Source organism: Lederbergia citri, assembly GCF_018343625.1.
GTDB classification, from domain to species: domain Bacteria; phylum Bacillota; class Bacilli; order Bacillales; family Bacillaceae_C; genus Lederbergia; species Lederbergia citri.
In genome coordinates this window covers 1,313,411-1,428,753 of sequence record NZ_JAGYPG010000001.1, presented here as the reverse complement: position 1 = coordinate 1,428,753, position 115,343 = coordinate 1,313,411, and the positions used below count along the sequence as shown (strand labels likewise).

General features: G+C 36.8%; 110 protein-coding genes, 1 tRNA gene, 1 other RNA gene, 1 pseudogene and 3 other annotated features (1 of these 116 cut by a window edge). Of the genes and pseudogenes, 99 read left to right on the top strand and 14 right to left on the bottom strand.

The window, feature by feature from the left end:
* The 12 genes from KHA97_RS07270 to KHA97_RS07215 all read left to right on the top strand — a co-directional run.
* Positions 1-341, top strand: the end of a protein-coding gene (locus KHA97_RS07270) for a sugar kinase (RefSeq protein ID WP_213124022.1). The gene continues 616 nt to the left of window position 1, outside the view; only the last 341 of its 957 coding nucleotides appear in the window; its start codon lies beyond the left edge, outside the window; it ends in the stop codon at positions 339-341.
* 80 nt (positions 342-421) lie between these two features.
* Entirely contained in the window at positions 422-1,207 is a 786-nt protein-coding gene (locus KHA97_RS07265; RefSeq protein ID WP_233713328.1) for an SDR family NAD(P)-dependent oxidoreductase, read from the top strand.
* The gene (locus tag KHA97_RS07260) at positions 1,207-2,271 is read left to right on the top strand and encodes a lactonase family protein (protein WP_213124021.1); all 1,065 of its coding nucleotides are present in this window, start codon (positions 1,207-1,209) and stop codon (positions 2,269-2,271) included. Before KHA97_RS07265 ends, KHA97_RS07260 begins: the two co-directional genes overlap by 1 nt.
* A gap of 55 nt (positions 2,272-2,326) precedes the next feature.
* Positions 2,327-3,313 (top strand): Gfo/Idh/MocA family protein, encoded by a 987-nt coding sequence (locus KHA97_RS07255; protein WP_213124020.1) that lies wholly within the window; start codon positions 2,327-2,329, stop codon positions 3,311-3,313.
* 99 nt (positions 3,314-3,412) lie between these two features.
* Positions 3,413-4,261 carry a sugar phosphate isomerase/epimerase family protein gene (locus KHA97_RS07250; RefSeq protein WP_213124019.1) on the top strand — a complete coding sequence of 283 codons (849 nt, stop codon included), beginning with the start codon at positions 3,413-3,415 and terminating at the stop codon, positions 4,259-4,261.
* A gap of 502 nt (positions 4,262-4,763) precedes the next feature.
* Complete coding sequence (locus KHA97_RS07245; RefSeq protein ID WP_213124018.1) at positions 4,764-5,228, top strand: MarR family winged helix-turn-helix transcriptional regulator; 465 nt, start codon at positions 4,764-4,766, stop codon at positions 5,226-5,228.
* 145 nt (positions 5,229-5,373) lie between these two features.
* Positions 5,374-6,192, top strand: coding sequence for a glutamate racemase (racE, locus tag KHA97_RS07240; RefSeq protein ID WP_233713327.1), 819 nt, complete (start codon positions 5,374-5,376; stop codon positions 6,190-6,192).
* Positions 6,193-7,004: 812 nt separating this feature from the next.
* Positions 7,005-8,282, top strand: coding sequence for a coiled-coil domain-containing protein (locus KHA97_RS24410; protein ID WP_213124016.1), 1,278 nt, complete (start codon positions 7,005-7,007; stop codon positions 8,280-8,282).
* A 248-nt stretch (positions 8,283-8,530) separates the two neighbouring features.
* Positions 8,531-9,592, top strand: coding sequence for a GerMN domain-containing protein (locus KHA97_RS07230; protein ID WP_213124015.1), 1,062 nt, complete (start codon positions 8,531-8,533; stop codon positions 9,590-9,592).
* A gap of 119 nt (positions 9,593-9,711) precedes the next feature.
* Complete coding sequence (gene rph / locus KHA97_RS07225) at positions 9,712-10,473, top strand: ribonuclease PH (RefSeq protein WP_213124014.1); 762 nt, start codon at positions 9,712-9,714, stop codon at positions 10,471-10,473.
* On the top strand, positions 10,464-11,072 hold the full coding sequence (locus KHA97_RS07220; protein WP_213124344.1) for an XTP/dITP diphosphatase: 609 nt from the start codon (positions 10,464-10,466) through the stop codon (positions 11,070-11,072). Before rph ends, KHA97_RS07220 begins: the two co-directional genes overlap by 10 nt.
* Before the next feature lie 10 nt (positions 11,073-11,082).
* Positions 11,083-11,586, top strand: coding sequence for a metallophosphoesterase (locus tag KHA97_RS07215; protein ID WP_213124013.1), 504 nt, complete (start codon positions 11,083-11,085; stop codon positions 11,584-11,586).
* A 67-nt stretch (positions 11,587-11,653) separates the two neighbouring features.
* Here KHA97_RS07215 and KHA97_RS07210 read toward each other — a convergent pair whose 3' ends face one another.
* The 3 genes from KHA97_RS07210 to KHA97_RS07200 are packed head-to-tail and all read right to left on the bottom strand — an operon-like array spanning position 11,654 to position 14,039.
* Positions 11,654-12,835 (bottom strand): ROK family transcriptional regulator, encoded by a 1,182-nt coding sequence (locus tag KHA97_RS07210; protein ID WP_213124012.1) that lies wholly within the window; start codon positions 12,833-12,835, stop codon positions 11,654-11,656.
* 25 nt (positions 12,836-12,860) lie between these two features.
* Positions 12,861-13,406 carry a chromate transporter gene (locus tag KHA97_RS07205; RefSeq protein ID WP_233713326.1) on the bottom strand — a complete coding sequence of 182 codons (546 nt, stop codon included), beginning with the start codon at positions 13,404-13,406 and terminating at the stop codon, positions 12,861-12,863.
* Positions 13,407-13,445: 39 nt separating this feature from the next.
* On the bottom strand, positions 13,446-14,039 hold the full coding sequence (locus KHA97_RS07200; protein WP_213124011.1) for a chromate transporter: 594 nt from the start codon (positions 14,037-14,039) through the stop codon (positions 13,446-13,448).
* Positions 14,040-14,230: 191 nt separating this feature from the next.
* On the opposite strand from KHA97_RS07200, the gene KHA97_RS07195 reads away from it, so the two are divergent.
* Positions 14,231-14,599: a hypothetical protein gene (locus KHA97_RS07195; protein WP_213124010.1), complete on the top strand. Its 369-nt coding sequence runs from the start codon at positions 14,231-14,233 to the stop codon at positions 14,597-14,599.
* A 453-nt stretch (positions 14,600-15,052) separates the two neighbouring features.
* Here the strand turns inward: KHA97_RS07195 and KHA97_RS07190 are convergent.
* Positions 15,053-15,129, bottom strand: a tRNA-Arg gene (locus KHA97_RS07190).
* 290 nt (positions 15,130-15,419) lie between these two features.
* Here KHA97_RS07190 and KHA97_RS07185 point away from each other — a divergent pair.
* The 6 genes from KHA97_RS07185 (at position 15,420) to yihA (ending at position 24,437) form a co-directional block, all read left to right on the top strand.
* A complete protein-coding gene (locus tag KHA97_RS07185) occupies positions 15,420-16,430 on the top strand; it encodes a tetratricopeptide repeat protein (RefSeq protein WP_213124009.1) in 1,011 nt (336 codons plus the stop codon).
* A 140-nt stretch (positions 16,431-16,570) separates the two neighbouring features.
* Complete coding sequence (gene tig / locus KHA97_RS07180; RefSeq protein ID WP_213124008.1) at positions 16,571-17,860, top strand: trigger factor; 1,290 nt, start codon at positions 16,571-16,573, stop codon at positions 17,858-17,860.
* A gap of 223 nt (positions 17,861-18,083) precedes the next feature.
* The gene (clpX, locus tag KHA97_RS07175; protein ID WP_213124007.1) at positions 18,084-19,349 is read left to right on the top strand and encodes an ATP-dependent protease ATP-binding subunit ClpX; all 1,266 of its coding nucleotides are present in this window, start codon (positions 18,084-18,086) and stop codon (positions 19,347-19,349) included.
* A 302-nt stretch (positions 19,350-19,651) separates the two neighbouring features.
* Positions 19,652-21,316, top strand: a complete 1,665-nt coding sequence (gene lonB / locus KHA97_RS07170; RefSeq protein ID WP_213124006.1) for an ATP-dependent protease LonB — start codon at positions 19,652-19,654, stop codon at positions 21,314-21,316.
* Positions 21,317-21,576: 260 nt separating this feature from the next.
* Positions 21,577-23,853, top strand: a complete 2,277-nt coding sequence (gene lon, locus KHA97_RS07165; RefSeq protein ID WP_407658006.1) for an endopeptidase La — start codon at positions 21,577-21,579, stop codon at positions 23,851-23,853.
* Positions 23,850-24,437, top strand: coding sequence for a ribosome biogenesis GTP-binding protein YihA/YsxC (gene yihA, locus KHA97_RS07160; protein ID WP_213124004.1), 588 nt, complete (start codon positions 23,850-23,852; stop codon positions 24,435-24,437). The genes lon and yihA overlap by 4 nt, the downstream gene beginning before the upstream one ends.
* A 58-nt stretch (positions 24,438-24,495) precedes the next feature.
* Here the strand turns inward: yihA and KHA97_RS07155 are convergent, their stop codons facing one another.
* Positions 24,496-24,984, bottom strand: a complete 489-nt coding sequence (locus tag KHA97_RS07155; protein ID WP_213124003.1) for a LiaI-LiaF-like domain-containing protein — start codon at positions 24,982-24,984, stop codon at positions 24,496-24,498.
* 310 nt (positions 24,985-25,294) lie between these two features.
* On the opposite strand from KHA97_RS07155, the gene hemA reads away from it, so the two are divergent.
* The 8 genes from hemA (at position 25,295) to ysxE (ending at position 34,381) form a co-directional block, all read left to right on the top strand.
* On the top strand, positions 25,295-26,644 hold the full coding sequence (hemA, locus tag KHA97_RS07150) for a glutamyl-tRNA reductase (protein ID WP_213124002.1): 1,350 nt from the start codon (positions 25,295-25,297) through the stop codon (positions 26,642-26,644).
* A 13-nt stretch (positions 26,645-26,657) separates the two neighbouring features.
* The gene (locus tag KHA97_RS07145; RefSeq protein ID WP_213124342.1) at positions 26,658-27,485 is read left to right on the top strand and encodes a cytochrome c biogenesis protein; all 828 of its coding nucleotides are present in this window, start codon (positions 26,658-26,660) and stop codon (positions 27,483-27,485) included.
* 25 nt (positions 27,486-27,510) lie between these two features.
* Positions 27,511-28,443 (top strand): hydroxymethylbilane synthase, encoded by a 933-nt coding sequence (hemC, locus tag KHA97_RS07140; protein WP_213124001.1) that lies wholly within the window; start codon positions 27,511-27,513, stop codon positions 28,441-28,443.
* A complete protein-coding gene (locus KHA97_RS07135) occupies positions 28,440-29,267 on the top strand; it encodes a uroporphyrinogen-III synthase (RefSeq protein WP_213124000.1) in 828 nt (275 codons plus the stop codon). Before hemC ends, KHA97_RS07135 begins: the two co-directional genes overlap by 4 nt.
* Positions 29,248-30,234, top strand: a complete 987-nt coding sequence (gene hemB / locus KHA97_RS07130) for a porphobilinogen synthase (protein WP_213123999.1) — start codon at positions 29,248-29,250, stop codon at positions 30,232-30,234. The genes KHA97_RS07135 and hemB overlap by 20 nt, the downstream gene beginning before the upstream one ends.
* 219 nt (positions 30,235-30,453) lie before the next feature.
* The gene (gene hemL, locus KHA97_RS07125; RefSeq protein WP_213123998.1) at positions 30,454-31,743 is read left to right on the top strand and encodes a glutamate-1-semialdehyde 2,1-aminomutase; all 1,290 of its coding nucleotides are present in this window, start codon (positions 30,454-30,456) and stop codon (positions 31,741-31,743) included.
* Between the two features lie 428 nt (positions 31,744-32,171).
* The gene (spoVID, locus tag KHA97_RS07120; protein WP_213123997.1) at positions 32,172-33,290 is read left to right on the top strand and encodes a stage VI sporulation protein D; all 1,119 of its coding nucleotides are present in this window, start codon (positions 32,172-32,174) and stop codon (positions 33,288-33,290) included.
* Between the two features lie 59 nt (positions 33,291-33,349).
* Positions 33,350-34,381 (top strand): spore coat protein YsxE, encoded by a 1,032-nt coding sequence (gene ysxE, locus KHA97_RS07115; RefSeq protein ID WP_213123996.1) that lies wholly within the window; start codon positions 33,350-33,352, stop codon positions 34,379-34,381.
* A gap of 17 nt (positions 34,382-34,398) precedes the next feature.
* On the opposite strand, the gene KHA97_RS07110 is transcribed toward ysxE, so the two are convergent.
* Positions 34,399-34,590 carry a hypothetical protein gene (locus KHA97_RS07110; protein ID WP_213123995.1) on the bottom strand — a complete coding sequence of 64 codons (192 nt, stop codon included), beginning with the start codon at positions 34,588-34,590 and terminating at the stop codon, positions 34,399-34,401.
* A 155-nt stretch (positions 34,591-34,745) separates the two neighbouring features.
* Positions 34,746-34,975, top strand: a binding site (T-box leader).
* Positions 34,976-35,022: 47 nt separating this feature from the next.
* On the opposite strand from KHA97_RS07110, the gene KHA97_RS07105 reads away from it, so the two are divergent.
* Together KHA97_RS07105 and KHA97_RS07100 are read left to right on the top strand one after the other, a co-directional pair.
* Positions 35,023-37,662, top strand: coding sequence for a valine--tRNA ligase (locus KHA97_RS07105; protein WP_213123994.1), 2,640 nt, complete (start codon positions 35,023-35,025; stop codon positions 37,660-37,662).
* A gap of 60 nt (positions 37,663-37,722) precedes the next feature.
* A complete protein-coding gene (locus KHA97_RS07100) occupies positions 37,723-39,027 on the top strand; it encodes a bifunctional folylpolyglutamate synthase/dihydrofolate synthase (RefSeq protein WP_213123993.1) in 1,305 nt (434 codons plus the stop codon).
* 240 nt (positions 39,028-39,267) lie between these two features.
* On the opposite strand, the gene KHA97_RS07095 is transcribed toward KHA97_RS07100, so the two are convergent.
* A complete protein-coding gene (locus tag KHA97_RS07095) occupies positions 39,268-40,605 on the bottom strand; it encodes a prepilin-type N-terminal cleavage/methylation domain-containing protein (protein WP_213123992.1) in 1,338 nt (445 codons plus the stop codon).
* Between the two features lie 59 nt (positions 40,606-40,664).
* Here KHA97_RS07095 and KHA97_RS07090 point away from each other — a divergent pair, with 59 nt between their 5' ends.
* The 28 genes from KHA97_RS07090 to KHA97_RS06955 all read left to right on the top strand — a co-directional run bounded on the left by KHA97_RS07090 (position 40,665) and on the right by KHA97_RS06955 (position 65,026).
* Entirely contained in the window at positions 40,665-41,087 is a 423-nt protein-coding gene (locus tag KHA97_RS07090) for a type IV pilus modification PilV family protein (protein ID WP_213123991.1), read from the top strand.
* Positions 41,077-41,556, top strand: coding sequence for a hypothetical protein (locus tag KHA97_RS07085; RefSeq protein ID WP_213123990.1), 480 nt, complete (start codon positions 41,077-41,079; stop codon positions 41,554-41,556). The genes KHA97_RS07090 and KHA97_RS07085 overlap by 11 nt, the downstream gene beginning before the upstream one ends.
* A 504-nt stretch (positions 41,557-42,060) precedes the next feature.
* Complete coding sequence (locus KHA97_RS24405; protein ID WP_213123989.1) at positions 42,061-42,837, top strand: VanW family protein; 777 nt, start codon at positions 42,061-42,063, stop codon at positions 42,835-42,837.
* Positions 42,838-42,856: 19 nt separating this feature from the next.
* A complete protein-coding gene (locus tag KHA97_RS07075) occupies positions 42,857-44,521 on the top strand; it encodes a GspE/PulE family protein (protein WP_213123988.1) in 1,665 nt (554 codons plus the stop codon).
* An 8-nt stretch (positions 44,522-44,529) separates the two neighbouring features.
* Positions 44,530-45,570 carry a type IV pilus twitching motility protein PilT gene (locus KHA97_RS07070; RefSeq protein WP_213123987.1) on the top strand — a complete coding sequence of 347 codons (1,041 nt, stop codon included), beginning with the start codon at positions 44,530-44,532 and terminating at the stop codon, positions 45,568-45,570.
* A complete protein-coding gene (locus KHA97_RS07065; protein WP_213123986.1) occupies positions 45,570-46,781 on the top strand; it encodes a type II secretion system F family protein in 1,212 nt (403 codons plus the stop codon). The genes KHA97_RS07070 and KHA97_RS07065 overlap by 1 nt, the downstream gene beginning before the upstream one ends.
* Before the next feature lie 85 nt (positions 46,782-46,866).
* Positions 46,867-47,316, top strand: coding sequence for a type II secretion system protein (locus tag KHA97_RS07060; protein ID WP_213123985.1), 450 nt, complete (start codon positions 46,867-46,869; stop codon positions 47,314-47,316).
* Between the two features lie 13 nt (positions 47,317-47,329).
* A complete protein-coding gene (locus tag KHA97_RS07055) occupies positions 47,330-48,067 on the top strand; it encodes a prepilin peptidase (RefSeq protein ID WP_213123984.1) in 738 nt (245 codons plus the stop codon).
* Between the two features lie 21 nt (positions 48,068-48,088).
* A complete protein-coding gene (gene pilM, locus KHA97_RS07050) occupies positions 48,089-49,048 on the top strand; it encodes a type IV pilus biogenesis protein PilM (protein WP_213123983.1) in 960 nt (319 codons plus the stop codon).
* The gene (locus KHA97_RS07045) at positions 49,048-49,638 is read left to right on the top strand and encodes a PilN domain-containing protein (protein ID WP_213123982.1); all 591 of its coding nucleotides are present in this window, start codon (positions 49,048-49,050) and stop codon (positions 49,636-49,638) included. The genes pilM and KHA97_RS07045 overlap by 1 nt, the downstream gene beginning before the upstream one ends.
* Entirely contained in the window at positions 49,638-50,354 is a 717-nt protein-coding gene (locus tag KHA97_RS07040; protein WP_213123981.1) for a GspMb/PilO family protein, read from the top strand. The genes KHA97_RS07045 and KHA97_RS07040 overlap by 1 nt, the downstream gene beginning before the upstream one ends.
* Positions 50,355-50,459: 105 nt before the next feature.
* Positions 50,460-51,461 (top strand): hypothetical protein, encoded by a 1,002-nt coding sequence (locus KHA97_RS07035; RefSeq protein WP_213123980.1) that lies wholly within the window; start codon positions 50,460-50,462, stop codon positions 51,459-51,461.
* Positions 51,462-51,613: 152 nt separating this feature from the next.
* On the top strand, positions 51,614-52,189 hold the full coding sequence (locus KHA97_RS07030; protein ID WP_213123979.1) for a Maf family protein: 576 nt from the start codon (positions 51,614-51,616) through the stop codon (positions 52,187-52,189).
* A gap of 22 nt (positions 52,190-52,211) precedes the next feature.
* Positions 52,212-52,901, top strand: coding sequence for a RadC family protein (gene radC / locus KHA97_RS07025; protein WP_325167419.1), 690 nt, complete (start codon positions 52,212-52,214; stop codon positions 52,899-52,901).
* 212 nt (positions 52,902-53,113) lie between these two features.
* Positions 53,114-54,136, top strand: coding sequence for a rod shape-determining protein (locus KHA97_RS07020; protein WP_213123978.1), 1,023 nt, complete (start codon positions 53,114-53,116; stop codon positions 54,134-54,136).
* A 561-nt stretch (positions 54,137-54,697) separates the two neighbouring features.
* Positions 54,698-55,564: a rod shape-determining protein MreC gene (gene mreC / locus KHA97_RS07015; RefSeq protein ID WP_213123977.1), complete on the top strand. Its 867-nt coding sequence runs from the start codon at positions 54,698-54,700 to the stop codon at positions 55,562-55,564.
* Positions 55,564-56,082: a rod shape-determining protein MreD gene (gene mreD, locus KHA97_RS07010; protein WP_213123976.1), complete on the top strand. Its 519-nt coding sequence runs from the start codon at positions 55,564-55,566 to the stop codon at positions 56,080-56,082. The genes mreC and mreD overlap by 1 nt, the downstream gene beginning before the upstream one ends.
* 131 nt (positions 56,083-56,213) lie before the next feature.
* Positions 56,214-56,903, top strand: a complete 690-nt coding sequence (gene minC, locus KHA97_RS07005) for a septum site-determining protein MinC (protein WP_213124340.1) — start codon at positions 56,214-56,216, stop codon at positions 56,901-56,903.
* Positions 56,896-57,705 (top strand): septum site-determining protein MinD, encoded by an 810-nt coding sequence (minD, locus tag KHA97_RS07000; protein ID WP_213123975.1) that lies wholly within the window; start codon positions 56,896-56,898, stop codon positions 57,703-57,705. The genes minC and minD overlap by 8 nt, the downstream gene beginning before the upstream one ends.
* Before the next feature lie 391 nt (positions 57,706-58,096).
* Positions 58,097-58,852 (top strand): M23 family metallopeptidase, encoded by a 756-nt coding sequence (locus KHA97_RS06995; RefSeq protein ID WP_213123974.1) that lies wholly within the window; start codon positions 58,097-58,099, stop codon positions 58,850-58,852.
* Positions 58,845-59,711, top strand: a complete 867-nt coding sequence (locus tag KHA97_RS06990; RefSeq protein WP_213123973.1) for a site-2 protease family protein — start codon at positions 58,845-58,847, stop codon at positions 59,709-59,711. Before KHA97_RS06995 ends, KHA97_RS06990 begins: the two co-directional genes overlap by 8 nt.
* A gap of 75 nt (positions 59,712-59,786) precedes the next feature.
* Positions 59,787-61,274 (top strand): Rne/Rng family ribonuclease, encoded by a 1,488-nt coding sequence (locus KHA97_RS06985; RefSeq protein ID WP_213123972.1) that lies wholly within the window; start codon positions 59,787-59,789, stop codon positions 61,272-61,274.
* A 26-nt stretch (positions 61,275-61,300) separates the two neighbouring features.
* Positions 61,301-61,382 (top strand) — a sequence feature (ribosomal protein L21 leader region).
* A gap of 14 nt (positions 61,383-61,396) precedes the next feature.
* Positions 61,397-61,705, top strand: coding sequence for a 50S ribosomal protein L21 (gene rplU / locus KHA97_RS06980; protein WP_213123971.1), 309 nt, complete (start codon positions 61,397-61,399; stop codon positions 61,703-61,705).
* A 12-nt stretch (positions 61,706-61,717) separates the two neighbouring features.
* Positions 61,718-62,047, top strand: coding sequence for a ribosomal-processing cysteine protease Prp (locus tag KHA97_RS06975; RefSeq protein ID WP_213123970.1), 330 nt, complete (start codon positions 61,718-61,720; stop codon positions 62,045-62,047).
* Positions 62,048-62,063: 16 nt separating this feature from the next.
* A complete protein-coding gene (gene rpmA / locus KHA97_RS06970) occupies positions 62,064-62,348 on the top strand; it encodes a 50S ribosomal protein L27 (RefSeq protein WP_213123969.1) in 285 nt (94 codons plus the stop codon).
* Positions 62,349-62,481: 133 nt separating this feature from the next.
* Positions 62,482-63,012: a Spo0B C-terminal domain-containing protein gene (locus KHA97_RS06965; protein ID WP_213123968.1), complete on the top strand. Its 531-nt coding sequence runs from the start codon at positions 62,482-62,484 to the stop codon at positions 63,010-63,012.
* A gap of 30 nt (positions 63,013-63,042) precedes the next feature.
* Entirely contained in the window at positions 63,043-64,335 is a 1,293-nt protein-coding gene (gene obgE, locus KHA97_RS06960) for a GTPase ObgE (RefSeq protein ID WP_213123967.1), read from the top strand.
* Between the two features lie 235 nt (positions 64,336-64,570).
* Positions 64,571-65,026: an ACT domain-containing protein gene (locus KHA97_RS06955; RefSeq protein ID WP_213123966.1), complete on the top strand. Its 456-nt coding sequence runs from the start codon at positions 64,571-64,573 to the stop codon at positions 65,024-65,026.
* Positions 65,027-65,256: 230 nt separating this feature from the next.
* Here KHA97_RS06955 and KHA97_RS06950 read toward each other — a convergent pair whose 3' ends face one another.
* Positions 65,257-65,796, bottom strand: coding sequence for a transcription repressor NadR (locus tag KHA97_RS06950; RefSeq protein ID WP_213123965.1), 540 nt, complete (start codon positions 65,794-65,796; stop codon positions 65,257-65,259).
* 197 nt (positions 65,797-65,993) lie between these two features.
* Here KHA97_RS06950 and safA point away from each other — a divergent pair.
* From safA to KHA97_RS06935, 3 genes and pseudogenes are all read left to right on the top strand, one after another.
* A pseudogene (gene safA / locus KHA97_RS06945) lies at positions 65,994-66,134 on the top strand (SafA/ExsA family spore coat assembly protein); the annotation flags it as partial.
* Between the two features lie 910 nt (positions 66,135-67,044).
* Positions 67,045-68,022, top strand: a complete 978-nt coding sequence (locus KHA97_RS06940) for a phosphotransferase (protein ID WP_213123964.1) — start codon at positions 67,045-67,047, stop codon at positions 68,020-68,022.
* An 80-nt stretch (positions 68,023-68,102) separates the two neighbouring features.
* Positions 68,103-68,675: an intercompartmental signaling factor BofC gene (locus tag KHA97_RS06935; RefSeq protein ID WP_213123963.1), complete on the top strand. Its 573-nt coding sequence runs from the start codon at positions 68,103-68,105 to the stop codon at positions 68,673-68,675.
* A 217-nt stretch (positions 68,676-68,892) separates the two neighbouring features.
* On the opposite strand, the gene KHA97_RS06930 is transcribed toward KHA97_RS06935, so the two are convergent.
* Positions 68,893-69,498 (bottom strand): general stress protein, encoded by a 606-nt coding sequence (locus KHA97_RS06930; protein ID WP_213123962.1) that lies wholly within the window; start codon positions 69,496-69,498, stop codon positions 68,893-68,895.
* 197 nt (positions 69,499-69,695) lie between these two features.
* On the opposite strand from KHA97_RS06930, the gene ruvA reads away from it, so the two are divergent.
* From ruvA to yajC, 6 genes are read left to right on the top strand one after another with little or no spacing between them, the layout of a single operon-like run.
* Positions 69,696-70,310 carry a Holliday junction branch migration protein RuvA gene (gene ruvA / locus KHA97_RS06925; RefSeq protein ID WP_213123961.1) on the top strand — a complete coding sequence of 205 codons (615 nt, stop codon included), beginning with the start codon at positions 69,696-69,698 and terminating at the stop codon, positions 70,308-70,310.
* A 19-nt stretch (positions 70,311-70,329) separates the two neighbouring features.
* Complete coding sequence (gene ruvB / locus KHA97_RS06920) at positions 70,330-71,331, top strand: Holliday junction branch migration DNA helicase RuvB (RefSeq protein WP_213123960.1); 1,002 nt, start codon at positions 70,330-70,332, stop codon at positions 71,329-71,331.
* Positions 71,328-71,537, top strand: coding sequence for a DUF2905 domain-containing protein (locus KHA97_RS06915; RefSeq protein WP_213123959.1), 210 nt, complete (start codon positions 71,328-71,330; stop codon positions 71,535-71,537). Before ruvB ends, KHA97_RS06915 begins: the two co-directional genes overlap by 4 nt.
* Positions 71,534-72,559, top strand: a complete 1,026-nt coding sequence (gene queA, locus KHA97_RS06910) for a tRNA preQ1(34) S-adenosylmethionine ribosyltransferase-isomerase QueA (protein ID WP_213123958.1) — start codon at positions 71,534-71,536, stop codon at positions 72,557-72,559. Before KHA97_RS06915 ends, queA begins: the two co-directional genes overlap by 4 nt.
* 25 nt (positions 72,560-72,584) lie before the next feature.
* Positions 72,585-73,724 carry a tRNA guanosine(34) transglycosylase Tgt gene (gene tgt, locus KHA97_RS06905; protein WP_233713325.1) on the top strand — a complete coding sequence of 380 codons (1,140 nt, stop codon included), beginning with the start codon at positions 72,585-72,587 and terminating at the stop codon, positions 73,722-73,724.
* 30 nt (positions 73,725-73,754) lie between these two features.
* Entirely contained in the window at positions 73,755-74,027 is a 273-nt protein-coding gene (gene yajC, locus KHA97_RS06900) for a preprotein translocase subunit YajC (RefSeq protein WP_213123956.1), read from the top strand.
* Positions 74,028-74,434: 407 nt separating this feature from the next.
* Here the strand turns inward: yajC and KHA97_RS06895 are convergent, their stop codons facing one another.
* The gene (locus tag KHA97_RS06895) at positions 74,435-74,794 is read right to left on the bottom strand and encodes a TIGR04086 family membrane protein (protein WP_325167433.1); all 360 of its coding nucleotides are present in this window, start codon (positions 74,792-74,794) and stop codon (positions 74,435-74,437) included.
* A 171-nt stretch (positions 74,795-74,965) separates the two neighbouring features.
* Here KHA97_RS06895 and KHA97_RS06890 point away from each other — a divergent pair, with 171 nt between their 5' ends.
* The gene (locus KHA97_RS06890) at positions 74,966-75,610 is read left to right on the top strand and encodes a DUF421 domain-containing protein (RefSeq protein ID WP_325167418.1); all 645 of its coding nucleotides are present in this window, start codon (positions 74,966-74,968) and stop codon (positions 75,608-75,610) included.
* 11 nt (positions 75,611-75,621) lie between these two features.
* Here KHA97_RS06890 and spoVB read toward each other — a convergent pair whose 3' ends face one another.
* On the bottom strand, positions 75,622-77,169 hold the full coding sequence (gene spoVB, locus KHA97_RS06885; protein ID WP_213123955.1) for a stage V sporulation protein B: 1,548 nt from the start codon (positions 77,167-77,169) through the stop codon (positions 75,622-75,624).
* A gap of 70 nt (positions 77,170-77,239) precedes the next feature.
* Here spoVB and KHA97_RS06880 point away from each other — a divergent pair, with 70 nt between their 5' ends.
* The 7 genes from KHA97_RS06880 (at position 77,240) to dtd (ending at position 87,008) form a co-directional block, all read left to right on the top strand.
* Positions 77,240-77,605 (top strand): post-transcriptional regulator, encoded by a 366-nt coding sequence (locus tag KHA97_RS06880; RefSeq protein ID WP_233713323.1) that lies wholly within the window; start codon positions 77,240-77,242, stop codon positions 77,603-77,605.
* A 126-nt stretch (positions 77,606-77,731) separates the two neighbouring features.
* Positions 77,732-79,999: a protein translocase subunit SecDF gene (gene secDF / locus KHA97_RS06875; protein ID WP_213123954.1), complete on the top strand. Its 2,268-nt coding sequence runs from the start codon at positions 77,732-77,734 to the stop codon at positions 79,997-79,999.
* Positions 80,000-80,264: 265 nt separating this feature from the next.
* Positions 80,265-81,176 (top strand): cation diffusion facilitator family transporter, encoded by a 912-nt coding sequence (locus KHA97_RS06870; RefSeq protein ID WP_213123953.1) that lies wholly within the window; start codon positions 80,265-80,267, stop codon positions 81,174-81,176.
* Between the two features lie 18 nt (positions 81,177-81,194).
* The gene (gene recJ / locus KHA97_RS06865) at positions 81,195-83,540 is read left to right on the top strand and encodes a single-stranded-DNA-specific exonuclease RecJ (protein WP_213123952.1); all 2,346 of its coding nucleotides are present in this window, start codon (positions 81,195-81,197) and stop codon (positions 83,538-83,540) included.
* Positions 83,531-84,043: an adenine phosphoribosyltransferase gene (locus tag KHA97_RS06860; protein WP_213123951.1), complete on the top strand. Its 513-nt coding sequence runs from the start codon at positions 83,531-83,533 to the stop codon at positions 84,041-84,043. The genes recJ and KHA97_RS06860 overlap by 10 nt, the downstream gene beginning before the upstream one ends.
* A gap of 320 nt (positions 84,044-84,363) precedes the next feature.
* Positions 84,364-86,553 (top strand): RelA/SpoT family protein, encoded by a 2,190-nt coding sequence (locus KHA97_RS06855; protein ID WP_213123950.1) that lies wholly within the window; start codon positions 84,364-84,366, stop codon positions 86,551-86,553.
* Between the two features lie 17 nt (positions 86,554-86,570).
* A complete protein-coding gene (dtd, locus tag KHA97_RS06850) occupies positions 86,571-87,008 on the top strand; it encodes a D-aminoacyl-tRNA deacylase (protein ID WP_213123949.1) in 438 nt (145 codons plus the stop codon).
* A gap of 44 nt (positions 87,009-87,052) precedes the next feature.
* Here the strand turns inward: dtd and KHA97_RS06845 are convergent, their stop codons facing one another.
* Positions 87,053-88,294, bottom strand: a complete 1,242-nt coding sequence (locus tag KHA97_RS06845; protein ID WP_213123948.1) for an N-acetylmuramoyl-L-alanine amidase — start codon at positions 88,292-88,294, stop codon at positions 87,053-87,055.
* A 168-nt stretch (positions 88,295-88,462) separates the two neighbouring features.
* On the opposite strand from KHA97_RS06845, the gene KHA97_RS06840 reads away from it, so the two are divergent.
* From KHA97_RS06840 to ssrS, 4 genes are all read left to right on the top strand, one after another.
* Positions 88,463-88,639 carry a hypothetical protein gene (locus KHA97_RS06840; protein WP_213123947.1) on the top strand — a complete coding sequence of 59 codons (177 nt, stop codon included), beginning with the start codon at positions 88,463-88,465 and terminating at the stop codon, positions 88,637-88,639.
* 116 nt (positions 88,640-88,755) lie between these two features.
* Positions 88,756-88,986: a binding site (T-box leader), on the top strand.
* A gap of 83 nt (positions 88,987-89,069) precedes the next feature.
* Complete coding sequence (hisS, locus tag KHA97_RS06835; RefSeq protein WP_213123946.1) at positions 89,070-90,341, top strand: histidine--tRNA ligase; 1,272 nt, start codon at positions 89,070-89,072, stop codon at positions 90,339-90,341.
* Positions 90,342-90,353: 12 nt separating this feature from the next.
* Complete coding sequence (gene aspS / locus KHA97_RS06830) at positions 90,354-92,135, top strand: aspartate--tRNA ligase (protein WP_213123945.1); 1,782 nt, start codon at positions 90,354-90,356, stop codon at positions 92,133-92,135.
* Positions 92,136-92,224: 89 nt separating this feature from the next.
* Positions 92,225-92,413, top strand: a non-coding RNA gene (gene ssrS, locus KHA97_RS06825) — 6S RNA.
* A gap of 145 nt (positions 92,414-92,558) precedes the next feature.
* Here the strand turns inward: ssrS and KHA97_RS06820 are convergent.
* On the bottom strand, positions 92,559-92,717 hold the full coding sequence (locus KHA97_RS06820) for a hypothetical protein (protein WP_213123944.1): 159 nt from the start codon (positions 92,715-92,717) through the stop codon (positions 92,559-92,561).
* A gap of 50 nt (positions 92,718-92,767) precedes the next feature.
* On the opposite strand from KHA97_RS06820, the gene KHA97_RS06815 reads away from it, so the two are divergent.
* Entirely contained in the window at positions 92,768-93,532 is a 765-nt protein-coding gene (locus KHA97_RS06815) for a tRNA threonylcarbamoyladenosine dehydratase (RefSeq protein WP_213123943.1), read from the top strand.
* Positions 93,533-93,577: 45 nt separating this feature from the next.
* Here the strand turns inward: KHA97_RS06815 and KHA97_RS06810 are convergent, their stop codons facing one another.
* Positions 93,578-94,846 carry a replication-associated recombination protein A gene (locus KHA97_RS06810; protein ID WP_233713322.1) on the bottom strand — a complete coding sequence of 423 codons (1,269 nt, stop codon included), beginning with the start codon at positions 94,844-94,846 and terminating at the stop codon, positions 93,578-93,580.
* A gap of 118 nt (positions 94,847-94,964) precedes the next feature.
* Here KHA97_RS06810 and KHA97_RS06805 point away from each other — a divergent pair, with 118 nt between their 5' ends.
* The 20 genes from KHA97_RS06805 to mtnN all read left to right on the top strand — a co-directional run bounded on the left by KHA97_RS06805 (position 94,965) and on the right by mtnN (position 115,190).
* Complete coding sequence (locus KHA97_RS06805; RefSeq protein ID WP_213123941.1) at positions 94,965-95,630, top strand: YczE/YyaS/YitT family protein; 666 nt, start codon at positions 94,965-94,967, stop codon at positions 95,628-95,630.
* Positions 95,630-96,049, top strand: coding sequence for a cysteine metabolism transcriptional regulator CymR (gene cymR, locus KHA97_RS06800; protein WP_213123940.1), 420 nt, complete (start codon positions 95,630-95,632; stop codon positions 96,047-96,049). Before KHA97_RS06805 ends, cymR begins: the two co-directional genes overlap by 1 nt.
* 22 nt (positions 96,050-96,071) lie before the next feature.
* Positions 96,072-97,214 carry a cysteine desulfurase family protein gene (locus KHA97_RS06795; RefSeq protein WP_213123939.1) on the top strand — a complete coding sequence of 381 codons (1,143 nt, stop codon included), beginning with the start codon at positions 96,072-96,074 and terminating at the stop codon, positions 97,212-97,214.
* Between the two features lie 14 nt (positions 97,215-97,228).
* Positions 97,229-98,344, top strand: a complete 1,116-nt coding sequence (gene mnmA / locus KHA97_RS06790; protein ID WP_213123938.1) for a tRNA 2-thiouridine(34) synthase MnmA — start codon at positions 97,229-97,231, stop codon at positions 98,342-98,344.
* Between the two features lie 178 nt (positions 98,345-98,522).
* Complete coding sequence (locus KHA97_RS06785) at positions 98,523-99,194, top strand: tetratricopeptide repeat protein (RefSeq protein ID WP_213123937.1); 672 nt, start codon at positions 98,523-98,525, stop codon at positions 99,192-99,194.
* A 24-nt stretch (positions 99,195-99,218) separates the two neighbouring features.
* Positions 99,219-101,603 (top strand): SF1B family DNA helicase RecD2, encoded by a 2,385-nt coding sequence (recD2, locus tag KHA97_RS06780; protein WP_213123936.1) that lies wholly within the window; start codon positions 99,219-99,221, stop codon positions 101,601-101,603.
* 37 nt (positions 101,604-101,640) lie between these two features.
* Positions 101,641-102,159 carry a PRC-barrel domain-containing protein gene (locus tag KHA97_RS06775; RefSeq protein ID WP_213123935.1) on the top strand — a complete coding sequence of 173 codons (519 nt, stop codon included), beginning with the start codon at positions 101,641-101,643 and terminating at the stop codon, positions 102,157-102,159.
* Positions 102,131-102,319, top strand: a complete 189-nt coding sequence (locus KHA97_RS06770) for a hypothetical protein (RefSeq protein ID WP_213123934.1) — start codon at positions 102,131-102,133, stop codon at positions 102,317-102,319. The genes KHA97_RS06775 and KHA97_RS06770 overlap by 29 nt, the downstream gene beginning before the upstream one ends.
* Positions 102,320-102,413: 94 nt before the next feature.
* Positions 102,414-103,484 carry an AI-2E family transporter gene (locus KHA97_RS06765; RefSeq protein WP_325167417.1) on the top strand — a complete coding sequence of 357 codons (1,071 nt, stop codon included), beginning with the start codon at positions 102,414-102,416 and terminating at the stop codon, positions 103,482-103,484.
* Positions 103,485-103,863: 379 nt separating this feature from the next.
* Positions 103,864-106,497, top strand: coding sequence for an alanine--tRNA ligase (gene alaS, locus KHA97_RS06760; RefSeq protein WP_213123932.1), 2,634 nt, complete (start codon positions 103,864-103,866; stop codon positions 106,495-106,497).
* Between the two features lie 86 nt (positions 106,498-106,583).
* On the top strand, positions 106,584-106,850 hold the full coding sequence (locus KHA97_RS06755) for an IreB family regulatory phosphoprotein (protein WP_213123931.1): 267 nt from the start codon (positions 106,584-106,586) through the stop codon (positions 106,848-106,850).
* A 3-nt stretch (positions 106,851-106,853) separates the two neighbouring features.
* Positions 106,854-107,270: a Holliday junction resolvase RuvX gene (gene ruvX / locus KHA97_RS06750; RefSeq protein WP_213123930.1), complete on the top strand. Its 417-nt coding sequence runs from the start codon at positions 106,854-106,856 to the stop codon at positions 107,268-107,270.
* Positions 107,271-107,283: 13 nt separating this feature from the next.
* The gene (locus KHA97_RS06745; RefSeq protein WP_213123929.1) at positions 107,284-107,571 is read left to right on the top strand and encodes a DUF1292 domain-containing protein; all 288 of its coding nucleotides are present in this window, start codon (positions 107,284-107,286) and stop codon (positions 107,569-107,571) included.
* A gap of 1,005 nt (positions 107,572-108,576) precedes the next feature.
* Entirely contained in the window at positions 108,577-109,683 is a 1,107-nt protein-coding gene (mltG, locus tag KHA97_RS06740) for an endolytic transglycosylase MltG (protein ID WP_213124336.1), read from the top strand.
* Positions 109,684-109,702: 19 nt separating this feature from the next.
* Complete coding sequence (locus tag KHA97_RS06735) at positions 109,703-110,341, top strand: O-methyltransferase (RefSeq protein ID WP_213123928.1); 639 nt, start codon at positions 109,703-109,705, stop codon at positions 110,339-110,341.
* Between the two features lie 18 nt (positions 110,342-110,359).
* Positions 110,360-110,995 (top strand): uridine kinase, encoded by a 636-nt coding sequence (gene udk / locus KHA97_RS06730; RefSeq protein WP_213123927.1) that lies wholly within the window; start codon positions 110,360-110,362, stop codon positions 110,993-110,995.
* Between the two features lie 109 nt (positions 110,996-111,104).
* Positions 111,105-111,581 carry a transcription elongation factor GreA gene (gene greA, locus KHA97_RS06725; protein WP_213123926.1) on the top strand — a complete coding sequence of 159 codons (477 nt, stop codon included), beginning with the start codon at positions 111,105-111,107 and terminating at the stop codon, positions 111,579-111,581.
* A gap of 273 nt (positions 111,582-111,854) precedes the next feature.
* Positions 111,855-113,609, top strand: a complete 1,755-nt coding sequence (locus tag KHA97_RS06720; protein WP_213123925.1) for a penicillin-binding transpeptidase domain-containing protein — start codon at positions 111,855-111,857, stop codon at positions 113,607-113,609.
* A 216-nt stretch (positions 113,610-113,825) separates the two neighbouring features.
* Entirely contained in the window at positions 113,826-114,467 is a 642-nt protein-coding gene (locus KHA97_RS06715) for a YrrS family protein (RefSeq protein WP_213123924.1), read from the top strand.
* Positions 114,468-114,497: 30 nt separating this feature from the next.
* Positions 114,498-115,190, top strand: coding sequence for a 5'-methylthioadenosine/S-adenosylhomocysteine nucleosidase (gene mtnN / locus KHA97_RS06710; protein ID WP_213123923.1), 693 nt, complete (start codon positions 114,498-114,500; stop codon positions 115,188-115,190).
* Positions 115,191-115,343 lie beyond the last annotated feature (153 nt).

Genomic DNA, 115,343 nt, shown 5'->3' with positions numbered 1-115,343 from the left:
ATACGAGTAATGATGATGAAGTTTTTTCAAGGCTAAAAGAATTAAAGGCAGTTTCCATTGTAAAAGGCGGTCATAATGAAACGCTATTAGTTGAAAATGGGAAAGTGGACTCTTTTTCATATATGCCTGTCGAAAAAGTAATTGATCCCGTTGGAGCGGGAGACGGATTTTGTGCAGGATTTGTATCAGGATTGTTAAAAGGGTTTAGTCACCAAGAATCCGTACAATTAGCAAATATAGTAGGTGCCCTTGTCATACAAAGTGAAGGGGATTGGGAAGGTCTTCCTACTTGGGACGAGGTTCAAGCCATTATAAATAAAGAAATCCATATCGAAAGGTGAATTTCAAACATTTTAGAGGATTCGAAGCTTTTTAAAGCGAATAAGTAATTCTTAAATATTTTTTAAGGAGATGCTGGGGTTTGAAAACCGCTTTAATCACTGGAGCTAGTCGTGGAATTGGAAAAGGGATTGCCCTTGAGTTGGCAGCCAATGGATATGATATTTTGTTTACATATCGAACTGCGAAAGAAGAAGCGGATAAAGTCGTCAATATGGTTCAAAAAGAGTATGGTAACAAATGTATAGCTCTTTATGCAGAGTTGGCAGACGAAAAAACAGCAATGAATCTTGTTCAAACATCGCTTGATATTTTAGGAAGGCTTGATGTAGTCATTAATAATGCCGGAGTAACCATTAAAAGCCCATTATCGGAAATGGATGCAAACGACATAAATCATTTGCTCAACCTTAACCTTAAAGCGCCATTACTAATAATGAAAGCTGTTGCAAAATATATGATTCGAGAACAGATTAAAGGCAGTATTATCAACATCGCCTCGACAAGGGGGAAACGAGCCTATCCAGACGATGCTGTTTATGGAGCGACAAAGGCAGCCTTGATTCGTGCAACTGAATCTGTTGCATTGGAATGTGCACATTTCGGAATTCGAGTAAATTGTATTGCCCCCGGTGCAACAAAGGTTCGGGAGGGAAATGAAGAGCATTCAAAAAAACTTGGCGGTAAAATTCCTTTGAAACGGGTAGGTACACCAAAAGACATTGGCCAAGCTGTTGCATGGCTCATTTCAGAGCAAGCTTCCTATATAACAGGGGAGACAATCAAAATTGACGGGGGACTAATTTTACCAGGTATGCCAGAGGATGTTAGACCAGAGGCTGGTTATGGTTGGGGTGAGATGAAGTAATGAAGAATAATATGATGTTTATTGTTGGTTCATATACAAATAAAAATCCAACGGGAATAAATATCTTTTCGTTTAATGAAAACGATGGATCTGCCACCCATATTGGTAGTGTTGATGGAATTGAAAACCCTTCCTTTATAAGCATCGACGAGAAGAATAATTATTTATTTGCAGTAAGTGAAACAGCTATGACTGATGGAAAAGAAGGTGGCCAAGTCTTTTCGTATAAAGTCTGTAAAGAAACTGGAAGATTGGAATATATAAATGCACAGCCTACAAATGGAGGTGCGCCTTGCCATTTAAGTGTAGATAATAGTGGTAACAACTTATATGTAGTTAATTATAGTGGCGGAAACATTTGTCGGTTTTCTGTTGATGAAGCTGGTTATATCAAACCATTAGATGATTTGGTTCAGCATTCGGGAAAAAGCATTCGACCTGATCGGCAGGAAGGGCCACATCCACATTCAATCATTTTAGATGCAACTAAAGAATTTGCTTACGTGCCTGATCTTGGTTTGGATAAAATTTTTATCTATAAATTGGATCATAAAAATCGTAAATTTAGCGCCTTCAAAGAAATAAATGTACATTCGGGTGCAGGACCAAGACATCTTGTTATCCATCCTAATCTTCCTTATGCATATGTCATTAACGAACTAGACTGTACAATTTGTGTTTTTAAAATGGAGGCGGATACTTTAACATTACACCAGACGATTCCAACTTTACTTGAAAGCAACTTAATGGAAGATAGCGGAGCCGATATTCATATTGCTCCGAATGGAAAGTTTTTATATGCCTCTAATAGAGGTGACGATAGTGTAACTATTTTTCAAATCGAGCAAAATGAAGGTTCGTTAACACGTGTAGGGAATTCTTCCACTTATGGTAAAACACCTCGGAACTTTACAATTTCGCCGAATGGAAAATATTTACTCGCTGCAAATCAAAACTCGGATTCTATCAAAATATTTGATATAGATGAAGAAACCGGTCTATTGTCCGAACCAATTCATACAATCTATGTATCTGAACCAGTATGCATTAAATTCCTAGAATGAACATAATCTTTTGATATTTGTGTTTAAAGACTTTCATGAAAAGGATGGGGTAATTATGGGGAAAATTCGAGTCGGAATGATTGGAACAGGTGGCATTGCGCATTGGCATGCAAGACAATTAAAAGAATTAGAGGATGTAGCAATTGTTGCCATAACAGATCCAAGTGCTCAAAATAGGGAAAGAATTATTTCTGAGCACCAAATAGAAGGGGTTATAGAATTTACGGATCATAATGAGATGCTTGCGAATTCAGAGCTCGATGCAGTTGTCATTTGTTCACCACATACGCTTCATTTCCAACAGGCGATGGACGCCCTAAATAACGGCTGTCACGTGTTAATTGAAAAACCGATGGCTTGTTCACAAAAAGAAGCTGACGAATTAATTGAGACTGCAGAAAAGCTTGGGAAAATACTTCAAGTATCATACCAACGCCATTTCCAACCTGAATTTTTATTTATTCGTAACGCTATTGCAAATGGTGAAATCGGAAACTTAACTTCCGTAACTGCTTCTCTATATCAAGAGTGGGGACAAGGTACTGTCGGCAGTTGGAGACAAGTTCCATCGCTTTCTGGTGGGGGAATGTTGATGGATTCGGGCAGTCATATTGTTGATGTTCTCCTATGGACGACTGGATTATCTCCTGTGGAAGTTTCAACACAAATGGAAAAACATCAATCTCCTGTTGAATTAGATTCATTTACGTCAATTCGATTTGAAAATGGTGTAGTGGCTGGTTTAAATATCGTGGGATTTGCACCATGTTGGCACGAAACTTACGTGTTTTGTGGAGAAAACGGCGGAATCTTTTATGATAATGGTAAAATTACGATTCGCCGCTTAGGTGAAGAACCAATCACTCCACAGCTTCCGCAACAAACTACCAATCAAGATAAAAGCTTTATAGATGCTATTCTAGGCAAGCATGAAGTCTTGGTGCCTGGTCAGTTTGCGAGAGAAGTAGTAAAGCTTACAGAAATGATTTATAAAGCAGCTGGTTATCAGCCTCTAGGAGAAAATGATAAAATAACATCCTAATTTTCTAGAGACTTGGCAACGTTTTTTGTCAGGTCTCTTTTCTGGGAACAACAAAATATTGAAATAATATAGCTTAGATTAATAGAGGGGGAAATGGAAATGATTAAAGGGTTAAGTACAGCAGGTTTAGGCCAAGTAAAAAATTTAGAGGAACTTATTATTCTAGCCTCTGAGAATGGATTTGGTTCTGTTGATACATCAGGACAAGATTTGAGAAATTTTGTAGAAGAAAAAGGTTTGGATAATGCGAAAGCGTTTTTAAAAGAGCATAAAGTTGCAATTGGTTCAATCGGATTGCCTTTAGAATGGAGACAATCTGAGGAGCAATTTAAGGAAGGATTAAGCACGTTGCTTGATGATGCGAAAATTGCTGCTGAATTCGGATGCACAAGCTGTTGTACATATGTTCTTCCTGCTACTGATTATAATGCTGCGCATTTCATGGCGCTTGCAACTAAGAGATTAAGATTATGCGCACAAATATTAAAGGAATATGGATTAAACCTAGGATTAGAATTCGTTGGCCCTCATCATTTAAGGACTGCCTGGAAAAATCCATTTATATGGGAAATGAAAGATACACTTGATTGGATTGATGCTATTGGAGAACCAAATGTAGGTTTATTATTGGATAGCTATCATTGGTATACAATTAGCGGAACAATTGATGACTTATTCGCTTTACGTCCAGAACAAATAACTCATGTACATTTAAATGATGCAAAGGATGTTCCTGTTGAAGAAGTTTTGGATAATGATCGCCTCTATCCAGGTGAAGGTGTTATTGATTTAGCTGGATTCTTAAAAGCATTGAATCAAATTGGATATAAAGGTTCAGTTACACAGGAAATATTAACAAAAGAGCCACTGACTGAATCTGCAAAATTATTGGCGGAAAAATCGGGAAAAGCATATAAGAAAGTGTATGCTGTTGCGGAATTAGAATAATTTTTAATGGTTAAGAGGCTGCTCAATGTGGGCAGCCTCTTTCTTACTTTACCAGGAAATTATTATTGGATACTTTGTAGGCAACTTTCTGAAATGAGTTTCCGACTAGCGCAAGCGCCGGCTACTAGCAAGTTTTGATTTCTTCCTACGAGAAACAGCACCACCCGCCAAGTGTCTAGCTCATATAGCCTAGCCCTTCGAGGTCATAAAGCAACGGGGATGTTGTGACCTTAGCCTTCCTTCTTTAATCTGACCCTTCCACTTTTCGTGACGTATTCTGTATCATTTACTCGTCAGAACCGTAGAGAGGAACGTCAATCTTAAGACATCCATGTCCCTTATGTCTTCGACGACGAACCCACATCCTGTGGGCCTGTTGGTCGCTGATGACGCGCTTCCTTTATTATTAAGTTCACAACTTATATGAATCATTAAATGAAATTATGTTGAAATTTTGCCGAAAAAAAGAGACAATGCAATAAAAGGATATAGGGAGTTGCTGATGATGATGGATGAAAAACAGCTCCAGCATGATGTAAAAGTTGTTGCGGAGTTAGAAAAAGATCTCCGTTACATTTCGGCTATCATTAAACAAAAAGGCCGTGAATTACTAACAGATTTTTCAATTACCCCTCCACAGTTTGTTGCTCTTCAATGGCTTTTTGAAGAAGGAGATATGACGATTGGGGAGTTATCAAATAAAATGTATCTGGCATGTAGCACGACTACCGATTTAATTGATAGAATGGAGAAAAAAGAATTAGTCATGCGTGTAAAGGATCCAAAAGATCGAAGGGTTGTTAGAATACATTTATTAGATATAGGTGAAAAAATAATCGATGAAGTAATTATGAAACGCCAAGATTATTTGCAAGGTGTATTGAATGATTTTACTGCAGATGAGGTTTTGACGTTAAAGGATAACTTATCCCGGTTACACTCAGTTATGCGGAAGGATAAACGATAAGATTTTTCATTAGTTTAATAAAGCAGGCGAAGTAGCTTGGCGCAGAAGAAACACAATACTAAATTAGAAGGCGCCGGCGGTTTATAAGCAAGCTTTGCTTATGACTTTTAACATCCGGTGTCAACTACTAGAAGAGGCGGGAAACTTGGAACAGGCAATAGGAGTAATAGATTCAGGAGTTGGCGGACTAACAGTCGCTAAAGAAATTATGAGGCAAATGCCAAATGAGATTATTTATTACGTAGGAGATACAGCACGCTGTCCATACGGTCCGCGTCCTGTGCATGAAGTGAGGAAATTCACCCTACAAATGGCAGGTTTTTTAGTGAAACGTGATATTAAAATGCTCGTTATTGCCTGCAACACAGCTACAGCAGTGGTATTGGAAGAGTTAAAAACAATGCTCGATATTCCTGTAGTCGGAGTAATTGCCCCTGGCTCAAGAGCAGCATTAAAAGTAACTGAAAATAAAAAAATAGGCATCCTTGGTACAATAGGAACAATAAAAAGCGAAGCATATGCTCGTGAGTTAAAACTAATTAACCCTCAAGTTGAAGTCATTCAATTGGCTTGTCCCAAATTTGTTCCGATTGTAGAAAGTTTTGAGTACCAGAGCAATGTAGCAAAAAGGGTTGTAGCAGAGACACTTACACCATTACTCGGAAGCGGGATTGATACACTAGTTTTAGGTTGTACACATTATCCGCTTCTTGGCCCTATAATAGAAAATGTTATTGGCCCAAATGTAAAAGTAATTAGTTCAGGTGAAGAAACTGCTCAAGAAGTGAGTACGATATTAGATTATAAAAATATTTTAAATACATCGCCGGAAAAGCCAGATCATGTTTTTTACACTACAGGTTCTAGAAAAATATTTAAGCGGATTGCGTGTGATTGGTTGAATGAAGATTGCTTACATATTGAGTTTGCCAATCTTGCAAATCAAGAAAAAGAATTATATTAAATGTCAAATCAGCTCGAAAGGAGAGCTGATTTTTTTATTGGAGAAATTAGCTAGATGTCTTGAAATAAGGATTGAGGTCTTTACCCACTGGATATAGATGGTTTTAAGGTCTCAAAACTTGGATTGAACACTTTCAACTTCGAGAACAACAAATCTTAAGGTCTCTATACATTGGTTAAGTAGAAATAAGCCAATCTTAAGGTATTAAATCATGTTTTGTTGACCCTAGTCTGACGAACTTTCTCTGGCTTAAAGTATCGATACTGTAATTTGTAACCTAGCCGTCGAATTTACTTAGATTTTTTTTGAATTTAGATTCTGTGGCGAATAGTCTAATTGCCTAATTTTTATTTATAGAGATTAGGAACTTTCTCCTAAAGGGTAAGACGTTATTTGCATAAAAAAGAAAACTAATGTTCGCTTTGTAATCGTTTTGAAACAATATTGGTAGATGATTGTAATGTCTGGTTGACGAAAAATGGTGTTATAATTTATCTAGAAATAAGGAATTATAGTGTTTTTACAAGAAAATATAGGATGTACGCTATATTTTTATGTTTTTTATTACATAGAGAGAAAGTTTATAAAAATGGGAGTTTAGACTACTAGGAGAATCGTTTATTACGGATTTGGATGAAGATGAGTCATTTTTCATAGGCATTTTATTAAATTCCGCTTAAACCATCCACTACACCATACTCCGATTAATTAACTTACAAACAACTCCTGTCACAAATACTCAAAAAATTTCAGTATGATCCTGCACTATCAAATTTAGAAAAATATATTTAATTTTAACAGGGGGAAACAAGGTGAAAAATAGATTTATGGCTTCAAGCTTTGCGGTTTTACTTGGGGCAAGTGTATTATTTGTCTCATTTCCAAGTATGAATGTTTTTGCTGAAAATATAGATCAACAGATACAGAAGAAACAACAGGAAATTAGTGTAATTCAAGAAGAAGAAAATGAAATGAAAGAGACGTTAAAACAATTAGATGCCCAAGTGAATCAAACAAATGAGAAGATAGAGGCGACTAAGAAAGATATTTCAAAAACAAAAGAAGAAGCTAAACAATTAGAAGCAAATATTAAAGAATTGGAAAAGCGGATGGAAGCACGTCTTGAACTACTAAAAAAACGTGCTCGAAGCATCCAAACAAGCGGGGGAGCAACAAGTTATTTGGATGTACTTTTAAGTGCCGAGAGTTTTAGAGACTTTGTTGATCGAGCGTTTATAATAAATACTATTTTTTCTGCCGATAAAAACATTTTGCAAGAACAGGAACAAGATAAAGCTGCTCTTGAAAAGTCTGAAGCAGATTTGAAAGAAAAGCTAGATAAGGTTCAAGCTGAGTTAAAAGAAGTTGAAGAATTAAAGGTACAACTCTCTTATCAAATCAATGATAAGAATAGCATGCTTGCATCTATGGAAGAGCAACGAAAGGAAGCAAGCCAGCAATTAAAGAATTTGGAAAATCAAAAAGCTATTTTAATAGAAAAAGCGAAGGAAGAAGAAAGAAGAAGAGCGATTGTAGAAGCTCAGAAAGCAACGGAAGCAACTTCGAATGAAAAAGTAACGGTTTCAGAAGAAGAACCAATCAAAAACAAGGAAAAAACTGAAAAACGAGAAGAATCGACTACTCCATCAAAAGGGAATACAGAAGTAAAAGCTGAACCAGCTCCTTCTAAACCAGCTGTCATTAATAATTCTTCTGCTATTGAAAAGGCTATTCAAGTAGGGTCCACTATGGTTGGCAGATCTTCTTATGGTTGGGGAGCTATTGATGTCAAAAATAGAAGATTTGACTGTTCCGGTTTTGTTCATTGGGCCTATTCTTCAGCAGGTGTGAATATAGGTCGCTCAACTAGTGTGTTGGCAAGCCAAGGAAAGAAAGTCAGTACTTCAGAGATGAAAAGAGGAGACTTGATCTTCTTTAATACTTATAAAACAGATGGACATGTTGGAATCTATTTAGGCAACGGAACATTTTTGAATAGTAATAGTTCACATGGAGTATCAGTTGACTCACTAAGTAACTCATATTGGAAAAATGCATTTAAAGGACATGTTCGACGTGTTGTAAATTAATAGATTATGAAATTAGAAGGTGGAATCCCACCTTCTTTTTTATTTATTTCGAACTTTCTCGTCAGCAATGCACCTACAACTAGAAAACTTCTTGTATTCTCTTTTATCTACGTAGAAGGCCCCATATCCTTTATGTATACAGTTGATAGTTAGCTTCTTATACATTTCGAATAAACTTTTGGCCAAGCGGTCTATTCCTAAGACATAGCTCGTATATATAGTACAAACTGTCTTAGGAGGGGTACTAAATGTCAATAAGGGCGAAACTTGCCTTAACAACAGCTGCGGTTATGGCGACAAGTATATTTTTATCCGGCTGCGGTCTCTTTGGCAAAGAGAAAGAAAGTCTTGATCCGCCAAAAGATGTGACGTATTTAAAAGAAGGTGAAGCTCTTGATGCTTCTCCTGATGCAGAGACCGCAACAGAAGAAAAAGCAGATGTCGTGATGAGAGATATTTATTTGATCGACAAAAATGGATTTGTGGTAGCCCAATCTTTGCCACTTCCAAAAACGGAAAGTGTTGCAAAACAAGTTCTTTCGTATCTTGTTGCTGATGGTGATGTAGCCAATATTTTACCTAATGGATTTCGAACTGTTCTCCCAGCTGGAACTGAATTCGATGTAGATGTACATGAAGGAAAAGCTACAGTTGATTTTTCTGAAGAGTTCACGACGTATAAGCCAGAGGATGAAAAAAGGATTTTACAAGCAATCACTTGGACATTAACTCAATTTGATTCGATTGATAAAGTGGAGCTTAGAGTAAATGGGTATCCGCTCACGGAAATGCCAGCTAACGGTACTCCGATCAGCAGCGAAGGTCTGACTCGAGCTGACGGCATTAATACAGAATTTACAGATGTAGCTGATATTACGAATACTCGTCCTGTTACAGTATACTATCTAACTCAAATAGATGATGATTTTTATTATGTGCCTGTAACGCGCAGAGTTTCGAATACTGAGAAAGATGATGTAACAGCTGTTATTCAACAGTTGGTAGAGGGACCGGGCATCTTGACAGCTCTCGAAACAGGTTTAGTAGATGATGTAAAGCTTGTAGACGAACCTAAAATAGAGGATCATGTCGTTACACTTAATTTTAATGAAGCTATTCTCGGTAATAGTGAAAAGAAAGAGATTTCAGATGAAACATTACGTTCAATTGTTCTGTCGCTAACTGAACAAACTGGTATTGACAGTGTAAAAGTAATGGTGAATGGAAGCAGTGAAGTGATGAATGAAAAAGGTGAGGCACTAACAGAACCGGTGACAAGACCAGAAAAAGTGAATGCAGGTAGGTTTTAAAAGGAAAAATTTGATATACTATATATTAAAAAGTAGAGGTTGGCCAATAGCCGCCTCTTTTGTTATTTTTTTTAATATCGTATTCATATGTAGATGAACGATATAAAGGAGGAAGTTTTTTGCGAGTAGATGGACGAAGTTCTAATCAATTAAGAAACGTAAAAATTGAAACGAATTATCTTTTGCATCCTGAAGGGTCTGTATTAATATCTGTGGGAGATACAAAGGTCATTTGTACAGCGAGTATTGAAGAAAGAGTTCCCCCATTTATGCGTGGTGAAGGAAAAGGGTGGATTACTGCAGAATATTCAATGCTTCCACGTGCAACAGGAACTAGAAATATACGAGAATCTTCAAAAGGAAAGGTATCAGGTCGAACAATGGAAATTCAACGACTCATCGGTAGGGCTCTTCGATCAGTTGTCAACCTCGATGCCATTGGTGAAAGAACTGTTTGGGTTGATTGTGATGTCATTCAAGCTGATGGCGGAACACGTACTGCTTCGATTACAGGCGCTTTTGTTGCAGTAGCCATCGCTTTAAATAAATTAAAGGTAGAAAAAAACCTGCCGGAACTTCCTATACTAGATTTTCTTGCTGCCACAAGTGTGGGAATTATAGAGAATGAAGGAGTTATCTTAGATTTAAATTATGCCGAAGATAGTACAGCATTGGTGGATATGAATATTGTCATGACAGGTGCAGGAGAGTTTGTAGAATTGCAAGGAACAGGCGAGGAAGCTACATTCACCACATCCCAGCTTCATGAAATGTTAGCCGTTGCGGAGAAAGGCTTGAAAGAGCTCATGGCTATTCAAAGAGCGGCACTTGGTGATATTTCGACTTTCATAAAACGCGAGATGGGGAGTCAATCAAAGTGAAAAAACAAGTGATTATTGCAACGAAAAATAAGGGAAAAGCAAAGGAGTTTGAAGAGTTATTTTCAGCTTTAAATGTAGAAACATTAACATTGCTGGATCTAGATAATGCACCAGACGTGGAAGAGACAGGCAATACTTTTGAAGAAAATGCAACAATCAAGGCTGAAGCCATTTCTAATATGACAGGCAAAATCGTTATCGCAGATGATTCTGGTTTAGTTATTGATGAACTCGATGGCAGACCTGGAATCTATTCCGCAAGATATGCGGGGGAACATAAAAATGATGAAGAAAATATTGATAAAGTTTTGCTTGAGATGAAGGATGTTCCAGACAAGAAAAGAACCGCACGATTTTTTTGCGCGTTAGCTGTTTCGGGACCAAATATGGACACAATGGTTGTAACTGGCAAATGTGAAGGTAAAATATTAACGGAAAGAAAGGGAGCAAACGGATTTGGCTATGATCCAATTTTTTTTGCAATAGATCCTGGAAAACCAATGGCAGAATTGTCTTCTGAAGAAAAAAATAAGATTAGCCACCGTGCAGCAGCATTGAATAATTTAAAGCCAATCATTAATGAGCTTTTTTATAGGTGAGGTGATCCGTATGAAACTACTCGTTGTGAGCGATAGTCATGGTAATAAGGCAGTTTTGCAAGACTTGAATGCTACATATAAAAAGCAAGTGGATGCGATGATTCATTGTGGAGATTCAGAGTTATCGGCTGCTGATCCTGTTCTTGAAAGTTTTACGGTAGTACGGGGTAATTGCGATATGGATTCAGCATTTCCTAATGAACGTATACTGAAGCTTGATGATTCAATCATTTTTGTTACCCATGGACACTTACACAGAGTTAAATCCTCGTTACTTAAGATTTCTTACCGTGCAAAGGAAGTTGGAGCAGATTTTGTATTTTTTGGCCACTCCCATTTACTTGGAGCGGAAATGATAGATAAGGCTTTATATTTGAATCCTGGAAGTATTTTGCTACCCCGAGGAGGAAATGAAAAAACATACTCGATCGTTACGAAGGATCATGCAAATATTACCGTTCAATATTTTAACGATCAACATGTAGAATTAACAAAACTTAGAAGTGTATTTTAAACATAAAAGGGAGATATACAAAGATGTGTATATCTCCTTTTTCTGTTCTAAGAATTGGTGAAACTTTCTAAAAAAATGATTTAAAGAGTAAAGCAGCTGCACCGATAATAACAGCATCTTCTTTTAATAATCCTTTGTTAAATATGACGTTATCATTATGAAACATAAACTTTTTGGCGGTTGTGACTATTTTTTCATAATATGGTTGGTACTCATAAATAAGAGGACCATTTAATAAAACTTGATCCGGATGCATGAAGTTAATCATATTAGCAATACCAATCCCATAATAATGTGCGGAATTCAGAATAACTCTCTTAACTATGTCATCCCCTGCTTTAGCCGCATTAATCAAATGTTCGAATGTTAATTCTTGATCGATTGAAACAATTGATTTTTCTCCTGATGAGATTTGTTCAATAATTTGTGTTTTCATAGAATCAAGCGATGTATAAGAAAGTAAACAGCCTTTTTTTCCACAAATACATTCTTTTCCTTCAATATCTACAATCATATGACCAAAGGCACTAGCAACACCCGTTTTAGTTTGTAAAACATGTCCATTTACAATCATGCCACAGCGTAATCCAACACCACTTATACAATATAAAATATCACTGCCTTTAATAGTTGAATGTAGGTATTCTGCAAAAGCTGCAGTGTTAGCTCCGTTTTCAAGCAGAACATTTACCGAAAAAAATTTTTCTAATACATTAACAATAGGGACATGCTTCCAACCTACACTCGGAAAAGAATCTGGGTCCAATATAATTCCCTTTTCCCGATCTAAAGGTCCTACAGAACCAATGCCGATTCCAATCAAATCATCTTTGGATATGTCTTGAAGTTGCATAAAGAGATTAATGGCGTTAACAATGGATTCAATAACTACTTCTGGAGTATGATCCCGAGTCATCGAGAATGTATATTTTTCAATAATGGATAATTTTAAGTCCAGTAACGCAATAGTAGTATGGGTTCTTGATATATCAATCGCGATAATATACCCGCGGTTTTGTACAATTTCATATAAAACAGGCGGTCTTCCTCCACCTGATTTTGCAAAACCACTTTCGGCTATTAATTGAGACGTCAAGAGTTCATCAATGATTCTGACTAATGTGGTGTGCTTTAAATTTGTTAATGCTTGTAAATCAGCTTTCGTTAAAGGACCGTGATCATATATTAATTTATAAATCTTCCTTAGCGTATGATGCTTTGTTAAATTTTGAACAAGAAATTCCTTCATGTACAAAAGACTCACCTAATTTTATTTATTTTGTAAAGAAAATAATACCCGCAATTCCTGATATGATTAATACGAGAATAGGGTTCATTTTAAGACGAATCAATGCAAATAAAGAGACGCAAAATATTGTAAAAAGAATAATTGTATGTGTTGAAATCGTCCCGATTACATTATTTGAAATCGCAAAACTAATTGCTGCATAAATAATTAATCCTGTAATAATGGGACGAAGTCCGTAAAAAGCTGATTTAACAAGTCTATGTTCATGCATTCTATAAAAAAACATTGCAATCATTAAGATAATGATGAGTGAAGGCAAAACGGAACCAATGGTAGAAATTATGGCCCCGGGTAAACCCGCTGTATTATATCCAATGAAAATAGCGCTATTCGTTGCCATCGGTCCAGGGGACATACTAGCGACAGCAATGACATCAGTAAATTCCTGTGTCGTCATCCAACCTTGCTTATTTACAACTTCTGCCTCTATAACTGGAATCATTGCATATCCGCCGCCGAAGGAGACTAAACCAATTTTTAAAAATGTTATAAATAAATCAAGTAGTATCAATGATGTCACCGCCTGATGTAGTTTAAACTAGGAACATTCTTAGTTTTTTGCACCAACTTCTTTTTCGAGTCGTGTAGAATAACCTAACGCTTTTTTTATTTTTACGAGTATAATGCCTGTTACAAGCCCGATTATTATAATTAATGCAGGATGGATATTTAAATAATATAGGGCTCCAATCGTTAAAACAGCTGTTACTATAGTTGTTCTATCATAAAGAGCAGTCAACGCAATCTTGTAGGATGCAAAAGCGATTAATGCAACAATAGCGGGGCGTATACCTTCAAAGGCAGCTTCTATAATTGGATTGCCTTTTACATAAATAAATGTAATGCTTAATAGAATTACAATTGAAAATGTAGGAATCAAAACCCCTAAGAGAGCTGAAAGAGCTCCTCTCATCTTTGCGATGCGATAACCAATAAATACAGCTGAATTAATCCCAATGGCACCTGGCGCGGTACCTGCAATCGCGAATATATCGCCAACATCTCTAGCCTGAAGCCATTTTCTTTTTTTAACTACTTCCCTTTCTATCATAGGGATCATTGCATATCCACCACCGAAAGTAATAGGACCTATTTTTAAAAATGTAAAAAAGATTTGTAAGATTAACTTCCAGTTTGGATTCATCTGTCTATCACCTCTTGTTAATTTAATATTAACATACTTTTGTCCATTTTGGTTAAAAGTCTGATAGAAAAGGAGATAGGTAGCATAAGATAATCCATACTAAGGGTGCAAAATATGTCGAAAGTCCTCTATAATAATAGAATTTCATTCCGATAAAAGGAAAGGAAATGAAAACTTAAGGGGATTAATATATGAATATTAGTGAAATGTTTGATAAAATTAATCAGTCTGTCAATGAACTTGATTTAGTACATGCAAGAAAATTAATCGAAGAAAACATGGAAATTATAAAAGGGAAGAAACATTTCTTAAGTCGAAATGCAAGAGAGTTATTAGAGGTATTGATAGATGCTAATTTATCGACACTTAGTAGAAAGGAAATGCTCGTTTTACAGACCATTAACGCCTATGCCTCCAGTTTTGATTTAGTTGGCTTAAAAATCACATTAAAAAACAATACTGAATTATTGGTCAAAGAAGACATACTTCAGTATTTGAACTCAGATGCAAGAATAGTATTAGAAGGAATGGGAGTCATTCGGAAACAGAATATTATGTAACACACAGAGCCTAATGGGCTTTTTTTAGTAGATTTATTAATTTCATAATTTGAACATTTTAATCCTCGTAGGTTTGACGAAACAAAGTTTATTCAAATGAAGCAATAATTTATACACAGGGCAGTCCGAATACTCGTAGACTCCTGTGGAGAGTGCGTGATAGGCAAGACACTGCAGTGTTTAGCCCGATGAAGCTTGCACTGGGCCCGCAGAAAGTGAAATGTCTTCGGACTACGGGTTATGTGGTAATAATAGATATTACTAATTAAAAGAAGGATTTTAGGAAATTCCATTAGTCTATGATTTTTCATAAGGAGTAGTATTGAGATTTATTTAGATTTTAAAAAATACTTCGTATATATAATTTTCTATAATAACTGCTTTAATGAAGGATGTGACTAGAATAAAAAAGCCAAACCTATATTAATAGGTGTGGCGTATGTATTATAATAATGGCGTCCCAGGAGAGATTCGAACTCCCGACCCACAGCTTAGAAGGCTGTTGCTCTATCCTGCTGAGCTACTGGGACAATTATTTAAGACATTTTTCATTATAGGGAGGATAAGTAATAAAGTCAATAGAAAAATACAAAAAAATTTTTATTAATGAATCCTTGAAGGAATTGTACTAAGAATTTTAATAATTTAGAGGCATTAACTTATTTTCGCTGAAGTTTAAATTTCTAAAGGAAATCAAGGAATACTGACACCATTCACCCATTATAATAGTTTCACTTCTATAGAAATAATGAAAGGAATTTGTTTTCTTTTCCTTCATTTGTTACACTATTTTCAATTCTTTATGATGGGCGGTTCTATCATGAAACGAGATCAAGATGAACGCGAAACAGGAAAAATTATTCCATTTCCAGGTTTAAAGCAAAGATATTTTGAAAAAGGATTGGATTGTTTAGAAGCGCATGACTTTCAAGAAGCAGTACGATTACTCCGGAAGGCAAAGGAAATGAACGAAGCAGATCCACACATCAATTCTGCCTATCTTGCCGCCTTATATGAAAACGGAGATTATTTAGAAGCAAAATTTCTCGCAGAAGAAATTTTGCGTGAAGGTATCGGCCAATATTTTGAAATCATTGACATTTATTTAATGATCCTCATCCAATTAAATGAGCATCAACAGGTGATTGATACGATAGAAGCATTGTTTGATGAAAAAGAGGTACCAGCTCATAAGGCAGAACATTTTTTAACTCTTTTGCAATTAAGTAAAAAAGTTGTCGATAATGGAATCAACCGTTATTCCGATGAATTTTCAGTTGATCAAGCTTTCTTCAATAGTCAAGACCTGCATGAGCAAACAATTCAATTAGGGAGTCTCGTTGACAAAAACATACATCCCTATTTAGATTCTTTAATTAAAATGTTGGCTGATGAACATACCCATCCTTTCCTTAAAACGATCGTACTTAATGTATTAAGAGAGAATAAGATTGAGAAAAGTGTATATGTAAAAAAATTAAATTTCGAGGGTGATTTTATACCGGCAAATCTTTTAGAAGTTCAAGAGATGCCTTTATTTTCGGCGATTAATAAAAATCTTGAGTTCCATTTAGGAGATCACAATCCTGTTTTATTAGAGCAATTAAAGGAAATGAACGGCAGGCATGCATTCATTCTTTATCCTTTTGAAGTACAGCAGGGAGATCCTTTATTATGGGCCGCAGCCTATCGCTGTATGGGATATGAGATGTATGGAGAGCAGTGGAATAAAGAAAAATTAGCAAAAATATTTGGCGTAAAATGTGAAGAAATGATTAATGCTTTTTCATTTTTATTAAGTATTGAAGAAATTTCTTCACCTATTCTATAGCTACAATTGTTGAAAGGAAATGAAGCTGTGGTATAATATAATGGTTATGCCGAACTGCAGATCCAAATGGACTTTACATAAAGCAGTTTCTTAAATTAGGAGAATAAGCAGCGATTATATATTTGTTGGAGGTAATGATTATGACTGCAAAATGGGAAAAACTAGAGGGGAATAAAGGGGTTTTAACAGTTGAGGTTGATGAAGCAACTGTAAATAATGGCCTTGACGCTGCCTTTAAAAAAGTTTCTAAACAAGTAAACATTCCTGGATTCCGTAAAGGAAGAATTCCAAGATCAATGTTCGAAAAGCGTTTTGGGGTGGAAAGCCTTTATCAAGATGCATTGGATGTCATTTTGCCTGATGCATATATTTCTGCCATTGAAGAGACAGGCATTGAGCCAATTGATCGTCCTGACATCGAGATTGAACAAATGGAAAAAGGGAAAGAATTAATTTTTAAGGCTACCGTTCAAGTGAAGCCTGAGGTTAAGCTTGGAGAATATATAGGTCTGGAAGTAGAAAAAATGGACACTGAGGTTACTGATGAAGATGTCAATGCCGAGCTAAAACAACTTCAAGAACGTCAAGCAGAACTTGTTGTTAAAGAAGAAGGTGAAGTAGCAGACGGTGATTCTGTAGTTATCGACTTTGAAGGCTTTGTCGACGGTGAACCATTTGAAGGCGGTAAATCTGAAAATTATTCTCTTGAAATTGGATCAGGCTCTTTTATCCCAGGCTTTGAAGAACAGCTCGTTGGTGTAAAAGCAGGTGAGGAAAAAGATGTAGAGGTTACGTTCCCTGAAGAGTATCATGCAGAGGAATTAGCAGGAAAGCCAGCTGTTTTTAAAGTAAAAGTTCACGAAATCAAATCAAAAGAGCTTCCAGAGCTTGATGATGAATTTGCAAAAGATGTAAGCGAAGAGACGGAAACTCTTGAAGAATTAAAGGAATCCATCAAAAATCGTTTAGTTGAAAGCAAGAAAAATGAAGCAGAGCAAAAGCTTCGTGATGAGCTTGTAGAGAAAGCGTCTGAAAATGCTGAAGTGGACATTCCAGAAGTTATGGTAGAAACTGAAGTCGACAGAATGCTGAAGGAATTTGAACAACGTTTACAAATGCAAGGTATGACGTTGGATCTATATTTCCAATTCTCAGGTCAAGACGAAGATGCACTACGCCAGCAAATGAAAGAAGATGCTGAAAAACGAGTAAGAACTAACTTAACGTTAGAGGCTATTGCTAAAGCGGAAAATATTGAAGCTGATGATGAAGCAGCTGAAGAAGAAATGAAAAAAATGGCTGAGACATACCAAATGGATCTCGAAGAAGTTAAAAGACTTCTTGGTGGAAACCTAGAAAACTTAAAGGCAGACTTGAAAGTTCAAAAAGCAGTTGAATTTCTTGTTGAAAACAGCAAAACTGGTGCATAATAGTAAATAATACTGACATAAGATATAAGACTCAAGATAAAACAAGGCACGGTATCGTTCGTGCCTTGTTTTATCCAACACGAATACATAATTGTAATAAATATGGATGTTTATCGAATGCTTTTAATGGTTATTATTCGGAATAATATGTTACAATGCAATACATAACTATCGGCATTTTAATGAGTGCAATAGTTGTAGCTTTTAAAAGGGGTGAGATTCAATGTTTAAATTTAACGAAGAAAAAGGGCAACTTAAATGTTCTTTTTGTGGAAAAACACAAGAACAGGTCCGCAAATTAGTTGCCGGCCCTGGTGTATATATATGCGACGAATGTATTGAACTATGTTCTGAAATAGTTGAGGAAGAACTTGGAACAGAAGAAGAAGTTGAATTCAAGGATGTTCCAAAGCCTATGGAGATACGAGAAATTCTAAAAGAATATGTCATTGGCCAAGATCAAGCAAAAAAATCACTCGCAGTAGCTGTTTATAATCATTATAAAAGGATTAATTCTAACAGCAAAATCGATGATGTCGAACTTGCGAAAAGTAATATTTGTTTAATCGGGCCAACTGGGAGTGGAAAAACACTTCTTGCTCAAACTTTGGCGCGTATTCTTAATGTTCCGTTTGCCATTGCAGATGCAACTTCTTTAACTGAAGCTGGGTATGTTGGTGAAGATGTAGAAAATATTTTACTTAAATTGATCCAGGCTGCCGATTACGACGTTGAAAAAGCGGAAAGAGGCATTATTTATATCGATGAAATCGATAAAATTGCCCGTAAATCAGAAAATCCTTCCATCACTCGTGATGTATCTGGTGAAGGAGTGCAGCAGGCTTTATTGAAAATATTAGAGGGAACTGTTGCAAGCGTTCCCCCGCAAGGCGGCAGAAAACACCCACATCAAGAATTTATCCAGATTGATACGACGAATATTTTGTTCATTTGTGGTGGAGCCTTTGATGGCGTAGAACAAATTATTAAACGCCGTTTAGGACAAAAAGTCATTGGATTTGGTTCTGATGTAAAACCGGAAGAAGTAGATGTAAAAGGGTTGCTTACGAAAGTCCTTCCTGAGGATTTACTTCGATTTGGCTTAATTCCAGAATTTATCGGCCGTTTGCCGGTTATCGCGAGTCTGGAACAATTAGATGAAGAAGCGCTAATTGAAATATTAACAAAGCCTAAAAACGCACTTGTTAAGCAATATCAAAAAATGCTTGAGCTTGATGAAGTAGAGCTAGAGTTTGAAGACGAGGCCCTTCATGAAATTGCTAAAAAAGCAATTGAAAGAAAGACGGGTGCGCGTGGACTACGCTCTATTATCGAATCCATTATGCTTGATGTAATGTTCGAACTTCCATCCCGTGATGATATTACTAAATGTATCATTACAAAAGATTCCGTGGTCAATAATAAACCACCGAAACTTGTCTTAGAAGATGGAACCATTATTAAAGGAACTGAAAAAACATCAGCGTAATAATGATTAAAAGCGCATGATGATCTTATTATAAAACCTAGACATTTTCGTCAAGAATATGTCTAGGTTTTTTTACTTAACTATTTATTGATAACTTAAGACTTAGCAGCAGAGTTAGAGAGCACATCACATCAAGCGCAGTGCAGTCACGATTTTCCCGGTGTTTAGGGAGCTCCCTGAACAGAAAATTAACATTATAAAGGTTTGGATTTTTTTAGAACCATTGAAAAATCGGTTTATTCCTATTCCACGCAGGAAATACTAATCACTATGTGAAACAGTGTTTTCTAGGAGGGAATGCGATGAATTGGACAGTGCTTGTTTTAATGATACAACTATTTTTTGGAATCGTAATCGGGATGTATTTTTTAAATTTACTTAAAAATCAGCGCTCCCAAAAAGTAACCATTGATAAAGAATCAAAGAAAGAAATGGAACAATTGAGACGTTTGAGGGGAATTCGATTGTCCGAACCATTAGCCGAACGAGTTCGCCCAGCAACTTTTTCTGATATAGTTGGACAACAAGATGGAATAAAAGCATTAAAAGCCGCACTATGTGGCCCAAATCCACAGCATGTCATTATTTATGGACCTCCTGGAGTAGGAAAAACAGCAGCTGCGAGATTAGTACTTGAAGAGGCGAAGAGAAATCAACGCTCTCCTTTTCGCCATGACTCTGTCTTTGTAGAATTGGATGCCACAACAGCACGATTTGATGAACGTGGAATTGCCGATCCTTTAATAGGTTCTGTCCATGACCCTATCTATCAAGGAGCAGGAGCGATGGGACAGGCTGGTATCCCACAGCCTAAACAAGGAGCTGTGACGAATGCACACGGAGGAGTCCTTTTCATCGATGAAATTGGTGAATTGCACCCAATCCAAATGAATAAGCTATTAAAAGTCTTAGAAGATCGTAAAGTTTTTTTAGAAAGCGCTTATTATAGTGAAGAAAATTCTCAAATTCCTGCTCATATTCACGATATTTTTAAGAGGGGACTACCTGCAGACTTCAGATTAATTGGGGCAACGACAAGAACTCCTAATGAAATTCCGCCCGCTATCCGATCCCGCTGTATGGAAGTTTTCTTCAAAGAATTAGAACAACATGAGATTATTGAAATTGCTAAAAATGCGACAAATAAAATAAAATTAGATATTAAAGATTCTGGACTAACCATTTTATCTTCCTATGCTAGAAATGGCCGAGAAGCTGTAAATATGATGCAAATAGCAGCTGGTCTTGCAATCACTGAAGATCGAGAATATATACGAGACGAAGATATCGAATGGGTGATTCGTTCAAGTCAGCTTACACCAAGGTATGAAAAAACAATTTTAAAAAATCCACAAATTGGCGTTGTGAATGGTCTTGCCGTAACAGGTCCAAACAGCGGTATGCTTTTAGATATTGAAGTTATTGTAATCCCTGCAGAAAATGGGTCCATAAATATAACTGGAATTATTGAGGAAGAAAGTATAAATGGACAAGGTAAATCAGTGAAGAGAAAAAGTATGGCAAAAGGCTCTGTTGAAAATGTCATAACAGCTCTTAAAACAATGGGAGTACCCGCCAATCAATATGATATACATATTAATTTTCCAGGCGGTATACCGATTGATGGCCCTTCTGCAGGAATAGCAATGGCAGTTGGCATTTATTCAGCTATTTATAAAATTCCAGTAAAAAATACGGTTGCGATGACAGGTGAGCTGGGTCTTCTTGGAGACGTAAAACCTGTTGGCGGTGTATTTTCGAAAGTGAAAGCCGCTAAAAATGCGGGGGTAGAAATAGTTCTGATTCCGGCAGATAATAATCAATCAAGCTTAAAAGAAATAGAGGATATTACTGTGATTCCTGTAAAAAAGCTTGAGGCAGTTTTGGAAGAAGCTTTATTGAAACAACCGAATCATGAAATCATATCACAAAGTATACTTGGTGCACATAATAAAAAGACCGTATAAATTAGATAATGCCTCTTTCTCGACATTATGCATATTAATAGGCTAAAATTGAAAAAAGACTCTGGGAGGCAGAACTTGTACATTTATTTAGCTTAAGCGCATCTCGTGAACAATTAAGATTACGTACATCATTCTCAAGTTCTTGAAGATGTATCTCAATGTAAGATTAATGGATACTACTTCGCTTAAGCTTTTTTTATGGAGGTGTAGATTTGACGAATCAGACGGAGCAACTTGTTCCTCTTTTGCCACTACGGGGAATGCTTGTATACCCGACAATGGTGCTGCATTTAGATGTTGGCCGTGCACAGTCGGTTCAAGCATTAGAACAGGCAATGATGAATGACCATTTGATTTTTTTAGTAACACAAAAAGATGTAGCGATCGATGAACCAGAAGAAGATGATATATATAAAATGGGAACTTTGACTAAGGTTAAGCAAATGTTAAAGCTCCCGAATGGTACGATTCGTGTTTTGGTAGAGGGATTAACGCGCGCAAGATTTACATCATTAAGCAACCAAGGAACTTATCTTGCTGCATCATTAGAACTTTTTGAGGACGAGATTGAAAAAGACATTGAAATCCAAGCTTTAATGAGGACAATGCTTGAGTACTTTGAACAATATATAAAACTTTCCAAAAAAATTACGGCTGAAACGTTTGCGACGGTTGCAGATATAGAGGAACCTGGAAGAATGGCAGATATTATTGCTTCTCATCTTCCGTTAAAACTTCATGATAAACAACAAATTCTTGAGACCGTTGATGTAAAAGAACGACTCGGAAATATTATAAAAATTATCCATAATGAAAGAGAAGTTTTAAATTTAGAAAAGAAAATAGGTCAGCGCGTAAAGCAATCAATGGAAAGAACTCAAAAAGAATATTATTTGCGAGAGCAAATGAAAGCCATACAAAAAGAGCTAGGAGATAAAGAAGGAAAAACAGGCGAAGTTGCTGATTTAACCGAAAAAATTGAGGCAGCTGATATGCCTGAGCATGCTAAGAAAACTGCGTATAAAGAACTTGACCGTTATGAAAAAATTCCTTCTACCTCTGCCGAAAGCTCTGTAATCAGAACTTATATTGATTGGCTCGTTTCTTTACCTTGGAAAAAAGCAACTAAAGATGATTTAAGCATTCAAAAAGCAGAAAAAATACTTGAAAGGGATCACTTTGGTCTTGAAAAAGTAAAGGAGCGAGTGCTTGAATATTTAGCTGTTCAACAACTCACGAAATCTTTGAGAAGTCCTATTCTTTGTTTAGTCGGTCCCCCAGGAGTCGGTAAAACAAGTCTTGCCAGATCGATTGCCGAGTCGATGGGCAGAAATTTTGTCCGCATTTCCCTTGGCGGTGTTAGAGATGAGTCCGAAATACGTGGACATCGTAGAACATATGTAGGTGCCATGCCTGGAAGAATCATACAAGGAATGAAAAAGGCTGGAACAACCAATCCCGTATTCTTGTTGGATGAAATTGATAAAATGTCAAATGATTTTCGCGGCGACCCTTCTGCAGCCATGCTCGAAGTTCTTGATCCTGCACAAAACAGTACATTTAGCGATCACTATATTGAAGAAACCTATGATCTTTCTAAAGTAATGTTTTTAGCGACGGCTAATGATTTAGCGACCATTCCTGGCCCACTCCGTGACCGAATGGAAATCATTACAATAGCGGGCTATACAGAATTGGAAAAAATCCATATTGCTAAAGAGCATTTACTCCCTAGGCAAGTTCGAGATCATGGATTAACAAAAAATCAACTGCAAATGAGAGATGAAGCAATTAAACACTTAGTCCGTTACTATACTCGTGAAGCAGGCGTTCGGGAATTAGAAAGACAACTTGCTTCTATTTGCAGAAAAGCAGCTAAAATAATTGTTTCAGGAGAGCGCAAACGAGTCGTTGTAACTGATGCTTATTTGGAAGAAATACTTGGCAAGAGGAAATACACATATGGACAGGCAGAGTTAGAGGATCAAATTGGCGTTGCAACAGGACTGGCATATACTGCAGTTGGTGGTGATACTTTACAAATTGAAGTATCTATCGCACCTGGTAAAGGAAAATTAGTACTTACAGGGAAATTAGGAGATGTTATGAAGGAATCCGCTCAAGCGGCATTTAGTTATGTTCGTTCGAAAGCGGAGGAATTAAAGTTAGAAAAAGATTTCCATGAAGCATGTGATATCCATATTCACGTTCCTGAAGGCGCTGTTCCTAAAGATGGCCCATCGGCAGGTATTACAATTGCTACAGCACTTGTCTCTGCTTTAACGAAGCGTCCAATTAGAAAAGAAGTCGGAATGACTGGAGAAATTACACTGCGCGGAAGAGTATTGCCTATTGGTGGGTTGAAAGAAAAAACATTGAGTGCCCACAGAGCAGGATTAACGACGATCATTTTACCAAAGGATAACGAAAAGGATATTGATGATATTCCTGAAAGTGTACGCGGCGATCTGAAATTTGTTCCTGTTTCACATATGGACGAAGTACTTGAAACTGCGCTTGCGGGAGAGCAAAAATGAAAGTAAACCAAGTAGAACTAGTTATTAGTGCGGTAAAGCCAGAACAATATCCTAGTGAGGGCCTCCCAGAGTTCGCCCTCGCTGGAAGATCGAATGTGGGGAAGTCCTCATTTATAAATAAGATGATTAATAGAAAAAGTATGGCAAGGACATCCTCCAAGCCCGGTAAAACACAAACTCTCAATTTTTATAAAATAGAAGAATCCTTGTATTTTGTCGATGTACCAGGTTACGGATATGCTAGGGTTTCGAAAAAAGAACGGGAAGCATGGGGGCAGATGATTGAAACGTATTTTACTACAAGAGAAGACTTATTGACTGTTCTCTTGATTGTTGATTTACGCCATCCCCCAACAAAAGATGATGTTATGATGTATGACTTTTTAAAACATTATGAGCTTCCGTGTTTAGTTGTTGCCACAAAAGCGGATAAGATTCCCCGTGGAAAATGGGATAAGCATAAAAAAATTGTAAAAGAAACCCTTAATCTTGATCCTAGTGATGAGATCGTTGTGTTTAGCTCAGAAACTGGCCTTGGTAAAGACGAAGTATGGAATATTTTAATGAAAGCTAGTAAAAAATAATCAGCATAAGAAATGCAAGAGGGCATCCTAACATTAGGATGCCCTTTCTGCATGAATGTCACTTAGCCTTTTTCACAAATAAAAAATACGCACCCAAAATAATAAAGATATATGGCCAAAATTGGCTTATATTAGAAAGGGTTTGACCGTGATTGTGTGCCCAATATAATAATCTATCAAAAAACAGTAATAATGTTGCCAAAGCAAGAAATAGTAAGCCTAGGAAAAGATGAGCTCCAGTTTTAACATATGTAAGTAAAATACCTAAAGCAATTAATAGGAGAAATACCCCTGATAGGTCTGGCCAAGTATCAAATTTGTTTGCTATATGGAAATGTAGACCTAATCCAGATAAAATAACTCCTGGAAGAATCGATTCAAAATCTTTCCCAATATAACCATTAACGAGAAAACCTAGCCCAACAATAATTAATAACGTTGGCCATGTGTAGAACCCATCAAAAAGGGAAAAATGATATTGTTGAAATAGAAAATATATACCAAATCCAATTAAAGTGACTCCCGAAAGATAAGATTTTTTTTTCATATTCACACCATTCCTGTAAACTTGTAATTCTTCTACCTATTTGATACCTTAAATAAGGTATGTTTTTTAAAGTCATTTATTTATCATTTTAAATTTTTGCAGTCTAGCGAATCAGAAGTCGACGAACAGACTTCTTGGTCTTCCCAAATCCAGTGGGACTGTACGTATATATCTAATATGTCGAATATGGATTGAATACCTATAATATAACACACGTTTCAAGATCTGTTCACATCTTTTTAGAATTCTTCTAATCTGACGTGGTATAATAGATGATAGTAGCAATAAATCTGGAGGTGCAAGATTTAAAATGCACATCATGTTGGTAGGACTAAATTATAAAACGGCTCCAGTTGAGATAAGAGAAAGACTTGCTTTTTCTGAATCAGACTTGCCTTTTGCCATGGCAACATTAAGAACTAAAAAAAGCATATTGGAAAACGTGATTGTTTCCACATGTAATCGTACGGAAGTATACGCAGTAGTGGATCAATTGCATACTGGACGCTATTATATCAAACAATTTTTATCAGAATGGTTCAACCTAGATCAAGAGGAATTTGTGAGCCATTTATATATTAAAGAACATGAAATAGCCGCAGAGCATCTTTTCAAAGTTACTTGTGGATTAAATTCAATGGTTCTTGGTGAAACGCAAATACTTGGTCAAATAAGAAATAGCTTTTTAATGGCACAAGATAAAGGCGCTACAGGCACTATTTTTAATCATTTAGTGAAGCAAGCAATCACTGTGGCAAAGCGTGCTCACTCGGAAACGGATATTGGAGCAAATGCCGTTTCTGTTAGTTATGCCGCAGTTGAACTTGCAAAAAAGGTTTTTGGGGATTTAAAGGATAAGCATGTACTTGTCATTGGTGCTGGAAAAATGGGAGAGCTCGCTATTAAAAACCTTTACTCAAACGGTGCCACTAAAGTTACAGTGGTGAATAGGACATTTGAAAAGGCGCAGTCGCTTGCCGAACAATTCTCTGGAAAGGCCAAAACGCTTACCGAACTTCAATGCGCTATGGTAGAAGCAGATATCGTCATTAGCTCTACTGGTGCAAACGGTTATGTCATAGATAAAAATATGGTAGCCAATATGGAGAAAATTCGTAGAGGTCGTCCTCTTTTTCTAATGGATATCGCCGTTCCGAGGGATATTGATCCAGCCGTTTCCGACTTGGAAAGTGCATTCCTATATGATATAGATGATTTAGAAGGAATCGTTGAAGCTAATATGGCAGAGAGGAAAAAAGCGGCTGAAAAGATTTCAGCTATGATTGAATTAGAAATCGACGCTTTTAATGAGTGGGTTAATACACTTGGTGTTGTTCCGGTTATATCTGCACTTCGAGAAAAAGCGAATGCTATCCAAATGAATACGATGGAAAGCATTGAGCGGAAATTACCTAATTTAACAGACCGTGAACGGAAAATTATTAGTAAGCACACGAAAAGCATCATTAATCAACTATTAAAAGAACCTATTTTACAGGTGAAAGAATTCTCCGGACAGCCAGAGGCAGCAGAAAAAATTGCCCTTTTTAAACAAATCTTTGATTTAGAAGAGCTAAATGGTGGACAAGCAAAAGAAAGTAAAAAATCTCAACAAGAGAAACATCTAATGTCTGTCCCGCTTCCTACTTACCAATCATAAGAGGACGTGAGTGATGATTGAGCTGATGATGGTTAGATTGCCTGAAATTGTTATCGTTATATATGCATTATCCATTTTATTATATTTTTTTGATTTTCTTGAACACAATCGGAAGGCAAACCGACTTGCCTTCCTGTTTCTTTCGATTGTTTGGATCCTTCAAACAATTTTTTTATGTTTATATATGTTGAGGACGGGGAGATTTCCTGTACTTACGCTATTTGAAGGACTTTATTTTTATTCCTGGATACTCATAACACTGTCACTCATAATTCATCGGATTTTAAAGGTAGATTTCACTGTATTTTTTACGAATCTCCTTGGATTTACTATAATGGCGATTCACGCCTTTGCTCCAATACAACGGCCTGCTATGGCTGAACAGCTTATTTCGGAGTTATTATTTATTCATATTACAATGGCAATATTGTCTTATGGAGCATTTACTTTATCTTTTGTCTTTTCAGTACTTTATTTACTGCAATATAAATTACTGAAGGGAAAAAAATGGATTAAACGTCTTTGGCGCTTGAGTGATTTAGCGAAATTAGAGAAAATATCTTATGTATTAAACTTAATTGGAGTACCTACACTGCTTTTAAGCCTCATTCTTGGATTACAGTGGGCTTTTATGAAACTTTCATTCTTCCAATGGTATGATCCTAAAATTATTGGTTCCTTTTTTATATTATTGATTTATAGTTTGGTTCTGTATTTGCACAGGAAAAAAGAAGTGTTTGGAAAAACGCTTGCATTATGGAATTCAGCTGCATTTCTAATCGTATTGATTAATTTTATTTATATAAGTCGATTATCAAACTTTCATATATGGTATGAATAATTATTAAAAGGCAGGAGATCATTTCATGCGTAAAATTATCATAGGTTCAAGAAGAAGCAAGCTAGCTTTAACGCAGACAAATTGGGTCCGTGAACAATTGGAAAAGCTTGGTGCGCCATTTGAGTTTGAAATAAAAGAAATTGTAACAAAAGGAGATCGGATTCTCGACGTGACTCTTTCCAAAGTAGGAGGAAAAGGTCTTTTTGTTAAAGAAATAGAACAGGCGATGTTAGATGGGGAAATTGATATGGCGGTTCATAGCATGAAAGATATGCCTGCAGTTCTTCCAGATGGTCTTGTCATTGGATGTATTCCTCATAGAGAAGATCCTCGCGATGTTTTGATCTCAAAAAATCATGTTAAGTTGAAAGATCTTCCAGCAGGTGCGAAAGTTGGTACGAGCAGTTTGCGCAGAAGTGCACAACTATTAGCCATCCGCCCTGATTTAGAAATAAAATGGATCCGTGGAAATATTGAAACACGTATCAATAAATTAGAAACAGAAGATTACGATGCCATTATTTTAGCTGCTGCCGGACTTTCACGTATGGGATGGACAGATGATATTGTAACTGAATTTCTAGAGCGGGATACATGCTTACCTGCAATCGGACAAGGTGCGCTTGGGATAGAATGTCGTTCTGATGATTTAGAGTTACTTGAACAGCTGTCAAAGCTTACATCTGATCTAACTGCACGTGCAGTAGAAGCAGAACGGGTCTTTTTGCATGAAATGGAAGGAAGCTGCCAAGTGCCGATTGCAGGCTTCGGCAGAATCCTTGATGATAATCAAATCGAGTTAACCGCCCTTGTCGCATCTCCTGATGGAAAGGTTGTTTACAAGGAGACAGTTTCAGGGTGGGAACCGCGTTTAGTGGGTGAAGAAGCTGCCAAACTTTTAATTGATCAAGGAGCAAAGAAATTGATTGATCAAGTAAGGGATGAATTGGAAAAATGAAGAGCAGGGAGCTTCCATTAAAAGGCAAGCATGTGCTCATTACTCGTGGTGGAGAACAAGGAGAAAAGTTTTGTATGGATGTTGCTTCATCTGGAGGGGTGCCTCATATGGTTCCTCTCATCGACTTCCGAGCACATCATGATCAAAATGCACCTTATTTTATAAACAATATACATCATTACGAATGGATTATATTCACGAGTAAAAATGGCGTTCATTATTTTTTTCAACACATAAAGGGTTTAGTTGATGAACAACTTCACAATGGTAATGTTCAATTTGCGGTCGTCGGGGAAAAAACAAGGGAAGCATTATATCGTTACAGACTTCCTTCTCGTTTTATGCCGAATGTATATACTGCGGAAGATTTTGCTCGTGAATTTTTTAACGAAGGATTAACCGGAAAAAAAGTATTAATTCCTAAAGGAAATCTTGCAAGTACGATTATTGCTGAGAGTTTTCGAGTAAGAGGATTAACTGCGGATGAGTGGATTGTATATGAAACGTATTATCCTTCGAAAGAAACGGATAAGCTAGTCCATATGTTGGAAGAAGATTTGCTTGATATTGCAGCTTTTACAAGTCCCTCTACTTTCAATCATTTTATGAAAATTGTAAATCAGCATCATCTTACTAGGCATGCAAAGAGGCTTTTGTATGCTGCAATTGGCACTGTGACAAAAAAAGCGATTGAACAATCAGGTTATATTACTCATATTTGTCCTAAAAAATTTACAATTGATGATATGTTCAACGAGATATGCTTGTATGTCAAAAAGCAAGTAGATGAAGGGAAGATTAACCATGGAAAAAGTTCAATTTAAACGCCACCGTAGATTACGCCATTCCGCAAATATGAGGTCAATGGTTCGAGAAACTCATTTACACGTGGAAGATTTTATTTACCCACTTTTTATTGTAGAAGGGGAAAATGAAAGAAATGAAGTTTCTTCAATGCCGGGAGTTTTTCAAATTTCTTTGGATCTATTAAAAGAAGAACTCGATGAAATTGTAAGTCTCGGTATTAAATCCATTATTTTATTTGGTGTTCCTAAAGAAAAAGACGACTGTGGTTCTGGTGCTTATCATGACCATGGAATCGTACAAGAGGCAACGAGGGAAGTAAAAAAACACTATCCTGAACTACTTGTAGTAGCGGACACTTGCCTTTGTGAATATACCGATCATGGACATTGTGGAGTAGTAGAAAACGGCTATGTATTAAATGATGAAAGTTTAGAGTTGCTCGTTAAAACAGCAATTAGCCAAGCGAAAGCAGGTGCTGATATTATCGCACCTTCTAATATGATGGATGGATTTGTTGCAGCCATTAGGCAAGGTTTGGATGAAGCAGGTTTTGTTCATATTCCAATTATGTCCTATGCTGTTAAATATTCCTCTGCTTTCTACGGTCCATTTAGAGATGCTGCTAATAGTACTCCACAATTTGGCGACCGTAAAACATATCAAATGGATCCTGCCAACAGAATGGAAGCCTTAAGAGAAGCTCAGTCTGATATGGAGGAAGGTGCAGATTTTATCATCGTGAAGCCGGCACTTGCCTATATGGATATCATTAGGGATGTGAAAAATAACTTCAATGCTCCAATCGTTGCCTATAACGTAAGTGGTGAATATTCATTGATTAAAGCAGCTGCTGCCAATGGATGGATAGACGAAGAGGCGGTTGCGATGGAAATGCTCACAGGATTAAAACGTGCAGGAGCAGATATCATTATTACCTACTTTGCGAAAGATGCAGCTAAATGGTTGCAAATAACTAAAGCGTAAGCGCCTGTTCATCGAAGTACAAACTTCAGGTCCTTTGACTGAGATAAAGGAAACACGGCGAGGAACGAGCCGATGTTAACTTATCGTAGGGAGAAGGACAAGAAGTTTGCTAGTCGATAGGCGCTGCAGCTAGAAGGGAACTACTTCCTATAAATTTATACACAAGTACCTAAAAGATAAATTCCTTATAAAGGACTAATTAAGGTGGAGGTTAGAGCGATGCGTTCCTATGAGAAATCAAAGCAAGCTTTTAAAGAAGCAAAAACTCTTATGCCAGGTGGGGTGAATAGTCCTGTTCGAGCTTTTAAATCGGTTAATATGGACCCGATTTTTATGGAGAGAGGAAAAGGCTCTCGAATTTACGATATTGATGGCAATGACTATATTGATTATGTCTTATCTTGGGGACCATTAATTCTCGGTCATGCAAATGATCAAGTAGTGGAAGCGATAAAAAAAGTAGCGGAAAGTGGTACGAGCTTTGGTGCTCCAACTCTTATAGAAAATAAACTTGCCAAGTTAGTCACTGAACGCGTACCATCTATTGAAATTATCCGTATGGTTTCCTCTGGTACGGAAGCAACGATGAGTGCCTTGCGTCTTGCAAGAGGCTACACAGGTCGTAATAAAATATTGAAATTTGAAGGATGCTATCACGGTCACGGTGACTCACTTTTAATTAAGGCCGGTTCTGGAGTTGCTACACTAGGTTTACCTGATAGCCCGGGAGTACCTGAAAGTGTCGCAAAAAATACGATTACGGTACCTTACAATGATTTGGAAAGCGTCCGTTATGCCTTTAAAGAATTTGGAGAAGACATCGCTTGTATTATTGTAGAGCCTGTAGCGGGCAATATGGGAGTTGTTCCGCCTCTACCTGGATTTTTAGAAGGTCTCCGTGAAGTGACAAATGAGTATGGTGCATTATTAATTTTTGACGAAGTCATGACAGGTTTCCGAGTAGGATTTAATTGCGCTCAAGGGTATTTTGGTATCACACCTGACTTAACATGTTTAGGGAAAGTAATTGGTGGTGGACTTCCTGTTGGAGCATACGGTGGAAAAGCAGAAATTATGGAAAAAATAGCACCTAGTGGACCAATCTATCAAGCAGGCACTTTATCAGGAAATCCTCTTGCCATGACGGCTGGATATGAGACTCTCAGCCAATTAAATCCTGAAACATATGAAAACTTCAATCGAAAAGCTGATAAATTAGAAGCGGGATTGAAAGAAGCAGCTGAGATGTATGGAATTCCACATACGATTAATCGTGCTGGCTCCATGATTGGAATTTTCTTCACGAACGAAAAAGTAATAAATTATGAGACTGCAAAAACGTCTGACTTAACTTTATTTGCAAGGTATTATAAGGAAATGGCGGATAACGGAGTGTTTTTACCACCTTCCCAGTTTGAAGGATTATTCCTTTCAACGGCTCATACTGATGATGATATTGATAAAACGATTACAGCAATAAAAACAACATTTAATAAGATTAGCAATTAATGATAATAGGAGTGATGGCTTCACCGCCATCATTCCTATTTTTTTTGCTATGTTAAATTACATTTTTGATTTTGCCAAAACGATGATTGGAGCGGAAGGTGCTGAGAATCTGCAGGAATAAGGGGCAGGGGAGACCCATAGGCGCATGGCGCCGAGGAGGATCCTCGTACCTTGTCTAGCTACAGGCGCTAGGGGCTCGAGGTCAAATGTTCTCCAACCCAAGAATAAAGAACAACTTCCAGGGTTGGAGAACATTTGCTTGTCGCCCCTGTTCAAGCGCCTTTCGCTTTTCCATCCCGCGGAAAGCGAAGCGCCTGGAGCGGAAATCAATATACAAGTTTAACTCAGCAATCATAAAAGTTCACTTTCCCTCATAGGCTGTAAGTGACCGAAATTATTTGCATTGGAAAAGAAAGGAGGAATCAATCTTGCCTGAACGCCAACAAACATCGCTCAAATTCCCATTGGAAGAAACAGTTTGGTTTCAAAAAGGACAGGAAGTAGATGAACTTATTTCAATTTCATTAGATCCTAATATATCAATAATTGATGAAGATGATTATGTAGTTCTAAAAGGAACTCTTCAACTTACTGGGGAATTTAATCACAGCTTTGAAAGCGGTGTGTTCGATGATAAACCTGTATCCGGAAGAACCTATATCCAAGCTGTAGATATCCGTAATGAAGGAGAAAGTAGCTTTTCTCACCAATTTCCAGTCGATATTACTATTCCAAAACGAAGAGTAGTTAATGTCGATGAGATGGAAGTGGAAATTGATACGTTTGATTATGAATTAGAAGAAAGCTGCAGATTAAAACTTTTTGCAGATATTTATGTACATGGAATATATGAAGAAAAAATGGAAATGCATGATTCATTTCGGGAGGATACAGTAGAAATCCCGATAAATGAAAATACTGATATTGAAGATGAAGAACAAATGGAGTTACAAGAGGAAAGTCCTATAGAGGTAGAGTTATTAGCTCGTTCCTCAAAAGAAGATGAAGAACAAGAAGACGAAGATGAGTTATACGAGCCATTTACAGTAGAGGCAAGAATTCTCCCTCAAGAAGGTTTTGAAAGCGGTGAAAAAGTTCATTTTCAACCTACTATTCCGAAAATACCGGAACTCTCATTAGAGACATTGGCACAGCGCACACTTGATTTTTTTCCAATTGAAAATAAAGAGGAATCTACTCAACAATACTATGAAGAATCTCCAACAGAATATTATGAATCTTCTTATGAATCTTCGAGTGTCGAATCTAGTTCCAAGGAAAAGACAGTAGTAAAGAAAAAGAAGGATAAATATAAATCGATGTCTTTCGCTGATTTCTTTGCTCGAAAAGAAGAAGAGTCCCATACAAAAATGAGAGTACGGCTAGTTCAGCAAGGAGATTCGATTCAACAGCTTGCTGATAAGTACGATGTAAGTGTTCAGCAAATTTTGCGAGCGAATAAGTTAGAAGCAAGTCATGAAGTTTATGAAGGGCAAGTACTATATATCCCAGCGAAATCCCATCCATCTTTTAAGAATAATCGGTAATTTTATTTAAGGAGGACTCCTGCACGGCAGTTTGTCCTCTTTTTTAAGCAGGTGATCGTATGACAAGCCTTACAAATGAGGACATTAGCAGGTTGATTTACAATTATGGTTTATCTTTGAATTATGCTGAAAAGCATGGTCGTGTCTATAAAATTTATACGGATAAAGGGGAATTTGCCTTTAAACAAATGGAGGCGAACAAAGGTCTTGATTTCCTTCGCTACGTTCAGCATCTATATCAGCGTGGTTATAACAGGATTGTTCCAATTTATCCTGCTTTTGATGGAAGATATGCCATTTTAGAAGGGAATTCTTTGTTTTATTTGATGCCTTGGTTAGAAAACAAAGAAAGAGAAGGGAGATTTCAAAAGAATAAAGAATTATTTCGAGAACTTGCTCGCATCCACACCCTATCTGTTCGTGAAGAAAGTGTTACGAAAGAAATGAGAGAAGAACATTACGAGCAAACAACAGCACGATGGGAAAATGAACAGGAGGTCTTGGAGGCCTTTGTGGAACGAAGTGAAAGAACGGTGTATATGTCTCCCTTTCAGCTTCTTTTTTGCACCATTTACCGTGAAATTAACGGGGCGGAACGCTTCGCTTTAAATAAATTAAAGGAATGGCAAGAAGCTACGAGTGAAGAAACAAAAACTAGAAGTGTGATTATACATGGGAAATTATCTAATGAGCATTTTCTTTATGACGAAAATGGGACTGGATATTTTACAAATTTTGAAGAGGCCCAAATGGCATCTCCGATTCACGATCTATTGCCCTTTTTAGATCGGACATTGAGTACTCATCCAAAGAAGTTCGATGAAGGTTTAGAGTGGCTTGACACATACTTTCGTCACTTTCCTTTTAAAAAAGAAGAAATGTTATTATTTTTAAGCTATTTAGCACATCCTGGTGCCATTTTTAGAGTTGCCGAAAGGTATTTTTCAACGGGAAAAGAAAAAAATGAGATGAAATTTGTTAACCAATTGCAGCATCAGTATTGGCGAATGAAAAATACGGAATACGTTGTAGTTAAGTTAGAGGAAAAAGAAAGAATGAAAAATGAACCGCAAACTCCCCCCTCCAATTAACTTCTGGAAGGGGCTTATTATATCCACTCATAATGGTATGCTAGTGAAATAGCAATAAAAATAGCTAATAATAATACATCTATTGTGGTTGGAAAAATAAAAGTACGGATCGCCTGAAAAATAGTAAAAGGAATAATTAACTGCTTACAAACCGCCTTAAAGTTCCTGAACCAATTTTGAAAAGTGTACTGATTAAGTTTTCTTTTCACTTATTTTACCTCCTCACTAAAAGCCCCTGTTATAAAATATGAGTAATTGGGTTATTCTGTGAATAGTAAGAAAAAACCCAATTTCAAAAATTAAAAGGGAAAATATTGATTTATGAACGAAAATTCGCTACTATAATGAATAATAGTGAGAACGAATAAATGCATTGACAGGGAAGAGTACATGAGAGGATTGTTTTTAGAGAGGGAATCATTGGTGAAAGATTCCTAACAGTTCCTATGGAAGGTCGCCCTTGAGCAGCTTCTGTGAAATTATAGTAATGGAAGCCGGTTAAAAGCCGTTATGTATTTCAAGTGCCAGATCACATGAGTTCTTGTGATTTGTGAAAAAAGGTGGTACCGCGAACCCGCTCCCTTCGTCCTTTTAACGAAGGGGGCTTTTTGTTTTTTAATAAAGGTTAGGAGGAATTTCATATGGAAGACATCAAAATGCCTACTAAATATGAACCGCAAAACATTGAAAAAGGCAGATATGAATGGTGGCTTAAGGGTAAGTTTTTTGAAGCGAAAAGTGACTTGGAGAAAGAGCCATATACGATTGTGATTCCGCCGCCAAATGTTACTGGAAAACTGCATCTTGGTCATGCTTGGGATACAACACTTCAAGACATTTTAACGCGGATGAAAAGAATGCAAGGGTATGATGTATTATGGCTTCCTGGTATGGACCACGCGGGAATCGCTACTCAAGCAAAGGTAGAAGAAAAATTACGAGAAGAAGGCAAGACGCGCTACGATTTAGGACGCGCGAAATTTCTTGAAGAAACATGGAAATGGAAAGAAGAGTATGCTGATTTTATTCGCCAGCAATGGGCTAAGCTAGGACTTGGACTTGATTATTCAAGGGAACGTTTTACACTTGACGAAGGTCTTTCGAATGCAGTACGTGAGGTGTTCGTTTCCCTATACAACGAAGGCCTAATTTATCGTGGCGAGTACATTATTAACTGGGATCCAGCGACGAAAACGGCACTGTCTGATATCGAAGTTATTTATAAAGATGTTCAAGGTGCTTTCTATCATATGAATTATCCACTTGCGGACGGAAGTGGCAGTATTGAGGTTGCAACGACACGCCCTGAAACAATGCTTGGTGATACTGGAGTAGCAGTACATCCAGATGACGCGCGATATAAACATTTGATTGGAAAAACGGTTATCCTTCCAATCGTTGGTCGCGAAATTCCAATTGTTGCAGATGAATATGTTGATATGGAATTTGGTTCCGGTGCAGTAAAAATTACTCCGGCTCATGATCCGAATGACTTTGAAATTGGAAATCGTCATAATCTAGAACGCGTTCTTGTTATGAATGAAAACGGCACGATGAATGAAAAGGCAGGAAAATATAATGGACTTGACCGTTTCGAATGCCGGAAGCAAATCGTAAAGGATCTTCAAGATGCTGGTGTTCTTTTCAAAATTGAAGAGCATTTACATTCTGTTGGTCACTCTGAGCGTAGTGGAGCGGTTGTAGAGCCATATCTATCTACTCAATGGTTTGTTAAAATGCAGCCTCTAGCTGATAAAGCAATCGAGTTACAGAAGAGTGAAGAAAAGGTACATTTTGTTCCTGATCGTTTTGAAAAAATCTATATGCATTGGATTGAAAATATTCGTGATTGGTGTATTTCCCGCCAACTTTGGTGGGGACATCGAATTCCGGCTTGGTATCATAAAGAAACCGGGGAAATTTTTGTAGGTCACGAAGCACCTGCAGACGAGGAAAACTGGGAACAGGATAAAGATGTTCTCGATACATGGTTCAGCTCAGCTTTATGGCCGTTTTCAACAATGGGTTGGCCGAATGAAGCAGAAAATGATTTTAAACGTTATTATCCGAACAATTGTCTCGTAACAGGTTACGATATTATTACGTTCTGGGTATCAAGGATGATTTTCCAAGGTCTTAAATTTACGGGTAAACGTCCGTTTCGCGATGTATTGATCCATGGACTTGTACGGGATGCTGAAGGACGTAAAATGAGTAAGTCACTTGGAAATGGCGTAGATCCCATGGAAGTTATTGATAAATACGGAGCAGACTCGCTAAGATACTTTTTATCGACCGGAAGCTCTCCGGGTCAAGATTTACGATTCAGCATGGAAAAGATCGAAGCAGTTTGGAACTTTGCCAATAAAATTTGGAATGCTTCACGATTTGCATTAATGAATATGGACGGACTCACATACGAGGAAATTGATTTATCAGGAGAAAAATCCGTTGCAGATAAATGGATTCTAACTCGTCTGAATGACACGATTGATACGGTAACAAAACTAGCTGAAAAATATGAGTTTGGGGAAGTTGGCCGAGCGCTTTATAACTTCATCTGGGACGATCTTTGTGACTGGTATATTGAAATGGCGAAACTGCCATTATATGGTGAAGATGAAAAGGCAAAACTGACTACGCGTTCTGTACTTGCATATGTTTTGGATAATACGATGCGCTTGCTCCATCCATTTATGCCGTTTATTACGGAAGAAATTTGGCAGAACCTTCCTCACGAAGGGGAATCGATTACGATTGCCAATTGGCCGCAAGTTGATCCTAGCCTTTCTGATCAAACGGCTGCAGGTGAAATGAAATTATTGATGGATATCATCCACTCTGTACGTACGATCAGGGCGGAAGTAAATACGCCAATGAGTAAAAAAATAAAAATGTTGCTTAAAGCAAGGGATGAAAAGGTTCTTGAAGCTTTAGACAAGAACAAACATTTCATCGAAAGATTTTGTAATCCTGAGGAACTCGAGATTGCCATTAACATTACACCGCCAGAAAAATCGATGTCTGCCGTTGTAACGGGTGCTGAACTCTTTTTGCCACTTGCAGGACTTATCAATATTGAAGAGGAAATTGCCCGCTTGGAAAAAGAGTGGGATAAGTGGAATAAAGAAGTGGAACGAGTTCAAAAGAAACTTTCCAACGAAAAATTCATCAGCAAAGCACCGCAGGCAATTGTTGACGAAGAACGTGCGAAGGAAAAGGATTACTTGGAGAAAAGAGTAACAGTTGAAGAACGACTTAAAGAATTAAAATCAGAGTAAGTTGAGAAGCGAATCCGTACTCGGATTCGCTTCGATAATGAAGACAAGAGGTGCCAGTGAATGTTGCAATCATACGAAGAAGCACTCGAATGGATACATTCTCGATTAAGATTAGGAATAAAACCAGGTTTAAAAAGAATGGAATGGATGCTTGAAAGGTTAGGAAATCCAGAGAAGGAGCTTAAAGCCATTCATGTTGGAGGAACAAATGGGAAAGGCTCGACAGTGGCATACCTTCGCTCAATCTTGAATGAAGCCGGGTTTAATGTCGGTACTTTTACATCTCCATATATTGAACAATTTAATGAAAGAATTAGTGTGAATGGCCAGCCTATTCAAGATCATGAAATTACAGATTTGACGAATAAGATCAAGCCTCTTGCAGAGGAATTAGAGTTAACTGAACTTGGATCACCAACTGAGTTCGAGGTCATTACTGCGATGGCTATTTATTATTTTGCAAAAGTGAATCCAATGGATATTACGGTTATCGAAGTTGGCCTTGGGGGAAGATTTGATTCAACGAATGTCATTAAACCGATTGCTTCTATCATCACAAATATCGGAATGGATCATACACAAATTCTCGGAAACACAATTAGCAAAATCGCTTTTGAAAAAGCGGGTATCATTAAAGAGAACACTCCAATTATTACTTGTGTGAAAAATGAGGAAGCTTTGGCTGTTTTGAAAGATGCCGCTCTTGAGAAAAATGCAATGATTTTACAAATTGAAAAGGACTTTTTTGTTTCTGATTACCATTCACTTGAAGAATGTGAACAGTTTACATATGAATCAAAATTAGGTGTACTGCTGAATCTGGAAGTTTCACTCCTTGGTAAGCATCAAACCGAAAATGCAGCTGGAGCTATAGCTGTATTGGAACACTTAAATAAGTCTGAACTTATACATGTAGACGAAAACAATATTAGGGTTGGTTTACAAAAAGCTTATTGGCCTGGAAGAATGGAAATAATGCAAGAACAACCTGTAGTATTAATAGACGGTGCTCATAATCCGGAAGGTGTGCAAGCTTTTGCAAATGCGTTAAAACAGCGATTCAGCGATAAAAAAGTTAAAATCATTTTTTCAGCACTGAAAGACAAAGATTTAACGGAAATGTTTGCGATCTTTAAAGCGATGGATGTAGAAATTTACCTAACCGAGTTCGAATTTCCAAGGGCGGCATCGGCTCAGGAATTAAAGGAATTATCCAATAATCCTATGGCAAAGGCAGATTCAAATTGGCGAGAACTAATGAAAACATTGATTTCTTCTTTAGAAGACGATGAGGTACTCGCGATAACAGGCTCCTTGTACTTTATTTCTACGATTAAACCGTTTTTAAAGGAAATTCTAACATAGTGTGAAGGAAGTTCATCAATTAATCAGAAATTCTCACCAATGTCGGCATGACTTTCACCAATTAATGAGAAAATCTCATCAATTATAGTATCTATTTTCACCAATTGTCGATGAAAATTCACTAAATAGGAAATGAATTTCAATAATAAACCAGTTTTGTAATGAAAATTAATAAGCAGATGGGGTGAAATGAAATTTATTTCATTTCCCCTCATCTGCTTTATTTCCGTTAAGGCTATTTTATTTAAAAGGAGCCTTGTCCGGATTTTTAATAAATTCATCTACGTTAGTAAAGGTTACTTTTGTTTCACCATTTGTAAAAAATCCATTCTTTGCGATGACTACTCCATTAAAAGATTTTCCTTTAAAGGTTACCTTTCCGTTTGGTGCAAATAAAATTCCAGTAAGATCACTACCACCAAATTTTTCTAGAGTAATATCACCTTTACTAATGATGATAACATTTTGTTTATTGCTATGCCAATCCTTAACTGTAAAGGAGCTTGGCGAAAAAATTTTGCTGTTATCTGAAAAGTTTACACTTGATGTTACTTCATATCCGTTAGTACTATACCAGGAATCTTCACGAAAAGACGGGGGTAGGATAGGAATATCTACTGGTATCTCTATTTTGCCGGGTGGGTTGGAGTTAAATAACCTACCAACAATATTGCCATTATCAATTTTTTTTATAGTTCCAGTAACATAGATTTCGTCCGCAGTTATTTTATCTGAGGAATTTTTAAATGTTACATTCCCGCCTATTATGACTTTCTTCCCTTTTATTACTGCACCATTATCAAAGGTGACATTCCCACTAATATAAATAGTATCACCAAGGATTGCTGCAGTCCCCCTATTTAATTGTACATTTCCTATAATCCTTACTGTTTCTGTTTTTTCTAGTTCCCCGAGCCTTGTACTATCACTAAAAATAACTTCGTTTCCATTTTTATTAATGAATATTTTTTTTACTGATAATACACTCCCGCCTCCATTGAATAATAGATTTGAATGATTAAAATTATTAATAAGAATTGTTCCTGATCCATTAAATGAATTAGACCCATTGGTATCTAAATCATTCCCATATACAAACACATTATTATTCTTCAGATAATCAAAAAAGGTTTCTTCCTTAACCGGTTGATCGGGGATGTTAATACTAAAATCCTTTCTTTCCCTCCCCTCAATAATTGTATCTACATCAAATTTATTATGCTGCTTTTTATCCTTTAACGTAAATTTTACATGTGTATCATTAGAATTCGTGGGAGTCCAACAATATCCACTCTTTAATTCAACCTCATTTATTTGAATTTCCATTGAAATATTATCATTTGTAAGAAGTTGCTCATGACAAACTTTTTCTGAATTTTTTTGGTGTTTTCTTAAACTAGAGATGATAATATTTGCTTCCTGTCTCAAATCGACATAAGCATGCGTTTTATCATTGAACTTTTTAGAAGAGAAAAGTACACTAAAAGTTAAGCCGATAACTAGTGTCGAAATGGCTAGGGCTGCTAATAATTCAAGAAGCGTAATTCCTTGCTGGTGTGTTATATATTTTTTTATCAACTTGTTTCACCACGCTTTTTAAAAGTTTCCTATATTTTGTGGAAGGATAAGACTATGAAATGATGAAAAATGTTTTTAATGATAAAGGTTTAACATTAATTGAACTACTAGCTTCCATCGCCATCTTATCAATCGTTATCGTATCTTTTTTACATTTTTTCTCCCAAGCCATGCTTTTTTCGGGCAAGGCAGAGGACCGTATGACCTCGATAAATATAGCTGAAAAAGTATTGCAAAGTGTAAAAGATGATCCAGTTAAAAACACAGAAACCCGTGTCATTAACGGAAAAAACTATTATGAAGTTGAGCCGATTTATATTAATAATAAGTCCTATTATCCTTATGTAAATCTATCAAAAGAGACACCGGAAAGTTTACATTTAGTAGTAGTCCATGTTTTGATTTTCGCGGACAAAAACGATCATTCAGCTATTTCAGAACTCTTTAGTTATATTAAATCGGAGGAACAAAATGATAAATAGTGTATTAAAAAAACAGAGTGGCTACGCCTTAATTTTAGTCCTTTTAATCATTACCATTTTAGCTGTCATTGCTACTCCGATTATATCAAAAATTTTAAGTGGCTCCCTTCAATATAAGAAGGCTGAACAACATATACAAATTGATAATTTAAGAGAAATGGGCATAATTTATATGGAAAGTGTAGTAAATCAAGCTATAAATGATATAGAAACTGTTCAAGTAAAGCCTGATAATCTTGTGGAATATAAAGAAAGACTAACATCTAAGATTAATCCTGAAAATCAAATTTCAAAAAAGTTTAAAGAAGAAGGTTATCAATTTCAACTGAAGGTAAACTCTATTGATATTGACGACGAAGAAAACGCAATAATCATTCGTTATCAAGTTACACCTTCACTAAAAAATACCTTTGATGACATTAATACATCTTATGAGGTGATTCATTTAACGAAAGACAGCGAAAAATAGTATTCTTCTAGTGAAATAATGATTATAAAAATGATAGTGTATTAAAAATCGAAGTATCAATGAGCGAAATGTCGCTCATTTTTTTACTTTAAAGTTTCTATCTGTCAACAAACGTTACAAAGCTAGGTAAATAACAGTAATAGAAGTCTTGAATATAACAATTTCCTACAATGTCACACATTTTTCATCAATAATAAAATATTTTCACCACGAACCCCAACCATCTTTCAAATTCCTTAACGCTATTATACAATATTAGTAGATTGATACGAAAGGTTTAGGTCAAAAGACTTATATCGAAAGGGGCAGTGAACATTGAATATAGGAAAAATGAAGGTTCCATTTCTTTTAATGCTGTCTTCTTGTTTTGTATATGGATGTTCACATCTTAATGAAAGTCATCTTAATAATTCTTCTGCATTAGCAATGGAACAAGTAGAAAACAAGGATGATTAAATAGAAAGTCCGGTTGAAGATACATATATTGATTCAATTATTAGTGAAGTGAATCGAGAACAATTACTCGTCACCCCTCGAGTTCGTTTACTTTTAAATTCAATTCAAGACAATGAGATTCAAGGAAAATCAGAATTTTCTCTAATACATAAAATTGATAGCTATAATCTTTCCACTATCGACGGTGAGACGGCCAGCGAAGTAGCATCTATATTGTACGAACTGATTCTAAAGTCAAATTTGATTGTAATGGAAAGAAATACAAGCACCATACTTGATGATAACGCGATTTTAGGACTGGAAGCAAAAGTAGATCCTAATGTAAAAAAAGATTTCAGTTTTTATAATCCTAGTGAGCAATCTTATAAAATTGAATGGGAACAGTCAGGAAATGGAGTAAAAGCTAGATTGATTGGACCAAAACTAAACGAACATTATAGCCTTCGTTTTGAGGAAGAAAAAACGTATCCTCCGAAAATCATTAAACAATATAGTCCAGCAATTAAAAATAACGATTTTCAAGTAAAAGAAAAGGGGAAGGCTGGAAAATCTATTACCGTTATAAAAGAAACGAAGAATAATGACGGGGCAGTAATAAAGACAGATTTAATTGGGCAAGATTTTTACTTGCCTGTTCATCGTATAGAAATTCATGGCTTCGTTAAAGTAGTTCAAAATAATGAAATATCGCAACAACAGGATGGAACCGATTTAGAGAATGAAAATGTAGTAGATAATCATAACGATAGTTCGAATGTGCAAAGACAAGAAAATGGGAAACCTGATGAATTGATTTGGACGGATCCAGGGGATGTTGTGAAATAATCGCAGAGCGGTGATAGAAATGGTTAAGACGAGGAAACGACTAGGTGATTTATTAGTTGAATCTGGAATTATTACAGAAAATCAGCTTAAACAGGCCTTGTCGGAACAAAATCAGAGTCAAAGACTTGGTGATACATTAGTTCAAAAAGGCTATATTACAGAACAGCAATTAATTGAAGTTTTGGAATTTCAGCTTGGTATCCCTCATATTAGTTTGTATCGTTATCCTTTTGATTCAAAATTAATTTCAATCATATCCAAGGATGTTGCTAAAAGGAATCTAATTATTCCTCTAAAAAAGGAAGGGGATAAACTGTTTGTTGCAATGGCGGATCCTATGGATTTTTATACGATAGAGGATTTAAGATTGGCAACAGGGTTTCATGTTGAAGCTGCGATTGCAACAAAGGATGATATTTTAAGAGCTATAAATAAATATTACGATATGGATGATCATTTTGAAGAATTAGAGGTACAAATTCCCGGTGCTGTTCAAGTAGTAGAACGTGAAGAGATTACAGATCAAGATTCTCCAATCGTAAAACTTGTAAATCAAATTTTTACGAATGCTTTTGTTCAAAGAGCGAGTGATATACATATTGACCCACAAGATGCTAAAATAGTCATCCGATACCGAGTCGATGGTTTCCTTCGAACAGAACGAACTCTCCCGAAGTATATGCAGAGTGTATTGACAGCAAGAATTAAAATTATGGCAAATTTAGATATTACTGAACATCGTATCCCTCAAGATGGCAGGATAAAAACCAATGTGGATTTTCGTCATATCGATGTACGCGTATCTACATTGCCGACTGTATTTGGTGAAAAAATTGTGTTAAGGATAATGGATTTAAGCAGTAGACTGAATGACCTTAACCAATTAGGCTTTAACAAGAAAAATTTAAATAGATTATTAAATATGATTGAGAAACCTAACGGAATTATTCTGATTACAGGTCCTACTGGTTCCGGGAAATCATCCACTTTATATGGTGCACTCAATCATTTGAATAATGAACAGGTCAATATCATTACGATTGAAGATCCAGTGGAATATCAATTAGAAGGCATTAACCAAATACAAATCAATTCAAATGTTGGTTTAACATTTTCTGCTGGTTTACGGTCCATTTTGCGTCAAGACCCTAATATTATTATGGTTGGAGAAATCCGCGATAAAGAAACGGTAGAAATTGCTATTCGAGCATCGTTGACGGGACATCTTGTATTATCGACCATTCATACAAATGATTCCTTAAGCACGGTTACTCGACTTTTTGATATGGGAGTAGAACCATTTTTAATTGCAAATTCCGTTACTGGGATTGTAGCACAACGTCTCGTTAGAAAAGTATGTCGTGATTGTGCTGAAGAACATACGCCTACAGAGAGGGAAAAAGAAATATTCACTAAAAGAGGAATTGAAATCGAGCGGATTGTTCGTGGACGTGGATGTGCTTCTTGTAATATGACGGGATATCGCGGGCGGATTGCCATTCAAGAAGTTCTAGAAATAAATGATGACCTACGAAACGCCATGATGAATAACGAACCATTTACAAGATTGAGAGAATTAGCGGTAGAGAATGGAACTATCTTTTTAATTGATGATGGATTATTAAAAGTTCAACAAGGAATCACAACGACAGAAGAAGTTTTGCGAATTGCGATAGTGGAGTAGGTGAGCGAATGGAGAACAAGAGTAATACATTATTGACATCCGCCTATGAATTAGGAGCATCCGACCTTCATTTAACAGTTGGTGTTCCTCCAATCATGCGAATAAATGGTGCATTAAAAAGATATGGACGTGAAGAGCTTTTGCCAAACGATACCGAATCGATAGCAAAGTCACTTATTCCTTCACACCTTTGGGATGTTTTTAAAGAAAAAGGAGAAATTGATTTTTCTTATGGCATCCCCGGGATATCGCGCTTTCGTGTCAATGCTTTTCATCAACGATCATGTGTGGCGTTGGCGATTCGTGTGATACCAACCCATATTCCAACTTTGGATGATTTAAAGCTTCCTCCAATATTAAAAAAACTTTGTGAAAAACCTCAAGGATTATTCCTTGTTACCGGTCCTACTGGGAGCGGTAAATCAACAACTCTTGCGGCGATGATTGATTATATGAATAACACAATGAATAAACATATTATCACGTTGGAAGATCCGATTGAATATTTGCATAAGCACGGAATATCGATTATTGATCAACGTGAAGTAGGTTTTGATACACGAAGTTTTGAACAAGGATTAAGAAGTGCTTTGAGACAGGATCCCGATGTTATCCTTGTTGGAGAAATGCGAGATCTTGAAACCATTCAGACGGCTATTACTGCAGCAGAAACTGGGCATCTTGTTTTGGGAACATTGCATACAGCAAGTGCATCTTCAACGATAGACCGAATAATTGATGTATTTCCTTCTGCACAACAAACACAAATAAGAATACAGCTTGCATCTGTATTAACAGGAATCATCTCTCAGAGACTTTTCCCGACGATAGATAAGAAAGGGAGAGTAGCAGCAACGGAAATGCTTGTACATAATGCTGCGATAGCCAATTTAATTCGTAATGAAAAAATCCATCAAATTCCAAATGTGTTGCAAACATCGAGAAATGAAGGGATGCATCTATTAGAGGCAAGTATTAGGGACTTAGTATCGGCTGAACAAATCTCAAAAGAAATTGCTCACCCATACCTTAAAGGAAATGACGTATAATGGCACGTTTTAAATATAAAGGCCGCAATAGACAAAAAATCGTTACTGGAAAAATAAATGCAAGTTCAAGACGCGAAGCAATGGAGAAATTGAACGATGATGGGGTCCGCGTGATAGAGATTGAAGAAATACCCGAATCATTTTTAACGAAAGATATCTCATTTGGAGGATCTGTTAAGGTATTGCATCTCATTGTTTTTTTAAGGCAATTTTCTACACTTCTTAAAGCTGGGATAACTGTAGTCGATGCTACTAAACTTTTATCTGCGCAAACGGAAAGCAAAATCCTTAGTAAAGTATTGAAGCAGGTAGAAGGGGATTTAAGAGAGGGACAAACCTTATCGGAAACTCTCGGGAAGCATCCGAAAATCTTTAATTCTCTTTTTATAAATTTCGTAAAAGCTGGGGAAATCTCCGGGACGATGGAAGAGACGTTTGATCGCTTAAGTGTTCATTATGAAAAACAATATCGAACCAAACAAAAATTTATATCGGCCATTTCTTATCCAATCGTTGTAGGTTTTATTGCTATAGCAGTCGTTATTTTTCTTCTTGTAGGTGTTGTTCCAACGTTTGTCTCAATGTTTGACGGTTTTGGGGGAGAGCTACCCAAAATTACGAAATTTGTACTTGGAGTAAGTGATTTTGCAAAGCGTTACTGGATATTATTGATTCTAATTTTATTACTTTTAACTTTTGGTCTATTTGCACTAAACAAAAATATGAAAACAAAGTACTATATAGATTTAATTGTTCTTAGACTTCCAGTTATTGGGCTGATTGTCCAAAAAGCAAATATTGCAAGAATGTCGAGAACACTTAGCTCCATGCTCGCAAGCTCTGTTTCTATTTTGCAGGCGCTCGCAATGGTAGAAAAGGTCATTGGTAATCATGTAATGGCAGAAGTCATTAAAAAATCAAGAGTATCATTGGAGGAAGGGAAATCTCTAGCAAAACCAATTGAAGAACATTGGGCATTCCCTCCGCTCGTATCACAAATGATCGTAATTGGTGAAGAATCAGGTTCACTAGATACGATGTTAGCTAAAGTCGCTGATTTTTATGAAAATGAAGTGGATGAAGCTACAGAGCGTATGAAAGCTTTAATAGAACCAATGATGATCGTCTTTCTCGCCGGTTTAGTAGGAGTAATTGTGACTTCCATTGTCATTCCAATGTTTGAGATTTTCGACAATATTCAAAACTACTAAAAGGATATTGTCATAATATGCATAGTATGAGATATTATGGGCATAAGGAACTAGAAAACTAGTTTTTATAAAAGGAGGAAAAACAATGTTTGAAAAGCTCCGTAAACTATTAAAAAACCAACGCGGTCTTACATTAGTAGAGTTGCTTGCTGTAGTTGTGATTTTGGGAATTATATCAGCGATTGCTGTGCCGAGTATTGGTGGATTGATTAACAATTCTAAGAAGGATGCACATATTGGGAATGCTCAGACGATGGTAAATGCGGTGAAGTTGATGGCTACTGCTGAAGAGTTAACATTCAGTGATGACAAAGCCACAGTTACTTTAGGGACATTAGTGACTGATAATTATTTGGATAAAATTAAGGATCCATCTGGTAATGGTTATGACGAAAAAAATACAGTAGTAACTGTTGTAAAGAAATCAGATAATACTTATGACTATTCAGTAAAATTAATTTCAACAAATGATGTTCCTTATTTAGATGGTGATCCTTTTACGATTAAAAGAAATAACGTTAAGCTAAAAAAATAAATTATTAACTATTATGATATTAATTATTATCTACGCCCTACTCCTCGGCTCCTTCTTCAACGTCGTGGGGCTTCGGGTTCCATTAAAGCAGTCAGTCGTTAAGCCGCGGTCAGCATGTCCAGGTTGTGGACATACTTTAAAAGCTATTGAACTAATACCTGTTTTATCCTATCTCATTCAAGGGGGAAAATGCCGCCATTGTAAAATGCGGGTTTCTCCCCTTTACCCGATAATGGAACTATTTACAGCGTTACTATTTGTATTTGCTTATTGGAAAATAGGATGGTCGCTTGAACTCATTTTTGCTTGGACGTTGATTTCTTTATTTATCATTATTTTCATAACAGATATTACATATATGCTTATCCCCGATCGTATTCTCCTATACTTTCTATCTATTTTTCTAATTGAACGAATCAATATGCCTCTTAATCCTTGGTGGGATTCTCTTCTTGGGGCAGCGATTGGATTCACGCTTTTACTTATGATCGCGGTTATTAGTAAAGGTGGAATGGGAGGAGGGGATATTAAACTTTTTGGTGTGATTGGGTTTGCTCTTGGCTCCAAGCTAGTCTTGTTATCGTTTTTTGCCGCTTCTGTCTTTGGAGGATTGTTTGGAATTATTGGCATGGCGTTTGGCCGTTATAAAAAAGGCGAATCGATTCCATTTGGTCCTTTTATAGGCATTGGCACTCTCGTTGTATATTTTTATCATCAAAACATCTTAGATTGGTATTTTTCATTTTTATAGATAGCAAAGGGAGTTTTTGAAATGGCATTCCAGTTATTTAAACGCAGTCTTAAAACGGCTAATATTGTTTTTACGGATAAGAGTATCCGTTTCATGGAAACAGTCCATAAGTCCGAGCTTGAAATTTTGCAAATGGATGAACAGCCTCTTACTCCCGGCACCATAAAAGATGGAAGAATTGTCGATGATGAAATGTTGAGACTTGTCCTAGAGCAATGTGTCGATAAATGGAAATTAAAAAGACGTGAGGTGCGTTTTTTAATTCCCGATCCGTTTATCATTGTTCGCCAAGTCAAAGTGCCTGCTGAAATTCAAGAAGATGAATTAAATGGTTATTTATTTCTTGAAACTGGCACAACCATTCATCTTCCATTTGAAGACCCAGTTATAGATTCTGTCATTCTTCGAAAAGAGGAACGCGAACAGGATATTTTACTTGTCGCGGCACCAAGGGAAATCGTTGATTCCTATATTAGACTTTTAGAAGATGTTAAATTAAAGCCAGTCGTTGCCGAGATATCCCCACTATCCTTATATAGATTTTATAAAACGTCGGGTATGGCAAAAAAAGATGATCATATTATGCTTTTGAATTGTGATGAGGATTTATTAACAATGTCTATTTTTCATCAAGATATTCCTATTTTTGTACGACCGATTACTGCCGACTCTCTCCAACAAAGCATTATTGAGATGATTGGTGAAGATGATGCCTTTTACATAGATGATGCCATCATTGAAATCGAAAAAGTAATGGACTTTTATCGTTATACGTTGAATCAAGGAAAGGTAGCAATTAGTCGAGTCATTTTAAGTGGAGATCATGGTGAACTATCGATCATCGAAGAAAGATTAAGAACTCGTTTACAAATACCTATTGAACAGTATGATTTAGAGAAATACACTGCGGGAGATGGAAGGGCGGTTTTTCCATCCCATATTTCTATTCTTGGTTTGTCACTTAAAGAGGTGGATTCATAATGAATATTAATTTGATTCCACCAAGAAAAAAGAAATCGTATTTTCTTTTTTATAGCTTCTTAATTATTTTTATCGTAACCATTTTATTCAGTTCTATATTATTTTTACAAATTCAAGCAAAAAAAGACCATATCCTTTCATTAGAAAAAGAACGACAACAAATACAAAAATTAGTTGAGATTGAAAATAGTAAACTTAATGAAGCGCAAATAACTAGTTCAACAGATATTTTATATGAAACTATTACACGAGTGGAAAAGGATCGGATTGATGCAGTACCCCTTCTGAGTCATCTTATTTCGCTTTTATCGGAAAGAGGATTTTTTGAATCGATAGACTATCAGCTAGACGGGGATGTTCAATTATCTGTTCAATTTGATTCAAGTAGAGATGCGGCCTATTATTTACACGAATTGCTCCAATCTTCTTGGTTAACTGATGCAAAAATCATATCCATTACTGCAAAGGAAGAAATAGAAGACGCCAATAATAAGGAACATGAGAATGTTCTACGCTATACGGCATCTTACCAACTATCATTAAATAAAGCGTATATAAAAGAGATACAATCTGAAGGAGGCACCGAATAATGCCACTTCAATGGATAAAAAATAGATGGTTTATCGTTTTTGTAACGGCCTTTACTTTGTTTATTTTATTGTTTTTAATTTATTATGTTCAATTTCTACCTGCTGCAAATAAGGCAGAGATTCTTGAAAATGAACTGAATACTGAGAAAAAAATGCTGGAAGTTTTAGAAGAAAAAACGGCAAATGAACAGAAAAATATCGTAGAAAGTTCTTTTTCTCTGCAAAAGAAAATTCCTGTAAAGCCATTGACGGATCAATTCATTTTACATATTGAAAAAGCAGAAACGGTTTCTGATGTGTTTATAAAAGATATGGGTATATCAGAAGGTGAGCATCCAAGTGTAGATGGGCAAGAACAGTCTGATATCTCAATAAAGGATGAGGAAAAAAGCGATCAATCTTCTGAACTTAAAAAAGTAACGGTCTCTCTTTCATTAGATGCGGAAAATTATTTTGATTTTGAAGCTTTTCTGAAGTATCTTGAATCGCAAAACCGAATCGTGCAAGTTGAACAAATTTCTGTTGAAGCACCTGGAGAAAGAATAAATGCAGATGATGAGAAACAACCGCTTCATTTCAATGTTACGATCTCAGCATTTTATATTCCAGAGTTAAAAGATTTAATAGACCAGGCGCCTAAGATAGATTCACCTGCACCCGCAAATAAAAAAGATCCATTCAACAATTTTCCCAATATTGAAAGAGAAAAGAAATAAAAATTGACGAAAACCTTTTTGTCATAGACGACAAAAGTTTCGTCTTTTTTTTATGCTTGTATGATAGGATGAAACAAAATTTATGTGCGGGAGGCGGGGAGATGAATGGATAATGAAAAAGGGGAGCGCAATTCAACAATAAAAATTAAATTAAATGGTAGAGAACAGACATTTTCAGAAGAAACTGCCATTCATGATTGGCAATCGGCTACAAAAGAAACTTCTGCAGCTTCATCAGAAGAAACAGCAGAAGAAGATTTTGAGTGGGTTTTGCCTAATGTGGAAAAAAATGAAGTTCCTGAGTATAAGATTATCAATGCAACAAATGACGATATAAGAAATCTTCCCGTCAAAACGTGGAAAAAAAATATCAAACCAGGATTCAGGGGATTATTTCTTTCTGTTTTTCTAGCAATTGCTGTCGGTTTAATAATAGGACTTATTATTTTTAAAACGGTCATCCAAACGGAAGATAGCCACGTAGCCCTAAAAGAAACTGCTACTCCTCCAGTAGTTGAAAAAGAAACTAAAAAGGAAATGTATTCTTTAACACTTCCAGACATTACGATACCTGTACTTCAAGGGGGGCAATATTCTACCGAAGAAGCTGCTGTTTCTGCAGGTGAGAATTTATCAGAATTTGGTGTTGGGAAAACCGTAATAGAAATAGAGGGAAAATACTACTTATTTATCGGCGTATCAGGGGACTTATCGACAGCTAAATCATGGGTAAGTAAATTAAAGGATCAAGGCTTGGAAGAGGTATGGGCAAAGGAGATATCGATAAGTGGGAATACAATAGAATTAGCTTCAAAAGAAGAAGGAGATCGATTAAAAAGTGAAATCAACATGTTTCCGAAGCTTGCTGAAGAATCTACAAACGGATACATCAAAGGGGTAGTGAGTGAAGAAGTTTTAGTAGAGTCCGAAAAAGCAATAATTGGAACCTTCAATGAGGGATTGGCTAAAAACCTTCATAGTGACCTTGAAACAGCTCAAAAACATCTTAAAAATTTCCAAGCATCCGAATCTGCTCGTAACGAATTATTACAAGCACAACAAGCTTTGTTGGATTTTGTGAAAATATATTATGGGAAAAGTAATTAAGGGGACTAGTCCCCTTTTTTGTATTGTTTCTTTACAAGCACTTTGATACGATAGAGTTATGTATCTCCCTTAGCTAATAAGAATAACTGCTTTCATCATGTCAACTGCAAAACAAAAACTTTTTCCTTATATAAGAAAGGATGGCCTTGTCCATGGATCACCTCGTATTAGCTTCCGGTTCACCTCGAAGAAAAGAAATCCTCAAGAAACTAAACATTCCTTTTACTACATTTTCACCAAATGCCGACGAAACTCAACCAACAGGACTAGCTCCATCGGAAATTGTCATGGCACTCGCTTTACGTAAAGTAAACGTTGCATCAGAGCATTTTCCAGTCTCCGTTATTATTGGGTCAGATACGATTGTTGTGTGTAATGATCTTATTCTCGGTAAGCCTCAAAATGTGGATGAAGCAAAACAAATGCTAAAAAAACTCTCGGGAAATATTCATTCAGTATATACAGGCGTAGCCATTAAGCATGATTCCAAGGTAGAAACTTTTTTTGAAAAAACTGATGTAGAATTTTGGGAGTTAACAGAAACTGACATTCAACATTATATTGAGAGTGGAGAGCCCTTTGACAAAGCAGGTGCCTACGGCATACAGGGGCAAGGAGCACTCCTCGTAAAATCGATTACAGGAGATTATTATTCTGTCGTTGGTCTTCCGATTTCCCGTTTATACCGTAGCCTGATAGAATTTGGGTTCAACATTCCTCCCAACTAGAAATTTAAGGAGGAAATTGTAGTTGAAAACTGAAACCTTAATGATCCGTGATTTTCCAATTGATGAGCGTCCTCGTGAACGTCTCATCAACAATGGAGCAGAAAGTTTGTCAAATCATGAATTATTGGCGATTTTATTAAGGACGGGCACTAAATCCGAATCGGTCATCCAATTGGCTAATCGACTTTTAACCCAATTTGGAGGACTCATGTGGCTAAAGGATGCAGCACTTGAAGAAATGACAAACTTGAAAGGAATTGGACAAGCGAAAGCTGTGCAAATTGCAGCTGCAGTTGAATTAGGCAGAAGAATAAGCAATCTATCATATGATGAAAGATATGTTATTCGAAGTCCGGAAGATGGGGCAAACTATGTTATGAACGATATGCGTTTTCTTACTCAAGAACATTTCGTTGCCCTATATTTAAACACGAAAAACCAAGTTATCCATCGTCAAACAATCTTCATAGGCAGCTTAAATGCCAGCATCGTACATCCTCGCGAGGTTTTTAAAGAAGCTATTCGACGCTCAGCAGCTTCTATTATATGCCTGCATAATCATCCATCAGGAGATCCATCACCTTCCCGCGAAGATATTGAAGTAACAAAGCGGTTAGTCGAATGTGGAAAAATGGTAGGGATAGAGCTCCTTGATCATTTAATCATCGGCGATAAAAAATATGTCAGCATGAAAGAAAAAGGGTATATGTGACACTAGGATTTTAAAAAATGTTAAGCTATAATTAGATTTGTGATTTTTATGAGTAATGTAGTTGAATGATAAGTTATAACACTGAAATTTGAATTGAAATGTAAAAAAGTGCTGTATTGGACAGGCTATAGAATAAACCTTAATCATTTTTGAAAGTATAGGGAGCAGATGCGTATATAAATGCATTTGGCATGAGAAAGGGAGATACATTCATGTTTGGATTTGGAACGAAAGACCTTGGAATAGATTTAGGAACTGCCAATACACTTGTCTTTGTAAAAGGAAAAGGAATTGTATTGCGTGAACCTTCAGTTGTTGCATTACAAACTGATTCTAAAAAAATTGTGGCGGTTGGAAATGACGCAAAAAATATGATCGGGCGAACTCCCGGACATATAGTTGCCCTTAGACCTATGAAAGATGGAGTTATCGCCGATTATGAAACGACTGCGGCAATGATGAAATACTACATAAAACAGGCGACGAAAAGAAAAGGTTTCTTCGGTGGAAAACCTCATGTAATGGTTTGTGTTCCATCTGGAATTACTGCTGTTGAACAAAGAGCTGTCTTGGACGCTACTAAGGAAGCAGGAGCAAAGGAAGCTTATACAATTGAAGAGCCATTTGCTGCAGCAATAGGAGCTAATTTACCTGTATGGGAACCAACAGGAAGTATGGTCGTTGATATTGGTGGAGGAACTACAGAAGTTGCCGTTATTTCTTTGGGCGGAATTGTAACGAGTATGTCAATCCGGATCGCTGGGGATAAAATGGACGAATCCATTATTTCGTATATTCGAAAAGCGTATAATTTATTAATAGGTGATCGTACTGCGGAAGCAATTAAATTAGAAATAGGATCAGCTGGAGGAACAGATGGAATCCCTCCTATGGAAATACGTGGTCGTGACTTATTAACCGGACTTCCTAAAACGATAGAAATCACTGCAGAAGAAATTGCAGAGGCACTTCGAGATACTGTTAACGCCATCATTGATGCTGTCGTAAATACGCTAGAAAAAACTCCTCCGGAACTTGCAGCTGATATAATGGATCGAGGTATTGTGCTTACTGGTGGAGGTGCCTTACTTCATAATTTGGATAAGATTATGAGTTATGAAACAGATTTGCCAGTTTTAATCGCAGATGATCCGTTGGATTGTGTTGCAATAGGAACAGGAATTGCACTGGAACATATCCATCTATTTAAAAATAAAGTAAAAGATATGCGTTAAGAGCTACTTGCGCCGTTTTTACGGCGCTTGCGTTTTTACATTGTATATTGACGAAAAGTTGTAAAATTATGCTTACTACAGTACTTGAACTTTTTTTAATGAATGACATAATAAAGAATAAAATTTTTTAGTGTCTAGCTTCTAAGCTATCGACCTACAAACTTCTCTTCCTTTTTCATTTGCGTAAAGTCAACATCGATACTTCCTATTTGTCCCGTCCACGACTTAAATAGCCTGAGTTTTAAAAGTCAAAGAGCTACTTTTATGACTCACAACATTAATTGTCGGTGGAAGTACAATGTGGTTGAGGAATGCGTTGAAACATACCCTGATGTGCAAATGCAGGCGTATCGACAGGATGTCGCTGCCTGAGCTCATAACAGAACGTTGCGCCTTAACTTTCCTTCTTCTCGTTGAATCATCTTGTTATCTTTATCGCAAATTTTGGGTTGAAAAGATATCTCGACTAAAACTACCAATTTCTTATGTTTTCGTCGATGGACTTAAATTATTGTACGTCGATAAGCAAGGCGCCTAGGCTTTTCATATGAGGTGTAAATCATGTCACACTTTTTTCTAAACAAACGTCTGATTATCTTACTTATAAGTATTATTATTCTAGTGTCTTTAATTGGCTTTTCTTTGGGAGATAGAGAGAATATTTCACGTCCTGAGCAATTTGTAAAAGACGTTGTTGGTTTTGGTCAATCACTTATTTCGAAGCCGGCGCAGGGAATTGCAAACTTTTTTGGTAATGTTCAAGATCTTCAAAATACATACACGGAAAATAAAAAGCTGAAGACACGATTAGAAGGGCTGGCAAAGCTTGAAAAGGAAATATCGGATTTAAAAAGAGATAACGAAGAATTACGTAATGTATTAAATAAAACGGATAATCTCCGTGATTATAAAGCAATTCAAGCAACTGTCATCAGTCGAGCACCAGATCGTTGGTTTGAAAAAATTACGATTGATAAAGGGAGTAAAAGCGGAGTTGAAACCGATATGGCTGTTATGACAGCAAAAGGGTTGGTCGGTAAAGTCGTAAGTACTTCCCCTATGACAGCTACTGTTGAACTTCTTAGTTCTGATAATAAAAAAAATAGAGTTGCTGCTGAAATACAAGGAAAAGAGCATGTTTTTGGGCTGATCGATGGTTATGATAAAGAAAAGAAAATGCTCATTATGAAAGATATCGTAATCGAACAAGAAATCAAGCCAGGGCAGAATGTGGTTACATCGGGCCTTGGAGGTGTCTTTCCAAAAGCACTTGATATCGGTAAAGTTAAAGAAGTCGCAGTCGACCGTTTTGGTTTAACGCAGACTGCCTATGTTGAACCTTCTGCTGATTTTTACGGATTTGAGCATGTATTGGTCATTGACCGTAAAATGAAATTTACAGAAGATCAAACGAAGGAGGGGGAATGATGAAACGCTGGATTCTTCCCTTCCTTTTAACTTTAACTTTTTATTTTGAGAGTGTTTTTGTAGAGTTTTTGCCAGAGAAAATATTTGGACAGGAATGGATCCTTGTTCCCCGTTTTTTAATCATATTGCTTATGATCATGGGAATTAGCTATTTTAGAAATCGCACACTTATTTATGCTGCTGTTTTCGGATTATTATTTGATATTTATTTTAACGAAATCATTGGAGTATATTTAGTTCTTTTTCCCATTGGAGTATATATATCATCAAAATTAATGAAATATATTTTTGCTAATTTTTTTACAGTATTCCTACTATCAATGATAAGCCTATCGTTCATTGAAATTCTAATATATGGAATGAATATCCTCGTGTTACGAAAACATATGATTTTTGATGAGTTTGTAATGATTCGATTAGTGCCAACGCTTATTTTGAATGCTATATTTTTAATTATTATATATTTTCCATTCAACAGATTTTTAATGAATCTGAAAAAAGAAGAGATGAATGAATAAATTTTTCTGTAATAAGAGGAAAATCGATGTAGTTTGTCGAATTTAGCAATAGATATACTGATAAATAGATGTAGTATTGAAAGGAGATATGAGGGCACTTTTTGCAGGTTGAGTCTCCTTGCCCGGAACACATGAAAAACAGACAAAATGTTATGATAAAAGGAACAAAGAGCGGTCTTTCATTACAATTAAATGATCGCTGTTCATATGAGGATTTATTGATAGAGTTGGAAGAAAAACTTGCAGATTTGCAGGGGGTGGATATAGATAGCCCTCTTATTTCTGTACGCATTCATTCTGGCAATCGCTATCTAAATTCTGATCAGCAAGAACAATTAAAGGAAATGATTCGCAAGAAACAAAACTTAATAGTTGAAGAGATAGAAAGTAATGTAATAACAAAACAGGAATCAAAGGCCATTATAGATGAACAGGAAGTCACTTCTGTCGCGACAGTCGTAAGATCCGGACAAATATTAGAAGTACCGGGTGATTTATTGCTTGTTGGTGATGTTAACCCAGGAGGCACTGTAAGAGCGGCTGGCAACATTTTTATTATGGGCACTCTAAAAGGCATTGCCCACGCAGGCTATACAGGAAGAAATGAAGCCGTGATTGTAGCTTCATTTATGACTCCGTCCCAGCTAAGAATATCTGATTGTATTAGCCGTGCTCCAGATCATTACGATAAAGAGGATCATCATCTAATGGAATGTGCATACATAGATGCAAGACATCAAATTGTCATCGATCGATTACAGATTTTAAAACATATACGACCAAATATTACTAGATTAAAAGGGGGACTATACAATGGGTGAGGCAATTGTAATAACTTCGGGTAAAGGAGGAGTCGGAAAAACTACAACTTCGGCCAACCTGGGGACAGCTCTTGCTCTGCAGGGTAAAAAAGTATGTCTCATAGATACCGATATTGGTCTAAGAAATCTAGATGTAGTACTTGGTCTGGAAAATCGCATTATTTACGACTTAGTAGATGTTGTTCAAGGTAGGTGCAAGTTACATCAAGCGATTGTGAAAGATAAAAGGTTTGAAGACAAGTTATTTCTTCTACCTGCAGCACAAACTAGCGATAAAACAGCTGTATCGCCTGAACAAATGAAAAAACTCGTTAATGAAATGAAGCCCGAGTATGATTACATATTAATAGACTGTCCTGCTGGAATTGAGCAAGGATACAAAAATGCAGTTGCTGGAGCTGATAGGGCTATTGTCGTTACAACTCCCGAAATTTCTGCAGTTCGAGACGCTGACCGAATCATTGGTTTGTTGGAAAAAGAAGAAAATATCGAACCTCCAAAATTAATCATCAATCGTATCCGCAGTCAGATGATGAAAGATGGGGATGTGCTGGATGTTGACGAAATCGCTCAACACTTATCGATAGACTTAATTGGGATTGTACAAGATGATGTTGATGTAATCAGATCTTCTAATCAAGGAGAGCCGATTGCACTAGACCCGAATAGTAAGGCATCTATCGCCTATCGAAATATTGCGAGAAGAATTTTAGGTGAATCCGTACCTCTCCAATCCCTGGATGATGAGAAAACAGGGGTCTTTGCAAAACTGAAAAAGCTATTTGGTGTTGGGGCTAAATAATTTTTATGAACCATACGTTCAATTTATTTGAATGTATGGTTTTTTATTTGAGGAAATAATTATTATTCCTAATCATGTGCTGTTCGAAAAGCAGTATCAGCTGTTGATCAAGCTGTTCAAAGAGCCTGTGACCATGAGAAGATCGCAGAATTGGTCCGTTTGAACTGTCCAAAGGGCACATCAAAGTGCCGACCCAAATAAATTAGTATTCGCAAATTGCTAAATTGCCACCAAGACTAGAAACAATATTTACTATATCCAAGTGTAAAGCCTAACTACTGAAAGTACCTTTAATTCGATGAGCTTTAACACCCGCTTTTTCTATTATGTAAGCATATTCTTAAAGGACAAGTCATAGCTTATTACAAATAATAAAGGGAGATGGGGGAGAATGAGTAGAAGAGCCGATGAAATCAGGAAGCGAATCAGTAAACGGCGCAAGCAAAATAATCCAAACAGGGAGAGGTTAAGTCCAACTTCATTTATTAATGAGGAATTCGAGTCACCTATTTATGAATCTGACCCTAAAGACTCCCTTCATCCACTTTGGAATCGTGATATCTTTTTATTTAAAATCCTTGTGTCTGCAGTCCTCGTTCTTGTTATCGCTGTTATGTTCCAATCAACTTCACCTAACCTTAATCCAATCAAAATCGGTATTAAAAAAACGATGGAGAAAGAGTTTCAATTTGCGGCAGTTGCTGATTGGTATGAAAAGCAATTTGGAAAACCGTTGGCTCTTCTTCCTCCACTTGAAAAAGAAAAGTCAGCTAATGCAGATAAAGAAGAGAATTACGCTATGCCGGTTTCAGGAACAATTTTAGAAGATTTTTCTGTGAATGGCAAAGGGATTATTATGCAAACGGGAACAAATGCAAAGGTTGAAGCGATGACAGGAGGCGTCGTCATATTTGCTGGTCCTAAGGAAGATATCGGTCAAACCGTTATTATTCAACATCCGGACCATTCTGAAACATGGTATGGGATGTTAGATAAAATTTCCGTTAAACCACGTGAACAAGTAGAAGCTGGGAAAAATCTTGGAATTGTATCAACGGGGAAAGAAGGAATGACCGGAGAATTTTACTTTGCAATTAAACAAAATGATAAGTTTATTGATCCTATTCAGGTGATGAAATTTGAATAAATATGGCATTCTTTTAAAAGGGATTCAAATTCATCCATTATTTTGGATAGTTGCAGGTATTGCCATTATTACAGGTCATTTTTGGCAATTACTGTTCTTATTTATGATTGTTTTTACTCATGAAATCGGACATGCTGCAGCTGCTGCACATTTTGGATGGAAAATTAAGCGGATATTGATATTGCCATTTGGTGGTGTATGTGAGGTGGATGAACATGGCAATCGTCAAATAAATGAGGATTTAGTAGTAATCCTCGCAGGGCCACTGCAACATTTAATAATCGCTGCTCTAATCCCCGTTCTTGTTATGCTATCTTTTTTACCTACTGATTTTGCCAAACAAATATCACTATATAATATCATGATACTATTGTTCAATCTTATTCCAGTCTGGCCACTGGATGGAGGGAAATTGGTCCAGCTCTTCCTTTCCACTCGACACCCTTATATAAAAGCATGTAGACTATCGTTAATGAGTTCATTTATAGTTTTACTATTCCTACATGCAATACTCCTTCTTTTTTACCCATTTAATATAAATGTATGGATTATATTACTGTATTTGGATATCACTTTATGGACTGATTGGAAACAGCAAGGATATGTTTTTATGCGATTTTTATTGGAAAGACATTATGGAAAAAACATAAATTTTTCCCAACTGCAGCCGATTGAAGCGAGAGGGGAAGATTATTTGCATGATGTTTTAGAGAAATTTAAACGTGGGTGTAAACATTTAATCTATGTAGGAGGAAGAAATAGCAGTCTGGGAAAATTGGATGAAAACGAAATTCTCCATGCTTATTTTACAGAGAAACGGGTCAGTGCCCAGCTAAAGGATCTTGTATACGATGATTGACTACAAATAAATAGATAGCTAAAGTATAAGTACTGGCATATGCCAGGTTTATTTTTTATTGCGGGTGAGTGAAAAATGAATGCAATATTTATTGATACAAAAACAGCTGAAAAAAGATTTGCCGTAAAAGAAGATGGAATCGTTACAAGGTTCTTTGTGGAGCAGCCGAGTGATGCTTCGGAAGTTGGCAATATTTATTTAGGAAAAGTAGAAAGTGTAAAAGCGGGAATGAATGCTGCATTCGTTGATATTGGCAAAGAAAAGAATGGCTTTTTGCAAAAGGATCAGCTTCCAGCTTTTATTCATTCTACTGATCCTCGAAAGAAAGAGATGCCTATTTCGAAATTTATTACAGAAGGTGAAAAGCTCCTTGTTCAAGTTAAAAAGGATGAAACTGGTTTGAAAGGTGCTTTGTTAACGGCAGTTATTGAAATACCTGGTGAAAAATCTATCTATATGCCTGAAGGAAAATATATTGCGGTCTCGAAAAAAGCAGATGAATCCATTAGAAATAAATGGAGAGAAATTGCTCGCAATAATAAGGTTGATAGAGAAGGTTTTATTATTCGTACAGAAGCATTTTCGGGTAATGAAGAAGATTGGAAGAAAGAGGCTAATCAGCTTAAAGATATATATGCATCTATTCAAAAAATGAAAAACAGTGTAAAAGCTCCAGCATTACTAAAGAAAAAATCATTGTTTCATGATGAAATCACTCGCGAAATAATGCGTCTTAATAATGGGGAGCTTTATTACAATGACAAAAAAGAGTTGGAACTAATAAAAAAATGTCTTCCCGATGAATTGAAGTGGAACGTCATCTTTCATCAAGAGAAGGAAGGTATTTTTTCAAAATATGGTCTTGAAAATGATATGGAAAAAGCTCTAAAACCAATCGTATGGTTAAACAATGGTGCGTATATAGTAATCAATGAAACAGAAGCGGCTGTAATAATCGATGTAAATACAGGTAAATTTACAGGAAAACAAGTCGTTAAAGAGACGGTTGTTCAAACAAATATGTTAGCTGCAAAGGAAATTGCAAGACAATTGTGCCTCCGCGATTATAGTGGAATGATTTTAATTGATTTTATTGATATGGAAACGAATGAAGATAAAAGAAAAGTGAAGAAAATCTTAGAGGAAGAACTGAAAAAAGATCCGAAGCAAACACGCGCTATCGGCTTTACACCTCTTGGAATATTTGAAGTAACAAGAAAACGGACTCGACAACCACTTTCTAAAATATTGAAGACGAAATGTACTGCATGTAATGGAACGGGACTCGTGGAAAGTCCTGAAACGATGGCATTTCGACTAGAACGTGAGCTGTATGAAATTTCTACAGATGATCATGAAGCCGTTTTGATAGAAATTGATAAAAAAACAATGGACGCGTTTAAAGGAGAAGGAAATCGCCATCTTGGAAGAATAGAAGGACTTTTACATGTTAAAATCTTTTTTAAGGTGATTCAATCTGAAATATTTCATTATCATATCCGACAATTTGGAACAGTGGCTGAGATAAAAGCGAAAGCTATTGACATGCATAGTGGCATATGATAGTATTTTCATGTTAGTTTGTAGCACCCGTGCTACAACCGCACAGCTCAGGTACATAAGATTTTGATTTTCTCAAAACACCTGAATCTGGCGAGTCTTAGTCTATTAAGGAGGTGCAGTTTATGTACGCAATCATTGAAACTGGTGGAAAGCAATTAAAAGTTGAAGAAGGTCAAGCAATCTACATTGAGAAATTAGATGCAGTTGAAGGTGATACTTTCACTTTTGACAAAGTTCTTTTTGTAGGCGGCGAAAATGTAAAAGTAGGTAGCCCATTTGTAGAAGGTGCTACTGTTACAGCTAAAGTTGAAAAACAAGGCCGTGCGAAAAAAATTGTTGTCTTCAAGTATAAATCGAAGAAAAACTACCATAAAAAACAAGGTCATCGTCAGCCTTATACAAAAGTTGTTGTTGATAAAATCAACGCATAAGGCGGATGTCTTATGATTTTTGTTAAAGTTGAAAAGACGCTAGATGGTAGAATCAGATCCTTCACGATGGATGGACACGCTAATTTCGCTGATAACGGGCAGGATATCGTTTGTGCCGGAGCATCTGCTGTTGCTTTTGGAAGTGTGAATGCCATTATCGCTTTAACAGGTGTTGAGCCAGAAATCGAACAGTCAGAGAGCGGTTTTTTGAAATGTACATTTCCTGCCGAAATGACTGGTGAATCCTATGATCGGGTTCAGCTTTTACTTGAAGGTATGATTGTTTCTCTACAAACGATTGAAAGAGATTATCAAGATTATATAAAAATAACTTTTTCATAAACAGGAGGTGGAACAAATGCTAAGATTGGATCTTCAATTTTTTGCATCCAAAAAAGGGGTAGGTTCTACTAAAAACGGACGTGATTCAGAAGCGAAACGCCTTGGCGCTAAGCGTGCAGATGGTCAATTTGTTTCTGGTGGATCAATTTTATATCGTCAACGCGGAACAAAAATTCATCCAGGTGAAAACGTTGGCCGCGGTAGCGATGACACTCTTTTTGCTAAAATCGACGGAGTTGTTCGTTTCGAACGCTTTGGTCGTGACAAGAAAAAAGTGAGTGTATATCCAAAGGCACAATAATTAGTGTGAAAAAAGCTCTAACCTTAAAAGGGTTAGGGCTTTTCTTTTTTTCACTAAAATTAAAATACTACCTCATATGGCAATATCTGTTATACTATAATAACGATTGAAGTTGGACAGAGAGGAAATAATGATGAATGAATTATTAAATGTAATAAATGTGATTCAAAATACACGACATGATTGGTTAAATAGAATTCAGTTAATTAAAGCTTATATTTCTCTCGGGAAACTCGATCAAGCAGAGAGAGTCATAAATGAGATTGTATTGGATACACAAAATGAAGCAAAATTGACAAATTTGAAGCTCCCTCAGTTTGCTGTCATATTATTAACACATAATTGGGGAAAATATGCTTTTAAAATTGAATATGAAATTGTTGATAACATTCGAACGGATATTGTTGATGATACGGTATTAACAAATTGGACTCAGACGTTCTTTAATGAGCTGAATCGTTGTGCAGATCCTCTTTCTGAAAATCATTTGTATATTACGTTAGAGCAACTTAATGATAATATCCATTTTCAATACCATTATAGTGGGTTATTAGATAATTCATCCCAATTAATCGGATGGTTAACAGAAGAAAAAAGTTTTCCAAAAGAAATTACTATACAGGAAGCAAACGATTCAGAAATGGTCATCGATGTTTTTTGCTAATTGGATGTTTTAGATTGGAGTGTTAGATTTATGTTCGTAGATCAGGTGAAAGTATATGTTAAAGGTGGAGACGGCGGTAATGGTATGGTTGCTTTCCGCCGTGAAAAATATGTTCCGATGGGTGGACCGGCAGGAGGAGATGGGGGTAAGGGGGCAAGCGTTGTATTTGAAGTCGATGAGGGATTAAGAACGTTAATGGATTTTAGATATCAGCGCCATTTCAAAGCTCCCCGCGGTGAACACGGAATGTCTAAAAGCCAACATGGTAAGGGAGCAGCTGATTTAATTGTAAAGGTTCCTCCAGGTACAGTAGTGACAGATGAAGAGACGAAAGAAATCATTGCCGACTTGGTAAATCATGGGCAGCAAGCCGTTATCGCAAAAGGTGGTAGAGGAGGACGTGGAAATATTCGCTTCGCCACACCAGCAAACCCTGCTCCGGAAATCGCTGAGAACGGAGAACCGGGACAAGAAAGAAATATTGTTCTCGAACTAAAAGTTTTGGCTGATGTTGGGCTTGTAGGCTTTCCGAGCGTAGGAAAATCGACCCTCCTATCTGTTGTTTCTGCCGCCAAACCGAAAATAGCCGAATATCATTTTACTACTATTGTTCCTAATCTTGGGGTCGTCGAAACAGGAGATGGGAGAAGCTTCGTCATGGCTGATCTTCCGGGGTTAATAGAAGGCGCTCACGAAGGAATTGGATTAGGCCATCAATTTTTACGTCATATTGAAAGAACGAGGGTTATCTTACATGTCATTGATATGTCGGGAATGGAAGGAAGAGACCCTTACGAGGACTATTGCACAATTAATGAAGAACTTAAGGAATATAACCTTCGTTTATTGGAAAGGCCGCAAATCATCGTTGCCAACAAAATGGATATGCCGGAAGCAGAAGGAAATTTGGAAGTATTTAAACAAAGTCTTAAAGAAGATTACCCAATTTTTCCGATATCAGCCGTCACTCAAAAAGGGTTGAAAGAGTTATTATTTGAAATTGCCAATCAACTAGAAAAAACTCCCGAGTTTCCTCTTAATGAAATATTGGAAGAAGATGAAACAATTAATCGGGTTATGTATAAACATGAAAAACCTGAAGATGAATTTTCTATTTCAAGAGATCCTGATGGAAGTTTTGTGATTAGCGGAGCTAAAATTGAACGATTATTTAAAATGACGGATTTTTCGCGTGATGAGTCAGTAAGACGTTTTGCTCGCCAATTAAGGGCAATGGGTGTAGATGATGCCCTTCGTGAACGAGGAGCAAAAGATGGAGATACGATACGTCTGCTAGAATTCGAATTTGAGTTTGTCGATTAGTTTTTATATTGAGTTCGGGAAGAATGCAATTATTATTTTGTATCTAGTTGCAGCGGCAATCGACTAGTAACTATCCTGACCTTTTCTTTTGCGTAAGGGGTAATTCGTACCTCTTCGTGTTTCCTTTATCTCTAGTTATAGGGGGAAAAGGAAAGTCGACCAAAACTGTAAAGTCCTATCGGTTTTTACGTCGATGAGCTAGGCTTTTCCACTTTTCTTTTAGGGGGATTGGGTAGTGGGGAAAAAAGAATATGATCAGAAGTTTTTTTTAGTAAGAGAAGATGTACTTCCAGAAGCAATGAAAAAAACGCTTGAAGCAAAAGAACTAATTGAACGTGGGAAATCAGCCTCAGTATGGGATGCTGTCCAGCAAGTAGATTTAAGCCGAAGTGCTTTTTATAAATATAGAGATACGGTCTTTCCATTTCATTTAGTAGTAAAAGAAAAAATTATTTCTTTGTTTTTTTTCCTTGAAGACAAACCTGGGGCGCTTTCTAAACTGCTAGGGACGGTGGCTGCCAATTCATGTAATGTTTTAACAATCCACCAAACGATTCCATTGCAGGGTCGGGCAAACGTCACGTTGTCGCTTGATGTTACAAATATGTCTGGGGATATAGATGAGTTGTTAGTAAACTTAAGAAGATTGGAATTTGTCGATAAAGTAGAAGTATTAAGCTCTGGAGGATAAAAGCTGAGACCCAAAATATGGGCCACAGTTTTTTCCTTACCAGGAAACTATATTCCTTTGTATTAAGACAATTTCCGTCTAGCTCAAGCAGCCACGCCTAAAACGGTTGGTGATAAGCAACATAGGCTCGTCAAGGTCCAGCTACAGGCTGTCAATTGGAAGTTAGAGAACAAAATCTCGGTCTGGAGAATATTTGCTTGTCGCCCCTACTGAGCCCCATCCGCTTTTGGTTAATCCAATAATATCCCTGCAGCCTTCAAAGCCTCTTCTGCTTTTTTAATTGGTCCTTCATTTGAAGCCATTAAAGTATGTAAGTGGATGCCAGATGTTAAGTCAGCCAATAAGGACGCGTTTGTTTTTTTTATCTTTTCCAGAAATGCCCGAACCTCTTGCCGATTCGATACCATAATAGAAGCCGTAAGGTCCCCATATACAGGATGTTCCACTTTCACGTCCTTTACTGTTACTCCATGATCTACTATGATATTTAACTCTTCTTCCGCTTGGTTGCGTGTATGAACACAGGCAATGGTTTTTTCAACCGTTTTATTAATAGGATTTACATTCATATAAAGGTATCCTTGGCTTGTGGCAATGATTGGCTCGTTACGGGCTTTTAATAAAGTAATATCCCCAACAATGACCTGTCTGCTAACATTCGCTATTTGAGCAAGTCGCCCCCCCGTTAAAGGTATAGCACTACTTTTCAATAAGGAAAGCAGCATATCTCTTCTCTCATCACCAAGAAGCTTTTTATTTTCTTCTTCCATTTATAAACCTCCGTTCTCATCATTTCTATATTGAATAATACCATACTTTGAAAGTCTTTATGATGAAATGAAACGTCCTTTTCCAACCACCGTGAGCATAAATTGGCTACATTTATCATAAGTTTTTGTGAAGATTAATAGCAATTTGCCTATACATTCATACACTATATGGACTTATGTCTGAGGAGGGGAAATGTGTGAAAATCCATATTGCGCAAAAAGGAGAAACTCTTTGGAAAATCGCGAAAAAATATGGAGTGAATTTTGAAGAGTTAAAAAAGATGAATGCCCAATTGTCAAATCCAGATATGATCATGCCAGGCATGAAAATAAAAGTGCCAGGCGGAGGTGGAGGTGGAGGTGGAGTTAAAGAACACCATATGCCGCCCAATGTAGCACCAAATGTAGCACCAAATGTAGCACCAAATATCCCTCACCACGTACCAAAAGAAATGCCAAAAGTAGAACATATTAAGAAGGAGGTTCCGGTTCCAATCGTGCAGCCAACTAAAGAGATTATTAAAGAAGTTCCCAAGGAAGTACCATATCCAATTTATCAACCTGTGATGCCACAGCCACTTCCCGAAATCGATATTAGTAACTACTACATGATGAACATGCAACAGTCGCAGTCACAAATACAACAGCAAGTAGAAAAGGAAGTTCCAAAAGAAGTTCCTGTTCCTGTAGAAATGCCAGTTATGCATGTTCAACAACCAATGTATAACTATTGCTATCCAGTAATGCCAATTTGTGATCCTTGTTACAACCCATATGGTTATATGTATCAACCACAAATGATGCCTCAAGTACAAGGAACGATGATGCAGCCAATGGGAGTGCAGCCAGCTGTATTACCTGGAGTACCAACTACCGGATTTATGGCTCCACAATGGCATGATGAGTCATCTAGTCATCCGGGAATGTATGGGAAAATGGATAGCTCGGATTACTGGGGGCATGCACCTGGAGCGGTAATGCCAGCAACTCAGCAAGCTGTTCCTTATCCAGCTTATCAAATGCCGTATACAGCACCAGTTACAGAAGGATATCCAGCAATGCCTAATGTAGCTCCAGCTTATACAAATGTAGGTATGCCTGGGTGTGGATGTGGAGGTTATTCACCATACATGAGGCAGGCATTTACATCAGCAATGGCTTATAACCCTTATCCATTTGGATCAGTGTTGCCGACAGATAATGCTAATGCATATGCAATGCCAGTCCGTCATGATGAAGGAAATGAAGATGAATAGACAATACTTTGAAGATCGAGACGGATTCAATGACCGTCTCCTTCTTTTTATGAAGAATAATGCCGGATTACCATTTACCAATATTAGGCAAGTAAAACATGGAGTCTGGGTTTTATCAACTAGCTATGATAAATGGATATTAAAAGAGTTTCCCTCCATTTATAAATTATCCATTCAAATAGATTTCACGAAAGAATTAAAGAAAAATGGATTTGCTAAAACCTATTCTTTTTTTCCAAGTTTATTTCAATTAGATGATCGTATCTTTGGTCTAATTCAATATATAGATTCTAATCATATTGGTCCTTATCAATATGATAATGATGAAAATATTGGATCAGCCTTAGATACGATAAAGAATTTTCATCTTACGACACATAGATTTGTAGAATCCTTTAAGGAGCAAATACCAACTTTCAAGCAAATTTCAAAATGGGATAAGAGGCTAATTGATTATTATACATTTATTAATTTACATAGATTTAATCCAGTATATTCACATTTAAAAAGGCTTGCACAGTATGGATCATGGGCACTTCAACAAATGAAAGAACAACCATCCTATTTTGAAAAAGGGTATCAATGCATTATTCATGGTGATTTGGCAAGCCATAATTTTATAGAAGGGAAAGATGGAACACTTTTTTTGATAGATTTTGATTTAATTAGCATCTCGCCCGCGGAAATAGATTTACTGCAATTTTGCAATAGAATTTTACCTTTTTTGAAATGGGACGAAGATAGGTTGTTTAGCTTTGAGCATCTTAGACATCTGAAAAATGTCCAGCCATTTTTAGCCGCTCTCGTTTACCCAACGGATATTTTTAGGGAGTGGATTTTCTTCTCAACTAAAGATGTTGAGGAACAATCCAAAAAATGGGCACATGTACAAAGACTTACTTTTCATCAATATAAAGAAAGGTTGGCATTTTATGAAAAAATCATTGAAAAGGTAGAAAAATGGATTTAAAAACATTCGGATATTCATGTTAAAATATGGGTACTCTAAGCTTAGAAAAGAAAAACATTCTAGCTAATGAGGTGATCCGTATGAAGTTTATTGCCATAATCCTTATGATTTCTGCAATGGTGTTTAGCGGAAGTGGTCCATATAAGAGTAACTTGAGGCATATTGTAAAAACAGAAGACGGGTCAAAAACAGAGCACATAAAAGATATTCGGGGAAACATTGAAGACCCACTTTTGTTAAAAGTTGTATTGAAAAGGAAGTATCTAGATGGTGAAGTTAGTGAAGAGATTGTTAAAGAAACCATTTGGGCACTGGAAGATTTCTGGGCAAAATATGAAGCTTGGCAGCTTGTAGATATGGATGAAGAAAAATTGGTATTTGAAACGGTAGTCGATGATATATCTCCACTATTAAAACTAAATGGATTTTTTGGTATAACGGAAGATGGTACGTTAACTATCTTTAATGGAAATCCTGACCAGGCTGATATCATTCAATCCTTTTTTCAAATAGATATAAAGAAGTTGGAGGGAAAAAAGCAATTGCAGCTAAAAAAAGGTATACCAGTAAGAACAAAGGAGATATATACTGAAGTACTGGAAACTATGAAGCAATATTCATTAGATAAACAAAATGAGAAAAAGCCAAAATAATGGCTTTTTCTCATTAATAAAGAAATATTACGGAACGGGTGTCCGTCCTGTCTAGCTCCAGGCGCCTTCCGCTTTTCCAACCTCTCCGTGTTTCCTTTATCTCGTCAGAAGCTTAACAGGAACGTCGACTAAAAACCGCCACGTCCTGTGGCGACGTCGACGGACCCACATCCTGTGGGCCTGTACGTCGCTGAACGGGCGCCTTACGCTTTTCTCATTAACGATCATAAAAAGGATTATCTTCCTCCTCATACTCCTTATCCCGAGTCACTTTTTTTTCATTATTAAGAAGTGAATTGCGAAATCCGTTTGCATCTAAAGTTGTATGATTTCCATCAAGCAATTCATTTTCAGGCTGAATCACTTCACCTTGACCGTCAAAAGGTTCTTCATCTGAAGGCATGTGCCGTTCAACTGCATGTGTTCTTTCTTCCATATTCTCCGTAGTTAATACACCAGTTCTTCCTTCGTCATACTCGCTATCTACGAGAACAAGTATTTTTCCGCCTTCAATTTCGTTGGCATATTGCTCAACATCATACTGGGTCATTCCAATTCCTAGAAGGTAATCAGAGTATGCCGAGTATTCACTAGAGTTGCCTGTAAAGAAAGATTTTAATTCATTCCAAAATCCGCGATTTTCTTCTTCCGTTACGTTATGATCGACCGCCACTCCAGCCTTTTCTTCAATCATCCTCGTTTCATAATCATCATGGGCAATAACGTAAATATGGCTTTTGTCAATTCCATCCTGCTTCATGGAATCAATAGCACGCAACGCCTCAAAACTTGAAGCGAACACACCGACTACATTTTTTTTCATGATAAATTTCCTCCTAAAAAGAAGTGTAGAACTTGTTTTGATAGGATAAGGAACATTGAGCGGTGACCATTGTTGAATTAACAATACCCAATTCTATTCTTAATTAAACATTTAATAAAAGAACATATGTTTTTTACTATAAGGAGATATGAATTATATGGTACAATATTGGATAGCATGAAAGAGGAGAGAAGGCATTGTACGAATACATAAGAGGCACTATTGAGTATACAGGCCCAGAATATGTCGTAATAGAAAATAATGGGATCGGATATCAAGTTCTGACTCCTAATCCATATGTTTTTTCAAGTAAAAAAGGAATTCAAACGATTATTTATACGTATCAGCACGTTCGTGAAGACATTATTGCATTATATGGATTTCCGACAATGGAAGAAAAGTTGATGTTTCGTAAATTAATTGGTGTGTCTGGAATCGGCCCAAAGGGAGCACTAGCTATTCTTGCATTTGGCGAACCTACCCAAGTAATCCGTGCTATTGAAAATGAAGATGAAAAATTTTTAGTAAAATTTCCTGGTGTCGGTAAAAAAACAGCTAGACAAATGATTCTTGATTTAAAAGGGAAATTGCATGATGTTTTAGCTGATGAGGGAACAAATACTCCTGTTGAAAATATGAAAATAACTTCTTCGAATAATGACATGAGTGAGGCGTTAGAGGAAGCTATGCTTGCACTTTCGGCTCTAGGGTATTCGGATCGTGAATTGAAGAGAATTGCTCCGAAGTTACAAGATAAAGAATTAACTACAGATCAATATATAAAACAATCATTGCAAATGCTAATGACGTAATAGAAGGGATGAAGGAACAATGGAAGAAAGAGTACTATCAAGCGAAGCGATAAGTAATGATCTTTCTTTCGAGCAAAGTCTCCGACCTCAAAAGTTGTCTCAATATATTGGCCAAGATAAAGTTAAAAGTAACTTGGCTGTATTTATTGAGGCTGCGAAAATGAGAAAGGAAACATTGGACCATGTACTTTTATATGGTCCTCCTGGTCTTGGGAAAACTACTTTAGCTGTTGTAATTGCGAATGAAATGGGTGTGAATGTAAGAACGACATCTGGCCCGGCAATTGAACGGCCGGGAGATCTTGCAGCGATTTTGACCTCGTTGGAACCTGGGGAAGTATTGTTTATAGATGAAATTCATCGATTGCCACGTGCAATTGAAGAAGTATTATATCCGGCTATGGAGGACTATTGCCTTGATATCGTAATCGGTAAAGGGCCAGAATCAAGATCGGTAAGACTTGATTTACCACCATTTACTCTAGTGGGGGCTACAACTCGTGCTGGAGCTGTATCGGCCCCGCTTCGGGATCGTTTCGGCGTCTTGAGCAGATTGGAATATTATAATGAGGAGCAATTAACGGATATCATTGTAAGGACTGCACAAATATTAGAAACAGACATTGACTGGAACGCTGCAGTTGAAATTGCCCGAAGATCTAGAGGAACCCCGAGAATTGCGAACAGGTTGCTTCGAAGGGTAAGAGATTTTGCTCAAGTAAGGGCCGACGGAATTATTTCCCTTTCCCTTGCAGATGAGGCATTGGAGCTTTTACAGGTTGACCGTCTTGGACTAGATAATATCGATCATAAATTATTAAAAGGTATGATTGAAAGATTTAGAGGCGGTCCAGTAGGAATCGATACAATTGCTGCTAGTATTGGGGAAGAGGCAGCTACAATAGAAGACGTTTATGAACCATATTTATTACAAATTGGCTTTCTACAAAGGACACCTAGAGGTAGAATTGCAACTCCTTTAGCATATGAACATTTTAAATTGGAGGTCCCTAATAAATGAACGGTATGTCCAAGCTGTTAATGTTTATTGGGGGAGCTATTTTTTTAATCGGATTTTTAATCCAATTTGTAAAAATTGGAAAGTTACCGGGTGATATTGTGATCAAAAAAGGGAATACAACGTTTTTCTTTCCGATCATGACCTCCATCATCATCAGCGTTCTATTAACATTTGTTATATACATCGTAGGGAGGCTAGGGAAATGAAAGTTGATATGTTTGATTTTGAATTGCCTGAGGAATTAATTGCACAAGTTCCGCTCGAAAACCGAGCTTCTAGCCGCTTAATGGTTCTGAATAAAGAGACAGGTGAAACAAAACATGATACTTTTAATAATATCTTAAAATACTTAAAAAAAGGTGATTGCCTAGTATTGAATGATACGAAGGTTTTACCTGCCAGATTACTTGGCGCAAAACCTGATACTGGAGCGAAAATAGAAGTACTCTTGTTAAAGCAGATTGAAGGAGATAAGTGGGAAACGTTAGTCAAGCCTGCAAAAAGAGTGAGAAAAGGAACAACAATCACTTTTGGTGATGGAAAACTTGAAGCAAATTGTGTAGAGGAACTAGAGCACGGGGGAAGAATTCTCGAGTTCCAGTATGAAGGCATCTTTTACGAAATTCTTGAAACACTTGGGAAAATGCCTTTACCGCCGTATATAAAGGAACAGCTTGAAGATCAAGATCGTTATCAAACTGTTTATGCGAAAGAACGAGGTTCTGCTGCGGCCCCTACAGCAGGGCTGCATTTTACAAAAGAGTTGCTAGAAGAAATTCAAAAAATAGGTGTCAAAATAGCCTTTATTACACTTCATGTTGGTCTAGGGACCTTTCGCCCAGTCAGTGTCGAAAATATTGAAGAACATGATATGCATGCGGAATATTACAGTATTTCGAAAGAGACGGCTGCTTTGTTAAATGAGGTAAAGAGACAAGGGGAACGTATTATTTCAGTCGGCACAACTTCAACGAGAACACTGGAAACAATAGCCGATAATAGCGGTCATTTTCAAGCAGGAAACGGTTGGACCGATATTTTTATTTATCCTGGGTACACATTTAAGGCAATAGATGGAATGATAACAAATTTTCATTTGCCAATGTCCACCCTTATTATGCTTGTTAGTGCTTTGGCTGGACGTGAGCATGTATTATCTGCATATAACGAAGCTGTAAAAGAGAGATATCGTTTCTTTAGTTTTGGAGATGCAATGTTGATTATATAAGATATATAGAAAGGAAATGAATTGCTTGACTGCGATAAAATACGAATTAATTAAGACATGTAAACAAACTGGAGCCCGACTAGGAATCATTCATACTCCACATGGATCGTACGAAACACCGATGTTTATGCCTGTTGGGACACTTGCTACTGTTAAAACGATGTCTCCTGAGGAATTAAAAGAAATGGGTGCTGGGGTCATCCTTAGCAACACTTATCATCTTTGGCTTCGTCCAGGACATGAAATTGTTAAAGAAGCAGGCGGTCTTCATTCATTTATGAATTGGGACCAGGCAATTCTTACAGATTCAGGAGGCTTTCAGGTTTTTTCTTTAAGTGAGTTTAGAAAAATAGAAGAAGAAGGCGTACATTTTCGTAACCATTTAAATGGGGATAAGTTATTTTTATCACCGGAAAAAGCAATGGAGATACAAAATGCGTTAGGCTCAGATATAATGATGGCTTTTGATGAATGTCCTCCATATCCCGCTACCCATAAATATATGAAAAAGTCAGTTGAGCGTACGTCACGCTGGGCGGAAAGATGTATAAAGGCACATAAACGTCCAGAAGACCAAGGACTGTTTGGAATTGTGCAAGGTGGGGAATACGAAGACTTAAGGACCCTTAGTGCAAAAGATTTAGTCTCCTTGGATTTTCCGGGCTATGCGATTGGAGGATTGTCAGTCGGGGAACCAAAAGATGTTATGAATAAAGTGTTAGAATTTACGACACCTCTTTTACCTAGTAATAAACCAAGATACTTAATGGGTGTTGGTTCTCCAGATTCATTAATTGATGGCGCCATTCGTGGTGTTGATATGTTCGATTGTGTATTGCCGACGAGAATAGCAAGAAACGGAACGTGTATGACAAGCAATGGCAGGTTAGTTATTAAAAACGCTGCTTATGCAAGAGATTTTGGACCACTAGATGAAAATTGCGATTGTTATACTTGTAGAAATTATTCTCGTGCGTATATTAGGCATTTAATAAAATGTGACGAAACGTTCGGAATTAGACTTACGACTTATCATAACTTATATTTTCTGTTAAAATTGATGAAGCAAGTCAGAAATGCGATTAAAGAGGATCGCCTAGGTGACTTCAAAGAAGAATTTTTTGAGCGATATGGATTCAATCTTCCGGACGCGAAAAATTTCTAATAACTTTAGCAATAAAGGAGGGAAAATAAAATGGAAACGTTAATAGGTTTATCGCCGTTTATCTTAATGTTCGTATTGTTTTATTTCTTGTTAATAAGACCAAACCAAAAGCGGCAAAAAGCGGTTCAAAACATGCAAAGTAATTTGCAAAAAGGGGACAAGATCGTCACTATTGGCGGACTTCATGGAATTGTAGACGCAATCGATGAAGGGAAAGTCGTCATTAAATGTGGTGATGGAAGTAGGCTTACATATGATCGTGCTGCTATTCGTGATGTGGTCGAGTCTGTAGGTGGAAACTAAATATTAATGATAAAAGAAGCTAGTCAAACGACTGCTTCTTTTTTTGATGCTTCGTATAGAAATATACAATTAACATTGTAAATTTCTAATGAATTATTTTTCTATGTCGGATTGGTTTGGTTCCATGGATTTCTCAACAAAAGTTTACCAATCGTGGCATGGGTGCCCTTCACCTAGAAATATGAAGGGTGAAGGGCACCGATAATTGTTATTGGAGCCACTTCACACTTCTAATTTTTATAAAATCTCACTGTATTGTGCAATACTAGTTTTGAGGTACAAGGTATTTTCCCCGTTATAGATGATTTCAGAAAGAATTGATTTTTCTTTTATAATAAATCCAGTCCCTTTTAAAAAGGTTTATAAAGTATTCCCATAAATTATATGGATTGATTATTGTTTAAATTTCAATTATGAACTGGTCCAGACAATATATTTACGCCTAGAACTCCTCCCATCATAGCAGTTAAGATATAGCAAATATGATAGACTAACTGTTCTAATGTGAATACAGAACTGTGACCTAAATATTGATACATAAAAATGATGAGGCTGTATACAAGACCAGTTAATCCTCCTATTAACCACCCTTTTTGTTTACCTTTTCCCCCACAAACGAATCCACCGGCAAACACTGAGAAGAAAGAAATAATGGTGATCAGCAAGCTGATTGATTTTTCTTGGGTATCAGTAAATTTGAGGATGAGGGAAAATATCAAGCTTGTTATCACACCTAAAAGTAAGATAGCAATGACTCCATATAAAATGGATACTCCAATTTTTTTTGTTTCTATACGTCTACACTCCTTCCATTTTCCTCTACTGACCTATCTCTGTACATGCTTATTCATTTACTTTGTTTTTAGAATGTTTTTTCCTCAATTTTTCTCATTTATATAGGACATACTAAGTTGCAATGAAGAGGAGGGAAAAAGGAAGTGGAAAATTTCTTTATCATCATTTTACGTACGATTCTTTTGTATGCAGTAATTCTCTTTATTTTCAGGATTATGGGCAAACGAGAAATAGGAGAGTTGAGTGTACTGGATCTTGTTGTATTTATTATGCTGGGTGAAATGGCGGTTATCGCAATTGAACAACATAAAGATCCCATTCTTCATACGCTCGTTCCGATGGCTGTACTTATGTTAATTCAAATGTTTATGGCTTTTTTATCATTAAAGAGTAGAAAGTTTAGGAAAATCATTGACGGAAAACCATCATTAATCATAAAAAACGGAAAAATAGATGAAAATATAATGAAGAAACTACGCTACAATTTTGATGATTTACTCATGCAGCTTAGAACGAAAGATATAACGAATATTGCAGATGTAGAATTTGCCATACTTGAAACTTCCGGAGAGCTTTCGATTATCAAAAAATCTAATAAAAAGAAACCGGCTACGTATACTCTTCCAATTATATTAAATGGAAAAATTCAGCAAGACCATTTAGACCAAATGCAGAAGGATGAAGCTTGGCTTACAAAAGAACTGAATGATCGTGGACATACACAAATTGATAAAATCTCTTTTTGTAGTTTTCAAGATGGGAAATTTTTCATTGATTACATCGATTAACCTAATAAAAGTTAACGAATAAAACGATTGATGAAAGGAATCCTTAATAAATCACTTTTCTTTAATAACTTAAACAAAATTGAAAGGAACAGATATGACACGGTGATAACACTAATTCCAGCCAGTAGACGAATTTTTTCAGGACTATCTATAAGTGTTGTATTGTAATAAATTTTTCCTGCAATTCCAGCAAGAACAGTTGTTAAGATAAATCTTACATAGTCCAATAAATATATGGTAAATTGTATTTTTTTCAATACTGTAGCGAAGTGGAGCATTGTAACGAGAACAGTACCTGCTGCAATACCTAAAGCTGCCCCATTTATTCCAAATTGTGGTTGAGAAGCAAAAGCGAAAATAATTACAATTTTAAATACAGCTCCAATAAGACTATTAACCATTGCTGCCCTTGCTAAATCCAATGCCTGAAGAATAGCCTGCAAGGGCCCTTGGTAGTAATGGAATATAAAAAAAGGAGCCATTAATTTAATAAATCCGAAGCCGTCTGGTGACCCATACATTAATGTCATGAGTGGCTTGGCAAATACGAATAAAACGACGACGGCTAGTCCACCTGTTAGAAGAGCAAACCTTAATGCTTGCTGCAGTCTGTGTTCTACAAGTTTATAGTTACGATAGGCATTTGCTTCACTAATGGCAGGTACGAGGGAAGTGGAAAGTGAATAAGTGACGAAAGATGGCAGCATAAGTAAAGGAAGTGCATATCCAGTCAACAGCCCATATTGCTTCGTCGCTACACCTGCTGCAACTCCCGCTAAAAGTAAACTATGAGAGACTACAATCGGTTCAAAAAACCAGGCAAGCGACCCAATCATCCTGCTTCCCGTAGCAGGTAAAGCGACATCCATTAATTCATTTAAAGTTTGTCTTCCAGATTTCACTGATTTGAAAAAGTTTTTTCGGATTGGGAACTTTTTCTTTACTTTGAACATCATAAATAAATAGGCGAGGGATGCAAATTCCCCTAGGACCGATGCAACCATTGCAGCTGCAGCAGCGTATTCAATTCCTAATGGTAAAAATTTCTTTGCAAAAAATGCAATTAATGCAATCCTGACAACTTGCTCAATCACCTGAGAAATTGCAGCAGGTTTCATATTTTGTTTTCCTTGAAAGTAACCCCTAATAACAGACGAAACGGCCACAATTGGAATAATAGGAGAAATGGCGACTAAAGGATAATACGTTCTAGGATCTGTAAAAAGTGCCTTTGATAAATACGGTGCCAGTAATATTAATGCTGGCGTAAAAATAATGGATAAGGTCCCCGTAACAGCTAGAGAAACAGCAAGTATTTTCTTTATTTTTTTCCTGTCCCCTCTAGCTTCTGCTTCCGCAACAGCCTTTGAAATAGCAACAGGCAACCCCATTTGTGTTAATGTAATAACGAGGATAAGGGTAGGAAAAGACATCATAAATAATCCTACACCTTCAGCGCCAATCATTCTCGCGATTACAATTCTATTAATGAAACCAAGAAGTCTAGTTATAAGTCCAGCAGCCATTAATATAATGGTTCCTCTTAAAAACTTAGTCATTTTTGTCCCTGCCTTCTCAAATCACTATCAATCGATTACAATGAAGTATATGCAATGAAGTGGACAAAGCATGACAAGTTGTCACTTATCGATTGATAAATTATTGGAAGGCGGTTTAATGATGGACACTTCTCAACACCCTTATGAATCATATTTTCATATGTTAACACCTGCATTATCTAGTAAAGCCGAAGAATTTACTGTACTCGGATATGGTGAAATTAAAATTGAAGATATTTGGACTTTTTTAACGAAAAAAAAGTGGAGAAAACCTAAAGAGGGGATAAGGGTTTATGAATTGGTTTCAGATGTGTTATCACTGAAGGTTGGCGAGTATATGAATTATGCCACTGTCGAAGCTTATAAATCGCAAGATTGGTTTTCTGATTTGGATAGTGTAGAATTACAAGAATTACTACTTCCAAAAGATAAATAGTGATACATTGACACTGCTTTTTAACTGCTTCATAATGAGGAAAGGTTATATATCAACTAGGAAAAAATGTAAAACTTTTAATGCATACGTTCAATGTTCATCATTGACAAGGGGGAACTATAAGTAATGGTTAAACGAAGCAGAATAGTAGCTTTTTTTCTTATTATCATTTTGATGGCAAGCTTAATCGGGACTACGACAAATCCTATTCTCAAAAAAATTAAACTAGGACTTGATCTTCAAGGTGGTTTCGAAGTTCTTTATGATGTTAAGCCAGTAAATAAAAATCAAAAAATTGATAGAGATACTCTTGTACATACAACAGAAGCTCTTAATAATCGAATTAATGTCATTGGTGTAAGTGAACCAAATATTCAAATAGAAGGTACAGACCGTATTCGGGTACAGCTTCCTGGTGTAGAAGATCAAAATCAGGCTAGGGAAACGCTAGGTACGACGGCAACTTTATCATTCCGCGATGTCAATGACAACTTAATGCTTTCCGGAACGGATTTAAAGGAAGGCGGAGCAAAGGCAACTATTTCTTCCAGAAATAATCAGCCGATTGTATCAGTTGAATTAAAAGATCGAAAGAAATTTAGAGATGTAACAAAGAAAATTGTGGATATGGCTCCAAATAATCAGTTAGTCATTTGGCTGGATTTTGAAGAAGGTGTAGATTCTTATAAAGATGCCGTAGCGAACGGTAATCCCAAAATGCTTTCAGCACCAAATGTTAATGAGGTTTTTAATACAACAGAAGTTACAATAGAAGGGCATTTTACACAAAAAGAAGCAGAAAACCTTGCAAATCTTTTAAATGCTGGGGCTCTTCCGGTCAAATTAAAAGAAGTGTATTCAACATCAGTTGGTGCGCAGTTTGGTGAACAAGCACTTAATAAAACGATACAAGCTGGAATTTTAGGAATTGCAATTATTTTCCTTTTCATGATTGCTTATTATCGTTTTCCAGGGGTTATTGCAACAATCACCCTTTCCATTTACATTTTCTTGATTTTACTTATTTTTGATTTAATAAATGGTGTTTTGACCTTACCGGGTATTGCCGCTTTAATTCTTGGGGTCGGAATGGCGGTTGATGCGAATATTTTAACATACGAGCGGATTAAAGAAGAAATTAAGGTTGGAAGATCGATAAAATCTGCATTTGAGGCTGGAAATAAATCTTCCTTTGTCGCAATTTTTGATGCTAACATCACTACTTTATTAGCAGGAGTTGTTTTATTCTATTTTGGGACAAGCTCTGTAAAAGGGTTTGCGACAATGCTTATTATTAGTATCTTGATGAGCTTTTTCACAGCAGTATTTGGATCTAGATTATTACTAGGTTTATGGGTGAATAGCCGTTTCTTAAAAGATCTACCAGGTTGGTTTGGTATAAAACGCTCAGAAATTTATGCACTGTCGGATAATAAGACTACACACGACTTACCAACCCGCTTTGATAAGTTCGATTTTGTAAAGCATCGGAAGAAATTCTATGTATTTTCTACTGTTTTAATATTAAGCGGGGCCATCATCTTAGGAATTTTTAGATTAAATTTAGGGATTGATTTCTCTAGTGGAACTCGCGTTGAAATTAATGCAGGTAAGACTTTGACAACAGAACAAGTGAAATCCGAACTTACCGAAATAGGTTTTCCGACAGATGATATAGTACTGGCAGGAGCGCAAAATGAAATAGGAGTTGCACGGTATAAAGGTGTTTTCAACAAAAACGAAATTGCTAAATTTAAAACACATTTTTCCGATAAATATGGTTCAGAGCCTAACGTGAGCACCGTGTCTTCAACTGTCGGGAAAGAATTAGTGAAGAATGCATTTTACGCTTTGTTGTTTGCAGCAATCGGGATCATTATTTACGTTTCTTTCCGCTTTGAATATGCAATGGGACTAACTTCTGTACTTGGTCTTTTACATGATGCATTTTTTATCGTCGCTTTCTTTAGTTTAACAAGGCTAGAAGTAGACCTGACCTTTATCGCTGCAGTCTTGACCATTGTTGGTTATTCGATAAACGATACAATTGTTACGTTTGATCGTATTCGAGAAAACATGACTGCAAAAAAACGTTTAAAAACAGAACAAGACATTGCTGACGTAGTAAATAAGGGCTTGCGTCAAACATTGACTCGTTCGATCAACACTGTTTTGACAGTCATCATCACTGTAGTTGCATTGCTAATATTAGGAAGTGAATCTATTCGAAACTTTTCAATTGCATTACTCGTTGGACTTCTTGCCGGAACGTATTCTTCGATCTTCATTTCGGCACAGTGGTGGTATGATTTAAAAGTGAGAGAGCTCAGGAAAAATGGCCCGATAAACACTGTGAAAGAGAAAAAGAAATGGTCGGATGAACCACAAGTGTAAAGAAAAGCGTAAGCGCCTGTTTATCGACGTACAAACTTCAGGGCCTCTGACTGAGATAAAGGAAACACGATGAGTCCGGTAGGACGAATCGATGTTGACTTATCGTAGGGATAGGACAAGAAGTTTGCTAGTCGATAGGCGTAGGAGCTAGACAAGGAAAAGTGCAGCGCTAAAACAAAAAAACAACCGCAGAATTTCTGCGGTTGTTTTTGCCGATAAAGTCCGATACTACATGTAGAAATACAGACGGAAAAAGGAGCTAGCAATGAAGCAGGATGACCGTTTTAAACAAGCAGAATTTGCCGCATGGCTAGGGATCATTGTTAATATTGTATTAACGATCGTAAAAGGATTTATAGGTATAAAGGCGAATAGTAAGGCGTTAATCGCGGATGCAGTTCATTCGGCATCAGATATTGCTGGGTCACTTGCTGTATATATTGGCCTTCGTGCAGCAAAGCGTCCGCCAGATGAAGATCATCCTTACGGGCATGGAAAGGCAGAATCCATTGCCGCCATTATCGTGGCTGTTATTCTTTTCATAGCTGGACTTCAAATTGGTAAATCCTCAATTACCGCTTTATTTTCTAAGGTAGAGGTACCCGGAGGCATTGCAATATACGCTGTTATTTTTTCAATCGTAGTTAAAGAAGCACTTTTTCGATATAAATATCGTTTAGGAAAAAAATTAAACAGCGATGCCTTAATTGTAAATGCATTTGAACATAGGTCGGATGTGTATTCTTCGATTGCGGCCCTTATAGGGATTGGTGCATCCATTTTAGGTAAAAAATTCAATGTTCATTGGCTAGAGTTTGGCGATCCAGTAGCGGGCATTGTCGTTTCCATACTTGTATTAAAAATGGCATGGAAACTCGGTGCAGATTCAATCCATAACACTCTTGATCATGTTCTTCATAAAGAAGATACAACCGTATTTAGAAAAATCGTTGCATCTGTACCAGAAGTGAGAGAAATTGGTGAACTTCATGCAAGAGAACATGGATATTATGTTATTATTGACTTAAAAATATCCGTAGATCCTGACATTACCGTGAAAGAAGGTCATGAGATCGGTAAAAAAGTAAAATCAAAACTTATGGATCATCCAGACGTCCATAATGTTTTTGTTCATATTAATCCCGATCACCAAGATGATAAAAATGGAAGTCTTTAACTTTAGTGAGGTGTGCACATGCTTAATCCCAAAACACGGTGGATTGTTAAAAATACGAATAATAAAACCGCTAGTGAATTTGCAGAACAATTAAATATAACTCCACTCTTAGCTTCATTGCTTATGAATCGTGGAATTACAAATGTAGATCAAGCAAGAAGCTTTTTATTTACAGAAAGTGAAAATTTTCATGATCCTTATTTATTTGAAGATATGGAAAAGGCTGTAAGAAGAATTAGGGATGCGATTGAATCGAAGGAACCGATATTGATTTTCGGAGATTACGATGCTGATGGTGTAACAAGTACTACCGTCATGATGGATATTCTGACAAAAATGAATGCAAATGTTACATATTACATACCTAATCGTTTTACTGAAGGATATGGTCCAAATGAAAATGCATTCAGGGAGGCTAGTAAGCAAGGAATTAAGTTAATTATTACAGTAGATACAGGAATTTCAGCGCTCAACGAAGTAAAGCTGGCGAATGAACTTGGCATGGACGTCATTATTACGGATCATCATGAGCCTGGAAATACACTCCCAGAAGCGTTCGCTATTATTCATCCTAAACTTCCTCATACTCAATATCCATTTTCTGATCTTGCGGGTGTAGGAGTCGCATTTAAACTTGCACACGCTATTAATAATGACCTCCCTAAAGAATTGCTTGATATTGTTGCAATTGGTACAATCGCAGATTTGGTGCCATTGCATGGAGAAAATCGTCTTCTTGTCAAGGAAGGTTTAAAAAAATTATTGTATTCCAGTCGGCTAGGAATTCAAGCCTTATGTAAAATATCAGGAACAAAATTATCGGAAATTAATGAGGAAACGGTTGGGTTTGCAATAGGACCTAGATTAAATGCGGCAGGTCGCATCGATCATGCAGCTCCAGCGGTTGAATTATTAAGGACCACTGATATGGAAATGGCTGCGCAATTAGCGGAAGAAATAGATTTTATGAATAAAGAGCGCCAACAAACTGTTACAGAAATAACGAATGAAGCGGTTGCTATGGTTGAGAGAGATTTTCCTCTAAGCGAAAATAGCGTTATTGTTATTGGAAAAGAAGGTTGGAGTGCTGGAGTCATTGGGATAGTTGCTTCTAGATTAGTAGATCGTTATTATAGACCGGCTATCGTTTTGAGCTATGATAAAATGTCTGGGTTAGCGAAAGGTTCTGCTAGAAGTATCCTTGGATTTGATTTATATAAAAATTTATCTGCACTTTCCCACTTACTTCCTCACTTTGGCGGACATCCAATGGCAGCTGGCATGACTTTAAATATTGAGGATGTTGATTCTTTACGGCAAGAATTAAATGAAGCGTGTAAAAATCAACTTTCTGCTGATGACTTTATTCCAGTGACTGAAGTGGATGCAGCACTTGATATAGATGAAGTAACTGTTGATACGATTGGACAATTGGATTTACTTGCTCCATACGGTATGGGAAATCCCAAGCCTAAAGTGATGATTAAAAGTACGCTTGCAACTGGCATTAGAAAAATTGGAGCTAATAAGACCCATTTAAAACTAACCCTGGAAAAGCCAGGTAACTTACTAGATGGTGTGGGGTTTAATATAGGGCACTTAGCTGATGAAATTTCAGCAGATGCAAAAATATCCGTTATTGGAGAACTTTCCATAAATGAATGGAATAATATGAGAAAACCACAAATTATGATGAAAGACATAGCCGTTTATGAATGGCAGCTTTTTGATATAAGGGGTCATAAGCAACTAGATTTGACTGACCCAACAAAGACGTTCATTATTTTTTCGGAACAGTATTTGAATAAATTTAGAGAACTTCCTAATACTTTATTAATTAGAAATAAAGAGGAAGCTAGTAAAGTAGATATAAATGGAAAACAAATTGTATTATTTGATCTGCCTCTTGAATTAGATATATTGGATTCTCTGATTAGAGGAAAGTTGCCTGATCGGATATATGCACATTTTTATCATGAAGAAACACAATACTTTACTATTCTTCCAACAAGAGAACATTTTAAATGGTATTATGCATTTCTTTTAAAAAGACAAAGCTTTGATGTAAATAAATTTGGAGAGGAACTTGCCAAACATCGTGGCTGGTCAGTTGACACTATTATGTTTATGTCACAAGTGTTTTTTGAATTAAATTTTGTTACAATAAAGGATGGATTGATTACGATTAATCCAGAAAAACAAAAAAAAGATTTAACAGATTCATCAACATATCGTAGAAAACAAGAGGAAATTTCAATTGAAAAATTACTGTTATTTTCATCGATTGTGGAATTAAAATCGTGGTTCGATGAAAGGTTGGCACATAAAGTGCCTAATGAGGAGGAAACAAAAGCATGGATTTGAAACAATATATTACAATTGTTCCTGATTGGCCTAAGGAAGGAATCCTTTTTAAGGATATTACAACGTTAATGGATCATGGGGAAGCATATCATTATGCAACCGATCAAATCGTCGAATATGCCAATGAAAAGCAAATCGATCTTGTTGTAGGGCCTGAAGCAAGAGGTTTTATCATCGGATGTCCAGTGGCGTATGCGCTAGGAGTAGGGTTCGCACCTGTTCGAAAAGAGGGCAAACTGCCTCGTGAAACAATAAAAGCAAACTATGGAAAAGAGTATGGGAAAGATGCTCTCACAATACATAAGGATGCAATTAAGCCTGGGCAGAGAGTACTTATTACAGATGATTTACTTGCGACTGGCGGCACCATTGAAGCTACAATAGAACTTGTTGAAAGACTTGGAGGGATTGTAGCGGGAATTGCATTTCTTATCGAACTTTCCTATCTAAATGGAAGAGAAAAATTGGACGGTTACGACATTCTATCATTAATGTCATTCTAACATTTTGGCTGTCCCGAAACCTTTCCTTTTAAAGGTTTGGCCAATGGGGCAGCCTTCCTATTTTTAAGATTTTGTCAATTTATCTCTTTTTATGTCAAAAGAAAACTGCCATCGATTAGCAAGCTTCGTGTTCTTTTCAATAAGATAAGTCAAATCCTGTAGTCCTGTACGTCTATGGACAACTCGCTTACGCTTTTCTTGTCTAGCTACAGCTCCTATGCCTTTCTAAAAATAAAATTTATTGTCAAAACCTTTACAAGTTTGACTCTTTTCTCGATAATAGATATCATATATTCAATTTTCATAAAAAGGTGATCCTCATGGTTAAAGATGAAAAATTATTAGTGGAAGAAGTGATTAATCGTACAAAAAAATACTTAAATGCTGAAAATGTTGCATTAGTGCAAAAAGCATATGAGTTTGCGAGTGAGGCTCATAAAGATCAATTCCGTAAATCAGGGGAGCCATATATTATCCATCCTATACAAGTGGCTGGGATACTTGCTGATTTAGAAATGGATCCAGCGACATTGATGGGAGGTTTTCTTCATGATGTCGTAGAGGATACTACTGTCACTATTGAAGAGATAAAAGCGGAATTTGGCAGTGAAGTAGCAATGCTTGTCGACGGTGTGACGAAATTAGGTAAAATAAAGTACAAATCACATGAGGAACAGCAGGCAGAAAACCACCGGAAAATGTTTATTGCTATGGCACAGGATATCAGGGTTATTTTGATTAAATTAGCTGATAGACTTCATAATATGCGTACTCTCAAACACTTACCTCCGGAAAAGCAAAGAAGAATAGCGAATGAAACGCTAGAAATTTTTGCTCCATTAGCCCATCGTCTTGGGATTTCAAAAATCAAATGGGAACTTGAAGATACTGCTCTTCGTTATTTAAATCCTCAGCAGTATTATCGGATTGTTAATTTAATGAAAAGGAAACGTGAAGAGCGGGAGCAATATCTTGAAGATGTCATGTCCGAGGTGAAAGAACGCCTCGATGAAATGGAAATCAAAGCAGATGTTTATGGAAGGCCTAAGCATATTTACTCCATATATCGAAAAATGGTTCTCCAGCATAAGCAATTTAACGAAATATATGATTTACTTGCTGTCAGAATAATTGTTAATAGTATAAAAGATTGTTATGCAGTTCTAGGAATCATTCATACATGTTGGAAACCGATGCCTGGACGATTTAAAGATTATATCGCTATGCCGAAGCCAAATATGTACCAATCTTTGCACACCACTGTTATTGGACCGAAGGGTGACCCTCTTGAGGTACAAATTAGAACAATGGAAATGCATCGTATCTCCGAATTTGGAGTTGCGGCCCACTGGGCATATAAAGAAGGGAAATCGATGACTCCTCAAGCTTCTTTCGATAAGAAACTTTCTTGGTTCAGGGAGATTCTAGAATTCCAAAATGAATCTGAGAATGCAGAAGAATTCATGGAATCATTAAAAATCGATCTTTTTTCCGATATGGTGTTCGTCTTTACCCCTAAAGGTGATGTTATTGAGCTTCCGGCAGGATCAGTGCCGATTGATTTCGCATATCGAATTCACTCGGAAATTGGAAATAAAACAATTGGCGCTAAAATTAACGGAAAAATCGTTACATTAGACTATAAATTAAAAACCGGAGATATTATTGAGATTCTTACATCTAAGCATTCATATGGTCCTAGTCAAGACTGGCTAAAATTAGCACAAACTTCACAAGCTAAAAATAAGATTCGGCAATTTTTTAAGCGTCAGCGTAAAGAAGAAAATATCCTTAAAGGCAGAGAACTCGTCGAAAAAGAAATTAAAGAGATGGATTTTGACCATAAAAAGGTCATGACTGCTGAAAATCTCAAAAAGGTTGCAGACAAATTCAATTTCGGGCATGAAGATGATATGTTTGCAAGCGTGGGTTATAACGGAATATCTGCATTACAAGTGGCGAATCGCCTTACCGAAAAATTAAGAAAATTACGAGACCAGGAAGAAGCGGAGAAAGAGATTACCGCGGAGGTTAAAACCGATCCTGCTCCGAAGCGCTATGATGCTGGTGTTACCGTGAAGGGTGCAGATAATTTACTAATCCGCTTGTCAAGGTGCTGTAATCCAGTACCAGGGGATGAAATTATTGGTTTTGTAACAAAAGGTCGAGGGGTTTCTGTTCATAGAGCAGATTGTCCGAATATAGATGATAATGAAATGGAAAATCGATTAATTCCTGTTGAGTGGGAATCTGATTCCACTAATCGTAAAGAATATAATGTTGATATTGAGATATCAGGCTTTGATCGCCGAGGTCTTTTAAATGAAGTACTTCAGACCGTAAGCGGAACGAAAACAAATATTACAGCTGTAACTGGAAAAGCGGATCGTAATAAAATGGCAACCATAATGATGTCGATTTCGATCCAAAATATTGGCCACCTTCAGAAGGTTGTAGATAAAATTAAACAGATTCCAGATATATATGCTGTAAGACGGATAATGAATTAAAGGAGTTATTATTAGTAATGAGAGTGGTATTGCAAAGAAGTAAAGAGGCAAGCGTGACTGTAGAAGGAAATATTACTGGGTCGATTAAAAATGGTTTTGTACTATTAGTGGGAATCACTCATGAAGACTCGGAAAAGGAATGTGAATGGCTCGCAGATAAAATTGTGCATTTACGTATCTTTGAGGATGAGGCGGGAAAAATGAACCGCTCACTAATCGATGAAGGTGGAGCCATTTTATCCATTTCGCAATTCACTCTTTATGGAGATTGCAGTAAAGGGCGTAGACCTAATTTTATGGACGCAGCAAAACCTCAACATGCTGAAAGATTGTATCACCACTTCAATAAATTGTTATCCGAAAAAGGAATTCATGTGGAGACCGGTGTTTTTGGCGCAATGATGGATGTAAAATTAATAAATGACGGTCCAGTGACACTTGTATTAGAAAGATAAATATAAAGGGGCTAACCTTTCAATAGTGAAAGGTTAGCCCTTTTTTAATCTCCAGAAAAATAGTCTACAAGTCCTTTTTCAATGGCATTAGTAATTTTATCCATGTATTTTTTCGTTTTAATCACTTGCTCTTCGGCAGGATTGCTCAAGTATCCAAGTTCTAGTAAAATCGATGGTCGTTGGTTCTCTCTAAGAACATAATAATCACCATATCTGACTCCACGGTCCGAAATATGAATAGCGTCGGTAATACGGTTATGAATTGCCTCAGCTATTTTTACTTCATCATCGTAATAATAATAAGTTGTATGACCATGGACTGAACTGTCTTCAATACTATCAAAATGCAAGCTAATAAAAATGTCAGCATTCTTTATATAAGCCAGTTCTGCTCGATCCTGTAAACTTACGTATTCATCTGCGGATCTAGTTAATATAACATTAAAACCAGCTTTTTTTAATTTCTCACTAAGAAGCAGTGCCGCATTTAACGTTAAATTTTTTTCTATAGTCCCATTTGCCCCTGCTGCTCCCTCATCTCGTCCTCCATGACCAGGATCAATGACGATCGTTTTTGTAGAGACTTCATTGGTATCTGTGACGATCCAACTTGCTATATAACCTAGTTTACCTGAAGTATATTCAATCTGATACCAATCTCCCTCTTTTTTCAAAACTTTAAATACATCTTTTGAAGAGGCTTGACCAACAATAGCTGATTTAAGAGTTGGTTTTTTTCTAATATTGGTATCATCGTATAATGCGCTAATATAAATTTCTTCCTGAATGGCGCCAACAGGCTTTTTTTCCATTTTTTCAATGTAGGAGCTGCTGACCCATGCACTGCCAGAAGCATATTCTATTTCTAACCAATCATCTTCATGGTCTAAAATAACGACTTCATCACCCATTTGGAGATTTCCAATAACAGAACCTGTAAGAGTTGGCTCAGATCTAATATTTAAATGATCTGCTATTACCATGCCCTTATTAGTGTTAGTTGGTGAATTTTGCTCTTGAGCCAACCAATTGGCTACCCATCCTTTTTTTCCGGAAGGGAGTTTTATTTCATACCAACCATCTTTTTCATTTTTTATTTCATATGTTTCCCCTTTTCTTATTTGGGTAATGATTGAATAAGTTGTCCCTGGTTTTTCGCGAACATTCACTATTTCCCCAGTAATAACGATGGTATCTGAATCCGCTTTAATAATTGGAGAATATCGTATGAATAATATAACAAGCAATAATGGAATGACTATAAAAAAGAATAGTTTTTTCCCCAAAAAATGAAACCGCCTTTCTAGCTAACTAAATCCAGTACTTACTAAAAATCAATTTTACCAATATTAAGGTGTTCTAATCAAATGTAATATTCGTGGAAATATTGGAAGAATCCTTTTAAATTTTAAAAAATGGGCAAAACTAACTAAAAATAGCAAGGAGGCACCAAGGTGAGAGCAAATGAACAAAATCGTATAGCTTCCTTTAATTCAACACAGCTTTTTTCTTTAAATTTTAAAAATAGCATTGAAAAAGAGTGCTATACGATAATGGAGGAGCCTATATCGGAATATGGACTGTCATTGACGGAGATTAAAAGCTTTAAAAAGAAAATGGGCAGGTCATAGATAAGAGGTGAAAAAAAACAATGCATGGTATGTATTGACAAAGTTTTATGATATTCGTATGATAAATTAATAATTATGTTATAGCTCGAAACGGAAAGTGGCTATAGCTTATCATACTTAGGCCAATGAGGGAAAAAGTAATTGGGAGCAAAATGGAAAGAGATGAAATGCCTTGGCTGAAAGCATTTCTCCATATCGACTCAATGAAGCACATTCCGTAGGCTTCCATTTCGAACGGATTTATCCTAGTAGGAATGGACGTAATCAGGCGATAACTGTTTGAGTGGGAGCTGTTTATTCAGCTTCAAAAAGGGTGGCACCGCGGGAAATAATCTCTCGTCCCTTGTTTTTCGAAACAAGGGACGGGAGTTTTTTTATTTATAAAAGGTTGCCTTAAAATGGATATTTAGTGGAAAAAGGAGGAAGCTTAATGGCTATACAAATACCGAGAGGGACGCAAGACATTCTTCCGGGCGTCGTTGAAAAGTGGCAGTTCATAGAGAACAAAGCAAAAGAAATATGTAATAAATATCAATACAGGGAAATTCGTACTCCAATTTTTGAAAATACTGAACTTTTTTTACGTGGAGTTGGAGACACGACTGATATTGTTCAAAAGGAAATGTACTCTTTTCAAGATCGAGGTGGAAGGAATATAACGCTCCGGCCAGAAGGGACAGCATCAGTTGTTCGATCCTTTGCCGAAAACAAAATGTTTGGAAATCCCACTCAACCTGTAAAACTTTATTATTTAGGACCTATGTTCCGGTATGAGCGACCTCAGGCGGGCCGGTACCGTCAATTTGTTCAGTTTGGGGTTGAGGCGTTAGGAAGTATGGATCCTGCCATTGATGCAGAAGTTATTTCTCTTGCTATGGAATTGTACAAGTCACTTGGATTAAAGAAATTACGTCTAGTCGTAAATAGTCTTGGTGACAATGAAAGTAGGAATGCACATAGAGCTGCACTGATCAACCACTTCCAACCTAGGATTGGTGAATTTTGCAGTGACTGTCAAAAAAGACTTGAGAAAAATCCACTAAGAATTTTGGATTGTAAAAAAGATCGTGATCATGAGCTCATGAAATCAGCTCCTTCCATTCTTGAATACTTAAATGAAGATTCAAAGCAATATTTTGAAAAGGTGAAACAATACTTATCAGCTATGGACATGGATTACATTGTCGATCCAACTTTAGTTAGAGGATTGGATTACTATAATCATACTGCCTTTGAAATCATGAGTGAGGCAGAAGGTTTTGGAGCGATTACGACGTTATGCGGTGGCGGGAGATATAATGGACTTGTACAAGAAATGGGCGGTCCGGATACTCCAGGAATCGGGTTTGCATTAAGTATAGAAAGATTATTAAGTGCTTTGGAAGCAGAAGGAATAAATATTGAAGCAGAACATTCTGTTGATTGCTATATCATTGCTCTCGGAGAAGAGGCAAAAGACTATTCCGTGACCTTATTACAAAAATTGCGCACAGCAGGATTCTCATCTGAGCGCGATTACTTGAATAGAAAGATGAAAGCACAATTTAAGGCTGCAGAGAGAATAGCTGCTAAATACGCAATTATATTAGGCGATGATGAATTAAAAATGGGTAATATTGCCGTGAAAAATTTGGAAACTGGAGAACAAACTGAACTTTCATTAGATCATTTTATCGATGAATTTAGTAAGTTATGCCGATGAGGAGGATTTTAAATGTTTGGAAGAACACATTATTGCGGTGAGATTACCGAAAAATCTATTGGAGAGTCCGTTATTTTAAAAGGTTGGGTTCAGAAACGCCGTGATTTGGGTGGACTAATATTTATTGATCTTAGAGATCGAACAGGTGTTGTGCAAATTGTTTTTAACCCTGAGATATCAGAGTCTGCTTTACAGGTTGCTGAAAGAGTTCGAAATGAGTATGTTGTGGATGTTCGTGGAACGGTTATAGCCAGAGCTGAAGGAACGATTAATGATAATTTGAAAACAGGTAAAATTGAAATTGTCGTTTCTGAAGTGAAAATAATCAACGAGGCAAAAACACCGCCGTTTATGATTGAAAACAATTCAGAAGCAGCTGAAGACATCCGCTTAAAATATAGATATTTAGATCTCCGTAGACCAGAAATGTACGAAGTTTTTAAAATGCGTTCAACAGTTACAAGGACGATTCGTAATTTTTTGGATGAAGAAGGCTATCTGGATATAGAAACTCCAATATTGACGAAAAGTACTCCTGAAGGGGCAAGAGATTATTTAGTTCCTAGTAGAGTACATCCTGGAGAATTTTTTGCATTGCCTCAATCACCGCAATTATTCAAGCAATTACTGATGGTAAGTGGATTTGATAAATATTATCAGATTGCTAGATGTTTTCGTGATGAAGATTTACGTGCTGACCGCCAGCCAGAATTTACACAAATTGATATAGAGGCAAGTTTTATGAGCCAAGAAGATATTAGGGAAATGGTAGAGCACATGATGAAGCAAGTAATGCTTGCAACAAAAGAGCTTGAAATCAAAACACCATTCCCAATCATGCCGTATGAAGAAGCAATGGAAAGATACGGATCTGATAAGCCGGATACTCGTTTTGGAATGGAACTGCAAAATATTTCAAAGCTTGTCGAAAACTCAGGTTTCAAAGTATTTTCAAATGCCATTTCTGCTGGTGGTCAAGTAAAAGTATTAGTAGTGAAAGACGGTGCTAATAAATATTCTAGAAAAGATATTGACGGTTTAGGTGAATTTGCCGCTCGCTACGGAGCTAAAGGTCTTGCCTGGTTAAAAGTAGAAGCAGAAGGATTAAAAGGGCCAATAGCAAAATTCTTTAATGAACAGGAGCAAAATGAGCTAAGTGAATTCCTTTCTGCAGAACAAGGGGACTTGCTATTATTTGCCGCTGATTCGAAAAAAGTAGTGGCAGATTCTTTAGGGGCTTTACGCTTAAAGCTTGGTAAAGATTTAGGATTGATTAATGAAAATCAATATAATTTCCTATGGATTACGGAATGGCCATTATTAGAATATGATGAGGAAGAAAATCGCTACTATGCTGCCCATCATCCATTTACTATGCCATCCCGCGAGGATTTGGATAAGCTGGAAACAGATCCTGGCAATGTCAAAGCACAAGCATATGACTTAGTGTTAAATGGATATGAATTAGGAGGCGGTTCTCTCCGTATTTTTGAACGTGACATACAAGAGAAAATGTTTAAAGTGCTAGGGTTTTCAATTGAAGAAGCGAAGGAGCAATTTGGATTTTTACTCGAAGCATTTGAATACGGCACACCGCCGCATGGTGGTATTGCTCTTGGGCTAGATAGAATCGTCATGCTTTTAGCAGGCAGAAATAGCTTGCGTGATACAATTGCATTCCCTAAAACAGCAAGCGCAAGTGATCTGTTAATGAAAGCTCCTGATGAAGTGAGTGAAGATCAATTAAAAGAACTGCATCTCACTGTAAATGCAAGGTCTGAAAAGGTTTTGTAATCGAACTGTAACAGTCAAATTAGTGATAATTTCCCATGTATTAACGTTTGAAAAATGATTTTTCCTATGATAGTATTTAATCAACAAAAGAAGTCCTGATGTGTTCGTCTATACACCTTTTCGTTTTGACCGACATCTCATACCTACGGGAGTTTGGAGTTTCCAGACTGAATGCAAGCCTCTACGAGAGGACACATAAGGCCTGGAGCAGGACACCCACCTGCCAAGAGCGGGTTCAAAACAAAGGATCTTTAACCGACGGCACGATTGGGACTTTTTATATTTGAACGCAACAGCCTTTATAACTAAGGCTGTTTTTTGTGCTTAAGGAAATGATACATTGGAAACTTAGTTGGTAACTCTCTAAGGAATAGTTTCCGTCTAGCGCAAGCAGCCAGCGCCTAGCAAACTTTCGATTTCTTCCTACGAATAAGTCAACATCGGTTCGCTATTACACCGTGTTTCCTTTATCTCGTCAGAAGCCGAAAAAGGAACGTCGACAAGAGCCGCCACATCCTGTGGGCCTGTACGTCGCTGAACAGACGCTTTCGCTTTTGTTCTTGCTAAAATACTTCTTTTCATTTATTCTATTTCAGAAGAAATAGACTGAACAAAATTTGGAGCTGATTTAGATGTTGCATCAATTTTCAAGAAATGAATTGGCAATTGGAAAAGAAGGACTGGATTTATTAAAAAATACTACAGTTGCCATTCTTGGTGTAGGCGGTGTGGGAACGTTTGCAGCTGAGGCATTAGCCAGAACAAATATAGGAAAGATTATTCTTGTAGATAAAGATGATGTTGATATAACGAATGTAAATAGACAACTCATTGCATTATTGTCGACAGTTGGACAGCCAAAAGCCGACTTAATGAAAAAAAGAATTGAAGATATTAATCCTGATTGTGAAGTTGTAGCTTTAAAGATGTTTTATACGGAAGAAACATATGAGACGTTTTTTGAACATAAACCTGATTTTGTCGTAGATGCTTCGGATACAATATCCTATAAAATTCATCTAATTAAAGAATGCTTAAAGCGGGATATCCCTATTATTTCGTCCATGGGTGCCGCAAATAAAATGGATCCGACACGATTAATGATTAAAGATATTTTCAAAACGCATACAGATCCAATTGCGAAAGTGATTAGAACTCGGTTAAGAAAAGAAGGCATTAAAAAAGGAATTCCTGTCGTTTTCTCTGATGAAAGTCCAATTGTCATTCGTGAAGACGTACGTAAAACAGTCGGAAAGGATAATTCGGAGATTCGAAAGGCGCAAATGCCGCCATCTTCTAACGCATTTGTTCCTTCAACAGTGGGTCTTATTATGGCAAGCTACGTTGTTCGGGAAATTTTGAAAGACATTCATATTTATAGAGTAAATGAAGAGTAATGGTGCAAAAGGCAGTTAAGAATATATTTCTTAGCTGCCTTTACATTAGCCTTTATTTATTTTTTCATAGACGGATGCCAGAGCTTGCTCAAATTTACCGGTTAGCTTCGGTTTATAATATTGTCTGCCTTTTAATTTATCTGGGAGGTATTGCTGCTTCACCCAGCCGTTTTCATAATCATGTGGGTATTTATAATCGATCCCTCTACCAAGCTCTTTAGCACCTTTATAATGGGCATCTTTTAAGTGAAGTGGAACTTCACCGGCGTGTCCAGCACGAATGTCGGCTAACGCTTCATCAATTGCACAGATGGCAGAATTAGATTTAGGTGATAAGCATAGCTCTATTACAGCATTAGCAAGTGGGATTCGTGCTTCTGGGAATCCAATTTTTTCAGCGGTTTGTATGGCCGCTAATGTCCGTGGTCCCGCTTGAGGGTTAGCAAGACCTATATCTTCATAGGCAATGACGAGCAAGCGCCTTGATATACTAGGTAGATCGCCCGCTTCTATTAAACGACCTAAATAATGAAGGGCGGCATTTGCGTCACTGCCTCTAATTGATTTTTGGAAGCCGCTTAATACATCATAATGGGCATCACCATCTTTATCGTGTGCCAAGCTTTTCTTTTGAAGACATTCTTCTGCAATTGACTCCGTTATGTGAATTGTACCATCTTCATTTGGTTCAGTTGATAATACGGCAAGTTCCAATGCATTCAATGAACTTCTCGCATCTCCATTGCTTGCAGTTGCGAGATGATATAATGCTCTCTCATCAACAGAAATAGAATATGAGCCAAGACCTCTTTTAGGGTCTTCCAATGCTCTTAGTAAAGTTTCTTTTATTTCTGTCTCCGTTAAAGGGAACAGTTCAAAAATTTGACAGCGGCTTCGAATGGCAGGATTTATAGCATGATATGGATTACTTGTCGTTGCTCCTATTAAAATAATTGTTCCATTTTCTAAAAAAGGCAGCAAGAAATCTTGCTTTCCTTTATCGAGTCTATGGACTTCATCCAATAATAAAATAACTTTTCCACTCATCTTTCCTTCAGCTGCTACTATTTCCATATCTTTTTTATTATTAGTTACGGCATTCAAGGTTCTAAAGGCATAGTTTGTACTTCCAGCAATGGCGCTGGCAATTGATGTTTTTCCGATTCCGGGAGGACCATATAATATCATAGATGAAAGCTGTTTTGCTTTTACCATTCTTGATATGATTTTACCTTCTCCAACTAAATGCTGTTGCCCAGCCACTTCTTCAATCGTTTGGGGACGCATTCTAAAGGCTAAAGGTTGATTATTCAAAGTCATCTCTCCAAACCTATGTTCTATATATTTCATTCTATCATATCAAAACGGAAGTAGAAATGCATTTAAGAATATGTATGTGCTATAATGGAGCAATGTGAAGGAGTATACAGAGATGCAAAAAAACGACCAATTAAAACTAAAACTTATCATTTTTACGATAGGTTTACTCATTATGTCGCTTGGTATTGCTTTGATGATTGTTTCGGATTTTGGGGTTTCTCCTTGGGATGTGCTGCATGTAGGTCTTTACTATCAATTTGGTCTTACGATTGGCACGTGGTCTATTCTTGTAGGTGTAACCATTTTAGGTAGTTCTGCACTACTGATGAAAAAGTGGCCGCAATTCGGTGCGTATTTAAATATGCTACTCATTGGATTTTTTATAGATATGTTCTTGCTTCTTCCATTTTTGACTGAACCAGAAACCCTCTTAGGCAAAATAGGAATGTTTTTAGTAGGTATGATTCTTTATTCATATGGGATGGGCATTTACATTTCAGCTAAACTTGGAGCAGGACCTAGAGACAGTTTTATGCTCGCTATGCAGGAAAAGACAGGCTGGAAAGTATCGACAGTTCGCAGGATAATGGAAATTGTCGTTCTTTTCATAGGTTGGCTTCTAGGGGGACCCGTTTTTATCGGAACGCTCATATTTAGTGTAACATTAGGTACTTTTATTGGTTTTGCTTTGCCGCAATGTCAACGATTAACTGATAAAATAATAAATAAAAGTATAAATAATAAAGTTGGGAAAGAATTAGAACGAGGTGCAAGTTAATGAAAATATCTACTAAGGGCAGATATGGATTAACAATTATGATTGAATTGGCAAAACGACATGGTGAAGGACCAGTTTCTTTAAAATCCATTGCCCAAAGCCATGATTTATCTGAACATTACTTAGAGCAATTAGCAGGTCCCCTTCGCAATGCGGGACTTGTTAGAAGTATAAGAGGAGCTTACGGAGGCTATGTATTGGCAGATGAGCCATCTAAAATAACCGCTGCAGATATTATTCGAGTTTTGGAAGGTCCAATCAGTCCTGTTGAAGGAATCGAAGATGAGGAACCTGCAAAGCGTGAATTGTGGATGAGAATTCGAGACGCAGTGAAAGAAGTATTGGATAATACAACTATTGAAGATATGGCGAATCATTCAGATGATGATACGCCTGATGCTTATATGTTCTATATTTAATTTTAGAAACAAGGTGGAAAACATGAATAGAATTTATCTAGATCATGCAGCAACGAGTCCAATTCATCCTCTCGTTGTAGAGAAAATCGCAAAAACGATGTCTACTACATTCGGAAACCCTTCGAGCATCCATTCGTTTGGACGGGAAGCTAGAAAAGTATTGGATGAATCGCGAACGATTTTAGCAAATAGTATAAACGCTCATTTTTCTGAAATTGTTTTTACTAGTGGCGGAACGGAAGCAGATAATTTAGCAATCTTAGGTACTGCAAGAGCAAATAAACAAAAGGGCAATCATATTATTACGACAAAAATGGAACACCATGCAGTTCTCCGCTCTTGTCAATTTCTTGAAAAAGAAGGATTTGAAGTGACATATCTTTCTCCTGACGAAAATGGTTTGATTTCTGTTGAATCAGTGCAAAAAGCTTTACGTCCTGAAACGAGCCTTGTTTCGATCATGTTTGGGAATAATGAGGTCGGAGTCATTCAACCAATTAAAGAAATCGGTGAGCTTTTAAGGTCACATCAGGCGACTTTTCATACTGATGCTGTTCAAGCATATGGAACAATCAAGATAGATGTGAAAGAATTAAACATAGATTTGTTATCTGTTTCGGCCCATAAAATAAATGGACCAAAAGGAATTGGTTTTTTATATATAAAATCTGGTACAAAGATTAATCCAAGTTCATTCGGTGGAGAACAAGAATTAAAAAGACGTGCTGGCACGGAAAGCCTTCCTTTAATAGCTGGCTTTACAGAAGCGGCAGCTATAGCAATGGAAAAGATTGATGAGAAAAACACTAAGTACAAGCAATTAAAAGAAACTTTTTTAGAAACACTGAAATCGGAACATATTAATTTTCAAGTAAATGGATCAAATATTCACGTGCTTCCCCATATTGTAAACATCAGTTTCCCTGGGACGGATGTGGAGGCTATGCTTGTAAATTTAGACATGGCAGGCATTTCTGCTTCAAGCGGTTCTGCTTGTACAGCAGGTTCCATAGAGCCTTCCCATGTGCTTGTAGCCATGTATGGACCAGATTCTGAAAGAACTAGAAACTCCATTCGATTTAGTTTTGGACTGGGGAATGAATTAGATGGAATAGTCGAAGCTGGAAAAGAAACAGCAAAAATTGTTCATAGGTTTCAAAATTGAAAGGAAGATGCAAGATGATTAAAGCGCCAAAAGATACACGAGTCGTTGTCGGTATGTCTGGAGGTGTTGATTCATCAGTAGCTGCTTTATTGTTAAAAGAGCAAGGATATGATGTAATTGGCATTTTTATGAAAAACTGGGATGATACGGATGAAAATGGTGTATGTACAGCAACAGAGGATTATAATGATGTCATTCAAGTATGCAACCAAATCGGCATACCGTATTATGCAGTTAACTTTGAAAAACAATATTGGGATAAAGTGTTCACTTATTTTCTTGATGAATATAAGGCCGGCCGCACTCCGAACCCAGATGTAATGTGCAATAAGGAAATAAAATTTAAAGCATTCCTTGAGCATGCTATGAAGCTTGGTGCTGATTATTTGGCAACTGGGCACTATGCTCAAGTCGTTCATCGTGACGGAGAAGTAAAGATGCTTCGTGGAGTAGATGAGAACAAAGATCAAACGTATTTTTTGAATCAATTAGGTCAGCATCAACTTAAAAAAGTAATGTTTCCTATCGGTTCTATCGATAAAAAACGAGTTAGGGAAATAGCGAAAGAAGCAGGACTTGCTACAGCTTCCAAAAAAGATAGTACCGGAATATGCTTCATTGGTGAAAGAAACTTCAAAGAATTCCTAAGTGGTTATTTACCAGCTCAAAAAGGAGTAATGGAGACACTTGATGGAAAAAAAGTTGGCAAGCATGATGGGCTTATGTATTATACGATTGGTCAACGACATGGACTAGGAATAGGTGGAGCAGGTGAGCCTTGGTTTGTAGTAGGAAAAGATTTAAAACGAAATGTTCTATATGTGGAACAAGGCTTCGATCATCCGTCTCTATATTCCGATTCGATTAATGCTGTAAACGTAAATTGGGTGACTGATCAAAAAATGCCGAATGAATTTATGTGTACTGCAAAGTTTCGATATCGCCAACCAGATGAAGCAGTTACCGTTGAGATTTTAGAAAATGGGAATGTAAATGTGGTGTTTGCAAGACCAGTCCGAGCCGTAACTCCAGGACAAGCAGTTGTATTTTATAATGGGGAAGAATGCTTAGGCGGCGGTACAATTGATACGGTTTATAAAAACAATCAAAAACTTGCTTATGTCGGTTAACTGCTTATCATTATATGATAGGCAGTTTTTTTATGGGGAAGAAAGGACAGAATTATTTAGGAATAATATTAAGACCGACCGTCATGTCCTGTTGTGGTCCCATAAGTCGATGGCCAAGTCGCTTATGCTTTTCTAAATATGTTATAATCCAATTAATTGAAGTTTCGGAGTGAATAGAATGGATAAAAATTTAAAAGGAATTCAGTTTTTACAAGAAGGAAACGTTGAAAAAGCGATTCAAATGTTTGCGGAAGCTATAGAAGAAAATCCTCATGACGCGGTTGGTTATGTTAATTTTGCAAATGTACTTATATCTGTAGGCGAGCTGCAGCGTGCTGAACAATTTTTAAAAAGAGCAATTGAAATTGATGATAAGGCATCAGCGGCTTACTACAGCTATGGCAATTTATATTTTAATAAAGAATTATACGATCAAGCTGCAGGCATGTTCGAGAAGGCACTCGCAATTGGGCCTGAATCTAATGATCTCCAGTATATGCTTGGAATGTGCTTTGTTAATTTAGGGAGAAACGAATTATCGCTTCCTTATTTACAAAGAAGCGTCGAACTCAACGGTGAAGATATGGAAGCGAGATTTCAATATGCGCTTTCATTAGCAAGATGCGGGCTATACGATGAGGCAATAACTCAATTGGAAATTGTAGTTAAAACAGAGCCTGATCATGCGGATGCTAATTATAATCTTGGTGTTGCACATATTACTGCTCATGATGATGTTAAAATAGCTCAAACTTATTTTCAAAAGACGTTGGATATTCAACCAAATCATCTCCTGGCTGGGAATGGTATAAAATTAGTGGAGCAATTGTCGGAAGAAAAAGGACAATAATCCGCTAAAATGGGGGAATCAAGTATGGAAGTTCAGGATTCTCTTGATTTATTTCAAGAAAATGAAACATATATAAAAGGTCGCCACCTTGTAACAATATTTCACAACGAGCAAAATTTTTATTCTGTCATTCGTATTAGAATAGACGGAACAAACTTAGAGTATAAGGATAAAGAAGCGGTAGTCACAGGATTTTTCCCTAAACTTCACGAGCAGGAAACCTATATATTTTATGGTCAGTTTAAAGAGCACCCGAAATTTGGGCTGCAATTTAATGCTGATCATTTTAAAAAAGATATGCCGAAAACGAAGCAAGGGGTTGTAACGTATTTATCAAGTGATTTATTTAAAGGAATTGGGAAAAAAACGGCAGAACGTATTGTTGAATCACTTGGTGAGAATGCTATTTCACGTATACTTGAACAACCTTCCATACTTGATGAAGTTCCGAAGCTTGGTCCAGAAACGGCTAAGCAGCTCTACGATACATTACTAGAACATCAAGGGCTTGAACAGGTGATGATTGGTTTAAATCAGTACGGTTTTGGTCCGCAAATTTCAATGAAAATATATCAAGTATATAAAGATGAAACTCTCAACATCTTGCAACAAAACCCATATCGATTGATTGAAGATGTAGAAGGGGTCGGATTCATCAGAGCAGATGAACTAGGTAGTCAGCTAGGAATTACAGGTATTCACCCTGATCGTATTAAAGCAGGTTGTTTGTACGTTTTAGAACAAGAGTGCTTAAAAAATGGACATGTTTATTTGGATAGCGCGGAGATTTTAGAAAAAGTTAAAACATTGCTAGAAGAAAGTCAGAGTATAGAGATTCCTTTTCAGGAAATTGCGACAGGATTAATTAAGCTTGAAGAGGAAGGAAAGATCATCGGAGAAGAAAAGCGTGTTTATATGCCATCCCTTTATTTTTCTGAAAAAGGGATTGTAACGAATATTGAGCGGATTATGGAGCAAAAGGAATATGCTGAACAATTTCCTGAATCCGAATTTCTGCTTGCTCTTGGGAGTTTAGAGGAACGATTGCATGTTGAATATGCCCCTTCTCAAAGAGAGGCAATCAAAACTGCCTTAACAAGCCCAATGATGATTTTGACAGGAGGACCTGGCACGGGGAAAACTACCGTCATTAAAGGGATTGTGGAATTGTATGCGGAATTGCATGGCTTGTCTCTTGACCCTCATGCCTATAAAAAGGAAGAACCATTTCCTATTTTATTAACCGCTCCAACTGGGAGAGCAGCAAAAAGAATGTCTGAATCGACAGGAGTCCCAGCCATGACAATCCATCGTCTATTAGGTATGACTGGCCAAGAACAACTGGATTCTGATGAAGTCCGAGAAATTGATGGAAGGCTCGTCATCGTTGATGAAATGTCAATGGTTGATACGTGGCTCGCCCATCAATTATTAAAAGCATTGCCAAAATCGATTCAAGTTATCGTTGTTGGGGATGAAGATCAATTGCCATCTGTAGGACCTGGACAAGTATTAAAAGATTTAATTGATTCTAAAGTTATCCCAACCGTTCAACTGACAGATATTTACCGACAAGAAGAAGGTTCCTCTATCATCAATCTTGCTCACGAAATAAAAAATGGGCGAACACCCCTTGATTTAGTCAAACAACAAAAAGACCGTTCATTTTTTCAATGTCAAACTGGACAAATAAGTGAAGTCATTAAAAAAGTTGTCTTAAATGCAAAGCAAAAAGGCTATCCCGCAAAAGATGTTCAAGTTCTTGCCCCTATGTATCGTGGTCCAGCGGGAATTGATAACTTAAATAAAATACTTCAAGAAATTTTTAATCCAAATCTCGATGGGAAAAGAAAAGAACTGTCCTTTGGAGATGTTAAATATAGAATAGGGGATAAAGTATTACAACTTGTAAATCAGCCTGAACAACATGTTTTTAATGGTGATATGGGTGAAGTAATCTCGATTCTCTATGCAAAGGAAAACACAGAGAACCAAGATATGGTCGTTGTCTCTTTTGAAGGAACCGAAGTGACTTATACAAGGGGAGACTTAAACCAAATTACACATGCTTACTGTTGTTCAATCCATAAGTCACAAGGAAGTGAATTTCCTATCGTCATCCTTCCAGTCGTACGAAGTTATTATAGAATGTTAAGAAGAAATTTACTTTATACTGCTATAACAAGAAGTAAGCAATTTCTCATTTTATGTGGAGAAGAAAGTGCATTTCGTACAGGAGTAGAACGGAAGGATGATTTAGTAAGAAAAACATCTTTATATGAAAAACTAGTTTCTGATTCAAAACCTATACAAAATCAACAAGAAGAAGGCTTGACTGAGGAAAACATATTGCTTATCGATCCAATGATCGGCATGGAAAATCTTACGCCTTATGATTTTTTGGATTGAGGAGGAAAATAAAAATGTTCGGAAAGGCGGGGATGCTTTGCGGACATTTTCTCTTTTAAAAGGGATGCCTATATATGAAAAAAACGGAAACTTACTTGGTGAAGTTTGTGACATCGTCATTCAAGAAAACGGAAAAGTATCACATCTTTTGCTGCAAAGTAAAGGTTTTATTAGTAAAAAGCTAAAAATTCCTTTTACGAACATTAGTTCATTTGGCAAAGATGGGATATTGCTTGAAAACAAGGAGCTACTCTCGAAATACACAGGAGAGCCTTCCGAATATACGATGCATCATGATCAGCCCCTTGCAAAGAAAAATGCGTTATCCGAAATCGGAGACCAGCTTGGATTATTGGATGATGTATATTTTCTGGAAGAAATGGGCACAATCGTAGGGTATGAACTGACGGATGGTTTCTTTTCTGATATTACTCAAGGAAAACGAGTGATCAGAACTCCCCACCCACCAAAGATTGGAAAAGATGCCATCATCGTGTCGGTAACTAAGCTGCGAGGTGGCAAATCCTATGATGAAGTGTCCGAATTGCCAAAGTAAGGACCTTGGTAAAATAGGCATAAATCAATATTATTGTTGGAACTGTTTTATTGAACTGTCGATTGGTGGTCAATTAATACACACACATCAAGTTGAAGAAGACGGCTCTTTAAGTTCATTGGACGATTTGTTTAATGAACAGGAAAGAAAATTGAGCTGATCAGCTAAAGGAACTGTCTCTTATTGGGACAGTTTCTTTAGTTTTGGATAAATTGGTCTATATATCGGAAAACTATTATGGAGGGGGAATGTTTGTGACTCAGCACCATCTCCGAATTATTTTTCGATTAATTATCGTTTTACTTATTTTTATTATTATTTATTGTTTTTTATTATTAAAGCCAATTTGGAAACCAATTTTTACAACAGTCATGATAGGACTCTTTCCCTTTTTATTAAGTGGTATAATCGCATACCTGCTCCATCCTCTAGTCGAAAAAATAGAAGGTATGGGCGTAAAAAGATATCTTGCTATTTTGCTCATATATCTTCTTTTTTTTGGTGCTACCGGATACGCAATATATTTAGGAATTCCTATGATCATCAAACAGATGAAGGAGTTTTCCGAACAGCTTCCGTTATTTGTAGAGCATTATCGAAATTGGATTCATCAAGTTGAAGCTTCCACCTCGAAGTTTCCAGATGGAATCCAATTACAAATTGATAAGCGAATTTATGATATTGAACAATGGTTTAACAAGCTAATTGAAAAATCGACAAAAGCGATTATGAATCTTTTTGATTTTTTATTTGTTTTATTAGTGGTGCCATTCCTTTCATTTTATATGCTAAAGGATCTTGATGTAATTAAAAAAGCATGTTGGTATATGACTCCAAAAAGATGGAGGAGAAATGGAGTATTGTTTTTAGATGCGGTCAACGAATCTTTAGGCGGCTACATACGTGGCCAAATACTTGTATGTGTCATAATTGGATCAGCAGCTGCCTTAAGTTTTGGAATTATTGGCATAAAGTACCCAATATTATTGGGTATCATTATTGCTATTACGAATGTCATACCATATTTTGGTCCGCTTATTGGTGCATTTCCAGTAGTGATTATAGCATTAATGACATCCGTTAAATTGGCGATAATCGCAGGGATAATTGTATTTATTCTCCAATTTATTGAAGGAAATATATTATCGCCTTACATTGTCGGAAAATCATTACATATGCATCCTTTATTCATCATCGCTGCCCTTATTATTGGGGGGGAGGCATTTGGAATTATTGGGATGATTGTTTCCGTCCCTATTTTAGCGATCATTAAAATTGCAATTATACATTCAAGGGATCATTTAATCAGATCAAGGCAGACTTAACATTGACAAAGAATCCCTCTTTCACTATAATCTCAATATACAATTAAAATATTGGTAAATTGAAGAAGGATCTAAATGTTATAGACCATCTTTAGAGAGGAATTTCCTAGGCTGAAAGAAATTCTAGATGAAGAATAACATATGCCAATCCAGAGAGTAGCTAATCCCTGCCGTTAACCGCGTTAAGGTACTGAGATAAAAGCATATTCCTTATGGAAATTCGCTTTTGAATCAGGGTGGTACCGCGTACGATAAGCTTCGCCCCTGTTTAGGGGTGGGGCTTTTTATTTTTGGCTCTGTTAAACTCGGATGGTGATTTAGCTCTTAGCAAATTAGCAACGAGCTTTAATGAAGCTTAATCTTTAAGGAGGTTATATAATTGAAAAAACTAACAGGTGCACAAATTAGACAAATGTTTTTAGATTTTTTTCAGGAAAAGGGCCACAAAGTGGAGCCGAGTGCTTCTCTTGTTCCACACGATGATCCAACGTTATTGTGGATTAATAGTGGTGTGGCAACACTGAAAAAATACTTTGATGGAAGAGTAATTCCGGAAAATCCACGAATCGTAAATGCACAGAAATCAATTCGTACGAACGACATTGAAAATGTTGGGAAAACGGCACGACATCATACATTTTTTGAAATGCTCGGCAACTTTTCAATTGGCGATTATTTTAAAAAAGAAGCAATTGAATGGGCTTGGGAGTTTTTGACAAGTCCGAAATGGATTGGTTTTGAAGCGGATAAATTGTCTGTTACAATTCATCCTGAAGATGATGAAGCATACGAGTTGTGGCACAATATGATTGGAATTCCTAAAGATAGAATTGTTCGACTTGAAGGAAACTTTTGGGACATAGGTGAAGGTCCAAGTGGTCCGAACACAGAAATATTTTATGATAGAGGTCCTGAGTTTGGGAATGATCCTGAAGATCCGGAGCTCTACCCTGGTGGAGAAAATGAACGCTATTTAGAAATCTGGAACCTTGTATTTTCGCAATTTAACCACAACCCAGATGGTTCTTATACTCCACTTCCGAAGAAGAATATTGATACAGGGATGGGATTAGAACGTATGGCGTCCGTTATCCAAAACGTCCCAACGAACTTCGATACCGATCTATTTATGCCAATCATTCGTGAAACAGAAAAAATTTCAGGATCTTCATATGGAACTTTTGCAGAATCTGATGTAGCTTTTAAAGTGATTGCCGATCATATTCGTACAGTTGCATTTGCTATAGCGGATGGTGCATTACCTTCAAATGAAGGTCGGGGCTATGTTCTGCGAAGGCTTTTAAGAAGAGCAGTAAGATATGCAAAACAAATAAATATTGATAAGCCTTTTATGTTCAAATTAGTACCAATTGTTGGCGAAATTATGAAAGAATTTTATCCAAATGTAGTGGAAAAATCTGATTTTGTACAGAAAGTGATTAAAAATGAAGAAGAACGTTTCCATGAAACATTGCATGACGGATTAGAAATCCTTTCATCGATTATTCAAAAAGCAAAAGCAGAAGGCAACGACGTCATTAGCGGGTCTGATGTATTTAAACTTTATGACACTTATGGATTCCCTATTGAACTGACAGAAGAATATGCTGAAGAAGAAAATATGAAGGTGGACCACGAAGGTTTTGACATAGCGATGGAGGAACAGCGGGAAAGAGCTAGATCTGCTCGCCAAGATACTGAATCAATGCATGTACAAGGAGGTATACTAGGCGATTTACATGTAAGCAGTACATTTATCGGCTATGGAAATCTTCAATCCGAAACGAAAGTCCAAGCAATTATTAAAAATGGAGAACTTGTGCAAGCAGCAAGAGAAGGCGATAAAATTGATTTCATACTTGAAGATACTCCATTTTATGCTGAAAGTGGAGGGCAAATTGCTGACCAGGGCTACATCTCTGCAGATGGATTAAAGGTATTTGTAACAGATGTTCAAAAAGCGCCAAATGGGCAAAATCTTCATTCAGCTGTTATTGAAGCAGGCGTACTAGAACAAGGAATGCTTGTTGATGCACAGGTTAACGAAGCAAATCGTAGAAAAATAGAGAAAAATCATACTGCTACACATCTGCTTCATCAAGCGTTAAAAGATGTCCTTGGCAGCCATGTAAACCAAGCTGGTTCTTATGTCGGACCAGAACGACTCCGATTTGATTTCTCACATTTTGGTCAAGTGAAACAGGAAGAATTAGAAAAAATTGAGCAAATCGTAAATGAAAAGATTTGGGCAAATATTCCAGTTTCTATCAAAAATAAAAGTCTTGATGAAGCTAAAGCAATGGGTGCTATGGCACTATTCGGTGAAAAATACGGAGAGATTGTACGTGTCGTTTCTGTTGGCGACTATAGCTTGGAGCTTTGCGGAGGATGTCATGTTCCTAATAGTTCTTCAATCGGCTTATTTAAAATTGTTTCAGAGAGTGGTATAGGTGCTGGAACACGCAGAATTGAGGCTGTAACAGGCCAAGGTGCATACCATGTTATGAATGAAGAAATTATTAAGCTTCATCAAGTGGCAGATATTTTGAAAACAATACCAAAGGATTTAGTTCATCGTGCAGAAACTCTTCTTACTGATATGAAGGACCTCCAACGTGAAAATGAATCTTTATCCTCCCAACTTGCAAATATTGAAGCAGGAAATATGCTCCAATATGTAGAAGAAGTTGATGGAATAAAAGTTTTGGCAAGAAAAGTACAGGCAAATGATATGAATACTCTTCGAAATATGGCAGATGATTTAAAGCAAAAAATAGGATCAGGAATCATTGTTCTTGGATCAGGTCAAAATGATAAAGTAAATATTATTGCAGCAGTAACTAAAGATTTAATTGAAAAAGGCTACCATGCTGGAAAACTAGTCAAGGAAGTGGCTGGACGCTGTGGAGGCGGCGGTGGCGGTCGCCCAGATATGGCACAAGCAGGTGGAAAAAATCCAGAGCAATTGGATTCTGCATTAGACTTTGTCACTGAATGGGTAAAATCCGTTTGATTATAAATGGAAATCATGTACAATAAAGATAATATTGTACAATCAGGCCTATCTGTAAATGGTAAGTCTTAAGAGAGGTGTTGTAAATGAGCTCTTTTGATAAAACGATGCGTTTTGATTACCAAGAAGATCCGTTGGAGCATGATGTAAAAGAAGTATTGCTTCATGTGTATGCTGCTCTTCAGGAAAAGGGATATCATCCGATTAATCAAATTGTTGGATACTTACTTTCAGGAGACCCTGCTTATATTCCGAGACATCAAGACGCACGCAATATCATGAGGAAGCTAGAGCGTGACGAGATCATCGAAGAATTGGTGAAATCGTATTTAAAACAACATCGTGAGGGATAATAGATGAGAGTTATGGGCCTGGATGTTGGATCTAAAACGGTTGGAGTGGCTGTTAGCGATGAAATGGGTTGGACTGCTCAGGGCATTGAAACGATAGCCATAAATGAAAATATAAATAGGTTTGGATTCGAGAGAATTGGAGAAATTATTAAAGAATATGACGTGAAGGAAATTATCGTTGGTCTACCAAAAAATATGAACAATAGCATTGGACCAAGAGGTGAGGCTTCACGAGACTACGCTGTAAAGTTAGAATCTCTATTCAACATCCCTGTTAGACTATGGGACGAGCGCCTAAGTACTATGGCGGCAGAGCGGATTTTATTGGAAGCAGATGTAAGTAGAAAAAAACGGAAAAAAGTAATCGATAAAATGGCGGCCGCGATGATTTTACAAGGTTATCTGGACAGCCAACAATAAGAGGTGAAGGATAATGGAAAACGGGGAAAAACACATTACAGTAGTAGATGAAAACGGAAATGAACAGCTTTATGAAGTATTATTTACATTTGATTCCGAAGAATTTAATAAATCATATGTATTATACTTCCCTTTAGGCGCTGAAGAAGACGAAAATGAAGAGATAGAAATTCATGCTTCTGCCTATACTCCAAATGAAGAGGGCGAAGAAGGCAGTCTACAGCCGATTGAAACGGATGAAGAGTGGGATATGATAGAAGAAATGCTCAACACGTTTCTCGATGAGGAAGAAGAAGAATAAGTAAAATGAGGGGCTTTCCAAAGTCGTAGTAATTGACTTTTGGGAAGTCCCTTACTATTTAATTTGTTTTGTTAACCTGGACTGTTGATTTCCGATGCAGGTGTCGCTTTCCGTGGGTAGGAAAAGCGAAGGGGCTTGAACAGGGGCGACAAGCAAATGTTCTCCAACCCTGGAAGATGTTCTTTAACTTCTTGGGTTGCTGGTTTTTGACCTCGAGCCCCTAGCGCATATAGCTAGACAAGGTACGGGGAGCTTCCTCGGCGCCTTAGCTTGTTGTCTAGCTCCGGCTCCTAGCGTCTAACGAACGAGTCCTTACCTCCCTACGATAAGTCAACATCGGCTCGTTCCTCGCCGTGTTTCCTTTATCTCAGTGCGGGAAAGTCTCCCGTTCATACGACGCTGAACAGTCGCCTTGCTTTACTATTCTGCGGGATCTCCCCTGCCCCGTATTCCCGCGACGGACAGGACGTCCTAGTGTCGGCGTAGGCCACAGGACGTGGCCACCTTTAGCCGACCAGGAGTCTCACACTTTCCGCTACAATTAACATTGTGCCAATATTATTTTATGTGCTTTTTAGTGAAGAAAAACGACCCGTTTTTTCCTCACTTTTTTTATTTTAGTACGTCTAAGCTAACGTATTTTATGGATACTCTATATAGAGTATCTAGCTCCTTTCGTATTGTAGCTCTAATTTGGTTGGGTTTTCATTAAACATACTTACCAAATTAATCTACGTTTTTACGATATAGGAGCTAATTTCGTTTGCGATAACTACATTTTTCTCCCTATAATAAGTCACATGCGCCTAGTTTATCTGTCTATGAGACGGTGCTTTCGTTATCGTTTCTGAGTTTTCTTCATTTTTCGAGTGAAATATGTACAATTTGTAGTATAATGAACAAGATAAAAATAGAGAATTCTATTAAGCTCTTGTTCAAAGGGGGATTGCCAAAGTGGCAGATAAAGAAAGCCGTGGCACTGATAAACTAGATCTAAAAACAAAGATGAGAAATAACTTAATAGAGAGACGAAACGAGGCGAGAATTATAAGAAGAATCGTAGCAATTATAACATTAATTGCATTGCTGGCTGTTGGTGGAGTTGGATTTATTGGATATAATTATGTGAAATCCGCTTTAGAGCCAGTCGATCCTAACAATAATAAGCAGGTGGCAGTAGAAATTCCAATCGGGTCTTCCACAACTTCCATTGGGAAACTTCTTCAGAAGGAAGGCATAATAAAAAATGGAACAATTTTTAAATACTATGTAAAATTTAAAAACTTTTCTGGCTTTCAAGCAGGCAATTATAAGCTTACACAATCTATGACACTAGATGAGATTGCGGAAACTTTGAAAACGGGTAAGCTCGTCAGGGAAGCGTTATTTAAAATGACCATTCCAGAAGGATTACAAATTAATCAAATTGCTATAATAATCGCGAAGCATATCGATATGTCACCTGAGGAAATTGCAAAAAAGCTAGATGATCCGGAAACGATTAAAAAGCTTATGAAACAATATCCGGAAATTTTGACGGATGATATTTTAAATAAAAATATTAAACATCCATTAGAAGGTTATTTATTTCCTGCGACCTATTCATTTTATGAAGAAAAACCATCATTAGAATCTATCGTCGATGAAATGCTTTCACAAACACAAAAAATCGTAAAAAATTATTCAAGTACGATGGAAGAAAAGAAAATGAGTGTTCATGAACTCCTTACGATGGCTTCTTTAATTGAAAAGGAAGCAACCGAAAAAGCTGACCGACATAATATTTCCAGTGTTTTTTATAATCGCATGGATCAAGGCATGCCACTTCAAACCGATCCAACTGTTTTGTATGCTCTAGGGAAACATAAAGATAGAACATTATTAGAGGATCTAAAAGTAGAGTCACTGTACAATACGTATATACATGAAGGACTTCCTCCAGGCCCTATTGCCAATGCAGGCGAAACGTCTATAGAAGCAGCATTAAATCCAGCTGATACAGAATACTTATACTTCCTTGCTGAATACGGTACAGGAGAGGTTCATTATTCAAAAACACTGCAAGAACATAATGCTTTGAAAGAAAAATACATTACGAATAAAAGAGATTAAGCTATAGGAGGTTCATTTTTTGAACGAATCTATTAAAAGCTATCTTGAAACATATATACCTGAGAGAAGCTTATTTTTTAAAGAGCTGGAAAGATTTGCAATGGAACATCGAGTACCTATAATGGAACCTGATGGAATAGAAACGTTGTTGCAAATAATGAGAATCCAAAATCCTAAAAGAATTTTAGAAATTGGCACTGCTATAGGATATTCAGCGCTCAGAATGGCCGATGCGATTAAAGATGCACAAATTATCACATTGGAAATGGATGAAGAGAGAATAGCTCAGGCAGAAAATAATATTAAAAGGTTTAATATGGAGAACAGAGTAACCGTTTTACAAGGAAATGCATTGGAGTTATTCGACCAAGTTGCTGAGTTTGGATCATTTGATGCTATCTTCGTTGATGCGGCAAAAGGTCAATATTCCAAATTCTTTTCTATGTACAAAGGTCTTTTAACAGAGAATGGTTGTATTTATACGGATAATGTGTTGTTTAAAGGCTTGGTGGCAGAAGAAAATCAAACAGAAAATAAAAGATTATCGAGTGTTGCTGCTAAAATTAAACAATTCAACCAATGGTTATTTGAGCAAAAAGATTTTATTTCTGTTATTATTCCAGTAGGAGACGGCCTAGCGGTCAGTAAAAAAATATAATGTTGGAGGGTCTGTTAGATGGACCATAAACCAGTAATCATAGGGGTGGCTGGGGGATCCGGATCAGGGAAAACCAGTGTAACCAATTCTATTTATGAAACTTTTAAAGGTCACTCCATACTGGTCATAGAGCAAGATTATTATTATAAAGATCAAGGACATCTTCCGATGGAAGAACGTCTAAAAACAAATTATGATCATCCGCTTGCTTTTGACAACGAACTTCTTTATAAACATCTTGAAAAACTTTTACGATATGAAGCAATTAAAAAGCCGGTTTATGATTATACACGTCATACGAGATCGGATAAGACGATTGTTGTTGAACCAAAAGATGTTATCATTATTGAAGGAATTTTAGTATTGGAAGACGAAAGATTGCGCAATTTAATGGATATAAAAATATTTGTGGATACAGATGCTGATTTACGCATTATTCGCCGCCTCATTAGGGATATGGAAGAACGCGGTCGATCTTTTGATTCAGTAATATCTCAATATTTGAATGTTGTTCGACCCATGCATAATCAATTTATTGAGCCAACAAAAAGATATGCTGATATCATCATTCCTGAAGGTGGGCATAATCATGTCGCCATCGATTTACTCGCAACAAAGATTAAAACAATTCTTGAACAAAAGTCATTTTTGTAATACGATAGCATAGATACTATTATATGTACTATGACGCGCCTGAGAGAGGCGCGTCATCATGTATTACATACACAAAATTAGATTTGTAACTGATAAGGAGTGAAGGGATTTGGCTACAGAAAAAGTATTTCCTATGACAGAAGCTGGGAAAGAAAAACTTGAGCAGGAACTAGAATATTTAAAGACGGTTAAAAGAAAAGAAGTGGTGGAGCGGATAAAAATAGCTCGAAGCTTTGGAGATTTATCGGAGAACTCCGAATACGATTCCGCAAAAGAAGAGCAGGCATTTGTTGAAGGCAGAATCACTACAATTGAAAATATGGTAAGAAATGCAAAAATTATTGAAGATGATGAATTGAATGCAGATATCGTTACTCTTGGAAAAACTGTAACGTTTGTTGAGTTGCCAGACGGTGACGAAGAAACATATACAATTGTAGGTAGTGCAGAGGCTGATCCATTTGAAGGGAAAATTTCAAATGACTCCCCAATCGCAAAAAGTTTGCTCGGACATAAAGTAGGTCAGGAAGTAACAGTGCAAACTCCAGGAGGAGAAATGAAGGTCCGTCTCGTTTCAATCAATTAATATAATGAACACGATTCCATTTTTGTTGGGATCGTGTTTTTATTTTGCTAGGAAGGATAAATTTAAAGTTGCGGATATCTTTAAATAAATGTTTTCCGTCTGGCAAAAGCAGCTACTGACTAGTAAAGCTCATGTACTTTTCTTTTGAGCAAGTGAAATTCCCAGAAGTGTGTAAGGATATCAACAGACGCTTATGCTTTTGTTCTTTAATGCCACTCGCAAGATGTTATCCATTTAGAAATTTTAGGCAACAATGGAGTCGAGGTGGTTTTTATGCGTAAGCGGAGAGTTAGATTCATATCTGCGATAATTATACTTATGATAATGGTTTTGCTTACAAGACTAATGCAATTGCAATTATTTTATACTGAAAATTATTCCAAACATCATGTCAATCTTTTAAATGAGAGTGTTAAGCAAAGAACACAAGAGGTTTTAATTGATGATGGGCGGGGACATTTTTTAGATAATGAAGGTTATCCACTTTCCTATGATGAAAAAACAATCCTTGTATTATTTCCTTTTCTCAAGAGTATTAATTGGGATCGCGAGCAGGTTGCCAATATTTTGAATACAACGAAAGAAAAGTTAGAACTATCATTAAGTAATGCAAAAAAGCCGTTGATTTATGGAGAAATTTCGCCAATTCAGGCAAAACAAATAACTAAAATGAATATTCCCGGATTATATGCAATCCAAAAAAAATATCCGCCTGAAAGCAATATTGCAAATCAACTTATTGGCCTAATAGGTGAAAACAGGGAAGAATTTTGGAAAAGATACCCCGAAAAAAAAGGTTTGGATACAAAATTAGGAATCTCAGGTTTGCAGAATAGCTTTGATGAATTTTTAATCGAAGAGCATCCATCGAAACTTATTTTTCATGTAGATGGTATTGGAGCTCCTTTATTTGGAATTGATGTCAAATACTCAGGACAAAGTAATCCGTATTATCCATTAATGGTTAAAACAACGATCAGTAATCCATTTCAAAAAGGAATAGAAGCACTAGTTGATAAATATGAAATAAAAAAAGGTGGTGCGTTGCTTCTAGATATTGAAACAGGCAATATTTTAGCATCTGTTTCAAGGCCTATACTTAATCGTGAAAATCCTTTTTTAGATGATGGCGCAGTAAATATGATGTTTGAACAACATATTCCTGGTTCAGTATTTAAAACCGTTGTAACGGCTGCTGCAGTTGAAGAAGGTTTAATTGAAAATAATGAAGAATTTAACTGTTCTCTTAATATTAGAGGAGAACCAGCAGAAAGAGATTTAGGAATGTTGGCATTAAATGAAAGTTTTTCACGAAGCTGCAATAAAACATTTGGTGAATTGGCTGTGAGAGTACAGCAGGAAGAAAATTCATTTTTAGAGAAATATGCTGAGAAACTTGGAATAATAGGATATACCGGCTGGGAAGGAGATATATTCCATATAAAAAATTTCAGACAGTTTGCACACGAAGCAGGTAGAATTTTTACATCAGATGAAAGTAGAAAAGATCAAAATTATATTATGCAAACCGGAATTGGGCAGCATGAGGTTCGAGTCTCACCTCTTAGTGTAGCCAATATGATGGCAACAATTGCGCGTGGTGGTGAAAAGAAAGAGATTCGGGTAGCAACAGATATTCAATATGCTAATGGAGGAGCCTTGTTTCATTTCCCGGAACAAAATGTGAAGGGGGACCATATTTCAACTTCCACTGCGATAAAACTGCAATCATTGCTTAGGAGTGTCGTGACCGATGAAGAGGGAACTGGCCATATCTTTCAAAAATTACCATTTAAGGTCGCTGGGAAAAGCGGAACGGCCGAAACTGGAGTAGAGCGAGATGGAGTTCAGCTCCATAATAAATGGTTTGCTGGCTACTTTCCTTTTGAACAACCAAAATACGCTTTAGTCGTGGTAAATTTAGAAGTACCTAATGATCAAGGTGGAATAAATCCACTTTTTGCCGATATTGTTACGATGATTTATGAGGAGAATCATAAACAACAACAAGGTAGACCAGAAGAGTGATGAGCTTTTTTTAAATATTTCTCAGTCCTTAGAAAATTAATTATTTTTGGTAATTATAGTGACAAATTACTTGTAGGAAACTCGTAGATTTGGTTAGGAAGGCGTTGCCACTTTATGCTCCGTCTACCGCCTCTTCTACGGGTATATCCGCATTATTTCTTCACGTTTTCCTTTATCCATGTTATGATAATGTCAATCGAAATGGAGGTTGATTTTGTGCCTATTGATTTCAATAACACGGGTTCGCGCTCTGAAAAGCGGGCAAAACGTAGGAAAACAAATATTATTTTAAATACGTTGATTGCTATTGTTATTATTTTAATTCTTATTGTAGGCAAAAGCATTTTCTTCAGTAATCCTAAATCTGATCCTCAGCAAACGAGCGGACAAGAAATATCCAAAAATGAAGAAAAAAGCAGTGATAAAGAAGAACAATCTACAAATGAAAATACCAATAATCAATCTGATGATGAAACTCAATCTAATTCAGATGAAGAAGATATTAGTTCAGGTACCATCGAACAAGAAGGCAATGAGCCGAATGTAGAAAAAGTTATAACAAATCCTGATTGGAAGCCGGTTGGCACGGAACAAACGAATGGACATCAATCGTCGTATGACATGGGTTCAGTAGATTGGAAAGAGAAGGAGAAAGCTGCTGCATATGCGATTAATATTTCAGCAGATAATATGACTACGTGGTGGCTTAGACGCGGGGATGATGCTGAGAATCAGTCAATCCTAACCGTATCAGAGAAAGGAAGCCCTGATACGTATGAAGTTTATGTTGAATGGGTAGATGGTCAAGGCTGGAAGCCTTCTGTAGTTAAAAAATTGATTGAAAATGATCGTAGATAATTGATTAGATTTTGAAAAGAGGGTATCGTTTTGAAAATTGCCATCATTGGCGCAATGGAAGAAGAAGTATCTCTACTGCGTAATAATATTACAAATAAGCAAATAATTGAAATAGCAGGTTGTGAATTTACTTCGGGAAATATTGGAGAAAAACAAGTAGTTTTACTTAAATCAGGTATTGGGAAAGTAAATGCTGCGATGTCTACAACTATTTTATTGGAGAAATTCAAGCCGGATATCATAATAAATACAGGTTCAGCCGGAGGATACAATCCGAATCTAAACATTGGTGATCTTGTCATTTCCACCGAAGTTCGTCACCATGATGTAGATGTAACGATTTTTGATTATGAATATGGTCAAGTTCCCCAAATGCCTCCTGCTTTTCTTGCAGATCCTTCATTAATTGAAACAGCTCTTAAAGCAGCTGAAAAGGTTGAAGGGATACAGGCCGTAAAAGGATTGATTGCAACAGGGGATTCATTTATGAACGATCCGGAGAGAGTAGAGTTTGTCCGGAGTAAGTTCCAAGACCTTCAGGCTGTTGAAATGGAGGCTGCTGCTATTGCACAAGTGGCATATCAATTTAAAGTCCCGTTTGTGATTATTCGGTCACTATCAGATATTGCAGGGCAAGAATCTCATATATCATTTGATGAATATTTAGATAAAGCAGCTGTAAATTCAGCTAATTTAGTATTAGAAATGGTTAAATCTTTATAAAGGAAGGACTCTTCAATGAAGAGTCCTCAGACTGTAGACAAACTCGACGAAAGTCGGGTTTGCCTACAGTCTATTTTTTTATAAAATTATAGATATACCAATACTTGAGGTGATAAAAATGCTGACTAAGAATAAATCAATCCAACGGGACCA

What these genes read in the sequence shown, in the direction of transcription:
- KHA97_RS07260 (WP_213124021.1), top strand. Translation starts at nt 1,207, where the DNA reads ATGAAGAATAATATGATGTTTATTGTTGGTTCATATACAAATAAAAAT.
- KHA97_RS07255 (WP_213124020.1), top strand. Translation starts at nt 2,327, where the DNA reads ATGGGGAAAATTCGAGTCGGAATGATTGGAACAGGTGGCATTGCGCAT.
- KHA97_RS07250 (WP_213124019.1), top strand. Translation starts at nt 3,413, where the DNA reads ATGATTAAAGGGTTAAGTACAGCAGGTTTAGGCCAAGTAAAAAATTTA.
- KHA97_RS07245 (WP_213124018.1), top strand. Translation starts at nt 4,764, where the DNA reads ATGATGATGGATGAAAAACAGCTCCAGCATGATGTAAAAGTTGTTGCG.
- KHA97_RS07230 (WP_213124015.1), top strand. Translation starts at nt 8,531, where the DNA reads ATGTCAATAAGGGCGAAACTTGCCTTAACAACAGCTGCGGTTATGGCG.
- KHA97_RS07215 (WP_213124013.1), top strand. Translation starts at nt 11,083, where the DNA reads ATGAAACTACTCGTTGTGAGCGATAGTCATGGTAATAAGGCAGTTTTG.
- KHA97_RS07210 (WP_213124012.1), bottom strand. Translation starts at nt 12,835, where the DNA reads ATGAAGGAATTTCTTGTTCAAAATTTAACAAAGCATCATACGCTAAGG.
- KHA97_RS07200 (WP_213124011.1), bottom strand. Translation starts at nt 14,039, where the DNA reads ATGAATCCAAACTGGAAGTTAATCTTACAAATCTTTTTTACATTTTTA.
- KHA97_RS07195 (WP_213124010.1), top strand. Translation starts at nt 14,231, where the DNA reads ATGAATATTAGTGAAATGTTTGATAAAATTAATCAGTCTGTCAATGAA.
- KHA97_RS07185 (WP_213124009.1), top strand. Translation starts at nt 15,420, where the DNA reads ATGAAACGAGATCAAGATGAACGCGAAACAGGAAAAATTATTCCATTT.
- tig (WP_213124008.1), top strand. Translation starts at nt 16,571, where the DNA reads ATGACTGCAAAATGGGAAAAACTAGAGGGGAATAAAGGGGTTTTAACA.
- clpX (WP_213124007.1), top strand. Translation starts at nt 18,084, where the DNA reads ATGTTTAAATTTAACGAAGAAAAAGGGCAACTTAAATGTTCTTTTTGT.
- lonB (WP_213124006.1), top strand. Translation starts at nt 19,652, where the DNA reads ATGAATTGGACAGTGCTTGTTTTAATGATACAACTATTTTTTGGAATC.
- lon (WP_407658006.1), top strand. Translation starts at nt 21,577, where the DNA reads ATGCTTGTATACCCGACAATGGTGCTGCATTTAGATGTTGGCCGTGCA.
- yihA (WP_213124004.1), top strand. Translation starts at nt 23,850, where the DNA reads ATGAAAGTAAACCAAGTAGAACTAGTTATTAGTGCGGTAAAGCCAGAA.
- KHA97_RS07155 (WP_213124003.1), bottom strand. Translation starts at nt 24,984, where the DNA reads ATGAAAAAAAAATCTTATCTTTCGGGAGTCACTTTAATTGGATTTGGT.
- hemA (WP_213124002.1), top strand. Translation starts at nt 25,295, where the DNA reads ATGCACATCATGTTGGTAGGACTAAATTATAAAACGGCTCCAGTTGAG.
- KHA97_RS07145 (WP_213124342.1), top strand. Translation starts at nt 26,658, where the DNA reads ATGATTGAGCTGATGATGGTTAGATTGCCTGAAATTGTTATCGTTATA.
- hemC (WP_213124001.1), top strand. Translation starts at nt 27,511, where the DNA reads ATGCGTAAAATTATCATAGGTTCAAGAAGAAGCAAGCTAGCTTTAACG.
- KHA97_RS07135 (WP_213124000.1), top strand. Translation starts at nt 28,440, where the DNA reads ATGAAGAGCAGGGAGCTTCCATTAAAAGGCAAGCATGTGCTCATTACT.
- hemB (WP_213123999.1), top strand. Translation starts at nt 29,248, where the DNA reads ATGGAAAAAGTTCAATTTAAACGCCACCGTAGATTACGCCATTCCGCA.
- hemL (WP_213123998.1), top strand. Translation starts at nt 30,454, where the DNA reads ATGCGTTCCTATGAGAAATCAAAGCAAGCTTTTAAAGAAGCAAAAACT.
- ysxE (WP_213123996.1), top strand. Translation starts at nt 33,350, where the DNA reads ATGACAAGCCTTACAAATGAGGACATTAGCAGGTTGATTTACAATTAT.
- KHA97_RS07105 (WP_213123994.1), top strand. Translation starts at nt 35,023, where the DNA reads ATGGAAGACATCAAAATGCCTACTAAATATGAACCGCAAAACATTGAA.
- KHA97_RS07100 (WP_213123993.1), top strand. Translation starts at nt 37,723, where the DNA reads ATGTTGCAATCATACGAAGAAGCACTCGAATGGATACATTCTCGATTA.
- KHA97_RS07090 (WP_213123991.1), top strand. Translation starts at nt 40,665, where the DNA reads ATGATGAAAAATGTTTTTAATGATAAAGGTTTAACATTAATTGAACTA.
- KHA97_RS07085 (WP_213123990.1), top strand. Translation starts at nt 41,077, where the DNA reads ATGATAAATAGTGTATTAAAAAAACAGAGTGGCTACGCCTTAATTTTA.
- KHA97_RS07075 (WP_213123988.1), top strand. Translation starts at nt 42,857, where the DNA reads ATGGTTAAGACGAGGAAACGACTAGGTGATTTATTAGTTGAATCTGGA.
- KHA97_RS07070 (WP_213123987.1), top strand. Translation starts at nt 44,530, where the DNA reads ATGGAGAACAAGAGTAATACATTATTGACATCCGCCTATGAATTAGGA.
- KHA97_RS07065 (WP_213123986.1), top strand. Translation starts at nt 45,570, where the DNA reads ATGGCACGTTTTAAATATAAAGGCCGCAATAGACAAAAAATCGTTACT.
- KHA97_RS07060 (WP_213123985.1), top strand. Translation starts at nt 46,867, where the DNA reads ATGTTTGAAAAGCTCCGTAAACTATTAAAAAACCAACGCGGTCTTACA.
- KHA97_RS07055 (WP_213123984.1), top strand. Translation starts at nt 47,330, where the DNA reads ATGATATTAATTATTATCTACGCCCTACTCCTCGGCTCCTTCTTCAAC.
- pilM (WP_213123983.1), top strand. Translation starts at nt 48,089, where the DNA reads ATGGCATTCCAGTTATTTAAACGCAGTCTTAAAACGGCTAATATTGTT.
- KHA97_RS07045 (WP_213123982.1), top strand. Translation starts at nt 49,048, where the DNA reads ATGAATATTAATTTGATTCCACCAAGAAAAAAGAAATCGTATTTTCTT.
- KHA97_RS07040 (WP_213123981.1), top strand. Translation starts at nt 49,638, where the DNA reads ATGCCACTTCAATGGATAAAAAATAGATGGTTTATCGTTTTTGTAACG.
- KHA97_RS07035 (WP_213123980.1), top strand. Translation starts at nt 50,460, where the DNA reads ATGGATAATGAAAAAGGGGAGCGCAATTCAACAATAAAAATTAAATTA.
- KHA97_RS07030 (WP_213123979.1), top strand. Translation starts at nt 51,614, where the DNA reads ATGGATCACCTCGTATTAGCTTCCGGTTCACCTCGAAGAAAAGAAATC.
- KHA97_RS07020 (WP_213123978.1), top strand. Translation starts at nt 53,114, where the DNA reads ATGTTTGGATTTGGAACGAAAGACCTTGGAATAGATTTAGGAACTGCC.
- mreC (WP_213123977.1), top strand. Translation starts at nt 54,698, where the DNA reads ATGTCACACTTTTTTCTAAACAAACGTCTGATTATCTTACTTATAAGT.
- mreD (WP_213123976.1), top strand. Translation starts at nt 55,564, where the DNA reads ATGAAACGCTGGATTCTTCCCTTCCTTTTAACTTTAACTTTTTATTTT.
- minC (WP_213124340.1), top strand. Translation starts at nt 56,214, where the DNA reads ATGAAAAACAGACAAAATGTTATGATAAAAGGAACAAAGAGCGGTCTT.
- minD (WP_213123975.1), top strand. Translation starts at nt 56,896, where the DNA reads ATGGGTGAGGCAATTGTAATAACTTCGGGTAAAGGAGGAGTCGGAAAA.
- KHA97_RS06995 (WP_213123974.1), top strand. Translation starts at nt 58,097, where the DNA reads ATGAGTAGAAGAGCCGATGAAATCAGGAAGCGAATCAGTAAACGGCGC.
- KHA97_RS06985 (WP_213123972.1), top strand. Translation starts at nt 59,787, where the DNA reads ATGAATGCAATATTTATTGATACAAAAACAGCTGAAAAAAGATTTGCC.
- rplU (WP_213123971.1), top strand. Translation starts at nt 61,397, where the DNA reads ATGTACGCAATCATTGAAACTGGTGGAAAGCAATTAAAAGTTGAAGAA.
- KHA97_RS06975 (WP_213123970.1), top strand. Translation starts at nt 61,718, where the DNA reads ATGATTTTTGTTAAAGTTGAAAAGACGCTAGATGGTAGAATCAGATCC.
- rpmA (WP_213123969.1), top strand. Translation starts at nt 62,064, where the DNA reads ATGCTAAGATTGGATCTTCAATTTTTTGCATCCAAAAAAGGGGTAGGT.
- KHA97_RS06965 (WP_213123968.1), top strand. Translation starts at nt 62,482, where the DNA reads ATGAATGAATTATTAAATGTAATAAATGTGATTCAAAATACACGACAT.
- obgE (WP_213123967.1), top strand. Translation starts at nt 63,043, where the DNA reads ATGTTCGTAGATCAGGTGAAAGTATATGTTAAAGGTGGAGACGGCGGT.
- KHA97_RS06950 (WP_213123965.1), bottom strand. Translation starts at nt 65,796, where the DNA reads ATGGAAGAAGAAAATAAAAAGCTTCTTGGTGATGAGAGAAGAGATATG.
- KHA97_RS06940 (WP_213123964.1), top strand. Translation starts at nt 67,045, where the DNA reads ATGAATAGACAATACTTTGAAGATCGAGACGGATTCAATGACCGTCTC.
- KHA97_RS06935 (WP_213123963.1), top strand. Translation starts at nt 68,103, where the DNA reads ATGAAGTTTATTGCCATAATCCTTATGATTTCTGCAATGGTGTTTAGC.
- KHA97_RS06930 (WP_213123962.1), bottom strand. Translation starts at nt 69,498, where the DNA reads ATGAAAAAAAATGTAGTCGGTGTGTTCGCTTCAAGTTTTGAGGCGTTG.
- ruvB (WP_213123960.1), top strand. Translation starts at nt 70,330, where the DNA reads ATGGAAGAAAGAGTACTATCAAGCGAAGCGATAAGTAATGATCTTTCT.
- KHA97_RS06915 (WP_213123959.1), top strand. Translation starts at nt 71,328, where the DNA reads ATGAACGGTATGTCCAAGCTGTTAATGTTTATTGGGGGAGCTATTTTT.
- queA (WP_213123958.1), top strand. Translation starts at nt 71,534, where the DNA reads ATGAAAGTTGATATGTTTGATTTTGAATTGCCTGAGGAATTAATTGCA.
- yajC (WP_213123956.1), top strand. Translation starts at nt 73,755, where the DNA reads ATGGAAACGTTAATAGGTTTATCGCCGTTTATCTTAATGTTCGTATTG.
- spoVB (WP_213123955.1), bottom strand. Translation starts at nt 77,169, where the DNA reads ATGACTAAGTTTTTAAGAGGAACCATTATATTAATGGCTGCTGGACTT.
- KHA97_RS06880 (WP_233713323.1), top strand. Translation starts at nt 77,240, where the DNA reads ATGACAAGTTGTCACTTATCGATTGATAAATTATTGGAAGGCGGTTTA.
- secDF (WP_213123954.1), top strand. Translation starts at nt 77,732, where the DNA reads ATGGTTAAACGAAGCAGAATAGTAGCTTTTTTTCTTATTATCATTTTG.
- KHA97_RS06870 (WP_213123953.1), top strand. Translation starts at nt 80,265, where the DNA reads ATGAAGCAGGATGACCGTTTTAAACAAGCAGAATTTGCCGCATGGCTA.
- recJ (WP_213123952.1), top strand. Translation starts at nt 81,195, where the DNA reads ATGCTTAATCCCAAAACACGGTGGATTGTTAAAAATACGAATAATAAA.
- KHA97_RS06860 (WP_213123951.1), top strand. Translation starts at nt 83,531, where the DNA reads ATGGATTTGAAACAATATATTACAATTGTTCCTGATTGGCCTAAGGAA.
- KHA97_RS06855 (WP_213123950.1), top strand. Translation starts at nt 84,364, where the DNA reads ATGGTTAAAGATGAAAAATTATTAGTGGAAGAAGTGATTAATCGTACA.
- dtd (WP_213123949.1), top strand. Translation starts at nt 86,571, where the DNA reads ATGAGAGTGGTATTGCAAAGAAGTAAAGAGGCAAGCGTGACTGTAGAA.
- hisS (WP_213123946.1), top strand. Translation starts at nt 89,070, where the DNA reads ATGGCTATACAAATACCGAGAGGGACGCAAGACATTCTTCCGGGCGTC.
- aspS (WP_213123945.1), top strand. Translation starts at nt 90,354, where the DNA reads ATGTTTGGAAGAACACATTATTGCGGTGAGATTACCGAAAAATCTATT.
- KHA97_RS06820 (WP_213123944.1), bottom strand. Translation starts at nt 92,717, where the DNA reads ATGAAAAGAAGTATTTTAGCAAGAACAAAAGCGAAAGCGTCTGTTCAG.
- KHA97_RS06815 (WP_213123943.1), top strand. Translation starts at nt 92,768, where the DNA reads ATGTTGCATCAATTTTCAAGAAATGAATTGGCAATTGGAAAAGAAGGA.
- KHA97_RS06805 (WP_213123941.1), top strand. Translation starts at nt 94,965, where the DNA reads ATGCAAAAAAACGACCAATTAAAACTAAAACTTATCATTTTTACGATA.
- cymR (WP_213123940.1), top strand. Translation starts at nt 95,630, where the DNA reads ATGAAAATATCTACTAAGGGCAGATATGGATTAACAATTATGATTGAA.
- KHA97_RS06795 (WP_213123939.1), top strand. Translation starts at nt 96,072, where the DNA reads ATGAATAGAATTTATCTAGATCATGCAGCAACGAGTCCAATTCATCCT.
- mnmA (WP_213123938.1), top strand. Translation starts at nt 97,229, where the DNA reads ATGATTAAAGCGCCAAAAGATACACGAGTCGTTGTCGGTATGTCTGGA.
- KHA97_RS06785 (WP_213123937.1), top strand. Translation starts at nt 98,523, where the DNA reads ATGGATAAAAATTTAAAAGGAATTCAGTTTTTACAAGAAGGAAACGTT.
- recD2 (WP_213123936.1), top strand. Translation starts at nt 99,219, where the DNA reads ATGGAAGTTCAGGATTCTCTTGATTTATTTCAAGAAAATGAAACATAT.
- KHA97_RS06770 (WP_213123934.1), top strand. Translation starts at nt 102,131, where the DNA reads ATGATGAAGTGTCCGAATTGCCAAAGTAAGGACCTTGGTAAAATAGGC.
- KHA97_RS06755 (WP_213123931.1), top strand. Translation starts at nt 106,584, where the DNA reads ATGAGCTCTTTTGATAAAACGATGCGTTTTGATTACCAAGAAGATCCG.
- ruvX (WP_213123930.1), top strand. Translation starts at nt 106,854, where the DNA reads ATGAGAGTTATGGGCCTGGATGTTGGATCTAAAACGGTTGGAGTGGCT.
- KHA97_RS06745 (WP_213123929.1), top strand. Translation starts at nt 107,284, where the DNA reads ATGGAAAACGGGGAAAAACACATTACAGTAGTAGATGAAAACGGAAAT.
- mltG (WP_213124336.1), top strand. Translation starts at nt 108,577, where the DNA reads ATGAGAAATAACTTAATAGAGAGACGAAACGAGGCGAGAATTATAAGA.
- udk (WP_213123927.1), top strand. Translation starts at nt 110,360, where the DNA reads ATGGACCATAAACCAGTAATCATAGGGGTGGCTGGGGGATCCGGATCA.
- KHA97_RS06720 (WP_213123925.1), top strand. Translation starts at nt 111,855, where the DNA reads ATGCGTAAGCGGAGAGTTAGATTCATATCTGCGATAATTATACTTATG.